The organism is Chryseobacterium polytrichastri, from assembly GCF_900142445.1.
Lineage (GTDB): Bacteria > Bacteroidota > Bacteroidia > Flavobacteriales > Weeksellaceae > Chryseobacterium > Chryseobacterium polytrichastri.
Genome location: NZ_FRAV01000003.1, coordinates 57672 through 173014, shown reverse-complemented (window position 1 = coordinate 173014; position 115343 = coordinate 57672). Strand labels below are relative to the sequence as shown.

The 115343-nt window shown below is 33.4% G+C and carries 94 protein-coding genes and 5 tRNA genes (1 of these 99 only partly in view); 45 read left to right on the top strand and 54 right to left on the bottom strand.

Annotation, left to right across the window (positions count from 1 at the left end; all coding sequences use genetic code 11):
- Positions 1–1866, top strand: partial view of a DUF7948 domain-containing protein gene (locus tag BUB80_RS03060; protein ID WP_073290822.1) — the final stretch only. 2049 nt of this gene lie to the left of the window's left edge; 1866 of the gene's 3915 nt are visible here — the last part of the coding sequence; its start codon lies beyond the left edge, outside the window; it ends in the stop codon at positions 1864–1866.
- Positions 1867–1906: 40 nt separating this feature from the next.
- Here the strand turns inward: BUB80_RS03060 and BUB80_RS03055 are convergent, their stop codons facing one another.
- The 9 genes from BUB80_RS03055 to recQ form a co-directional block, all read right to left on the bottom strand.
- A complete protein-coding gene (locus tag BUB80_RS03055; protein ID WP_073290821.1) occupies positions 1907–2731 on the bottom strand; it encodes a CvfB family protein in 825 nt (274 codons plus the stop codon).
- 181 nt (positions 2732–2912) lie between these two features.
- Positions 2913–3659, bottom strand: a complete 747-nt coding sequence (locus BUB80_RS03050) for a DUF4476 domain-containing protein (RefSeq protein ID WP_083547011.1) — start codon at positions 3657–3659, stop codon at positions 2913–2915.
- 212 nt (positions 3660–3871) lie between these two features.
- Positions 3872–5275: a dihydrolipoyl dehydrogenase gene (lpdA, locus tag BUB80_RS03045; protein ID WP_054509254.1), complete on the bottom strand. Its 1404-nt coding sequence runs from the start codon at positions 5273–5275 to the stop codon at positions 3872–3874.
- 121 nt (positions 5276–5396) lie between these two features.
- Complete coding sequence (locus tag BUB80_RS03040; protein WP_073290820.1) at positions 5397–5747, bottom strand: hypothetical protein; 351 nt, start codon at positions 5745–5747, stop codon at positions 5397–5399.
- Between the two features lie 115 nt (positions 5748–5862).
- On the bottom strand, positions 5863–6534 hold the full coding sequence (locus BUB80_RS03035; RefSeq protein ID WP_073290819.1) for a DUF2306 domain-containing protein: 672 nt from the start codon (positions 6532–6534) through the stop codon (positions 5863–5865).
- A 71-nt stretch (positions 6535–6605) separates the two neighbouring features.
- Entirely contained in the window at positions 6606–7718 is a 1113-nt protein-coding gene (locus tag BUB80_RS03030; RefSeq protein WP_073290818.1) for a helix-turn-helix domain-containing protein, read from the bottom strand.
- A gap of 9 nt (positions 7719–7727) precedes the next feature.
- Positions 7728–8810, bottom strand: coding sequence for a glycosyltransferase (locus tag BUB80_RS03025; RefSeq protein ID WP_073290817.1), 1083 nt, complete (start codon positions 8808–8810; stop codon positions 7728–7730).
- A 7-nt stretch (positions 8811–8817) separates the two neighbouring features.
- The gene (locus tag BUB80_RS03020; protein WP_073290816.1) at positions 8818–9360 is read right to left on the bottom strand and encodes a YdbT family protein; all 543 of its coding nucleotides are present in this window, start codon (positions 9358–9360) and stop codon (positions 8818–8820) included.
- Positions 9361–9370: 10 nt separating this feature from the next.
- Entirely contained in the window at positions 9371–11575 is a 2205-nt protein-coding gene (gene recQ, locus BUB80_RS03015) for a DNA helicase RecQ (RefSeq protein ID WP_073290814.1), read from the bottom strand.
- Between the two features lie 161 nt (positions 11576–11736).
- On the opposite strand from recQ, the gene BUB80_RS03010 reads away from it, so the two are divergent.
- The 6 genes from BUB80_RS03010 to BUB80_RS02985 all read left to right on the top strand — a co-directional run bounded on the left by BUB80_RS03010 (position 11737) and on the right by BUB80_RS02985 (position 20701).
- Positions 11737–12696 carry a KpsF/GutQ family sugar-phosphate isomerase gene (locus BUB80_RS03010; RefSeq protein ID WP_073290812.1) on the top strand — a complete coding sequence of 320 codons (960 nt, stop codon included), beginning with the start codon at positions 11737–11739 and terminating at the stop codon, positions 12694–12696.
- A gap of 112 nt (positions 12697–12808) precedes the next feature.
- Positions 12809–13642, top strand: a complete 834-nt coding sequence (gene tatC / locus BUB80_RS03005) for a twin-arginine translocase subunit TatC (RefSeq protein WP_175549562.1) — start codon at positions 12809–12811, stop codon at positions 13640–13642.
- Between the two features lie 92 nt (positions 13643–13734).
- Positions 13735–14238, top strand: a complete 504-nt coding sequence (locus BUB80_RS03000; protein WP_073290811.1) for a MepB family protein — start codon at positions 13735–13737, stop codon at positions 14236–14238.
- Between the two features lie 667 nt (positions 14239–14905).
- The gene (locus BUB80_RS02995) at positions 14906–16537 is read left to right on the top strand and encodes a M1 family metallopeptidase (RefSeq protein ID WP_073290809.1); all 1632 of its coding nucleotides are present in this window, start codon (positions 14906–14908) and stop codon (positions 16535–16537) included.
- A 207-nt stretch (positions 16538–16744) separates the two neighbouring features.
- Positions 16745–18604, top strand: coding sequence for a M61 family metallopeptidase (locus BUB80_RS02990; RefSeq protein ID WP_073290807.1), 1860 nt, complete (start codon positions 16745–16747; stop codon positions 18602–18604).
- 240 nt (positions 18605–18844) lie between these two features.
- On the top strand, positions 18845–20701 hold the full coding sequence (locus tag BUB80_RS02985; protein ID WP_073290806.1) for a M61 family metallopeptidase: 1857 nt from the start codon (positions 18845–18847) through the stop codon (positions 20699–20701).
- A 245-nt stretch (positions 20702–20946) separates the two neighbouring features.
- Here BUB80_RS02985 and BUB80_RS02980 read toward each other — a convergent pair whose 3' ends face one another.
- Genes BUB80_RS02980 through pepE form a run of 4 tightly spaced genes read right to left on the bottom strand, consistent with a single transcriptional unit; the run spans position 20947 to position 24794 of the window.
- Entirely contained in the window at positions 20947–22104 is a 1158-nt protein-coding gene (locus tag BUB80_RS02980; RefSeq protein WP_228433661.1) for a sensor histidine kinase, read from the bottom strand.
- Positions 22105–22107: 3 nt separating this feature from the next.
- Positions 22108–23481 (bottom strand): D-alanyl-D-alanine carboxypeptidase/D-alanyl-D-alanine endopeptidase, encoded by a 1374-nt coding sequence (gene dacB / locus BUB80_RS02975; protein ID WP_073290802.1) that lies wholly within the window; start codon positions 23479–23481, stop codon positions 22108–22110.
- Positions 23482–23534: 53 nt separating this feature from the next.
- A complete protein-coding gene (locus BUB80_RS02970) occupies positions 23535–24089 on the bottom strand; it encodes a hypothetical protein (RefSeq protein WP_073290800.1) in 555 nt (184 codons plus the stop codon).
- Between the two features lie 9 nt (positions 24090–24098).
- A complete protein-coding gene (gene pepE, locus BUB80_RS02965) occupies positions 24099–24794 on the bottom strand; it encodes a dipeptidase PepE (RefSeq protein ID WP_073290799.1) in 696 nt (231 codons plus the stop codon).
- A gap of 197 nt (positions 24795–24991) precedes the next feature.
- On the opposite strand from pepE, the gene BUB80_RS02960 reads away from it, so the two are divergent.
- Positions 24992–25552 carry a hypothetical protein gene (locus BUB80_RS02960; protein WP_073290797.1) on the top strand — a complete coding sequence of 187 codons (561 nt, stop codon included), beginning with the start codon at positions 24992–24994 and terminating at the stop codon, positions 25550–25552.
- 44 nt (positions 25553–25596) lie between these two features.
- On the opposite strand, the gene BUB80_RS02955 is transcribed toward BUB80_RS02960, so the two are convergent.
- Positions 25597–26082 carry a YdeI/OmpD-associated family protein gene (locus tag BUB80_RS02955; protein WP_073290796.1) on the bottom strand — a complete coding sequence of 162 codons (486 nt, stop codon included), beginning with the start codon at positions 26080–26082 and terminating at the stop codon, positions 25597–25599.
- A gap of 915 nt (positions 26083–26997) precedes the next feature.
- On the opposite strand from BUB80_RS02955, the gene fsa reads away from it, so the two are divergent.
- Positions 26998–27651 (top strand): fructose-6-phosphate aldolase, encoded by a 654-nt coding sequence (gene fsa / locus BUB80_RS02950; RefSeq protein ID WP_073290794.1) that lies wholly within the window; start codon positions 26998–27000, stop codon positions 27649–27651.
- A gap of 55 nt (positions 27652–27706) precedes the next feature.
- Here fsa and BUB80_RS02945 read toward each other — a convergent pair whose 3' ends face one another.
- The 6 genes from BUB80_RS02945 to BUB80_RS02920 all read right to left on the bottom strand — a co-directional run bounded on the left by BUB80_RS02945 (position 27707) and on the right by BUB80_RS02920 (position 33412).
- A complete protein-coding gene (locus tag BUB80_RS02945; RefSeq protein ID WP_073290792.1) occupies positions 27707–28546 on the bottom strand; it encodes a GLPGLI family protein in 840 nt (279 codons plus the stop codon).
- A 21-nt stretch (positions 28547–28567) separates the two neighbouring features.
- Positions 28568–29131, bottom strand: coding sequence for a sugar O-acetyltransferase (locus BUB80_RS02940; protein WP_073290790.1), 564 nt, complete (start codon positions 29129–29131; stop codon positions 28568–28570).
- A gap of 108 nt (positions 29132–29239) precedes the next feature.
- A complete protein-coding gene (locus BUB80_RS02935) occupies positions 29240–30106 on the bottom strand; it encodes a GLPGLI family protein (protein ID WP_073290788.1) in 867 nt (288 codons plus the stop codon).
- 100 nt (positions 30107–30206) lie between these two features.
- On the bottom strand, positions 30207–31112 hold the full coding sequence (locus BUB80_RS02930; RefSeq protein WP_073290786.1) for a GLPGLI family protein: 906 nt from the start codon (positions 31110–31112) through the stop codon (positions 30207–30209).
- Positions 31113–31172: 60 nt separating this feature from the next.
- Complete coding sequence (locus BUB80_RS02925; RefSeq protein ID WP_073290785.1) at positions 31173–33044, bottom strand: M56 family metallopeptidase; 1872 nt, start codon at positions 33042–33044, stop codon at positions 31173–31175.
- Between the two features lie 2 nt (positions 33045–33046).
- Positions 33047–33412: a BlaI/MecI/CopY family transcriptional regulator gene (locus tag BUB80_RS02920; protein ID WP_054510013.1), complete on the bottom strand. Its 366-nt coding sequence runs from the start codon at positions 33410–33412 to the stop codon at positions 33047–33049.
- Positions 33413–33750: 338 nt separating this feature from the next.
- Between BUB80_RS02920 and BUB80_RS02915 the strand changes: the two genes are divergently transcribed.
- Complete coding sequence (locus BUB80_RS02915) at positions 33751–34332, top strand: hypothetical protein (protein WP_073290783.1); 582 nt, start codon at positions 33751–33753, stop codon at positions 34330–34332.
- 59 nt (positions 34333–34391) lie between these two features.
- Here BUB80_RS02915 and BUB80_RS02910 read toward each other — a convergent pair whose 3' ends face one another.
- Positions 34392–34838 (bottom strand): GNAT family N-acetyltransferase, encoded by a 447-nt coding sequence (locus tag BUB80_RS02910; RefSeq protein WP_073290781.1) that lies wholly within the window; start codon positions 34836–34838, stop codon positions 34392–34394.
- A gap of 87 nt (positions 34839–34925) precedes the next feature.
- On the opposite strand from BUB80_RS02910, the gene BUB80_RS02905 reads away from it, so the two are divergent.
- Complete coding sequence (locus tag BUB80_RS02905; RefSeq protein WP_073290779.1) at positions 34926–36392, top strand: aminotransferase-like domain-containing protein; 1467 nt, start codon at positions 34926–34928, stop codon at positions 36390–36392.
- A gap of 69 nt (positions 36393–36461) precedes the next feature.
- On the opposite strand, the gene BUB80_RS02900 is transcribed toward BUB80_RS02905, so the two are convergent.
- The 5 genes from BUB80_RS02900 to BUB80_RS02880 form a co-directional block, all read right to left on the bottom strand.
- Positions 36462–36534, bottom strand: a tRNA-Met gene (locus BUB80_RS02900).
- A 41-nt stretch (positions 36535–36575) separates the two neighbouring features.
- Positions 36576–36648 (bottom strand) — tRNA-Met (locus BUB80_RS02895).
- Between the two features lie 39 nt (positions 36649–36687).
- A tRNA-Met gene (locus BUB80_RS02890) sits at positions 36688–36760 on the bottom strand.
- 41 nt (positions 36761–36801) lie between these two features.
- Positions 36802–36874: transfer RNA gene (locus BUB80_RS02885), tRNA-Met, on the bottom strand.
- Between the two features lie 39 nt (positions 36875–36913).
- A tRNA-Met gene (locus BUB80_RS02880) sits at positions 36914–36986 on the bottom strand.
- A gap of 101 nt (positions 36987–37087) precedes the next feature.
- Between BUB80_RS02880 and BUB80_RS02875 the strand changes: the two genes are divergently transcribed.
- From BUB80_RS02875 to BUB80_RS02845, 7 genes are all read left to right on the top strand, one after another.
- Positions 37088–37699 (top strand): L-threonylcarbamoyladenylate synthase, encoded by a 612-nt coding sequence (locus tag BUB80_RS02875; RefSeq protein ID WP_073290778.1) that lies wholly within the window; start codon positions 37088–37090, stop codon positions 37697–37699.
- Positions 37700–37722: 23 nt separating this feature from the next.
- Positions 37723–38424 (top strand): CPBP family intramembrane glutamic endopeptidase, encoded by a 702-nt coding sequence (locus BUB80_RS02870; protein WP_073290776.1) that lies wholly within the window; start codon positions 37723–37725, stop codon positions 38422–38424.
- A gap of 5 nt (positions 38425–38429) precedes the next feature.
- The gene (gene yaaA / locus BUB80_RS02865; protein ID WP_073290775.1) at positions 38430–39188 is read left to right on the top strand and encodes a peroxide stress protein YaaA; all 759 of its coding nucleotides are present in this window, start codon (positions 38430–38432) and stop codon (positions 39186–39188) included.
- On the top strand, positions 39188–40039 hold the full coding sequence (gene prmC / locus BUB80_RS02860; RefSeq protein WP_073290773.1) for a peptide chain release factor N(5)-glutamine methyltransferase: 852 nt from the start codon (positions 39188–39190) through the stop codon (positions 40037–40039). The genes yaaA and prmC overlap by 1 nt, the downstream gene beginning before the upstream one ends.
- A 114-nt stretch (positions 40040–40153) precedes the next feature.
- A complete protein-coding gene (locus BUB80_RS02855; protein ID WP_228433655.1) occupies positions 40154–41140 on the top strand; it encodes a serine hydrolase domain-containing protein in 987 nt (328 codons plus the stop codon).
- A gap of 1 nt (position 41141) precedes the next feature.
- Positions 41142–41501, top strand: coding sequence for a DUF4180 domain-containing protein (locus BUB80_RS02850; protein WP_073290769.1), 360 nt, complete (start codon positions 41142–41144; stop codon positions 41499–41501).
- 308 nt (positions 41502–41809) lie between these two features.
- Positions 41810–44311, top strand: coding sequence for a pectate lyase family protein (locus tag BUB80_RS02845; protein ID WP_073290767.1), 2502 nt, complete (start codon positions 41810–41812; stop codon positions 44309–44311).
- A 55-nt stretch (positions 44312–44366) separates the two neighbouring features.
- On the opposite strand, the gene BUB80_RS02840 is transcribed toward BUB80_RS02845, so the two are convergent.
- The 9 genes from BUB80_RS02840 to BUB80_RS02800 all read right to left on the bottom strand — a co-directional run bounded on the left by BUB80_RS02840 (position 44367) and on the right by BUB80_RS02800 (position 55698).
- Positions 44367–45332: an NAD-dependent epimerase/dehydratase family protein gene (locus tag BUB80_RS02840; protein ID WP_073290765.1), complete on the bottom strand. Its 966-nt coding sequence runs from the start codon at positions 45330–45332 to the stop codon at positions 44367–44369.
- Entirely contained in the window at positions 45329–46111 is a 783-nt protein-coding gene (locus BUB80_RS02835) for an SDR family NAD(P)-dependent oxidoreductase (protein ID WP_073290858.1), read from the bottom strand. The genes BUB80_RS02840 and BUB80_RS02835 overlap by 4 nt, the downstream gene beginning before the upstream one ends.
- A 148-nt stretch (positions 46112–46259) precedes the next feature.
- Positions 46260–47375 carry a helix-turn-helix domain-containing protein gene (locus tag BUB80_RS02830; protein ID WP_073290763.1) on the bottom strand — a complete coding sequence of 372 codons (1116 nt, stop codon included), beginning with the start codon at positions 47373–47375 and terminating at the stop codon, positions 46260–46262.
- Between the two features lie 29 nt (positions 47376–47404).
- Complete coding sequence (locus BUB80_RS02825) at positions 47405–49453, bottom strand: YCF48-related protein (RefSeq protein ID WP_073290761.1); 2049 nt, start codon at positions 49451–49453, stop codon at positions 47405–47407.
- Between the two features lie 8 nt (positions 49454–49461).
- Positions 49462–50115: a rhomboid family intramembrane serine protease gene (locus BUB80_RS02820; RefSeq protein WP_073290759.1), complete on the bottom strand. Its 654-nt coding sequence runs from the start codon at positions 50113–50115 to the stop codon at positions 49462–49464.
- Positions 50116–50121: 6 nt separating this feature from the next.
- A complete protein-coding gene (locus tag BUB80_RS02815) occupies positions 50122–50682 on the bottom strand; it encodes a hypothetical protein (RefSeq protein ID WP_139262503.1) in 561 nt (186 codons plus the stop codon).
- 11 nt (positions 50683–50693) lie between these two features.
- A complete protein-coding gene (locus BUB80_RS02810; protein ID WP_073290755.1) occupies positions 50694–53279 on the bottom strand; it encodes a DNA gyrase/topoisomerase IV subunit A in 2586 nt (861 codons plus the stop codon).
- The gene (locus BUB80_RS02805) at positions 53257–53766 is read right to left on the bottom strand and encodes a hypothetical protein (protein ID WP_073290729.1); all 510 of its coding nucleotides are present in this window, start codon (positions 53764–53766) and stop codon (positions 53257–53259) included. The genes BUB80_RS02810 and BUB80_RS02805 overlap by 23 nt, the downstream gene beginning before the upstream one ends.
- A gap of 54 nt (positions 53767–53820) precedes the next feature.
- Positions 53821–55698: a DNA topoisomerase IV subunit B gene (locus BUB80_RS02800; protein WP_073290727.1), complete on the bottom strand. Its 1878-nt coding sequence runs from the start codon at positions 55696–55698 to the stop codon at positions 53821–53823.
- A 218-nt stretch (positions 55699–55916) separates the two neighbouring features.
- Between BUB80_RS02800 and BUB80_RS02795 the strand changes: the two genes are divergently transcribed.
- From BUB80_RS02795 to BUB80_RS02780, 5 genes are all read left to right on the top strand, one after another.
- Entirely contained in the window at positions 55917–58778 is a 2862-nt protein-coding gene (locus tag BUB80_RS02795; protein ID WP_139262501.1) for a sensor histidine kinase, read from the top strand.
- Complete coding sequence (locus BUB80_RS02790) at positions 58747–59481, top strand: LytR/AlgR family response regulator transcription factor (protein WP_073290724.1); 735 nt, start codon at positions 58747–58749, stop codon at positions 59479–59481. Before BUB80_RS02795 ends, BUB80_RS02790 begins: the two co-directional genes overlap by 32 nt.
- Before the next feature lie 99 nt (positions 59482–59580).
- Entirely contained in the window at positions 59581–59751 is a 171-nt protein-coding gene (locus BUB80_RS23540) for a bacteriocin-like protein (protein WP_175549561.1), read from the top strand.
- Positions 59752–60020: 269 nt separating this feature from the next.
- On the top strand, positions 60021–61250 hold the full coding sequence (locus tag BUB80_RS02785; protein ID WP_175549560.1) for a T9SS type A sorting domain-containing protein: 1230 nt from the start codon (positions 60021–60023) through the stop codon (positions 61248–61250).
- 116 nt (positions 61251–61366) lie between these two features.
- Positions 61367–62515: a methionine aminotransferase gene (locus BUB80_RS02780; RefSeq protein ID WP_073290720.1), complete on the top strand. Its 1149-nt coding sequence runs from the start codon at positions 61367–61369 to the stop codon at positions 62513–62515.
- Between the two features lie 311 nt (positions 62516–62826).
- On the opposite strand, the gene BUB80_RS02775 is transcribed toward BUB80_RS02780, so the two are convergent.
- Positions 62827–63591, bottom strand: a complete 765-nt coding sequence (locus BUB80_RS02775; protein ID WP_073290856.1) for an SDR family NAD(P)-dependent oxidoreductase — start codon at positions 63589–63591, stop codon at positions 62827–62829.
- Between the two features lie 87 nt (positions 63592–63678).
- Positions 63679–64617: a helix-turn-helix domain-containing protein gene (locus BUB80_RS02770; RefSeq protein ID WP_073290718.1), complete on the bottom strand. Its 939-nt coding sequence runs from the start codon at positions 64615–64617 to the stop codon at positions 63679–63681.
- A 158-nt stretch (positions 64618–64775) separates the two neighbouring features.
- Here BUB80_RS02770 and BUB80_RS02765 point away from each other — a divergent pair, with 158 nt between their 5' ends.
- Entirely contained in the window at positions 64776–64973 is a 198-nt protein-coding gene (locus BUB80_RS02765; RefSeq protein WP_073290715.1) for a hypothetical protein, read from the top strand.
- A gap of 56 nt (positions 64974–65029) precedes the next feature.
- Here BUB80_RS02765 and BUB80_RS02760 read toward each other — a convergent pair whose 3' ends face one another.
- Complete coding sequence (locus BUB80_RS02760) at positions 65030–66112, bottom strand: hypothetical protein (protein WP_073290713.1); 1083 nt, start codon at positions 66110–66112, stop codon at positions 65030–65032.
- Positions 66113–66202: 90 nt separating this feature from the next.
- Positions 66203–67294 (bottom strand): redox-regulated ATPase YchF, encoded by a 1092-nt coding sequence (ychF, locus tag BUB80_RS02755; protein ID WP_073290710.1) that lies wholly within the window; start codon positions 67292–67294, stop codon positions 66203–66205.
- 340 nt (positions 67295–67634) lie between these two features.
- Here ychF and BUB80_RS02750 point away from each other — a divergent pair, with 340 nt between their 5' ends.
- The 6 genes from BUB80_RS02750 (at position 67635) to BUB80_RS24115 (ending at position 75180) form a co-directional block, all read left to right on the top strand.
- Positions 67635–70652, top strand: a complete 3018-nt coding sequence (locus tag BUB80_RS02750) for a sensor histidine kinase (protein ID WP_228433653.1) — start codon at positions 67635–67637, stop codon at positions 70650–70652.
- Positions 70645–71259: a response regulator transcription factor gene (locus tag BUB80_RS02745; protein WP_073290706.1), complete on the top strand. Its 615-nt coding sequence runs from the start codon at positions 70645–70647 to the stop codon at positions 71257–71259. The genes BUB80_RS02750 and BUB80_RS02745 overlap by 8 nt, the downstream gene beginning before the upstream one ends.
- Positions 71260–71541: 282 nt before the next feature.
- Positions 71542–72669 carry an autotransporter outer membrane beta-barrel domain-containing protein gene (locus tag BUB80_RS02740; RefSeq protein WP_073290704.1) on the top strand — a complete coding sequence of 376 codons (1128 nt, stop codon included), beginning with the start codon at positions 71542–71544 and terminating at the stop codon, positions 72667–72669.
- 33 nt (positions 72670–72702) lie between these two features.
- A complete protein-coding gene (locus BUB80_RS02735) occupies positions 72703–73629 on the top strand; it encodes a hypothetical protein (protein WP_073290702.1) in 927 nt (308 codons plus the stop codon).
- Positions 73630–73817: 188 nt separating this feature from the next.
- Entirely contained in the window at positions 73818–74948 is a 1131-nt protein-coding gene (locus tag BUB80_RS02730; protein ID WP_139262499.1) for a terpene synthase family protein, read from the top strand.
- 61 nt (positions 74949–75009) lie between these two features.
- Positions 75010–75180, top strand: coding sequence for a bacteriocin-like protein (locus BUB80_RS24115; RefSeq protein WP_449384803.1), 171 nt, complete (start codon positions 75010–75012; stop codon positions 75178–75180).
- 60 nt (positions 75181–75240) lie between these two features.
- On the opposite strand, the gene BUB80_RS02725 is transcribed toward BUB80_RS24115, so the two are convergent.
- Positions 75241–76851: a glycoside hydrolase family 10-like protein gene (locus BUB80_RS02725; protein WP_073290697.1), complete on the bottom strand. Its 1611-nt coding sequence runs from the start codon at positions 76849–76851 to the stop codon at positions 75241–75243.
- Between the two features lie 131 nt (positions 76852–76982).
- Positions 76983–78788, bottom strand: coding sequence for a translational GTPase TypA (gene typA / locus BUB80_RS02720; protein ID WP_054509303.1), 1806 nt, complete (start codon positions 78786–78788; stop codon positions 76983–76985).
- Positions 78789–79077: 289 nt separating this feature from the next.
- On the opposite strand from typA, the gene BUB80_RS02715 reads away from it, so the two are divergent.
- Positions 79078–80580 carry a right-handed parallel beta-helix repeat-containing protein gene (locus tag BUB80_RS02715; protein WP_073290695.1) on the top strand — a complete coding sequence of 501 codons (1503 nt, stop codon included), beginning with the start codon at positions 79078–79080 and terminating at the stop codon, positions 80578–80580.
- A gap of 35 nt (positions 80581–80615) precedes the next feature.
- Here BUB80_RS02715 and BUB80_RS02710 read toward each other — a convergent pair whose 3' ends face one another.
- Positions 80616–80879 carry a DUF1294 domain-containing protein gene (locus tag BUB80_RS02710; RefSeq protein WP_073290693.1) on the bottom strand — a complete coding sequence of 88 codons (264 nt, stop codon included), beginning with the start codon at positions 80877–80879 and terminating at the stop codon, positions 80616–80618.
- Between the two features lie 345 nt (positions 80880–81224).
- On the opposite strand from BUB80_RS02710, the gene BUB80_RS02705 reads away from it, so the two are divergent.
- A complete protein-coding gene (locus tag BUB80_RS02705; RefSeq protein WP_073290691.1) occupies positions 81225–81581 on the top strand; it encodes a hypothetical protein in 357 nt (118 codons plus the stop codon).
- Between the two features lie 124 nt (positions 81582–81705).
- Here BUB80_RS02705 and BUB80_RS02700 read toward each other — a convergent pair whose 3' ends face one another.
- Positions 81706–82383, bottom strand: a complete 678-nt coding sequence (locus BUB80_RS02700; protein WP_073290689.1) for a YceI family protein — start codon at positions 82381–82383, stop codon at positions 81706–81708.
- 289 nt (positions 82384–82672) lie between these two features.
- On the opposite strand from BUB80_RS02700, the gene BUB80_RS02695 reads away from it, so the two are divergent.
- From BUB80_RS02695 to BUB80_RS02680, 4 genes are all read left to right on the top strand, one after another.
- The gene (locus tag BUB80_RS02695) at positions 82673–85069 is read left to right on the top strand and encodes a hypothetical protein (protein WP_073290687.1); all 2397 of its coding nucleotides are present in this window, start codon (positions 82673–82675) and stop codon (positions 85067–85069) included.
- 130 nt (positions 85070–85199) lie between these two features.
- Complete coding sequence (locus tag BUB80_RS02690) at positions 85200–87323, top strand: Tex family protein (protein ID WP_073290685.1); 2124 nt, start codon at positions 85200–85202, stop codon at positions 87321–87323.
- 56 nt (positions 87324–87379) lie between these two features.
- Positions 87380–88015 (top strand): HAD family hydrolase, encoded by a 636-nt coding sequence (locus BUB80_RS02685; protein WP_073290683.1) that lies wholly within the window; start codon positions 87380–87382, stop codon positions 88013–88015.
- A 209-nt stretch (positions 88016–88224) separates the two neighbouring features.
- Entirely contained in the window at positions 88225–88782 is a 558-nt protein-coding gene (locus BUB80_RS02680) for an RDD family protein (RefSeq protein WP_073290681.1), read from the top strand.
- Positions 88783–88982: 200 nt separating this feature from the next.
- Here the strand turns inward: BUB80_RS02680 and BUB80_RS02675 are convergent, their stop codons facing one another.
- The gene (locus BUB80_RS02675; RefSeq protein WP_073290680.1) at positions 88983–90554 is read right to left on the bottom strand and encodes a M20/M25/M40 family metallo-hydrolase; all 1572 of its coding nucleotides are present in this window, start codon (positions 90552–90554) and stop codon (positions 88983–88985) included.
- Between the two features lie 315 nt (positions 90555–90869).
- The gene (locus BUB80_RS02670) at positions 90870–91046 is read right to left on the bottom strand and encodes a histone H1 (RefSeq protein ID WP_054509314.1); all 177 of its coding nucleotides are present in this window, start codon (positions 91044–91046) and stop codon (positions 90870–90872) included.
- Between the two features lie 261 nt (positions 91047–91307).
- Between BUB80_RS02670 and BUB80_RS02665 the strand changes: the two genes are divergently transcribed.
- Positions 91308–94649: a DEAD/DEAH box helicase gene (locus BUB80_RS02665; protein ID WP_073290679.1), complete on the top strand. Its 3342-nt coding sequence runs from the start codon at positions 91308–91310 to the stop codon at positions 94647–94649.
- Between the two features lie 88 nt (positions 94650–94737).
- Here BUB80_RS02665 and BUB80_RS23535 read toward each other — a convergent pair whose 3' ends face one another.
- A complete protein-coding gene (locus BUB80_RS23535) occupies positions 94738–94884 on the bottom strand; it encodes a hypothetical protein (RefSeq protein ID WP_175549559.1) in 147 nt (48 codons plus the stop codon).
- A gap of 59 nt (positions 94885–94943) precedes the next feature.
- Between BUB80_RS23535 and BUB80_RS02660 the strand changes: the two genes are divergently transcribed.
- Complete coding sequence (locus BUB80_RS02660; RefSeq protein ID WP_073290677.1) at positions 94944–95858, top strand: helix-turn-helix domain-containing protein; 915 nt, start codon at positions 94944–94946, stop codon at positions 95856–95858.
- Between the two features lie 93 nt (positions 95859–95951).
- On the top strand, positions 95952–97157 hold the full coding sequence (locus tag BUB80_RS02655; protein ID WP_073290854.1) for an MFS transporter: 1206 nt from the start codon (positions 95952–95954) through the stop codon (positions 97155–97157).
- Between the two features lie 14 nt (positions 97158–97171).
- Here the strand turns inward: BUB80_RS02655 and BUB80_RS02650 are convergent, their stop codons facing one another.
- Positions 97172–98053 carry a class I SAM-dependent methyltransferase gene (locus tag BUB80_RS02650; RefSeq protein ID WP_073290675.1) on the bottom strand — a complete coding sequence of 294 codons (882 nt, stop codon included), beginning with the start codon at positions 98051–98053 and terminating at the stop codon, positions 97172–97174.
- A 384-nt stretch (positions 98054–98437) separates the two neighbouring features.
- Between BUB80_RS02650 and BUB80_RS02645 the strand changes: the two genes are divergently transcribed.
- From BUB80_RS02645 to BUB80_RS02635, 3 genes are read left to right on the top strand one after another with little or no spacing between them, the layout of a single operon-like run.
- Positions 98438–99475, top strand: a complete 1038-nt coding sequence (locus tag BUB80_RS02645) for a sensor histidine kinase (protein WP_175549558.1) — start codon at positions 98438–98440, stop codon at positions 99473–99475.
- 3 nt (positions 99476–99478) lie between these two features.
- Positions 99479–100225: a LytR/AlgR family response regulator transcription factor gene (locus tag BUB80_RS02640; RefSeq protein WP_073290671.1), complete on the top strand. Its 747-nt coding sequence runs from the start codon at positions 99479–99481 to the stop codon at positions 100223–100225.
- A gap of 44 nt (positions 100226–100269) precedes the next feature.
- Entirely contained in the window at positions 100270–100671 is a 402-nt protein-coding gene (locus BUB80_RS02635) for a hypothetical protein (RefSeq protein WP_073290669.1), read from the top strand.
- A gap of 324 nt (positions 100672–100995) precedes the next feature.
- Here the strand turns inward: BUB80_RS02635 and BUB80_RS02630 are convergent, their stop codons facing one another.
- The 6 genes from BUB80_RS02630 to gndA all read right to left on the bottom strand — a co-directional run bounded on the left by BUB80_RS02630 (position 100996) and on the right by gndA (position 108435).
- A complete protein-coding gene (locus BUB80_RS02630) occupies positions 100996–101388 on the bottom strand; it encodes a hypothetical protein (RefSeq protein WP_073290667.1) in 393 nt (130 codons plus the stop codon).
- A 453-nt stretch (positions 101389–101841) separates the two neighbouring features.
- Positions 101842–103686, bottom strand: a complete 1845-nt coding sequence (locus tag BUB80_RS02625; RefSeq protein WP_073290666.1) for a chloride channel protein — start codon at positions 103684–103686, stop codon at positions 101842–101844.
- Between the two features lie 346 nt (positions 103687–104032).
- Positions 104033–104539 (bottom strand): RidA family protein, encoded by a 507-nt coding sequence (locus tag BUB80_RS02620; protein ID WP_228433649.1) that lies wholly within the window; start codon positions 104537–104539, stop codon positions 104033–104035.
- Positions 104540–104784: 245 nt separating this feature from the next.
- Entirely contained in the window at positions 104785–105495 is a 711-nt protein-coding gene (gene pgl, locus BUB80_RS02615) for a 6-phosphogluconolactonase (protein WP_073290662.1), read from the bottom strand.
- A gap of 28 nt (positions 105496–105523) precedes the next feature.
- Positions 105524–107005: a glucose-6-phosphate dehydrogenase gene (zwf, locus tag BUB80_RS02610; protein ID WP_073290852.1), complete on the bottom strand. Its 1482-nt coding sequence runs from the start codon at positions 107003–107005 to the stop codon at positions 105524–105526.
- 11 nt (positions 107006–107016) lie between these two features.
- Positions 107017–108435 (bottom strand): NADP-dependent phosphogluconate dehydrogenase, encoded by a 1419-nt coding sequence (gene gndA / locus BUB80_RS02605; RefSeq protein WP_073290660.1) that lies wholly within the window; start codon positions 108433–108435, stop codon positions 107017–107019.
- A 441-nt stretch (positions 108436–108876) separates the two neighbouring features.
- Between gndA and BUB80_RS02600 the strand changes: the two genes are divergently transcribed.
- Complete coding sequence (locus BUB80_RS02600; RefSeq protein WP_073290658.1) at positions 108877–109236, top strand: prevent-host-death protein; 360 nt, start codon at positions 108877–108879, stop codon at positions 109234–109236.
- Between the two features lie 138 nt (positions 109237–109374).
- Here BUB80_RS02600 and BUB80_RS02595 read toward each other — a convergent pair whose 3' ends face one another.
- The gene (locus BUB80_RS02595) at positions 109375–111612 is read right to left on the bottom strand and encodes a TonB-dependent receptor domain-containing protein (RefSeq protein WP_073290656.1); all 2238 of its coding nucleotides are present in this window, start codon (positions 111610–111612) and stop codon (positions 109375–109377) included.
- Positions 111613–112012: 400 nt separating this feature from the next.
- On the opposite strand from BUB80_RS02595, the gene BUB80_RS02590 reads away from it, so the two are divergent.
- Both BUB80_RS02590 and BUB80_RS02585 read left to right on the top strand, forming a co-directional pair.
- Positions 112013–114385: a TonB-dependent receptor gene (locus tag BUB80_RS02590; RefSeq protein ID WP_073290654.1), complete on the top strand. Its 2373-nt coding sequence runs from the start codon at positions 112013–112015 to the stop codon at positions 114383–114385.
- Positions 114386–114408: 23 nt separating this feature from the next.
- On the top strand, positions 114409–115122 hold the full coding sequence (locus BUB80_RS02585) for a hypothetical protein (RefSeq protein ID WP_073290652.1): 714 nt from the start codon (positions 114409–114411) through the stop codon (positions 115120–115122).
- Positions 115123–115343: the final 221 nt, after the last annotated feature.

Genomic DNA, 115343 nt, shown 5'->3' with positions numbered 1-115343 from the left:
AAATTCCAAGATTGTACATCATCTGGAATGGTCACCTCAAACTCTCCTGTCTGCATCAATTCAACAATTCAATTAAACGCAACAGGTGGAACAACTTATAATTGGACAGGACCCAACGGATTTACTTCAAATATACAAAACCCTACAATCCCAAATGCTATAGCTACTAATGCAGGAACTTATACTTGCCAGGTTTCAGGATCTGGAGCGTGCGACGGAAGCTTTACAGTAAATGTTATAGTTGGCGACACCGTAGCACCAGTTCCAAATATTCCAACTCTTACAGATATTACAGGAGATTGCCATACCGTTATTTCTACTTTCCCAACAGCCAATGACAATTGTGCAGGACTTATTACTGCTACTACAACAGACCCTCTCTCGTATTCACTTCCCGGAACTTATGTGATTCACTGGAATTATAATGATGGAAACGGGAATACTGCAACACAAAACCAAAATGTGATTATCGCAGCCCCTGCTCTTCCTACAACAGCAAATACAACTCAAACATTCTGCGCTACTAACCAACCCAAAATTTCAGATATCCAAATTACAGGACAAAACATCAAGTGGTATGATGCAGCTAACACGATTTTACCAATAACAACTCCATTGGTAAATGGACAAACGTATTATGCTTCACAAACAATAAATGGTTGTGAAAGTGGTAAAATTGCTATTCAGATTACGGTAAATAATACTCCAAGACCAATAGCAAATGCTACTCAAGATTTTTGTGCTTCTGCAAATCCTACGTTATCTAATTTAGTAATAACAGGAACTTCTCTGACGTTTTATAGTGCTACGGGAACTATTTTACCTAATACTACCCCACTTGTTCATGGGCAAACTTATTTTGTTACTCAAACTTTAAATGCTTGTGAATCTGAGAAATTAGCTATTGCTGTTACGCTTTCCACGAATAATGTTCCTGCTATTGACTTTTCAGATACATTATGTAACACAACCATCGCCAATACAATGATTGTTAATCTTCATTCTTACGAGAACAACATCATTAATAATCCTAATAACTATATTTTCACTTACACAGATAATACAGGAAATATCATCGCAAACCCATCAAACTATACTTTAAATATAGGAACTACTATCATTTATGTGAAGGTCTCAACACCTGATGGATGCTTTAATATTATAAGATTAAATATAACTTTAAACCCTAAACCAAAAATTAACCTCCCTGAAACTATAGAATTCTGTAAAGGCAAAACAATAACATTAGATGCAGGAAGTGGTTTCACCTCTTATCTATGGAATACAGGGGCAACTACCCAAACCATTATTGTTTCTACTCCCGGAAAATATTCTGTAAAAGTAACCAACAACTTTGGATGTGAAAATACAGATAATGTTCAGGTCAGTTATTCCGTTCTTGCGGAAATTGTCTCTGTGAATATTAGCAATAACACTGCTACCGTAGTTTTATCTGCAACGGGAAATTATGAGTATTCTTTAGATAATTTTACTTGGCAGGATTCTAATGTATTTAATAATTTAAATATGGGAGAATATACGGCGTATGTAAGAACTAAAGCAGGGTGTATTATTGGCGAAAAGAATTTTTCTATTTTCAATATTCCCAATGCAATTAGTCCAAACGGAGATGGAAAAAATGACAAATGGAAAATAGCAGGTCTTGAAAATTACCCTAAAACAGAAGTAAATGTTTACGACAGAAGAGGATTTTTGGTGTTTAATGAAATAACGATCAAAAAAGCGTTTGAATGGGACGGAAAACTGAACGAAACTCCGCTAGCTACAGGAAACTATTGGTACACCATAAAAGTTTCTGACGGAAGAATTTATACCGGCTGGTTGCTCATTAAAAACAGAGAGTAAGCATAACAAAACGGAGCAGAAAATTCTGCTCCGTTTTGTTTTATACTAATTTGATCTTATCATCCAGGATCTCAACAATCTTATCTTTATACAGTCCGCCAAGGGCCTTTTTAAAGTTCTTTTTACTCATTTGAAGTTCATCTTGGATCTCTTCCGGAGTAGATTTATCAGAAAGATAAAGTAAACCGTAATTGTCATTTAATTTATCCAGGATCTTTTGTTTAAACTCGTCGATATTTTCAAAACCTTCAGGCTGTAAAGAAACATCAATCTTTCCATCTTCACGGATTGCTTTGATGTAACCCGTTTCTTCAGATAAAGGATATAGTTTTTTGAAAACATCAGAAGTATAAATAAGTCCTATATATTTTTTGTTGACTACCACATTCCATCCCAATTCACTTTCGTTCATTAAAATCAAATCCACTTTATCTCCTTTTTGGAAAGGTAAATCTTGATACTGAGGATTTCTTTTGAATGTTGTAGTTCCAGTGATTAAATCTAATCTTTCATCAATATACAAATGAACCAAATATCTTTTTCCTTCGATAATTTTAGACTTCTGCTGTTTATAAGGAATGAAAAGATCTTTAATGATTCCCCAATCCATAAACGCACCACTTGGTAGACTTTGTACGCAGCCCATTACTGCAAACTCTCCTACTTCTGCCAATGGAGTTTCGGTAGTCGCTTTTAATTTATTATCATCCTGATATACGAAAACTTCAATTTCTTCATCGATTTCTTTTTCTTCATGAACAAAAATTTTAGGTAAAAAAGCTTTTTCACCAGATTCGTCCGTTAATATTAATCCAGAACTTGTTTTTTCTGAAATTTTTAAAGTTTGAGTTTTCCCTAATTGCATTAATGATAAAATTAAGCGACAAAGGTACGGAAAATAATTGCTAGTTTTTGGATGAGTGTCTTTGAGAGTTTTAGCTTCAAAGGACTAACATTATAATTAAAACAGTCTTATTTTTTAAATTACAACTGAATCTACTTTACCAAACAAAAAAAAGAGAAGCAACCCACTTCTCTCTTTTATCTTATTGAGCTATAAATTCCCTCAACTCGCGCTTACTACTTTCATAATCAAACGCATCGCTCACCAGAAAATATCTATTTTTATCAACACATTTTTTGTACATCGATTTGGCTAGCATCAGTTTGTTCTTATCAAAACTGATAGACTTTACAAGATCTCTGATTTGTTCTGATGTAAATTGGGAATTACGCATCTGCTGGTTAATCATTGCAATTTTACTGTCATCAAATGGCTCATTCTTAAAAATGGAAAAAAACTGACTAAAGGTATTATTATCCATCACATTCCCTGAATTATTCCAATTTCCTGATTGATTTCCGTAAGGGTTGTTCCAAACATCATTCCAGTCATTGAAACCATAAGAATCACTTTTTACAGGATAAGTATCTAATAAATACAAGCCATTATCCGTGAAAAAATCCAGAACTAATCTGTTATTATTTCTAAGTTGTAAAGTTGTTCGGTAAATTAAAAATCCATTATCATAAATCGAGATTGGAACTCTACCCGACTGTAAATCGAAAAAACGATATTTCCCTGAACCATTTGAAATCATTTGATCACCAAGTTCCACTGTAAAATATCCCATTTCAGGAATTCTTAGAAAAACTTCTGCGTATCCGTAATTTTTATTCCATTGATAATTGGGATTTCGTCCTCTGTCATTTTGATTATTCTGATTTCTAAATCCCGAATTATTGGAATTATTATTTCTGTTATCAAAACCTTTGCTCTTTGCCGACTGCATTTCTTATACAGAGGCTTCATTTCTTAAAAGCTCCCCTGCTTTTCCCGCTTCCTGTGCAAATGAATAAATTCCTGCAAAAAATAGTAAGCCGATAAAAATATTTTTCATAGATCGATTTCTTACGTCAATCTCCATTTTTGTGCCAAAAAAAAGAGAAATCAATACTGATTTCTCTTTCTATATTTAAATGATTAAAAATTAATCATTTATAATTACATATGAATTGGTCTTTTCCCAGTAGCATCCAATGCAGCTTCTTTAATAGCTTCTGCATATGTTGGGTGGGCGTGAGAACTTCTAGCAATATCTTCAGCACTAGCACGGAATTCCATTGCAATTACACCTTCTGCAATTAAGTCGGCAGCTCTTGCTCCGATGATATGCATTCCTAAAATTTCGTCTGTTTTTTCGTCAGCGATAATTTTTACTAATCCATCAACATCACCACTTGCACGGCTTCTTCCTAATGCTCTCATTGGGAAAGATCCTACTTTAATAGCAACACCTTCTTCTTTCAATTGCTCTTCAGTTTTACCAACTCCGGCAACTTCAGGCCAAGTGTAAACAACACCAGGAATTAAGTTATAGTTAACGTGAGGTTTTTGTCCAGCCAATGTTTCAGCAACAAAAACTCCTTCTTCTTCAGCTTTGTGAGCCAACATTGCCCCTTTGATAACGTCACCAATCGCATAGATGTTCGCAACGTTAGTCTGTAAGTGATCATTTGTTTTTACTCTTCCTCTTTCGTCAAGCTCAACACCTGCTTTTTCAAGTCCAAGTCCGTCTGTGAAAGGTTTTCTTCCTACAGAAACTAAACAATAATCTCCTTCTACTACAACCTCTGCTCCTTTTTTATCTTTAGCAGTGATTTTTACGGTATCTCCGTTTCTTTCTACTGCAGAAACCGCTGTAGAAAGCATGAATTTCATACCTTGCTTTTTAAGAACCTTTGTTAATTCTTTACTTAAAGCTCCGTCCATTGTAGGAATGATCTTGTCCATAAATTCAACAACTGTTACTTGAGCTCCTAATCTTAGGTACACAGAACCTAGCTCAAGACCGATAACTCCACCTCCGATCACCACTAAGTGCTTAGGGATTTCTTTAAGGTTTAACGCTTCTGTAGAAGTAATCACTCTTTCTTTATCTAGTGTAATAAAAGGTAATGAAGACGGCTTAGAACCCGTTGCAATGATTGTATATTTAGATTCGATGGTTTCAGTAGAACCGTCGTTTTTCGTTACTTTGATCTGAGTAGCAGATTCGAAGCTTCCAACACCTTCAAAAACAGTAATTTTGTTTTTGTTCATTAGATAGCTGATTCCGTCTGTGTTTTGCTTGATCACCTCGTTTTTACGCTCGATCATTCTTGCAATGTCAGCTTGAGGCTCATTAATAATGATTCCGTGACCTGCAAAATTATGTTTAGCATTTTCGAAATGTTCAGAGCTGTCTAGAAGCGCTTTTGAAGGGATACACCCTACATTAAGACACGTTCCTCCTAAAGTTGGATATTTTTCAATAATTGCTGTTGTGAAACCTAATTGTGCAGCACGAATAGCAGCAACATAACCACCAGGACCAGAACCGATTACGGTAACATCAAATTGACTCATGTTATTTTATGAATTTGTTTATTATTATCTCTTTAATTCTTACAAATTTACAGATTAATTACCAAGCACCAAAGTGAGATTTATCAATTTTGAAATAGAAATTTTCAATCTAGTGAAGATGTTATAAATCTACATTCACCTTCCCTTCTCCAAATGTTATGGTATTTTCAAAAAACGGACCTCCATACACATACCACTCAAGGTTTTCCAGATGTTCTACAGCATTTTCAGGTGTAATTTCTGAAAGATCTTTTTTGGAAACAATTCCTTTATACCATCTCCCTGAATTAGAATCATGGTCAAATTCAACAAAATAATGAACCCATATTCTTTGACAAAGTTTACATTGTTGAATCATTACTTCTGCATTTCTTCCGTTAGTATGATCTACACCTACTTCAGAACTTCTATATTCAGTATAGCTTTGGGTAGGTTTTTCGCAGGCACATCCTATTTTCGGGATTTTTCTCATGTATGAAAAATTGATTTTTTAGATAAAATTAATAACGTCAAAGGTAAGGAAATATAGAAACTCGTAATACATTCCTTAATCAAAAATAAGAACTTCTATTTTACCAACGATCTATTTATTTCTGAAAGATCTCATTCTTAGATGGATCCTTTTGCCTATGCATAGTAAATAATTTTATAACGAAAAATATCATTACCAACGTCATCAACAGAGATGGCATAATCTGACTGTAGGGCTTGTAATGAGGTAAAATAGTTCCTATAAAAGCAGACAAAAGACCGCTCAATGCGCTTATCATTTTACATGAATGTTCATAGATCCAAAGATTCCCATATCGGGATTTTGGGATAAAATAACGGGATATGTCATATAAAATAACCAAAAATAAATAGCCTACTGTTGAATAAATAATAACGGGATCCCAATAAAAACCAATTGAATGTAAATAGAATAAAAAATACACAGTTGTGATTACAGCAGCAATCATCGCAAATATATCTTTCCAGTACCGTACATTAGACTTTATTCTTACAATTCGGATTCCTGAATAAGTGTTGTATCCTGCCAACACTGTAATCACTAGCAAAAACATATTTCTTTTAAAAATAATAACTCCTGCTACCCCAGTAATAAAAATAAAGACCATTAAAACAGCAAACCAAAGACCTGCTTTTTTATGGAATAATGTTCCTTTTTTTTTCACTAACAAAGTAAAGCCAATAAGAAGTGCCAAAATCCCGCAAAAAACATGAATAATAATACTTACAGTATGAAATAGTGTATCCATTTTTTTATGGCAAAACTGCGCTAATAAATACAACCAATCGTCTTAATCTATAGATTAGGACGTACTATTATCTATTTGGACTTTTTATATTCAGAAGGAGTCATCCCTGTTTCTTCTTTGAAGATTTTATTAAAGGTAGATTTAGAATTAAAGCCAGATTCAAAAGCAATCCCCAAGATTGAATAATGATTATACTTTGAATCTTTCAATTTTTCCTTTACTTCATTTATCCGATAGGAATTAACAAACTTATAAAAATTGGTATTTAAATTTTGATTGACCATTTGTGAAAGCTGATTAGAAGATACTCCCAGGAATGAAGATAACTTTGAAAGACTAAGCTCCTCATCAAGATAAGGCTTCTCACTTTTCATATAATCTAATAGTTCTTCAGACATCTTCTGTAGCCTATCATCGGATGTTCCTGTTTTTTCTTGACTTTTTTCAAGATCATAATCTGGAACTGCAATAGGTTGATCAATAATAATACTTTGCTTCAATCCGAAAAATACCATAATAAAAACATAGATACTTTGAATGGCACCTACTATTTTAAAAAGATCTTGAAACGGGAGTTGATAAGACCTAGGCCCCAGCGAAATGATCCCGAATATAAAGACAAGAAGAAAGATTAATGATAAAATAATCCATTTTAACCAATTAAGATTTATTTTCTCAAGTGAAGAGTAATATTGGGGCAAGATTTTCTGATATTTTCTTAAAGCAAGATAACACAGTATAATATACACCATAGGAATAAAAACCATGGGTAAAGTAAGTAGATCCAACAACAATTCATGCTGACCAATATCAAAATAAGGTATATTATCTACAAATATAATTTTCTTGCAAAAACAAGAGGTCAAGATAAAAAGAAGATTATATCCTACAAAAAATAACGAATGCTTTAGAATATACTTTCGGTGAAAAGGTATTGAAAATGCTATGGAGCTTACATACAGATAAAGCACAGATATACTAAGAATCGGAAATGTAAATCCAACAGTCTGTAAGTATTGTGGCAACAAAGAAGGGAATACATAATATCCAATATTGGCTATACAGATGATAAGCCAAACCATAAAATACTTATCTGCCTCTTTTTTATATTTTTTGGAAAGCAACAATAGAATACACAAAAGAGAAACTGCCATTCCCGAAAAAGAAATACCTTCAATAAGCATATATCTTGTTTATTTCTTCATCAAATCTAGCAAGACCTTTTCGTATTTATCTAAAATAATATCTTTTGAAAATCTTGAGCTGATAGAGTTTTTAATTGAATCTTTATCATAAGTTTCATGAAGAATACTCATCACTTTTTGTGAAAAATCTTCATGATTTTCAATGTCAGAGATTTCACCATTAATACGAGGTTGAATGATTTCATTAATTCCTCCCGGACAATTATTGGCAAGAGAATATGTTCCGCAAGCTCCGGCTTCCAATAAAACATTTGGAAAACCTTCATACCTTGAGGAAAGAATAAATAAATCTGCAAACTTTAGGAACTGATAAGGATTTTCCTGTCTTCCATGAAAGAAAACATTTTTTAATCCTAAGAAATCCTTCATTTGGTGTAAAATTTCTCTATCGTTTCCATCACCTAAAATATGGAGTAAAATATTTTCGTTTTTAAGCCTTGAAAAAACTTTCAGCAAATTGTCGAACCCTTTTCTGGCAGATAAATTTCCAATGGCTACAACATTTTTATAATTGTATTTAAAACTTTCAGGCTTTACAGCATTTAATAGTTTTTGGTCTATAAATTCGAAATCAACAGGATTATTTATTTTAATAATTTTCTGTGACTTTATGTTGAAATTTTTAGTCAAATCCTTCAACATATCATCACTTTGTGCAATAATTCTCTGGTAATTATTATAGAAATTATAGAAAAACTTTATTTCCTTTCTCGTCACATGCTCCGTTACAACATTGGTTTCTCGGGCAATGAATTTTGTTCTCGGAAAAAGTTTTATAAACAAAGCTAAGTAAGCATTTACCTCTCCAAAACCAGAAAATACAATATCCGGTTTTCTTCTATAAATCTCACCTAAAATAGGCTTTAAAGAATGTCTGATTCTTTCTGTATTAATATCAATAATTTCAACATCTTTCCTAAGAAGATTAAGATATCCGCCTTTCTTACGTAAAAGCAAAATCTTAGGTTCAAACCGATCTCTGGAAAGATGATTTGCTATTGTGGTAACAATTCTTTCTGCACCTCCGGTTTCCAAATCCGGCAGAATAAACATAACAGAAATTTTTTTCATTTGTTAATTAATAAAAAGTTTTATTGACCTTTAACCCCAAACTTTCAAAAACAGGAATAATTTCGTTAATATTTTCTACGCTTAGAAATACATATTCGTCTTCCTTGAAATTCATCCCGCCTCTTGTGAAAAAAGAAAAATCTTCATCATTGCTTCCAAAAATATCCTCTGGCACTCCAAAAATGATATTTCCAAAATAGTTATGATTCATTTCTACATTAACCCTTTTTATCTCTTCAAAATTTTTAGATTTCAAAATTTCCTTTTTTGATTTTTCAGCTACAATTATTCTTTGATTTGTTATTAAGTAATAATTATTTTTTAAATCAAAATACCTCAAGCCCCATCGAAAAAAAGCTATGTAGAGGGCTGTAAAAAACATAACTATTGCAAAAATGAAAAAAGGAGCATTCATATTTACAAGAAATAAGATGGAAATCCCAAGAAAGAAAAAGGAAAAAACAATTCTAATTTTTTCAGTCATATTAAAAAAGAAACTCTTCTTTGGAAGAATTTCTTTTAAAATTACTTCATTAAGATTTAAAAACATTTTAAATTACTTAATTAGCTACATCACTGATAAACTTGATTCTCAACATTCTTACTTCTTCATCAGAAAGTTCATCTCCAAACTCGTCTAACAAGACTTTCATGCTGTCGCTTTCAGACTCGGTCATGAATTCCATGAAACCGTCTACAATATCTTCATCAAAATTATCTTCAATATAATAATCGATATTCAACTTTGTCCCTTGATAGACAACACTTTCCATTTCCTTTAACAATTCATTCATTGATAAATTCTTGGCTCTTGCAATATCTTCAAGATCAATCTTTTTGTCGGTACTTTGGATAATGAAAACTTTATGGCTGGATTTATTAGCCACCTGTTTCAAGACCATATCTTGAGTACGTTCTATATTATTATCCTCAACGTAAGTTTTTATAAAATCTGCGAATTCTTTACCGTATTTCTTAGCCTTTCCTTCACCAACTCCATAAATTTTAGATATTTCATCTAATCTTATAGGATACTGTACTGTCATATCTTCCAAACTTGGATCCATGAACACTGTGTAAGGAGGAATACCGTATTTCTTCGCTACTTTTTTTCTTAATTCTTTTAATTGTCCAAATAAATTTTGGTCTAAAGTTCCACTTGCCTGCATTTGAACCTGATCGCTTTCTGCTTTTGTCTGAGATAAATCAAACTCTCTGTCTTCAGCAATCAAGAATGCGTGTTCTAATTTTCCATTTAAAACTAAATGTCCTTTTTCAGAAATTTTTAAAACACCATAGGTTTCAATATCCTTCTGTAAGAAATTTTGAACAGTGGCCTGTCTTAAAATCGTTTTCCAGTAATTATCTTTTTCCTCTTTTCCGAAACCGAAATAAGAAGTCTGTTCTAATTTATACGATTTTGTTACGGCGCTTTCTTTACCTACAATAACAGAAATCAAATCTTTAGATTTGAATTTTTCGCCTGTCATTTTGATGAGTTCCAACACCTTTTTCAAATCTTCTGTGGCATCTTTTAATTTTGGAGGATTTGATGCATTATCACACATGTTGGCTCCTTCACCCGTTACCGGATCAAAAATCTCCCCAAAATAATACAGAATATACTGTCTTCTGCTCATAGAAGTTTCGGCGTAACCAACCACTTCATTTAAAAGCTGTAACCCAATCTCTCTTTCCGAAACAGGCTTCTGAGCTAAGAACTTCTCTAGCTTCTCTATATCTTTCGGGTCGTAAAATGAAAGGCAATATCCTTCTCCTCCGTCACGACCTGCACGACCTGTTTCCTGATAATAACTTTCCAATGATTTTGGAAAATCATAGTGAATCACAAATCGAACATCCGGCTTGTCAATTCCCATTCCGAATGCAATTGTAGCTACAATCACATCAGCATCTTCCATCAGGAATTTATCCTGATTGGCAACCCTTACCTTTTGGTCAAGTCCGGCATGATAAGGTAAAGCATTGATTCCATTAACCTGTAAAAGTTGGGCAAATTCTTCAACTTTTCTACGGCTTAAACAGTAAACAATTCCTGACTTCCCTTTTCTTTGATTGATAAATTTTACAATCTCTTTATCTACATTAACTTTCGGACGTACTTCATAATATAAATTGGCACGATTGAAACTTTCCTTAAACACCAATGCGTCTATCATTCCTAAAGTTTTCTGGATATCATCCTGAACTTTTGGAGTTGCTGTGGCTGTTAATGCAATCACCGGAACATCGGCAATTTTATCAATAATCGATTTTAAATTCCTGTACTCAGGTCTAAAATCATGTCCCCATTCCGAAATACAGTGTGCCTCGTCTATAGCAACGAAAGAAATTTTCACATCTTTCAGAAACTCAAGATAATCTTCCTTGATTAATGATTCCGGAGCTACGTACAACAGTTTTGTTCTGCCACTTTTAATATCGTCAAAAACCTGTTTGGTCTGTGTTTTGTTTAGTGATGAATTTAGAACATGCGCAACCCCTTCGTCAGACGAAAGGCCATTTACGGCGTCCACTTGATTCTTCATTAATGCTATTAAAGGCGAAACCACTATCGCAGTACCTTCGGAAATAAGAGCTGGTAGTTGGTAGCATAAAGACTTACCCCCTCCTGTCGGCATCAAAACAAATATATCCTTTCCGTCTAACAGATTTTCTATGATCTCCTCTTGTTGACCTTTAAAGGTAGAAAATCCGAAATATTTTTTCAATTCGCCTGATAAATTGGCTTTTTTTGCGCTCATCTAATTTTGTATTGCTAAATTTGCATCCATCCCAAAGTTATAAATTTTTTGCTGAAAATAAAAGCGAACGAATTTATAAAAATAAAATTTATATTAAATATTCTTTTTAAAGTATAATTTTATATCAGGATATTTTTGTATACAAAATTGTAAAAGTAAAAATGGAAAGACCGAATATCATTTCAATCGCAAAAAGCACGTTAGAAATAGAAATTTCAGAACTTGAAAAATTAAAAAACAGAATAGACGACAATTTTGTTAAAGCGGTAGAAATTATTCACTCCGCAAAAGGAAAATTAATCGTTGTAGGAATCGGAAAATCTGCCCATGTTGGAAATAAAATCGTAGCCACATTAAACTCTACAGGCACTCCATCCCAGTTTCTTCATGCTTCAGAAGCCATTCATGGAGATTTGGGAGTTATTCAAAAACAGGATGTTGTTTTATGTATTTCTCATTCGGGAAACTCTCCTGAAATCGTAACCCTTGTTCCTTATTTAAAAGATTATTCTTCTTCTTTGATTGGAATGACAGGCAATAAAAAAAGCAAATTAGCAGAATTTTCAGAAATTATTTTGGACACTCATGTTGACATGGAAGCTTGCCCGAATAAATTAGCACCAACAAGTTCCACCACTTTACAAATGGCATTGGGAGACGCTTTGGCCATCGCTTTGATGGAATTAAATGATTTTAAAGAAAATGATTTTGCGAAATTTCATCCCGGAGGAAGCTTAGGAAAAAATTTAATTTCAAAAGTTGATGATTTTCTATCTTCTCAGAAACCTCAGGTTACCGAAGACGCTACCGTAAGAGATGTTATTATTTCTATCAGCGCATCAAGACATGGAATTACCGTGGTAACGAATGAAGATCAAATCATTGGAGTTGTTACTGATGGAGATCTAAGAAGAATGCTGATGAAAGGCGAAGATGTTTCTAAAGTTTTAGCGAAAGATATCATGTCTGCCCATCCGAAAACCATTGAAAGAAATGCATTGGCAAAAGAAGCCATGAAAATATTAAAAGAAAATAATATCGGACAGCTGATCGTAACAGAAAATGGAAAGTATTTCGGCATTATTGATCTGCATAAGTTGTTGGATGAAGGAATTAATTAAGATGAGAGTTTGAAGCTCTAGATTTTAAATTTCAGCCCTTGAATTTTAAACATCTATCTTCTCACTTTACTGAAACTTTTTTCATAAATTTGGAACTTTAAAAAATTATTCTGTGAGTGAAGGTAAAGAAATGTCCTTTCTTGGGCATATTGGAGAATTAAGAGGTCATCTTGTACGATCAATGATTGCGATCATAATTGCCGCTTTCGCTGTTGGTTTTAACATCAACTGGATCATGGACCATATCTTTTTTGGACCTACCAGAAATGATTTCCCGACATTTAGAGTAGTCAATCACTTTTCAAGAATGCTATTGGGAGATGATAGTATTCACCTTCCTAAGGAATTCCCGGTACGTGTACAAAGACTTTATCAGCAGTTTAATGTGATGATGTCTGTCTCTATTTTTGGAGGAATTGTAGGTGCCTTCCCTTATATTGTTTGGGAGCTGTGGCGTTTCATTGGTCCGGCTTTGCATCCAAGAGAAAGAAAAAACTCAATCTTTATCATCAATGCCATTTGGATTCTTTTCATGACAGGCGTTTTATGTGGATATTTTTTAATCCTTCCTTTTGCTATTAATTTTGGGGTGATCTTCAAAATTTCAGATATTATTGTTCCGTTGTATGACTTAAGCGATTACACAACATTATTTTTACAGGTCATTTTGGGTATGGGCGTTATTTTCCTTTTCCCGATCCTTATTTATTTCCTTACAACCATTGGGATTCTGACGCCAAAATTCATGAGAACATACCGTCGCCACGCGATAGTTTTAATCATGGTTGTTGCAGCAATCATTACTCCTGCAGACGTTTTGAGTATGATTATGGCAGCTCTACCTTTACTTTTACTATATGAGTTCAGTATCCTTATGTGTGCATACACTCAAAAAAAAGTTCTGAAGCGTGAGGGCGAAAGCAATCTTCCAACTGTTCAGAAGTAATTAAAGAAAGACTTTTAACTTAAAATTAAATAACGAAAGAGATCAAAGTTTTTAAATAAAGCTTTGATCTCTTTTTTTTTAACAACAAGCGAATGATCAAAGAATTAAGCCGAATTGAAGCTTCCATTTTTAAAACATTACAGCTAAATATATCGAACATTGAAACAGATTTAGAATGCGAAGAGTATTTTGGACACAACTTTTCCATTAATAATCTAAAAATTAAATTCCGAAAAGCTAAAATTACCCCAACCAAAAATGGGCAATTTGTAACGTTGTGGAGAAGGAATTTTGAAGGAAAAACAGAACCGTTCAATGCTTCCGACCATTTTAATTTTTATATTATCGCAACAGAAAAAGATACACAATTCGGATTTTTTATTTTTCCTAAAAAAGTATTGGCTGAAAAACAAATTCTTACCAACAATCAAAAAGAAGGGAAACGAGGTTTTCGGGTTTACCCTAATTGGGATGAGCCTGAAAGTAAACAAGCTGAGAAAACTAAAAGTTGGCAAACGAAATATTTCATCGATATCACAGATCATAACGAGAGTGATTGTAATAAATTGAAAAACATTGTTGAAGAAGTTCTTTAATTAGAATTAAAAAACAAGACTCCTTCTTTTTCATTTGGGAGGGAATCTGCACTGTTATAAGTTGAAAGCTTTTTAACGCAAAGATTTATTTTTAATTCTACATATTTAGAGCCTGTTTAGATTTTACTCAATAATTTTTATACATCTAGTTATCAGTTGTTTATTTTCATCAACAATACTCAATAGATGATGTTTGAAATTATTTTTTGATTAAAAAGATTAACGCTAAGTTGATTAATAATTTTGCTTTATTCTAAGTGAGCAAAGTCATGCGACTTCGTCGCTGATGAAGCTGTATGCTTATCCATACGCTTCGACGAATCAACTAAGTTGATTCTATCCTTTGCTCTCTGAAAACATACATAATGAAGCTAAAGCTTTGCGTTAGAAAAACAGGTCATCAATAGATTGTCTTTTAAATCAAAAAAAATCCTTAAAGAATATGATTTAGATAAAGATTTGAATGTGATGCAAAAAATTAAATTTAAACAGGCTCTTAAAGGGAGCAAAGAATTAAATCAATATAATTGATTCTTAAGAAGCGAACTTCATCAATGACTCTATCTTATTGGCTAGACCAAATCTTTAATTTCTTACGAAGGAAGAATCTAAATTGCTATTTAATTATTAAAATTTTCTATTTTTGGGTAGATTAATTTAATTTCAAATGAAAAAGCTTTCATATACACTTTTATTGGCGTCAGGACTTGTTTTTGGACAATTCTTCGAAAGACCTGAACATTTTACAAAACAAGACACTTTAAAAGGCTCCAATACCAAATTCAGAAACTTTTGGGATGTCAAGAAATATGAGCTTTCCGTTGAACCCAATTTTGAACAGAAAAGCATTAAAGGAACCAACAAAATCAGTTTTGAAATTATAAAAGATATTACCAATCCTATTTTTCAAATTGACCTTCAACAGCCGATGAAAGCTGATAAAATAGAAGGAAGCTTCCCAATTTCCAATTATAAGCAAGATGGTGATTTCATCTTTATTACCACTAAAAAAAGTTTTAAAAAAGGAGAAAAATATACCATTGATGTAACGTATTCCGGAAATCCTGTAATTGCAAAAAATGCCCCTTGGGACGGAGGTTGGGTTTTCACCAAAGACGAAAACGGAAATCCGTGGATGAGCGTTGCCGATGAAGGAATCGGAGCGTCAATATGGCTTCCTACAAAAGATATCTGGAGTGACGAGCCTGACAATGGAATGGTTATGAAAATCATTACGCCTAAAGATTTGGTAGGGGTTGGAAACGGAAGATTGATTGATCAAAAAACAGAAGGAGATAAAACTACCTATACTTGGGAGGTGAAAAATCCAATCAACGCCTACTCTATTATTCCAAATATTGGAAAATATGTGAATTTCAAAGATACTTATAAGGGTGAAAAAGGAACGCTGGATCTCGATTATTGGGTCTTGGGATACAATTTAGATAAAGCAAAAAAACAATTCCAGCAGGTAAAACCAATGCTTTCAGCCTTTGAATATTGGTTTGGTCCATATCCTTTTTATGAAGATTCTTATAAATTGGTAGATTCGCCTTATTTAGGAATGGAACACCAAAGTAATGTTGCTTACGGAAACAAATATATGAACGGTTACTTGGGAACAGATTTTTCAGGAACCGGAGTGGGTTTAAAATGGGATTATATTATCGTTCATGAAAGTGGCCACGAATGGTTTGCCAATAGCATTACCGCAAAAGATCAGGCAGACATGTGGATTCATGAAAGTTTTACCATGTATTCTGAAGTTCTCTTTGTTGAAAACTATATGGATAAAAAGTCTGCCGATATTTACGCAATAGGTCTTAGAAAAAAAATAGCAAATGACGTCCCAATCATCGGGAAATATGGCGTAAGAAATGAAGGAAGCGGCGATATGTATCCCAAAGGAGCAAGTATGATTCATACCATACGACAAATCATTAACAATGATGAAAAATTCAGACAAATCCTGAGAGGCTTAAATAAAGACTTTTATCATCAAACCGTAACCACAGAGCAGATTGAAAATTACATTTCTTCAAAATCAGGCATTGATTTTTCAAGTGTATTTAATCAATATTTAAGAACGATAAAGATTCCGACATTGGAATATTCTCAAAAAGGAAATGAACTGAAATTCCGCTATACAGATGTGGTTAAAAATCTGAAACTTCCGATTATAATTGATGGCGAACAAACCATTACCCCAACGGAAAACTGGCAAACTGTACAATTGAAAAAAAGTACTCCAATTGAATTCAATAAGAATTATTATATCAACTATAAGAAAGTACAATAAATACAAAAAAGGCAAAATCATGAAATATCGGTTTTGCCTTTTTATTTATTGAAACATTAAGGATATGTAAGGAGTTAAGTTTAATTAAGAAATCAAATAGATTTTTCTCATTTTAATATTCTTGACCAGAAATTTCAAAAAAAGTTTAATCCCCTATTCGTAACAAAATGAGTTTTATAGCAACTACTTAACTATAATGTAAACTCAATGAAAAAGATAGTACTTAGTGTAAGCATTTTGATGACTGTATTAGTCAGCGCCCAGTCTATTAAAACCAATATTGATCTGGTGAATGTAAAAGACGACAAAGTAGCTGTAACAATAGAGTTCCCGAAAATGAAATCGGGTGATATTAAGTTTCATTTTCCTAAAACCATTCCCGGAACGTATTCTGTAGATGATTACGGCAGATTTATAGAAGGCATCAAATTTTTCGATAACAAAGGAAAAGAACTCACTTTTCTGAAAGTTAATGATAATACGTATTCTCTTAAAAACGCTCAGAACTTAACTAAAGTTACCTATTTTGTAAACGACAGTTTTGACGAGGAAATGGACACTTCAAAACATATTCCTGTACTTTCTCCCGCAGGAACCGATATTGAACAGGGAAAAGTATATATAATCAATACGCACGGCTTCATCGGATACATTGATAATATGCAGGATGTACCTTATCAATTGGTGATTCAAAAACCTACAGATTTTTACGGAACAACCGCTCTCATTGATCAGGATACCTCAGAATCTACAGACACCTATACTCTGGCCAATTATGCAAAATTGACGGATTCTCCATTAATGTATTCAAAACCGGATTATATTACCTTCAATGCTGGCGGAATGGATCTTGTTCTGGGAGTATATTCAGCAACAGGAAAATATAAAGCGGCAGATTTTAAAGACAATTTAGAGAAAATGGTGATTGCTCAAAAGAAATTTTTGGGTGATATGAATACCAATAAAAAATATGCAATCATGCTTTATCTTGCAGGAGGTGACGGCCCACAACTCAGAGGTTTCGGAGCATTGGAACACCATGAATCTACGAGTGTTGTATTGCCCGAAAGGCTGCCGAAAGAGGCTATTGATAAAGCGATTACGGATATTGTTTCTCACGAATTTTTCCATACCGTAAATCCGTTGAAAACCCATTCTGAAGAAATCCATAATTTCAATTATGCTGATCCTAAAATGTCTCAGCATCTTTGGATGTATGAAGGCGGGACGGAATATTTTGCTAATTTATTTCAGATTCAGGAAGGGTTAATTGACAAAACTGAGTTCTTAAAAAGGATCAATGAAAAAATCACCAATTCAAAGAGCTATGATGATACCCTGCCGTTTACGGTGATGAGTAAAAATATTCTTCTGGATCAGTATAAAGGTCAGTACAGAAATGTGTACGAAAAAGGAACGCTGTTGGCGATGTGTCTTGATATTGAATTAAGAAAACTATCCAACGGCGAAATGGGTTACCGAGATATGATCAGAAAATTATCTCAAAGATTCGGTGAAAACAAGCCTTTTAAAGACGATAAATTAATTGATGAACTGGTAACGATTACGGGTTATCCTCAAATTAAAGATTTTTACAATACATATATTGCAGGAAATAAGCCAACGCCTTACGCTGAATATCTGAGCCAAGTAGGCGTGGAAGTACACAAACAGGAAGCTCCACCCATTTTCTGGTTCATTAAAAATCCCAATCAAACAGGATACAATGAAAAAAATAATACGTTTATTTTTGATGAAAACTCGGCATTATCTCCCTTCTCAAAAAGTATCGGATTTAAAATTACAGATCAAGTGCTGGCTTTAGACGGAAAAACCATTGATATTAAAGACAGGCAAGCCTTTACCAATTATACGAAAACCATTAAAGAAGGGCAAGATGTTACCCTTACCATTCTTAGAAAGAACGGCGATACAATGGATAAGATGGAGCTTAAAGGAAAAGCAATTCTTGATCACGTTATGATGGAAACGCTTCAATACAAAGCCAATCCAACACCGGCAGAAAAGAAGTTACAGAATCAATGGCTAACCGGAAAAAATAATTAAAAATGAATAATGAAGTGGGGATTATTTCCTCGCTTTATTTGTTTTTAATATCATTATGAATAGAAAATGAAGCCATCTCAAATTAATATTCTTAACTTTTCATAACAATCTTAAGGGTTAAATTATAACTTATTGACTTATTTTAATAGTTTTAGTTTGAAACTTTAAGAAAAGTTTAATACAGCCATTCGTAACAAAATGAATTTTACAACAACTATTTAACTATAAATATTAAACTCAATGAAAAAAATAGCACTCAGTCTAGGTATTTTGGCTACTGTTTTAGTCAATGCTCAGTCTATTAAAACCAATATCGACCTTGTGAATGTAAAGGACGATAAAGTGGCCGTTACGATGGAGTTCCCGAAAATGAAATCTGGTGACATCAAGTTCCACTTCCCTAAAACAGTTCCCGGGACTTATTCTGTGGATGATTATGGGAGATTTATAGAAGGGATCAAATTTTTCGACAATAAAGGAAAAGAACTGACTTTCACTAAAGTGAACGACAATACATATGCTCTTAAAAACGCTCAGAACTTAACGAAAGTTACTTATTTAGTGAATGATAGTTTTGATGACGAAATGGATACTTCAAAGCATAAAGCCGTATTCTCTCCGTCAGGAACTGATATTGAGCAAGGAAAAGTATACATGATTAATACCCACGGTTTCATTGGTTATATTGATAATATGCAGGATGTGCCTTATCAATTGGTGATTCAAAAACCAACCGATTTTTACGGAACAACTGCTTTAGTGGATCAGGATAAATCTGAATCTACAGACACCTATGTTTTGGCTAATTATGCTAAAGTAACCGATTCTCCATTAATGTATACAAAACCAGATTACATCACGTTTAATGCAGGCGGAATGGATCTTGTTTTGGGAGTGTACTCTCCAACAGGAAAATATAAAGCGGCAGACTTTAAAGACAATTTAGAAAAAATGGTCGTTGCTCAAAAGAAATTTTTGGGTGATATGAATACCAATAAAAAATATGCAATCCTGCTCTATCTTTCAGGAGGTGATGGCCCGCAGATCAAAGGTTTCGGAGCGTTGGAGCACCACGAATCGACAAGTGTTGTATTGCCTGAAATGATGCCGAAAGATGCCATTGACAAAGCCATTACCGATGTAGTTTCTCATGAGTTTTTCCACACGGTAAATCCTTTGAAAACACATTCTGAAGAGATTCACAATTTCGATTATGCTGACCCTAAAATGTCTCAGCACCTTTGGATGTATGAAGGTGGAACAGAATATTTCGCTAATTTATTCCAGATTCAGGAAGGCCTAATTGATAAAAATGAGTTCTTAAAAAGAATCAACGAAAAAATTACCAATTCTAAGAACTATGACGATACCATGCCGTTTACGGTAATGAGTAAAAATGTTCTTTTAGATCAATATAAAGATCAGTACAGAAATGTATATGAAAAAGGAACTTTGCTGGCAATGTGTCTTGATATTGAATTGAGAAAACTATCCAACGGTGAAATGGGTTACCGAGATATGATCAGAAAATTATCTCAGAGATTTGGTGAAAATAAACCTTTCAAAGATGATAAATTAATTGACGAGTTGGTAACGGTTACAGGGTATCCTCAAATAAAGGATTTTTATAACAAATACATTGCGGGAAGCCAACCAACGCCTTACGCAGAATATCTGAGCCAAGTTGGTGTAGAAATCAGCAAGCAAGAAACGCCGCCTATTTTCTGGTTAATTAAAGACCCTAACCAAACTGGTTACAACGAGAAAAATAATACGTTTGTATTTGATGAAAGTTCAGCATTATCTCCTTTCTCAAAAAGCATCGGATTTAAAATTACAGATGAAGTTTTGGCATTAGACGGAAAAACCATCGATATTAAAAATGTACCTGCTTTTATCAATTATTCTAAAACCATTAAAGACGGGCAAAACGTTACAGTAACTGTTCTTAGAAAAAATGGTGATAAAATGGATAAAATCGACCTTAAAGGAAAAGCTATTCTTGATAAGCTAACAATGGAAACGCTTCAATACAAAGCCAACCCAACAGCAGCAGAAAAGAAACTGCAAGATCAGTGGTTAACGGGGAAGAAATAATTAAAAGTTATAGTAAATAATGAAGCGAGGAAAATTTCCTCGCTTTTTTTGTTTTCATAGTCATTGCGAGCAAAGCGAAGCAATCTCAACCTTAACATTCTTAACAACTTAACTAAATCTTAATGTTTTAAAATTTAACCATTAAGTTCTATTAAGAATTTAAGAGTAATTAAGTTTAAACTTCATTTTTAAGTTGAGATTGCTTCGTCGCTTTGCTCCTCGCAATGACAAATAATATCGTTTTTTTACCCTTTTTTAATCGTTATTCTAAAAGTTGTTCCTTTTCCAACTTCGGTCTGGGAAATCTTAATATCTCCATTATGATATTCCTGAACAACTCTTTTCGCCAAAGACAAACCTAATCCCCAACCTCTTTTCTTAGTAGAATATCCAGGCTTAAAAGCATTTCTGGCTTGTTGTTTGGTCATCCCGCTTCCGGTATCTTTTACTTCAATGAGAATATTTTTATTTCTTTCGAAAACAAACATTTGCAACGTTCCTTCTCCTCTCATTGCATCTACTGCATTTTTAACCAAATTTTCAATCACCCAACTCATCAGGATTTTATTGTGGGGAACCAGTATATCATATTTAGGAAGGTGCAGGCTAAAATCAATTTTTCTTGAAATTCTGGTCTTTAAATAATCAAAATTTTCATCAATCGTTTTATTAAAATTCATGTCATTGAGCTCAGGAATAGAACCAATCTTTGAAAACCGTTCGGAAATCGTTCGTAACCTTTCAATGTCTTTTTCTATTTCATGTACCCCTTCAGAATCTGGATTATCTAACTTCATAATTTCCATCCAGCCGATCATTGAAGATAGCGGAGTACCAATCTGATGCGCCGTTTCTTTTGCTAAACCAGCCCACAAATAGCCTTCATCTGTTTTTTTAATAGTTCTGAAAAACCAGAAAGAAAATAAGAAATAGCATAAAATAAAAAAGCCTAATATATAGGGAGAATACCGTAAATTATTCAACAATGGAGAGTTATCATAAAAAACAATCTGCTTGTCTCCTTTCACAATTTCAATTTCAATAGGCTTATAGCTCTTAGACATTTTTTTTGCTAAAGTCACTATTTTTGCCGGGTCATTTCCTATATCCTTGGGCAGATTTTTATGCTCCATAATTCTATCGTTCTTATCTAAAAGAATAACAGGAATCGTACTGTTTGAACCATAAATCTGAAGAAGCAATGCCTGAATTTCTAAATTGGGATTACCCATTTCCTGTTGAAATTTGATGGCACTCACCAAAATATCAACCCTTTTGATTTCTTCTTTACGTAGAAAATTGATTAATATGGTAGATGCTACAACAATAGTTAACACCACAATCGTCATTAGAGCAAATATAATCCAGTTATTTAATCTGGCAAATATGGATTTTCTCAAAATAATTTATTTTAAAACATTCAGAATTTTCTGCAACTCTGTACTTCCGCTCCCCTGATAATTATTGATAATAATAGAGAACACATATTTTTTATCATCTTTTCCTGTATGATATCCTGCGTAGGATTTTGTATCTCTCATGGTTCCGCTTTTCATTTTCATGCCGTTATCCTGTATCGGAAAACCATCATAATAAGATTCGAACCACGGCTGTTTTTTAGCATATAACAGTGCCTGAACTTCTGCTTTTGCAGAAACATAATTCTGTGGTGAAAGTCCACTTCCATCAGCAAAATTGATCATATTCGGATTGATCCCCTTTGATTTCCAAAATTCTTTAAGAAAAACGACTCCACTTTTAAAACTTGGATCTCCTTTTTTCTCTTTCCCCAACGTTTTAATAAATGTTTCACCATACATATTGATGCTCTTTCTTAAAAACCAATATACGATTTTATCCAACGTTGGAGATTCATACGTAAGAATGACATTCGTTTTGGGAGCTTCTAAAGACTGTTTCCCTTCCAATTCGAGTTGGGAATTAGTAACTACTTTTCCTGAAAACTCAATTCCAGATTCTTTTAACCAATCTTTTATTTCAAGCCCCAATTGCAATGGTGGATTGGGAGTAGAACCAGAAACAGTAACCGTTTTTCCTGCGGGCAGTGTTCCATTGATTAAAGCAACATGAGAACGAGGCGCTGTAAAGATCAAACTTTGGTCGGAACTTCCACCAGTTTTTAAATCATTCAACCATTTTACACCTTCCAACGGATAAGAAAAATTTTTAAAATCGGTTCCATTGATATTAATATCAAACTGATTTTCTTTCCAATTAATCCCCCAAACTCCGGCTCCGTAATAATTCCCCATATCATCCCAAGGCCAACCTCCGGGAACTGTTTGATGGTCAAAATAAGAATCATCAATAATTAAATCACCAGAGATCTTTATAATTCCCGATTTTTTAACGGCATCAATAAGTTTCTTTTTAAAATTCTCCGGTTTATAAGAATCATAACGCCAGCTTCCCAGCGTAGGATCGCCGTTGGATGAAATGAAAAGATTTCCATTCAAATTTCCTCCCGAAAGCGTTCCGGAATAGCTTGAAGTAGTTTTATATGTATAATTTTTGCCTAAAGTTTCCAACGCCGCTGCGGCAGTGAATATTTTCTGTGTAGAAGCTGTTGAAAGACCTTTATTCCCTTGATATTCATAAATAAAATTTCCGCTTTCATCCGACACGTAAAAAGATAAATTAGTGGCAACAGCACCTGAAGAATCCATCAAATCTTTGGTTACCTTATCTAGTTTTTGGGCTATATTTTGAGCGAAAATGAGCTGACTTGAAATCGCAAGGACCACAAACGTTTTTTTCATTGCATTTTTTTATTCATATCAAATATAAAGATTTTGGCTAAATACAATCATAACTAACTTATGAAACCTGATACAACCTTTTCTATTATCCAAATATTTTTCACTTTTTTAAGTATTACTCTTTCCCCCCATCCACAAAGTCCTCCACAATAGTAACCATAATTAATAATGACTCTTTTTTTATCTAAAGTGAACAATGGTTTACCTACGAACATAAATGCCACATTCCCATGTTTTTTATTGAATTCAGTCCAAAAACTATTATTTGATGAGCTATAACTTAGTAATTCTTTTTTATGTATGATTCTCAAATTAAAAATATATTTAGGATTCAACACAAAATCATTTATAGTTGTGTATTGATCCTTAATCACTTTTAAATCTTTAACATTAAAAAACTCTTTTAATATTTTATCATCATAATATTTAAAATCACCTTTTACATTTGGATCTTCTGTAATAATTTTAATCTCCTTAATTGATTTCTCACTACGCTTTTTAATTATAAAATTTATTGCTTCATAAACTTCTTCATCTGAAACTTCAAGGTTTTGAGAATAAAAAAAACAATAGAATAAAAAAAAGAAAACAAAAGCTATTTTTCTCATATTTTGCCCTTATAAAAGTTCACTTCCAGACTCTATTTCATAAGGTTCTTTTCCTTTTTCAAAAATCCTTGTCAGTTCACTTCCTTCAACAGTAATTGTATCATCAATTCTTCTGATCCAGTTTCCTTCACGAAGTCCAACCACTTTAAGATCATTTTGCGTTAAAAATTCCATAATTCTGGTTTCTCTTGTTTCTCCATTATGTTTCAAATCCGGATTTGGATCTAAATAATGTGGATTAAGGTTAAAAGGAACCAACCCCATACAATCAAAGCTTGGTGGATAAACGATCGGCATATCGTTCGTGGTTTTCATATTTTGTCCACCAATATTACTTCCTGCGCTGCAACCTAAGTAGGCTTTTCCATTTTCTACATTTGATTTTAAAACTGACATCAATCCTTCTTCATGCAAAGTTTTAACCAATAAAAATGTATTTCCACCGCCTGTAAAATAACCTTTGGCATTGTGTAACGCTTCCATTGTATCTTCAAATTCATGAAGACCTTTTACCTTTATATTAATTGTTTCGAAGAACGAACTTGCTTTTGCAGTGTAGTCCTCATGGGAAATCCCACCAGGTCTTGCATAAGGAATGAAAATAATTTCATCAATTCCTTTATATAATTGTATTAATTCTTCTCTTAAATATTCTAAATATTCTCCACCAAAAATTGTGGAAGTTGAGGCTAATATGATATTCATATCGGGAAATTATATTGATTATTAAAAAAACAGTTGAATTACAAAGATAAACTCAAACACGCAGGAATCAAAAATTAAGCTAAAAAAAATCGTTTAGCCGTTAATATTTTCTAAAAAACCTTAAAGCTTCTAAAATTTCTGACTTTCTGGAATTATTATTGAATTTTAAACTATAGAAATTTTAAAAATGTACGATTATGAAAATGACTAAAATTAATATCAAAAATCTATTTTTAGGTTTAATCCTTGTAGGAAGTGCTGGTTTTGCGAATGCACAAACCACTCAAACAGATACTGCAAATAGTACAACAAGTACGGCTGCCACCACTCAATCTGGTAATGCTACGATTGATGGTCTTAAAAAACAAATTGAAGCCAATCCAAAAGATACAGAATCACTAGCCAAATTGGCGGGCGCCTATCAAGACGCTTCAGACTGGACCAATGCAGTGGCTACATGGAAAAAGATATCTGCTTTGTTACCCGATTGGGCTCCATCTTACTACAGTCAGGCATACGCTTATCAAGCAGGTAAAGATGATGCCAATGCAAAACTTTCTTATGAGAAATACATTGCTACGGTAAAACCGGAAGAAGTAGAACAAAATAAGAAAAATTTGGCCTACGCTTATTTCTATATCGCCTTTGCAGAACAACAATCTGATCCTGCGAAAGCCAAAGAGCATATTGCCAAATCCATCCAATATGATCCAACCAATCAAGATGCTTTAAAATTAAGTAAAACTTTAAATTCTTAAAGAAACTAAAATCCGGGAAATTTTCTCGGATTTTTTTATTGATTTTAATTAATCCTTTTTCCAAAAAAATCTACTTCACCTTGCAGATGTTTGATGATATTTTCAATATTCCTTTGAATGCTCGCTTCTGTTTTTAAATTATTGATATAACGAATCAATTCCAGTTTTCTTGAAGGAATAAGGTTTTCAAAATTCTTTAACGTGACAGGGTTTTCCCTGATTGCTTTGTCTAATTGAGGATGGATGGAAATAGTTCTGTCCGCATCATCAAATTCAACAGCAACTTCAATAGTTTCACCTATTCTTTTGGGAGAATTTTTCAACATGGTTAGGTTGATGTATAACCTCCATTCTCCTAAATATTTCATTAAGTTTTGTGTAAATTCTTTCCCATTTACTATTCCTTTCACAGCAATTGGACTTTTGTTTCTTCCCGAACTTTCAAAAATTTCATTTAAAATTTCCTCAGGAATAAATACAAAAGGATTGATACCGATAATGTTGAGTTGTGATGTGAAATGGTTTTTCATTGAAGTAAAGTTAAGATTTCTGCTCTTAGTTTTTATTTCCCACGGATTTCACAGATTTGCGCAGATGATTGTGTTTTATTTGTGAAAAATATTAGTGTAAGAGCCTGTTTAAATTTCTAAATTTAATTTTTAGCATCACATTCAAATCTTTATCTAAATCATATTCTTTAAGGATTTTTTTTGATTTAAAAGACAATGTACTGATGACCTATTTTTCTAACGCAAAGCTTTAGCTTCATTATCTATGTTTTCAGGGAGCAAAGGATAGAATCAACTTCGTTGATTCGTCGAAGCGTATGGATAAGCATACAGCTTCATCAGCGACGAAGTCGCATGACTTTGCTCACTTAGAATAAAGCAAAATTATTCATCAACTTTGCGTTAATCTTTTTAATCAAAAAATAATTTCAAACATCATCTATTGAGTATTGTTGATGAAAATAAACGACTGATAACTAGATGTATAAAAATTATTGAGTAAAATCTAAACAGGCTCTAAGTTGGGTTTAAGAATATTTTATAGAACTTGTTCACCCTTTTTATTTTAACCGCAAAAGAGACACAAAGATTAACACTTGAGTTATTTAAGTTCATCATGAAGTCCAAACAAGAAACACATAAGTTAAAAAAATATTTGCCTATTGAGCGGAGTCGAAATATTATCCTTTTGCGGGCTTTTTTTTTCAAAATATTTACATTTTAAATGATTCAATAATAGCTTTTGCCCCTTTTGACTGCGTCGAATCTTCGATTTGTGATTGAATTTTTTAATTAGTTATCACAGGCTTATCGTTTATTTTTTAACCCTTCTCAAATTTTTTTTGAATTTTCGTGATGTTATTAAAAACGTAATTCTAATTAAGTTTCCCACTCAAAAAGTAATGTTTATCTTTGTATAAATAAATCTTTAAACAAATGAAATTTTTTATTGACACTGCCAATTTAGAGCAAATAAAAGAAGCAAAAGATCTTGGAATTTTAGATGGTGTAACAACTAACCCGTCTTTAATGGCTAAAGAAGGAATTCAGGGAGCTGAGGCTATTAAAAACCATTACAAAGCAATTTGCGAGATCGTAGACGGAGATATTTCTGCAGAAGTACTTTCTACCACTTACGAAGAAATGATCAAAGAAGGTGATGAGTTGGCTGCAATCCACCCAAATATCGTTGTGAAAATTCCAATGATTAAGGATGGTATCAAAGCTTTAAAATATTTTTCAGATAAAGGAATCAAAACTAACTGTACATTGATTTTCTCTGCTGGGCAAGCTCTTTTAGCAGCAAAAGCTGGCGCAACTTACGTTTCTCCTTTCTTAGGAAGACTTGATGATATTTCTACAGACGGATTAAACCTAATCCAAGAAATCAGATTAATTTTTGATAACTATATGTATGACACTGAAATCTTAGCAGCATCTATCCGTCACCAAATGCACATTATTGATTGTGCTAAAATTGGTGCTGATGTTATTACTTCTCCACTTCCTCCAATCTTGAGCTTGTTGAGACACCCATTAACAGACAGCGGATTGGCTCAATTTATTGCAGATTCAGCGAAATTAGCTTAACATTACGCTCACTATAAAGCATAAAAAACCCGAAACTGAGTTTCGGGTTTTTGTTTTATTTCAATAAATCTAATTCTAACAAATTATTATTCTTTGCGTTTTCTTCTTTTCCTTCTTTCTCTCGCATTTTCATCATCATTTCCGGCTCAATCGGTTTTCCGTTTTCTCCCATCATTATAACCTTTGTCCCTGAAGCAAGCATCTGACGTAGACCCTTTGTAGGATTGTTTCTGCTTTCTATAAACTGCTTTTTATACGTTTCCATATTGACAGGAATTACTTTAGTAAATGATTTTTTTTCACCTTCAGTAACCCAATCTTCATTTCGCTTTTTCACTTCTTTTAATACAAATGAATGAGAGTTCGTTTTATCTTCAATCTTCACAATTAAACCCGGTAGCCCATGAAACTTATACGGTCCATCCTGAATAGGAATATCTGTTACAAACCAAGCCGTCCATTTTCTTCCTCCAAAATCTAAGGTTGCTTTTTGAGCTGTAAACTCTCCTATTTTTTCTTTGTCCGGTAGAATTTTCCAGTTTTGAGGCCTGTCATCTGTCACTTTATATTTATCTACATCCAAACTATTAAAGAATAAGGTTTTATAATCCGGATAAGATTTCTCTACCACAAAAGGAATATATCCGAAGTTAATTCCTGAGAAATCATGAATACCTTTCTTAATTCTGTCTTCTCTCATAGAATCTGAGATGGCTACCTCACTACTGTAAAATTTAGATCCTTTTTTCGAAACATCGAGATACATTATCTCAGTTTTGACGTCTTTTTTGGCTGTAGAATCTGCAACGAGCCTATATTCATACACAAAACGCTGACTTTGTGCATCAATAATAAGTACTGACAATAGAAATAATACTAAAAATATTTTTTTCATAATTTAATTTTAGAATTGTGTTTAGTTTTCGTCAATAGCTTTAACAACTTTGCACGGATTTCCTACTGCCACAACATTATCAGGAATATCTTTTGTGACAACACTTCCCGCTCCTATCACCGAATTATTTCCAATAGAAACTCCAGGCAAAACGACTACATTCCCTCCGAACCATACGTTATCTCCAACTGTGATGGGACGCGCATATTCAAGGCCTGCATTTCTTTGTTTAACATCTAAAGGATGCCCTGCGGTATAAAAACTACAGTTAGGACCTATGAAAACATTATCTCCAAACTTCACTGTGGCGCAATCTAAAATAACAAGATTATGATTGGCATAAAAGTTTTCACCTACCTCAATATTATATCCGTAATCACACCAAAAATTGGGTTCTATACAGAGATTTTCTTTTGTCTTTTTAATGATTTTTTTAATCAATTCCTTTCTTTTAGGAAGGTCTGAGTTTTTGATCTGATTATATTCTAAGCATAAATCTTTGCAGGTAATACGCTCATCAATCAATTCAGGGTCATAATTTGCATCGTACAATAATCCTTTTTCACATTTTTCTTTCTCTGTCATATTTTGCTTTTTGGTATTTAAACCCCTAAAGATAATAAAAGAAAAACAGGATGAAAAGTAGTTTCCATCCTGTTTTTGATTTTTAAAAAATTATTTTAAAATGATATTTTACTGTAATAGATCAAGTTCAAGAATATTATTCTGCTTTTTCAGCTTTTCTTTAAGCCTTTTTTCATCTTCGCGCATCTGCTTAGCAGGATCTATCACTTTTCCAGAGTCATCCCGCATTTCAATAATAGTTCCGCTACTCAGTAATTGTCGCTGCCCTTTCATAGGATCTTGAAGATAATCTTTAAAACCTTTTTTATATTTTTCCTGATCTAAAGTAATAAGAGCATTATATCTTTTCTTCTCTTTTTGGCTTTTCCATTCGCTTGTTTCCGGAAGTTTTTTGACTCCTTTAAGTTCAAATAGATGAGTATGCGTATTGTCTTCCAATTTTATAATTAAACCTGGCAATCCGTGGAATTTATAAGGTCCATCCTGAATCGGAATATCTGTAGTAAACCAAGCTGTCCATTTTCTGCCCGCAAAATCACAAACTGCTTTTTGAGCATTAAAATCCCCTATTTTTTCTTTATCTGAAAGAATTTTCCATTGCTGCTTTCGGGTATCTTTTACCAAGTATTCGTCCGAAAGGAGAGAATTAAAATAACTTAAAGCATAATCGGGATAACTTTTTTCAACAAAATACCTCATTTCTCCTTTATATCCCATTCCGGAAAGGCTAAAATCTTTAATTCCCGATTTCACCTGCTTTTGTATATATGCAGTCATCAACGAATCTAATTCCTGATAATCTTTACTGTAGAATTTTGATCCTTTTGGAGCAATATCGAGGTTCATTAATTCAGTTTCAGTTTTATCTTTTGCTGTTGAATCTATGGCAAATTTATATTCATAGACAAACCTTTGATATTGTGCATTAATAATAAGTACCGACAATAGAAAGAATAACAATAGTATTTTCTTCATGGTTTAATTTGATTTTTAGTATTTTTAGCGTTTAAAGATAACAAAAACAGGACAAAAATTACTTTCTATCATGTGTTCTTTAATTAAAAAAATATTTTGTCTATTTCACCAAATCCGGTTCTATCGGGTTGTTATTTTTAGCTAATGTTTCTTTTGTTCTCTTTTCCATTTCTCTAAATACCTGATTAGGATCTGAGATTTCTTTTCCGTCTGCAGTTCTCGTTTTAAAAACTATTTTTTGATTAGAATCTCCTCCGTTTTTCATCATCATTTCACGCATATTTTTAGTAGGATCATTTACATAGGCTTTCCATACTTTTCTAAACTGATCTTTTGTAACTTCAATATCCTTACCTCCCATTCCGAAAATAGTCATCCCTTGAGGCATTTGCGTCTCCTTATCGGTGGTGGGCGTCTGCACTGTTTTATTTCCAACCAACGTCATACGATGGGAACCGGTAACATCTTCAATTTTAACAATCAAGCCCGGTAAACCATAAAATTTATACGGTCCGTCCTGAAAAGGAATATCTGTCGTGAACCAAGCTGTCCAGTCTCTTCCTCCGAAATTAGTGGTTGCTTTTTGGGTATTGTAGGCTCCAATTTTCTCTTTATCTGGAAGAATTTTCCATTCAGGCTTTTTATCTTCCTGAATTTTATATTGATCTGTAGAAATATTTCTAAACAAATAGGTTTTAAAATCTGGATACTGCTTAGTGACTTTATAAGAAACCTGTCCCGATTTTTCTCTTCTATTGATACTGATATTTCCGGAACCACCTTTCAGTTGCTTTTCAAGATCTGCTTTTGCTATAGAATCTCCTACAAACTTGTCCTGACTATAATAGCTTGATCCATCCTTGGTGATATCCAAAAGCATCATTTCTTTTTTTACATCTGCTTTATCCTCAGAGTTTGGAATATACTTGTATTCATAGAAAAATCTATTGGTTTGTGCTGTTGCAAAAACACTTACAAGCAAAAAGAATAAAATATTTTTTTTCATATTTAGCTTTTTAAAATAAAAGGCTTTGCTAACTGAGAGATCAACAAAGCCAATTGAACTTTATTTTTTGGTCTGAATTTGTATACTACCTTCGTATTTTCCTTTATTATTAGAGTTTCTAACGACCGTCATTGAGGAAATTTCATTTGGTTTTAAAGCCTCCATCTCTTGCTTTGTAGATTGTTTCCCATCAATAAAAATTTTCAAATCTTCTACATTGCCCGAAATATTCCCTGATCCTGTAGTCGTCATTATGAAACTATCGTTCTGACCTCTCTTCACTCTCATATTATCAGCATTAATTCTCAACATTTTATCTTGTGGAACATTGCTAAAGCTACTACTTTGAATATAAACTCGTCTATTATCTCCATCTAAAACTCTTCTTTCTGCCTCAAGTTTGGCTCTTTCACCTTCCAGCTTTGCTCTTTTCTCTTCAAGTTTTGCTCTCTTTCTGTCGATTTCAGCTCTTTTTTTTGCTGTAGATGCAGATTCTTTAGCTCTTTCAGCCATATTCATTTCAGCTTCAGGGCTCCATTTCATGTCTTTCTGGCCATTGAATCTATAAACCTTTAATTTCGAAGTATTTGGAGAGTTGGGAGCACTCGGTGCATTAGGAACAGGTGGAAACGGAGGAACATCAGGAAAATCAAAATTCATTTCCGGCATCTCCGGCATTTCAATATTCATGTTTTTAAGCTCTTTCACTTTACTTTTCCATTCGTCAGATTTAAAAAAATCATTGACATTCTTCATCTCATTCCCATTCATTCTGTAAGCTAATACAGTTTTCTGGAAATTATCAGAACTTGCTATTTTACCTATTTCTGATGAAAGTTCTCCTAATTCATCAACATGTTTTTGAAACTCTTTACTTTCAGGTTTTAATTCTTTTAAAACTTTACTTTTTTCTTGTATTTTTTTACTCAGATCAGCAATTTTTTTCTCATCGTCTGATTTTTTATAAACATTTGGAGCAACAACTATATTGCTAGATTTCTCTGGTCTTATCGTGTCTTTTTTAATCTGAGAAACGGCTTGTTCAATTTCTCTATTCGTTTCTTTAATCTCTTTATTTTTAGCATTTACCATGTAGGCAAAAGCCACTGAAAATAAAACCGGCAATGCAAAAATTCTTCGCGCATACCCGAATTTGGTTTTAGGTTTTTGTAACATTTTGAGTCGTTTTTTTAGATTTGAACTTAGAAACGGACTGGTGGCAGGTAACTGTGTTCCGGAAAAGTGACTTGCTAAAAGCATCTGCGCAAATGCTTTGGTGTCCGATTGTTTTACGGCCTTTTTATCAGCCAGATACTCGTGGATTAAACTGATTTCTTTTTTAATGATATAAAAAAAAGGATTGAACCAGAAAACAGAAGTAATCACTTCAATAAAGATTTTATCAAATGAATGTTTCTGCTCAATATGCACCATTTCATGCTTTAAGATCTGTTTTCCAATGTCTGAATTCAACATGATTGTATTCTTCCAGAAAAGGTTTTTAAAGTAAGAAAATGGTGCTTCGGTAAGGTTTGTATGGTAAAAATTAATCCCATCAAAACTTTCTTTGTGAAATTGCTTTTTAAGCTGCTGGATCCTAAAGATCCCATAAATAAATCTTCCTAAAAAATAGAGAGAACCCAATCCCAAAGCTGAAAAAATAATTCTAAAATAAGTGTGGTCATTATTTAAGTTTTTGGTTGTATTAAAATTCTGTAGCCTGTCAAGAAGCCTATATACATCATTATTTACCTCTATCGTAAAATCATTTACCCTGATTAAAGGCAATAATAAGGATATCAATATCGCAGACAATAAATAAAATCTGTTGTAATGATGAAAGGTCTTATCTTTTAAAGACAACTGATAATACAAAAACATTACACCAGAAGATAAAATTACTTTTCCAAAGTATAGAATTAGGGCTTCCATAGCTAGTCTTTCTTTTTAAGTTCGCTTAATAACATTTCAAGATCTTCCACTGTCATCTCATTCTTTTCTACAAGAAAGGAAACAGCGCTTTTGTAAGAACCTTTGAAATAATTTTTCACAAGGCTTTTCATTGTCTTTCCAGAATACTGCTCTTTCGTAATGAGTGGAAAGTACTCATGCTGTCTTCCGTACACATTATAGTCTACGAATTCTTTGTCTTTCAATACTTTTAAAATAGTAGAAACGGTATTGGTATGTGGTTTAGGCTCTGGAAATAAATCTAAAACGTCTTTTAGAAATCCTTTTTCGAGTTTCCACAAATACTGCATCACTTGTTCTTCTGCTTTTGTTAAAGTCTGAATTTTCATATCCTGTTTCATTTATCATTAAATATGATAGGAAATTGTATTAAAATTTCATATCACTAAGAAATTAGTTATACAAATGTAGAAATAAATTCCATTCTAACAACTAATTTTCTAGTGATAAAAATGAAAAAACCATAAGTGTTTAAAAATCAATTAAATAAATTTCATTACAATATGCTAAATTTTTAATTGATCGAAATTATCACCTCATTAATTAACAGTAAAATATGATATTAGAATGTAAATTCTTAAAACTTGTTAAAATTTATTAAATAAAATTAAAATCTACTTGTTTAAAGTGATAAAATATATTTATTTTAGTGCTTTAAAAATTTCTCATGAAAAGATATAATTTATTAATTGTACTATTACTACTTATTTTTAATGTAACGACTGCTCAAAAGAAAAACTCTCCTGCTGCAGATTTTGGGACTTTAAAAGAGACTAAATCCAAAATTGAAAGTACAGTACCTATTGTTATAGGACATTTACAAACTATTGCAACTAAAGAAGGTGACAATAATATCCTTACCAACGGAAAAATTGCTTTGGGAAAAGAATATAAAAAAGTTGAGGATGAATGGCGTCTGTACAGAGGAAACATGTCGAGCTGTATTCTAAACAATTCTTCAAAAAAATCTAAAAAATGCATGGAGTATCACAATAGAATGTTTAGAGATACCATGATTAACTATAAAAACTACATCACTTACCTTACTAAAAAGAACGGATATCTTGGGGTAGAAGGTGATACTAAGATAGACTTCAAACCTGCTGAAATGGCAACTAAGCTAAGCGATGCTTATTTCAATGCAAGCGACGCTGCAGGAAGAATGAAAGGTAATCAAAAGAAAGAGTTTTTGGATCAAACAAATGCTGAAGATTACAAATTAAGACCTTACGCTGAAATAGCACAATAATATAGAATCCCGCTTTAAAAGCGGGATTTTTTTTGACCTTATTTTTAAGTTCTCCTATTCTATTTCCACCAGTAGTAATAGTTGTGAGCTCCATCATACTCAAATCCGCATCGTGGATAGAGTGTATTTCCAATTTCATTTGTTTTTTCTGTTTCAAGCATCAGCCCACAAGCTCCTGTTTCTTCTGCCCACTGCTTACTGCGATCAATTAGCGCTACAGAAACTCCTTTGCCTCTATAATCAGGATGTACAAATAAATCACTCAACAACCATTGTTTTTGTAATTTGGTATAATGAAAGAGCTTATAAAGCTGTACAAAACCTACTGCTTTTCCCTCTATAATAGCAAGAAAAATATCAGATTCACTATTTAAGAATCTTTCTTTCATGAATGCTTTCCCTTTTTCCAGATCTGATTCCTGACGATAAAAAATACGGTAAAGATTGAACAAATTTGCAGTGTCTTCTAAATCTTCAAGAGTGGCTTTTTTAATTGTGTAATTCATTGTTGTAATTATTTTAATTATCTGGCAAAAATATCTCTAAGAAGGACTACATTAGTGCTCCAGTTTTTATTTATTAAGTAGTCCAATATGTTTCCATTTGAACACATTATTACCATTGATAGGGCAAGCAAATTGCCTATTTACAGACAAATTGCATTTTCAATAATCAATGCCATTAGAAATGGAGTATTAAAAGCAGGAGCACGTCTTCCAGGTACTCGCGATTTGTCAAAAAGTTTAGGAATACACCGCAAAACAGTAATTGCTGCGTATGAAGAATTGAATGCTCAGGATTGGGTGATCATTATTCCAAGGAAATACATCATGGTGTCAGACCGCATTCCAATATTCAATCCAAACAAATGGAATATAGTAAAAGCACAACCTTCTTATGATAACGTTTTTAATCTTCCGTTCAGAATAATTGATCATGAAATTAAAGACAATGTAATTGCAATTCCTGATCTAATTATTGATGACGGCCATCCGGATGTAAGACTTTCCCCTATTGATGAATTGCTTAAAACCTATCGCTCTTATACCTCAAAAAGACATACCATTAAAAATGCCTGTATTGGCACCGAGCAAGGTACATTACCGCTACGGCAGGAATTAGTTCAGTATCTGTCAGAAACAAGAGGTATCAATAGTAAAGTAGATAATCTACTGATTACCCATGGCGCACAAATGAGTATTTATCTTTCTGCTCAGTTGCTTTTAAATTCAGAATCCTGTATTCTTGTAGGTAAGCCCAACTATCCTATTGCCAACAAAACGTTTGAAGAAACAGGGGCAGAACTTATTGAGATTCCTGTAGATGAAAATGGAATAGATACCGTTGCAATTGAAGAAATTTGTAGAAAGAAAAAGATCAATGCCGTCTACGTCATTCCTCATCATCATTATCCAACTACCGTTACCTTAAGTGTAGACAGAAGGATAAAGCTGTTAGAATTGTCTCATCAATATTCATTTGCCATCATTGAGGATGATTATGACTATGATTACCACTATACATCTTCTCCCTATCTGCCGGTGGCAAGTGGAAATCATAATGGAAATGTAATTTATATTGGTTCATTCTCTAAAATGCTGGACCCTTCCCTGCGAATTGGTTTTATGATCGCACCAGAAAATTTTATTATACAATGCACCGCGCTTCGAAAAATGATTGATGTTGGTGGTGACGGATATATGCAGAATGCATTAGCCTATTTAATTAAAGAAAATGAACTTAAAAGACACCTTAAAAAAGCAAAGAAAATTTACCTTCACCGCAGAGGTTATTTAGATCATTTATTGAAAAATAGATTATCTAAATATATTTCTTATTCATTGCCATCAGGAGGAATGGCTATCTGGATTAAAGTTTCACCTGAATATCCTATTAGTAATTTAATGAAAGTACCACAATTAAAAATTATTCGAATCGATGAAAAACTTAATGCCTTCCGCTTTGGTTTTGCTTCTAAGGATGAAAAGGAACTTGAAGAAATTGTGGATACACTCAGAACAATATTTGAAAATTTAACGGTAAAATCAAAAATCACGTGATTAAAATTTTTTTTCAAAAAGATGTACACAAAAAAAGAGAACCACATTGTGTTTCTCTTTTAACTTTAGTAGCGGGAACAGGACTCGAACCTATGACCTTCGGGTTATGAGCCCGACGAGCTACCTACTGCTCCATCCCGCGGTGTATCTTTAGAGTGCTTACCGAAAGCACTTATAACTTAGTAGCGGGAACCGGACTCGAACCGATGACCTTCGGGTTATGAGCCCGACGAGCTACCTACTGCTCCATCCCGCGGTGTATCTTTAGAGTGCTTACCGAAAGCACTTAACTTAGTAGCGGGAACAGGACTCGAACCTATGACCTTCGGGTTATGAGCCCGACGAGCTACCTACTGCTCCATCCCGCGGTGTATCTTTAGAGTGCTTACCGAAAGCACTTATAACTTAGTAGCGGGAACCGGACTCGAACCGATGACCTTCGGGTTATGAGCCCGACGAGCTACCTACTGCTCCATCCCGCGGTGTATCTTTAGAGTGCTTACCGAAAGCACTTAACTTAGTAGCGGGAACAGGACTCGAACCTATGACCTTCGGGTTATGAGCCCGACGAGCTACCTACTGCTCCATCCCGCGTTATTGGATTGCAAATGTACGATAATATTTTCAAAATCCTAATTTTTCTTTTAAATAAAGGAGTTTTATGAAAACTATTTTAATATTTGTATCTTTGTACTATGGCAAAAATATTGAAAATTTACCCAGACAACCCTCAGGAAAATCTTATAAATGAGGTTATTAAAACTTTGAATAATGGCGGATTAATTATTTATCCGTCTGATACAATTTATGCCTTAGGTTGTAATATTTTTGACATAAAAGCCATGGAAAAACTGGCTCAACTGAAAAAAATGAAACTTGAAAAGGCTCAGTTCTCTATTATTTGTAATGATCTAAGCCATCTTTCAGATTTTACAAGACCTATTGATACTTCTATTTTCAGGTTTTTAAAAAGTCACCTTCCAGGTCCTTTCACCTTTATTTTGGACGCCAACAAAAATGTTCCGTTAGCTTATAAAGGTCATAAAACAATTGGTATTCGTGTTCCGGATCATCCAATTCCGCAGCTTATTGTAGAAAAATTAGGACATCCCATTGCCTCAACCTCTATTAAAGATGATGATGAAGTCTTGGAATATTCTACAGATCCAGAACTAATTGCTGAAAAATATGATCATTTGGTGGATATTGTTATTGATTCAGGCTATGGAGATAATGTAGCTTCTACCATCGTAGACTTGACTTCCGGAGAACCTGAAGTAATCAGACAAGGAAAAGGAATTATTTAATTATACCTCCTCGGTCATTATCTATGAGTCTTAACGGAAAATATTCTTTAGGAATTCTACTCACTTTTGCACTTCTTGCTTTAGTGATGCTCTATGTTTTTCCTTTTCTCAACTTGATTACTGGGACAAAAACCATGACAGCGGGCCTGTTTTTGAATAGCAGAATTGTCATTTGGGTCGTTTTATTGCTAATCTTTCTTTACAGCAAGTTAATCGAGAAAAGTTCCCTTACCATTTGGAAAGACAAAAAATATCCCTTCTCATTTTATATTGGCGCAGTGGTGTGTCTTTATTTTATTTGCGCGATTGGTGGAGCGCTTTTAAACGGAATAATCTCATTAATTACTCATGAAAAAATGAGTGATAAGCTTATTCAGCTACAATCTATTTTTAAAAACAATTATTTTTTAATTATTTTTACCTGCTTAACGGCAGGCGTTGTAGAAGAGCTTCTCATGAGAGGTTATATTCAGCCAAGAATTGAAAAAATATACAACAGTCCGTTTTTAGGAATCACCATTTCTGCCATTTTATTTGGAATTCTCCACAGCACATACGGAACGATAGGTCAGGTTGTAGGACCTTTCTTTATCGGGATCGTTTTTGCTGTATTTTATAAATTATATTCGAATATTAAAATCATTATCATATGCCATTTTCTATTTGATTTTGTGTCTTTGATGATCATGAATTTTATTGATATTAAACATTTATCCGCTTTTTAAACAGTATGAAAATAATAACATCTCCTGCGAAATTAATGAACGTAGAAAACTCAACAGATCTTTTGAGAACTACAACACCTAAATTCATTGAAGAAGCAGCACTTTTACAATCTCATTTAAAAAATAAGTCTCCAAAATATCTTTCCGAACTCATGGAAATCTCGCCAAAACTGGCCGATGAAAACTGGGAAAGAAATCAAAAATGGAAAGCAAAACCTACTGCAAAAGAATCTGCACCCGCCATGTTTGCCTTTACAGGTGAAGTTTACAGAGGACTGGATGCTAAAACTTTGGATAAGAATGCCGTAGATTATCTACAGAAAAACTACAGAATACTTTCCGGATTATATGGCTTACTGAAACCGTCTGACAAAGTAATGCTTTATAGATTGGAAATGGGGCGTAATTTCGAGTTTGAAAATTATAAAAATCTATATGAATTTTGGAAAGAAAAAGTGACAGAACAATTGAATTCTGAAATGAAAAAGAATGAAGTTCTTCTCCATTTATGCAGTAACGAATATGGAAAAGTAATCGACAGGAAAAAGCTGAATCACCCCGTAATTGATTTTGATTTTTATGAATTAAGAGACAGAAAACTGAAAACAATTGTTGTTTATACAAAACACGCAAGAGGTTTGGTGGTAAGATTTTGCGCAGAAACCAATGCACAAACTTTGAATGATGTTAAAGCTTTCAATTACGAAGGATATATGATCAACGAAGAAAAATCTACTGATACTAAACTGGTTTTCACGAGGTAATGACGATTCTAGAATATAAACAATACTTTCAAAACGAACTTTCCGAACTGTATACAGAATCGGAAAGTACTTTTTTATACTCCATTTTTATAGAGCATTTTTTAGGTCTGGATGCTTTTAATCAAAGAAGATTATCTGATCAGGAATTATTGATTGATGATGAAAATAAGCTTCAAAAAGTTATTTCAGAGTTAAAAACCAATAAACCCTATCAACATATTCTAGGCGAAACCGAATTTTACGGAATGAAGTTTTTCGTAGATGAAAATGTATTGATTCCTCGTCCTGAAACAGAAGAATTATTGGAGATTGCAATTCAAAAAATTAAAAATTCCGGACAGTTAATTGACAAACTAAAAATCCTTGACATCGGAACAGGAAGCGGTGTTATTCCTTTAGTATTAAAAAAACATTTTCCTGAAGCTGAAATTTCCTCGATTGATTTTTCCGAAAAAGCGTTGGAAGTTGCTAAAAAGAATGCCGCTTTTCATCAATTGGAAATCAATTTCATTCATGGTGATTATCTCAATTTTGAATTAACTGATCATTATGATGTTATCATTTCCAATCCACCCTATATCGGAATGGAGGAAGAGACAGAAATTGAAGATTCTGTGAAAGGATTTGAACCTACAATGGCGCTCTTCTCCCCTACTTCTGATGCCTTGATCTTTTACCGAAAAATAGCAGAAGACTCTAAAAAACATTTAAATAAAAACGGATTTTTATTTTTAGAGATCAATCAAAAATTGGGTCCGGAAACATTATATCTTTATCAAGATTCGTTTTCAAAAGTTGAGCTTGTTAAAGATTTATCTGAGAATGACCGATTTGTTATTGGAAAGAAATAATTTATTGTACTTTTAATCATCAGTTATTTAACTCATTTTTTGATAATTAAATGGATTAACAGCATGCGTATTTCTACCATTAAAAGCATATTTGTTTTTGAAATTTTACTTTTCATGATTCTATTTTCGTGTGGGAAAAACTCAAATGAAATTATAAGTGAATATCATAAAAAAGGACAATTCAATGGAACTGTATTAGTCATGAAAAATGACCATATTATTTCTGATACAGCTTTAGGTTTTAGTAATTTTCAAACTCAGGAAAAACTTAATATTGATACTCCTTTTTACATCGCTTCTTTAAGTAAATCATTTACCGCAACAGCAATTATTCTGCTTCAACAAAAAGGATTATTATCATTTGATGATAAAGCTTCGAAATATCTTCCTGAGCTTCCAGCCTATGCAAAAGACATCACTATAAGACATTTGCTCACTCATACTTCTGGAATTTGGGATTATGAAAAAGAGATGTCTGGTAAAAAAGAGTTAAAAAATCAAGACGTTCTCAATTGGCTACAGCAAAAAAAGAAATTACAATTTCCTTCAGGAAGCAAATTTGAGTATAGTAATAGCGGTTATATTATTTTGTCTTTAATTATTGAAAAAACTTCAGGAAAATCATATGCTGAGTTTCTTAATGAAAACATTTTCGTTCCATTAAAGATGAATAATACAAAGGTGTATGACGAATCGATGCCTGTTATTAAAAACAAAGCCTTGGGTTACAACCAACAAAGACAACCCGATGACTACTCTTTATTAACAACTGGAGACGGTGGTATTTATTCAACGACAAAAGATCTGTACAAATTTGATAAAGCTCTCCGCAATTTTTCGTTGATTAATAAAAACAATACCGTTTTAATGTACACACCTTTTAAATTATCGGACAAGACGCTTTCAAATTATGGCTTCGGATGGTATATTGATGATTCTAACAATGGCCAGATAGTAAGTCATACAGGAGGATTAAATGGCTTTAGAGCACTTTTCTGGAGAGATCTCAAAAACAATAAAATTGTCATTGCACTTACCAATCAAGGAGATGCATTTCAGTTAAATAACTTCTTGAATGACATTAAAAAATATTTAGACTAAAATGGAAATCAAAACTCACGAAATCAACCAAACTCGAATAGCAGAAGTAATTTCTGATGAAGTTATCATACAAAACGCTCAAGACGGTTTGGATCTTTTGGGAAATATCTATTATCAGGATTTTGATAAAATTATTCTGTACGAGAAAAATATCACTCCCGAATTTTTTGATTTGAAAACAAAAATTGCAGGAGATATTCTTCAAAAATTTTCAAATTATCGCGTCCGATTAGCTATTGTAGGAGGCTTTGAAAAGTATACTAGTAAAAGTATAAAAGAGTTTATCCTCGAAAGCAACAAAACAGGACACATCAATTTTATACAAACATTAGCAGAAGCTTTAGAAAAACTTTCAAAATAATATTAAGAGAATCGATTATAATTTAATTGATTCTCTTAATATTATTTTGAGATCTATTTTTCTTAATTAAATATCTTTTCCATTACATTATTTACTTTTTCGGAAAACAAAATCAGGCTAGAAAATTCAGCTTATACGATTAACAAATTTTCATCTATAGAGCAAAAAACCTGTAAAATAAGCTATCCACATCGTTTATTACAATTAATTTCACATCAAAATGATTCATGTTTAAAATTTATATATATTTGAAGGCAATCGATTGCACGTTACAAAATCAATTTTAAACTAAACTAATATTATTAATCATGAAAAAATTCTTTATTTATTTCGTGCTTCTCTTCAGCTCCATGTGGCTGAAAGCACAGGTTACCATTACCCAAGCTACAGGCTGGCTGGAAACTGCTTATGTGAAATGGACGCCTCTTAGCGGAGTTGACAGTTATAGAGTTTACTATACAGGCGGTGGGCTTACAAATAAACTCATAGACACCCAGCTTATAAGAAGTTATGGCACTTATTTTAGGGCTGATATTTTAGGACTTAGCGCAGGAAATTACACCGTTAAGGTAGTTCCGGTAACTAATAATGTGGAAGGCCCTGAAGCAATATCAAACACTGTAACTGTACTAGCCCATGACAGAACGGGTTTTGCCCACAGTAACGGAAGAATTCCCGGAGCCTACAATCTTAACGGCACATTAAAATCAAATGCTGTTGTTCTCTACATTACCCAAGCAACAAAAAATACGGTTTCCATGAATGTAACAGGCGCTAATGCCAATCCTTGCGTTGGGCTACAAACAATTTTAGATGGTTTTAAAAAAGGAAATGACAGCCGCCCATTAGTCGTAAGATTAATTGGGAACATCACAGATCCAAGTTATCTTCTCAACGGTGATGCCGTTATTGAAAACAAAAGCATTGCGGCTAATTCAGTTACTTTTGAAGGGGTTGGTTCTGACGCTGTAGTGAATGGCTGGGGCGTAAGAATTAAAAATGCTACCAATGTTGAAGTTAGAAATTTAGGCTTTATGCTGACTGATGCTGCAGAAGGTGATAATTTAAGTTTACAACAAGATAACAGCTATGTTTGGGCTCACAATTGTGACTTCTTCTATGGAAAACCAGGTGGAGATGCAGATCAGGCAAAAGGTGACGGAGCGTTGGATGCTAAAAAATCAACGTATATTACTTTTTCTTACAACCATTTCTGGGACAACGGAAAAAGCTGTCTTTTAGGATTAAGTGAAGGAACAACAGCGGGGCTTTATATTACGTATCATCACAATTGGTTCGATCATTCAGATTCAAGACATCCGCGTGTTCGTTATTATTCAGCTCATGTTTACAACAATTATTATGACGGAAATTCTAAATATGGCGTGGGGTCAACATTAGCATCTTCTGTTTTTGTGGAAGGAAATTATTTCAGAAACTGTAAATATCCTATGCTGATTTCAAAACAAGGAACTGATGTTGCCAATGGTTCTACAGGAACTTTCTCAGGAGAAAATGGCGGAATGATTAAAGCTTTCGATAACTATATGATCAATCAAAATGCTTTTGTTCCTTATAATGCAACGAGTGCATCAGCTCAGTTTGATGCCTATGTAGCAACAACCAGAAGCGAGGCATTAGGTACTAATATCAAGGCTTTTCAAGGGAATGCAACCTATAATAATTTTGACACCAATACTTCATTATATATTAATTCATTAGTCCCAGATTCTCCGACTGCTGCGAAAGATAAAGTAACACAATATTCAGGAAGAGTTTCAGGTGGCGACATCAATTGGGTGTTTAATAATGCTGTTGATGATACTTCTGATGCAGTAAATGCAGGATTGATGGCTGTATTGCAAGGTTACACGCCTACTCTTGTATTTGTACAAGGAGAAGCTTCAACTCCTGTCAGTTCTCAAACACTCCTTATTGCTTCAAACAACGATCAAACTGTAACATCAGGAAGTGCTATCGAACCTATGGTCTTCACTTGGGGCGGAACAGCAACCGATGCTACCGTAACAGGACTTCCGGCCTCGGGAATTCTATTTGTGAAAAATACGACTAATAAAACAATTACTGTATCCGGTACACCAACTGCTGATGTAGATTTCACAATAGCAACAATGGGAACATCAGGAACTTCAGTTTCGGGAACGGGAAGCATTGCTGTAACTTCAACAGGGACAAATCCGCAAGGAAACGAAGTTCATAACTTTACCGCCTCAAACTTAAGCAGCTCATTTTACTCATTTACCTCATCCAACATCAATTCTACAGACGGATCAGCCAACTATGATGGATTAACGCTAACTAAGCGCCTGAAAATAGAATCTGCAACGACAATCAATTTTACGACAACCGCTTCCTCATCATTAACTTTAGTTTTTGATCCCACATTTAGTGGAACGGTAAAAGTAGATGGAGCTTCTTATACGGCTTCTTCAGGTATTGTAACCATTCCTACAGTAAATGCGGGTTCACACTCTATCACCAAAGGAAGTGTTGCCAATTTGTTTTACATCAAAACACAATATGCTTCTTCAGGAGTTTTGGGAACTCATGAAAATAGAATAGAAAAAGTAAGGTTATATCCAAATCCGATATCAACAATTCTTTATATTTCAAATTCTGAAAAAGATCCTATTGAAAATCTAATTCTAATGAATAGTACAGGAGAAATCATTAAAAATATCAAAGGAAACACTCCATCTATTGATATGAGCGGATTCCAAACCGGAATATATTTCCTTCAGATAAAAACAAAACAAGGTATTGAAAATCACAAAATCATCAAGAAGTAATTTTTAACAGCTAATCTTATCTTTTTTTGACCGTCTCATTCTTGGAGGCGGTTTTTCATTTTCGCTCTTCAAAAAAACAGACCGCATCTTCAATTGCATTTTTAATAGGCTGATATTCCATACCCAATTCATCAATTGATTTTTGATTATCGTAAAAGTTATCAATTCTAAGTGCTTTCATATTGATTGAACTTAAGTTTGTTTTGACTTTAAATCTTCGTAAAATATCTCCAATAAAACCTAAAAAGATTAGTGAAAAATCAGGAATTGGAATCATCAACGGATTTTGGTTTGTTACTGCATTTACTCGATTAAAGAATCTTTTATACTTCAAGTTTTCATTGGTTAACAAATACTTCTCCCCGTTTCTTCCCTTCTCAATGGCTTTCAAAATTCCGTTGGCTACATCTTCTGCATGAACGAAACTTTTTCCACCTTTGGGATAGAAAACAAACTTTTTTTTCCATGCCCAAAATATAATTTTACCTGAACTTGGTTTCCGGTCATATTTTCCGATCATAAAAGTGGGATTCAGAATAATCACTTCGGTTGTTTGATTGTTTTGAAGAAGATAGTTTTCGGTTTCCAATTTACTTTTAGCATAAAAAGAATGCGTAAAAGGATATTTTTGCAAACAGTTTTCAGTTCCTAATTTCTCTAGACTTCCAAAACCTAAGGTATTGGCCGAACTTACAAATAGAAATCGATCAACTCGAGAATCCACAGCAAGTAAAAATAAATGAATAGTAGCATCATAATTTGTCTTTATATATTCTTTATAAGAAAGAAGATTTTGGCTGGTTTCTGCAGCAATGTGAACGAAATAGCTCACCCCAACCAAGTATTTTGAAATATCATAGAATAAATTCCCTTCAATTAATCTCAGGTTTTTATTTTCTTCACCCAAATAGCTGCTTTTCTTGCGCACCAAAGCAATAACAGAATAACCATTTTCTAATAATTTATTAACTACATTAGCTCCCAGAAGTCCCGTAATTCCGGTGACAAAAACTTTTTTCATACTTCTATTTCTTTTTTGATTGCATTCGTCATTAAAGGCAACGTAATCCAAATAGGTAAAACTTTCATTGCAAGCCAACTAAAAGGATTCACCATGATCACTGAATCTCTTTTAAAAAGTTGATCAATACAATATCTAGCTACTTTATCCGGATCTAAAAGGGTTAACCTTCCTAAAAAGCCTTGCTTTTCAATTCTTCTGCAAACGTCACTATTCGTCTTCATGGCTCCAGGATTTACAACACTTACAAAAACATTGGTATCTTTTAATTCTTCATATAAACCCCGTGAAAAAGAATGGATAAACGTTTTTGAAGCTGGATAAACTGTTTTAAAACCAATGGGAGAAAACGCTGCCATGCTCGAAACATTTAGAATGTATGACTGAGGCTGTTGCAATAAATTAGGAAGTAATTGATGAGTGATTAAAGAAGTCGCAGCAATATTTACCTGTAAAATGGTATTGATATAATCAGACGTTGCATCCACAAACTTCATGGTTCCGCCCAATCCTGCATTATTAATTAGAATATGAATATCGAAGGATCTATTCAACCATTCTGTCAGTTTAAATATGTTTTCATTCACCGAAAGATCTATTTCATAATATTCGGTTTTTACATGATAGATTTCTGCAATTTCCTTGCTTACTTCTTTAAGGTTTTGATTGGGAAGACTTATTAAAATTACATTAATATTTTTCTTGGCCAGACTCTCGGCAAATGCTTTTCCCAGCCCCTGACTGGCTCCTGTGACCACTGCATATGATTCTCTTTTCATTTCCATAAAGCAAATTTTATGGAACAAAAGTATATTCAAAAAGCCTCTTTAATGTTCCAACCTATCGGAGCGAACCTCTTTTCATTAAAAAAGAAATACGAATCAAAAATCTGACAATCAAATGATTAGAATATGAAAAAGTTAAAACTTATAAACCTGAACTTATTTTTTTGAATTCAGAAGGTGTCTGATGCGTAATTTTCTTAAAGGTTGTATTAAAAGAAGTTTTAGAATTGAATCCAGACTCATACGCTATTCCTAAAATCGAAAGTTTGCTGCTACTATCTTTCAATAGTATTTTGGCATACTCGATTCTGTATTCATTAACATATTGGAAAAAGTTCTTTTGGAATCCGGTGTTGATCACGTAAGAAAGTTGATGAGTAGATACGGAAAGTATTTGAGAAAGCTTAATCAGGTTCAGTTCACTATCAAGATATGGTTTTTCAATTTTCATCAAATCTTCCAATGCTGCCTTAATTTTAGAAAGCTCTTCATCGGAAATCAACTTGCGTTTTACCTCTTCTTTGTCATCAGAAATATCCTCTATGGAAATCAATTCCTGAACCTGGTTTTCTTCTACAGGATAGATCTCTTTTTGTCTTAAACAGTAGCACCCAACAAAATAAACAACCGCTAAAAAAATGAAATTCATTAAATAATTCAGGGCATTGGCATCATAAAAGATATTGTAAATCAAGAATATAATATTGATGACAAAGATGACTACAATAATGTGTTCCAGCCAGTTTAAGTTTATGCCTTCTGTATTGGAAGAAAATAATTGAATTCTTTTCTTATGTTTTCGAATGGTAATATAAGAAAGAGCTGTATAGAATAGTGCCTGAGACAAGATAAGTATAAGAAAAACGATCTGAAAGACGCCATCAATATAAAAATCTACAAAATGATGGAATAGTATATTGGCTAAGAAAATAACCGGTAAAATGGCATATTTTAGATCTGAAACTTTGAATTTAAAGGCAGGGTTCGTGAAAAACAGAACACTGAAATAAAATATAATAGGTGTTAAAAACTGTATAACCTGTACGAAAAGCAACGAGTGCACATCAACTTTTGAACCTTTCACTAATGACAGTATCTCATCAAGCCAAAAGGTAGACCATAAAAATAAAAACATTCCAAAACAGGCGTTTGCTTTTTTATTACCCTTCAAAGGATTGGTCAGCTCCAATAAAGAAAGTAAAACCAATGAACCATAAATAAGTATAACGATAAAATTGTTTAACTCTGTAGTGTTCATTGGTTTTATTATCTTAAAATATTATGTGTCTATTTTTTGATAATCTTGGTCACTTGTTTCGTATTGTCACCATAAATTATTTCTAAAAAGTACATTGCGGGATGATATTCTGACACGTTGATTTGATTCGTATTTTTAGCAATTTTTAAAATTTTGCCGGAAATATCAATCAATTTAATCTCAGTAATTTTTTTCTTTGAACTTACATTCACAAAATCTATTGCAGGATTTGGATAAACTTTACCATAATCATTATTAACAGTAGCCTCACTTGCGGAAAGAAATCCTAAAGAGTACTTATAAATTCGTCCTCCGTTACCCGACAAATATAAATAATTACCTCCCACTTCCAGCGTCATGATATCATAATTATAATTATTATCTAAAATCAGGTTCCATGTAGCTCCTCCGTCAGTTGTTTTATAAACCATTCTGTCATCTGCAATATAGCCTGTATTCGGATCAGTAAATTTCACTTTATCAAAAGAATAATAAGGAACCTGAGAAGTCGTCCAGGTAGCACCACCGTCATTTGACTTAAAGAAATCACCATTATTTCCTTTCAAAAACATTTGGTTTTCATTTAAGAAATCAAAATGGATGTCTGATATTCCTTGATCAAAACAAGTATTCCAAGTGATCCCGCCATCAAGGGTTTTATACAGTTTTCCAAAATAGCCTGACTGCACTCCATACCCAAGATTATTATTGAAAAATTTAAGAAAAGAAAATCTTGTGTTTGAAATTTTCTGCCAGGTATTTGCTCCATCAACTGTTTTGTAAATTCCGGCATTGTTTGTATCATATCCACCACTTACAAAACCTACATTTTCAGAAAGAAAACTTGATGCATAAAGTGGTTCATATTGAATAACGGTACTAGGGGTCCAGCTTACTCCTCCATTTGTGGTTTTATAAACTAATCCCTGATTGGCACCAATAGAATATCCAACGTTTTCATTTAAAAAAGTAAATCCGTTGCTATAAGACTGATGAGGAGGATATTGAACTTTCAACCAAGAATTTCCTGCATCAGGTGTTTTGAAAAATTCTCCCATATTAGTTTTAAAATAGGCAGTATTTGGATTAACAAAATGAAGCTCATTAATAACGTCATAAGTCGGAGAGTAATTGGTCCAGTTTGTTCCTCCATTTTGTGTTTTAATAATTCTTCCGTTATCACCAACACAAATAGCCGTCTGATTATCAAAGAAATACAATCCGTTTAAATTATTATCCGTATTTGAACTATACATTGAAGTTGGACTGATCCATAGCCAAGAACTACCTCCGTTTGTAGTTTTATATACTGCTCCGTATCTTCCTACTGTATACCCGTTATTTTCATCAAAAAACTGCATTCCATAAGTTTCTGTATGATAAATGCTGCTACTTAAAGTTACCCAAGTCTGACCGCCATCTGTGGTTTTAAGCATGTCACCAAAACCTTTATTAGCATAACCAACATTTTGAGAAGGGAAAACAAGAGAATAGTAATTGTTGTTTGAACTCGAATCAGAAGTCGTTGTAACCCAATTGTCACCACCGTCAACAGTTTTTAAAATTCTTCCGTTATAAGTAGCAATATGAGCTGTATTGGCATCTGTAAACACCGTAATTGCAGCAGATATCCCGTATATTGTTTTATTAACAGGGAATGTAACACCTTTATCGGATGATTTTAAGATCTGCGTCTGCCCGGAAATATAGACAATATCATCAGTAATAAAATTGATTGAATTTAATGAGTTTCCAAAAGCATTTACTGTATTCCAAGTCATTCCGTAATCGCTGGAACGCAAAATCGTGTTATCTCCAACAATAAATCCTACATTATTTCTAAATTTTATATCGCGAGGAAAAAAATTAAGAGTTTGTTTAATAGCCCAGCTATTTCCTTTATCGTTTGTAAACAGTAATTCTCTATTTCCGTTAATAATAAATCCTAAATTATCATTAGAAAAAATAACTTTATTTGCTTTGTATTCTGATGGTTTTGGTGTTATTAATGTAAAATTATTTTGCGATAAAAAATAATTACTAATAAATAATAGAAACAGGTATATAATTTTCTTCATAACAGATTTTAATTAATTCTTTTCCTTATAAAAATTTCGTAGCTTAAATACAGTAATGGTAATGCCATAATCCCTATATACATTGAATTTTCTATTGCTTTTTCTGGTTGATTTACAATAGCGTAAACCAAACCAAAGAATGCGCCTCCTAAGTGAGCTGCATGTCCTATATTATCTTGTTGCCTAGGATTCAACATCATATAAACAGAGTAGCTGAAATATAAAAGACCAAAAATAAATCCAGGAATTCCTATAGGAATGAAAAACATGTATATTTTAAGAGCAGGGATCATTGCAATGGATGCAAATAAAATCCCAGAGACTCCTCCACTCGCTCCAATTGCAGAATACCAAGGTTGTTTTTGGTAGAGAAATAATGAAAATATATTCCCTAATAATATTGATCCAAAATAAATAATCAAAAATCCTAGATTTCCAAAACCTTCCACGACGATAGGTGCAAAGAAATAAAGGGTCATCATATTGAAGACCAAATGCATAATATCCGCATGAAGAAATCCGGCAGAAAGCAAACGAATGTATTCTTTTCTATTTTGGATTGCTCCAACGTTGAATTTATACTTTTCAAAAATGGATATATTGTTAAAAGCGATAAAGCTAATAACAGACGTAGCAATGATAATTAATATTATGATATTCATATTTTTTTATTTAATTTTTTGAATCGGAAGCTCTTTTGTAGCCCCACCTTCGGAAGGAATCATGTCACTTTTAATATAAAACGTATTGTTTTTGTTGTATAAGAAAAAGTCTAGATTAATTCCTGTATTTTCTCCTTCAATAATGATTTCGGGTAAAAATTTAACGGCTGTATTTTCATTATTCATTTTACCAAAACTTCCATATACATGTTGCATTACCAATTTTGTGGTATCATTCGGTTTTTCACACCAAAGATAAAAATGACCATCTTCAGGACCATCCAACACTAACTTGGCTTTCAGTTTTGTTCCGTCATTTTCTCCTGCGTAATCAAGATAATCCAAATGATACTCTCCTTTCCATTTTGCAAAGTCTTTTTTATTGATTACTTCATAGTCCGTGTCTTCTTTTCTAGGCTCTGAATCAACGAACTCTTCTGGCTCTAATGTTTTAACAGAGTCAGCAACTTTGGTTTCCACCGTTTTTGTTTCAGTCGTCTTCTCTTTTTTCTCTTTGCAGGAAAAGCCCATCAAAAAGATGAGCATAGGAAATACAATTTTTTTCATGGTTTTATATTCTATTCGCTTTCAGTTTCTCCTGCATCAAATAAATCACCGATCACACCTCCATCATCATCTGTTCCTTCAGTATTCTCAGGTTCTTCATATACTTCAGGCTCTTCCTCTTCAGGTTCCGGAATGGTTACGTTGATTGTTTTTACTTTAAATTTAGTAAACTGATTACCAATAGCTTTAATTCCTTTCACCGCAATAAACTCATCGATATTAATGGTTTCAGGATCACGTTCTTTTCCTTTGTCTTTTGCAAATGCAATCTCTACAGTGCAATTATTGGCCACAATTATATTTTCAATAAATGATTTATTATGCTCTGATGGCATAAAGGCCTGTGCATTTGTATTGTTCTCTAGCAAGAATCTTTTGATAAAATAAATTTCCTTCTCGCCATCATAGTAAATACAGGTGATGGGCTGATTAGGTCTCCATTTTTCCAAGATCAGATATTCATCATCGAAACGGTTTCCTAAGTCAAAAGAAATTAATTTAGCTTCTCCATTCCCTGTGACAATTAAAATTTTATCATCTCCTTTAAAGCTACCGAGTAAAGTTCCTCTTCCGTCTGCATTCAATCTTCTTACCGTATCATCAAACCAAATTCTTCTTGGAGCTAATGTAGAAACGCCTTCTTCTTTAAGATCAATTTTTTTAATTGAATATTTGGTTACTAAATTTCCTTTAGAATCACGCCCTTTGATGGCTAATTCTGAGAAATCGATATCCATTTTATTTTTTCTGATCCTTGGGTTGGGTTTTAAAAGCACCGATACCGTTTCAGCTTCACCATTCGGGTTTGCAGAGAAATAAAGTGTTTCAGAGAATTTTTTATCTGAAGCTAACGGGTAATCCGTATTTCTGGTTACCCCAGTTACAGAAAAACGTTTCATATAATAAGGTCCTTCTCTTCCTTCACGGTAGATCATATTGTAAACCGTTCTCTTATCGCTTTTTTTGAAAATGGCAACATGCAAAATATCTTTTCCGATAAAAGTTTTGGCTTCCACTTTTACGACTTTCATACTTCCGTCTTTTCTGAAAGTAATAATGTCATCAATATCTGAACAGTCGAATAAATACTGATCTTTTTTCAGAGAAGTTCCAATGAAGCCTTCTTCAAAATTAGCATAGAACTTTTCATTGGCCACAGCAACTTTACTCGCATCAATGGTATCAAAAATTCTAAGCTCCGTTTTTCTTTCTCTATCCTTACCAAATTTCTTTTGAATATTTAAATAATAATCAATCGCATACGCAATAAGGTGAGCCAAGTTATGTTTTACCAACTCTATCTTTCCTTCAAGAGCAGCAATATTTTCTTTAAATTTATCTAAATCGAATCTTGAAATTCTCTTAATTCTGATCTCTGTCAATCGAAGAATATCTTCCTGCGTTACCGCTCTTAACAAATGTTTTGTATGAGGTTTTAAGCCTTTATCAATTGTTAGTAAGACATCATCCCAAGTTTCAACTTCTTCAATGTCGTGGTAGATTCTGTTTTCAATGAAAATCCTTTCCAATGAAGAGAAATGCCAGTTTTCCTGCAACTCGTGAAGTTCAATTTCCAATTCTTTTTTAAGCAATGAAACCGTATGATCCGTATTCATTCTTAAAATCTCAGAAACATTCAGGAACATCGGTTTATCTCCAACAATTACACACGCATTCGGTGAAATCGTTACCTGACAATCAGTAAATGCATATAAAGCATCAATCGTTTTATCTGGCGAAGAATCATTAGGAAGGTGAATAAGAATTTCTACCTTATCAGACGTATTATCTTCAATTTTTTTAATCTTGATCTTCCCTTTTTCATTCGCTTTTAAGATCGAATCAATTAAATCACTCGTATTCTTAGAAAAAGGAAGCTCGGTAATCACTAAGGTATGCTTATCCGTCTGCGTAATTCTCGCTCTGGCTCTTACTTTCCCCCCTCTATGACCATCGTTGTATTCAGAAACATCTAAATATCCTGCGGTTAAAAAATCAGGAAATATTTCAAACTTTTTACCTTTTAAATAGGCAACAGAAGCATTAATTAATTCATTAAAATTATGGGGAAGAATTTTGGTCGAAAGTCCAACACCAATTCCTTCAACTCCCTGAGCAAGAAGCAATGGGAACTTTACTGGAAGATCAATTGGTTCATTATTTCTTCCGTCATAAGATTTTGCCCATTCCGTTGTTTTCGGATTGAAGACAACTTCTAATGCAAAAGGCGTTAATCTCGCTTCAATATACCTTGCCGCTGCCGCAGAATCTCCTGTATAGATATTCCCCCAGTTTCCCTGAGTATCTATTAAGAGCTCTTTTTGGCCAATGGCAACCATGGCATCCGTAATAGACGCATCACCATGAGGGTGATATTTCATGGTATTTCCAACGATATTGGCTACTTTGTTGTAACGACCGTCTTCCAGCTCGCGCATGGAGTGCATGATTCTTCGCTGAACAGGCTTCAAACCATCATAAACAGACGGTATTGCCCTGTCTAAAATTACATATGATGCATAATCAAGGAACCAATCTTTGTAAAGACCGGAAACTTTTTTTAAGCTTTCACCTTCATGAGAGTGTTCTTCTGTCATTTTTTATTTTTAACTCTTTTTTCTCGTTATTAGTTTTTACTACTTTGCTTAAAGAGAATTTTAAATCGGTTATTTCTTTTTTTGTGAGATACGAAATCTCGTATTTCAACATGGTAGACCCACTAACTTTGCTTGAAATGGTAATGTAAAGTCTTTTAATGAAGAAAATATCTATTATTTCATAGCTCAGCAGTTTGTATTTTGGGAATTCATCACTTAATGGTTTATCTAAAAAAGGAACAATATTTTTGTTTTTAAAATTCAGGGCTTCCCCATCACTATCATATTCAAAAATCTGTCTTCCTCGTAAGTAAAAAGCCACTAATAAGGCAATAGGAATAACCAGTAATAAATAGCTTTCTAATCCTAATACATTGAATCTGTATTCTTCTAAAAGAAAAGCTGCAATCCCAACTAGAACGGCCATTATCAATAGTGTATTCACAAAGTTATATACCGAAGCTTTGTTACGGTTACTTAATCTCATATTATTATTTGGTGTGTGGTGTTATTTGTCTTTTATCTTATAATTTTATTCCATCTATACTTCAGTTGATATTTCTTTTTTATCAATATCCGGATCTTCTACAACTAGATTATCCAGAATAAATAATTGTCTGTCTGGTGTATTTTTACCCATGTAAAACTCCAGTAACTGTTCTATTGTCTGATCTCTGCCGAGCACTACAGGCTCTAAGCGAATATCTTTACCAATGAAGTGCTTGAATTCATCTGGTGAGATCTCTCCCAATCCTTTAAATCGAGTAATTTCAGGGTTTTTACCTAACTCGTTTAATGCTTTTACTCTTTCTACTTCTGAGTAACAATATCTTGTTTCCTTTTTATTTCTTACTCTAAACAAAGGTGTTTGGAGAATATAAAGGTGTCCATTCTTAATAAGATCAGGGAAAAACTGTAAAAAGAAGGTGATCATCAGCAAACGAATGTGCATCCCATCCACATCGGCATCGGTTGCAATAATAACCTGATTATATCTTAAATCTTCAAGACTTTCTTCAATATTTAAAGCGGCCTGAAGCAAATTAAATTCTTCATTTTCATACACCACTTTCTTTGTAAGACCATAACAGTTCAAAGGCTTCCCTTTCAATGAAAATACGGCTTGCGTTTCTACCTGTCTGGATTTTGTGATAGATCCTGATGCAGAATCTCCCTCGGTAATAAAGATCTGTGTATCTCCTTTTCTTTCAGCCTTCTGATCGTTATAATGCTGTCTGCAGTCACGAAGTTTTTTATTGTGAAGAGATACTTTCTTTGCTCTTTCTCTTGCCAACTTCTGAATTCCGGAAAGCTCTTTTCTCTCTCTTTCAGAAATCAATATTTTTCGCTGAATAGCTTCTGAAATTTCAGGATTCTTATGCAAGAAATTATCTAATTTACTTTTCAGGAAATCAATGATAAATGTTCTTACCGTTGGTCCATTTGGTCCAATATCATTGGATCCCAATTTCGTTTTCGTCTGAGATTCAAAAACAGGCTCTTCCACATTAATGGAAATTGCTGCAATGATTGATTTTCTGATATCAGAAGCATCAAAATTCTTATTAAAAAATTCTCTAATCGTTTTTACATACGCTTCACGGAAAGCATTTAAGTGCGTTCCACCCTGTGTTGTATTTTGTCCGTTAACGAATGAAAAATAGGTTTCTGTTTGAGATTTATCAGAATGGGTAATCGCCAATTCAATATCATTATCTCTCAAGTGAACAATTGGATAAAGAATTTCGCTTTCCACTTCTTCTTCCAATAAGTCTTTAAGACCATTTTCAGAATAAAATGTTTCTCCGTTAAAGATAATTTTCAACCCGGGATTCAAATACGCATAATTACGGAGCATTCTTTCGATATACTCTTTTCTGTATTTAAAATGAAGGAAAATCTCTCCATCCGGAACAAAGGAAATCTCGGTTCCATTTCTGTCTGACGTATCTTTTTCTTCATGGTCTTCCGTGATCATTCCACGAGAAAACTCGGCCATCTTCATTTTACCTTCACGGAAAGATCGTACACGGAAATATTCTGAAAGGGCGTTAACCGCTTTCGTACCTACCCCATTCAGACCTACCGACTTTTTGAAGGCTTTACTATCATACTTACCTCCGGTATTCATTTTGGAAACAGCGTCTACCACTTTTCCCAATGGAATTCCACGGCCAAAGTCACGGATCGCAACTTTACCGTCATCCACTTTTATTTCAATTCTTTTACCCGACTTCATCCTGAACTCATCGATAGAGTTGTCCAGGATTTCTTTAAGCAAAATGTAAATACCGTCATCAGCAGATGAGCCATCTCCTAGCTTCCCGATATACATTCCGGGACGTAAACGAATATGCTCCTGCCAATCGAGGGTTCTGATATTATCTTCGGAATAGATTGGATTTATTTCTTGTGACATATATTATTTCAGCAAACATACAAAAGTACGAAATTGGACAAAATTATCCGAATTTTTTCAATTCGTTTTTTAAAGATTTTCATGTATGTATTGTAATATTATGAATCAAACTATATATTTACAGTATTATTCAATATAATGTGAAAAAACCAACTATACTTTATTTAATTTCATTTATAATTTTCTTTTCCACATTTTTCCCGGCCCAAATTCCGGGATTGGTAAATTACAGTGAAGAAAATGGGTTAAACAGTTCTTACACATACAGGTTGAGCCAGGACAATAATGGATTTATTTGGGTAGGAAGTGATAACGGATTATTTAGATTTGACGGAAAAGAATTTAAACAATATAATAAAAAAGACGGCCTTAAAAACATTGATGTTTTAGCCTGTTACCCTTTATCAAACGGTGAAATTTTCATCAATCCTTTTTTGAATGATTTTGCTTATCTTAAAAATGGTAAAATCATTAATTCTGACACCAATAAAGAGCTCAGAAAAATACAGTTTGGACATAATCCGGACATTTATATCGACAAAGAATCTCTCATTATCTACACGACTTACAATCCGAAAAATATGTACCAATATAAAAACGGAAAAGTAAGTACCATCCCTTTATATTTTAAGAATAACCCAAATATCACGAATTATGTATTTGGTTTTGACCCGGCAAACCATCTCCTCTATCTTTCTGACCAAAAGACAAACATACAGGCTTACCATATCATCAACAAAACAACGACGTCTTGTAATATTCCCTCTACAAAAGGCACCGCCATTTTTAGAAAAGGAGATTATTTTATTTTCAGGCATAAAAGAACAATAGACATCTATAAAAGAGAGAATAATTATCATTTTAAAAAACTTCAGTCATATACCATCGATGAAAATATTCACCAGATGATTGTAGATAAAAATTACAAAATTTGGCTTTGTCTGGAGAAAGGAGGCTCTTTATATTTCAAAGAATCTTTACTAGAATTGGATAAGTTAAAACTTTCTACTCCTACCAGACTTTTAGACGATTATATTATCAATGATATCATGATGGATAAAGATAATAATGCGTGGTTTTCTACTCGAAACAATGGGATCCTTTTTATCGGCGATCGGTTTTTTAAAAATTATATTCATCTACCCATTAAAAATAATTCGGGATATATTACAGCTATTGCTAAAAATGACAACGCTATTATTTTAGGATACAATGAAGCTAAAAGCGGAATTTTCAATTCAAAAAAGATAGAAAATATCGTCCTTGAGAAAAACCGAAAAATTGAGCACAAAGCAATTTATGCAAAAGGAAACACCGTTATTTTTGGACTGAGTTTAAACCTTATTCAGTATAATATCCTTACCAGGAAAAAAGAAATTTTACGGGAATGTAATATTAAAAATATCATTCCATACACTGAGAATTCTGTTCTTCTTTGTACCAGTAATGACCTGACTGTGTATCATTACCTCAACAAAACCTTCACCGAAATCCTGAAAGAAAGAGTGTATAATGCTTTGCCTTATCATCAGGACAGTATTTTTGTCGGGAGCTTTAAAGACCTCTACAAACTGAATAGTAACACCAAAAAGAAAACTATTTTCTTAGAAGGATACTATTTTACCGACCTTAAAAAACTCAAGCAAAATGTATATATAGGAGCTACTAATCTCAACGGAATCATTCTATTTAACAATAAAGGGATTACACGAAAAATCACAGAAAAAGATGGACTGCCGACCAGCCAGATCAAAAAAATAGAAGTTGAAAATGATCATACCTTTTGGGCAAGTACAAATTCAGGACTTTGCAGGATTGAAATAAAAGAAAAGCATTTTAAAATTAATAATTTCACTCAGACAGACGGACTGCCTTCCAATGTGGTGGCAGGATGCGTAATAAAAAATGATACCGTTTATGTAGGAACTTCAAAAGGATTGGGTGTTCTTCCCATTCATGATCTTTTTACTCAACAAAAATTCATTCATAAAAAAGTAATAATCAACTCAGTCAACATTGGCAACAAAGAGTTTTTTAATACTCAACAACACCTTATAGGGCAAACGCCGAATAACAATATAAGTTTTAATCTAAGTTTCCCTGATTATACTTCGCAAGGAAAAATCAATTATAAATATAAGGTCGAAGGTTTAAATGAGAATTGGCAAATCAGCAATTCACCCATTATTACCTTTAATACGATTCCACCCGGACAGTATATATTTAAAGTCTTCGGACTGGGCTATAATGGCAAACAATCTTATATTTCTTCTGATGTGGCTTTCGAAATTAAGCCTAAATTCTGGCAAACCTGGTGGTTTAAAGTTTTTTCAATTTTGGTATTTGCCACCGTTATTTTCCTTCTTATCAACCTGTATTTTCAAAAAAAGCGAAATAAGAAACTAGAAAATCTTTACTATGAGAAGAAAATTGCCGAGCTTGAACTTCAAGCTATAAAAGCGCAAATCAATCCTCATTTTATTTACAATTGTCTTAATTCTATTCAGTTTTTACTCTATAAAAAAGATTATCAGGAAACGGAAAATTATCTTGATATTTTTTCACACATGATCAGAAAAACACTTCATTATTCAGAGAAAACCTTTATGCCAATCAGTGAAGAGATCGAGTATCTATCTTTATATTTAAATATGGAAAAACTGCGCTTAAAAGACCAGTTTGAATACAAGATTACCGTTTCTGAAAAAGTAGATAAAAACTGGATCATTCCTTCTTTATTGATACAGCCTTTTGCTGAAAATGCCCTAAAACATGGAATTGCCAATCTGAAAGACAGGAAAGGAATTATTGATATTTCATTTAATCATATTGATTCTTCACTTTGCATAACGATTGAAGATAATGGCGTAGGAATCAACAATACATCTGAATCCATGGGAAAAGCCAATTCTTTTGGAGTAAAATTATCGCAAAAAAGAATTGAAACCTTCAAACAACTTTTTGACACTCATATTATTTTAGAAATCAATAATCTTCAGGATACCCAACAAAAACCAGGAACTCAAATTAAACTATATATAACGCCCTATGAAAACCAAAACACAAGTCTGCATCATTGATGACGAAAAAGACGGGAGAGATTATATTTCTCTTTTATTAGAAAACGAGTTTCCGGACATTCAAATCTCATTTCAGGCATCGAGTGTTGAGGAGGCTTATATTCATCTAACCAAAAACACCCCCGATATTCTTTTTCTGGACATACAGCTGAAAGATGGTACCGCTTTCGATCTTTTATCGAAATTCAGGGAGATTGATTCTCAAATCATATTTATTACCGCATTTGAAAATTTCGCCATTCAGGCGATAAAAAATGGCGCCACAGATTACCTTTTAAAACCTATCAAAAAAATTGATTTCATTATTGCGGTACGTAAAGCCTTAGATAACATCAAAAAAAACAAAGGATCTTCTTCTGCTCAATATTCTCATAAAAACAAGATCAGTCTTCCTACACTGCAAGGGTTTAGACTCACCAATATTACTGATATCATCCGCTGTGAAGCCGATTCCAGCTATACTACATTTTATCTCACCGATAAAACTAAAATCATTGTATCTAAAACATTACATGATTTTGAAGAACATCTTTCGGAACATAATTTCTTCAGAATCCATCATAAACATCTGATCAATCTTATTCATTTAAAAGAATACCTGAAAGGCAAAGGCGGACAGGTGGTGATGACGGACAATTCTATTTTGGATGTTTCTGTTCGTAAAAAAAATGACTTTTTATATAAAATAGAACATCCGGATTAAATTACACTTACTAGAAAAACAGGCACACTTACTCATTCCTGATTGGGAATACTTACTGTTCAGAATATTTTTGAAATCTAAAATTAATTCAAACCTATTATGAAAAACGTAAAGAAATTATCCCGAGAAGAGCTAAAATCAGTAAGCGGTGGATATTCATGCTACTGCGGCAATGATTACGCAGGTGATTTTGTTTTGGTACAAACTTGTGTAAGTGTATGCTCTATGTGGAATATTTTAAAACCCGTGAAACCGACTAATCCTAATTAAAAATCAATCCGATTTGATTTCCAATATGCCCTGTAGATAACTGCAGGGCATTTTTATTTTTAGCTATTGAGAAGATCAGTAAAACCCAAACTAAGTCACATTTAAGAGAAATGAATCTACACTTATTAGTGAGAACGCAACACTTGTTAGTCCTCCATACCATGATACTGAATATCCATCTACTTTTATAAAACTAAATCATAAAATATTAATCCTTAAAGTTTTTGTTGATTTTTGATGCATAAAATCAATGTTAGATTATGGTAAGAATGTATTTTTTAACATTATTCGTTTTATTAGGATGTCTTTTCAATGCACAGGCTCCATGTTCAGATTTTAATGATCCCAATAATCCTCCCGGATTGTGGACTCCAGCTCCCTATCCTAACGGGCAAGTGGGTGTTTCCAGCGGTAGCCCGAACCCATTAGATGGAACGCAGTATATTATATTGGATGATAAATCTGGCGGTTCGTGGTATATTAATCCTTCAGATTTTAAAAGTTTGGGGCAACGATTTTTAGGACAATGTCTTTATTTCGATTTTTATCTTGAAAAAGACGGTGGTTATGGTGCGCCAATTCATCCTACCATTCACATTATGGCAGGAAGCCAGATTATTTCTTTTGTAGCAAATATTACCGTAACACCTAACAGTGGCTGGGTACGAGTACGTGCGCCTATCGCCAATTGTGTAGGAGGTGTTCTTCCTAGTAACTCTGAAGGAACCTGGACAATGCCTGCCGGCATGACGTGTGCAGATTTCAATAATGTTATGAATAATTCTACCGCGGTAATGGTGTCTCCAGATTATACATCTAGCCCAAGCGAAAGAGTGTATTATGATAATATTTGTGTAAAATCTTGTGATGGCTGTACGGCAGATTTCAAACTTGAAACTTCTTTCAATACAACATCAAGTGCCTCTACAGCCAATCTTACTTTGCTTAATCCTATCCTTGTTTCTACACCTGGAAATCCTGGAAGTACATATACTGTAAACTGGGGTGACGGAACTGCTACACAACCTTACATCATATCAACTTTATCTCACAATTATGCTAATCCGGGAACATATACGGTATGCGTAACTGAGTCTAGAGAGAAAAAAGTAATATGCATGAAATGTTTTACTTTCTGTTACACAAAAGATCGTCTGGCGACAAAAAATGATTCTAGCCTTGATCTAACATCACCTATTCCTCAGTTAGAAGCTATTTCCAAAGCGGAATTGAGCCAAGCAGAACAAAAAGAAGTTTTTCTGGTTCCTAATCCTGCAAAAAGTTTTGTAGAAGTACAAACTACTCTTTCTAAAAAAGAAACTCTATCTGTAAGAGTGATGGATGTTTCCGGAAAAATAGTACTTGAAAAATCTGAAAACCTTGATAGCGGTCGTCAAAGTATTAAGTTGAATACTGAAAAACTGATCCAGGGAAATTATATTGTTGAAATAAAATCAAACGGAAAAACCAGTTCTCAAAAACTGATCATCTCTAAGTAAACAGACACAATATTACAATAATGAAGACTATCCTAATACGGATAGTCTTTTTTTAGAATTATCAGTATGAATTGCAAAAAATAAATTAAATTCGATGTAAGTAAAAATTTCATTCAATGATACAACTTCCTCTTTCTAAACTTTCTGATGTAGGTACTACCATTTTCAGCCAGATGACCCAATTGGCCAACGAAAATGAAGCCATCAATTTATCACAAGGATTTCCCGATTTCATGCCAGATCCTGAGTTATTAAATCACGTAGATCATTTTATAAAAAAAGGCTTTAATCAATATGCACCTTTAGGCGGAATGATAGGTTTAAAGGAAGAAATCGCGAGAAAAATAGAAAACAGCCATCAGGCCACTTATCATCCGGATTCAGAAATTACAGTTACAGCAGGCGGAACTCAGGCTATCTTCACCGCCATTGCAACGTTCATTAAAAAAGAGGATGAAGTCATTATCTTTGAACCTGCTTATGATTGCTATGAACCTACGGTAGAGCTTTTCGGAGGAATTGTAAAACGGTTTGAAATGAAAGCGCCTGATTATGAAATCAACTGGAATACAGTTAAAGGATTGGTGAGTGAAAAAACAAAAATGATCATTCTTAACAATCCGAATAATCCGTCAGGAAAGATATTAAAGGAAAACGATATTCAGGAATTGATCTCTATTGTAAAAGATACTTCGATATTGATTTTAAGTGATGAAGTGTATGAAAATATTGTCTTTGATGGAAAACAACATTTAAGCATCAGTAAATATCCAGAGCTAAAAGAAAGAAGTCTTTTGGTAGCCTCTTTTGGAAAACTTTTCCATGTTACGGGCTGGAAAGTTGGGTATTGTGCAGCACCAAAAGCGTTGACAGATGAATTCAGAAAGGTACACCAATTCAATGTTTTTTGTGTGAATACTCCGATTCAGTTGGCTTTGGCTGAATACATGAAAAATGATGATCACTACAATCATCTGAATCAATTCTTTCAAGAAAAAAGAGATTTTATAAGACAAGGTTTAGCCAATACATCTTTTGAGTTGCTGGATTGTGAAGGAACGTATTTCCAAGCTTTGAAATATGATAAAATTTCAGATAAAAATGATTTTGATTTTGCTAGCGAATTAACCATTACTCACAAAGTAGCCAGTGTTCCTTTTTCTTCTTTCTATAAAAATAAGCTGAATGAAAATGTAATTCGTCTTTGTTTTGCTAAAAAACAGGAAACTCTGGAGAGGGCGATTGAGAATTTGTCGAAATTATAATATTAAAAAATCTCTCGCAGATTTAGCGGATTAAGCAGATGATTGTGTTAAAAAATCTACGTTATTTGCTAAATAAAAAGAGAGCTTCAACTGAACTAACTTAATTTATTAATATCCTTTTTCAGTATTTATTTTAGTTTCGTTAAAAAACTGACAATCCTATATAACTTTAAAATCTCTCGCAGATTTGGCTGATTAAGCAGATATGATTGTATTCAAAATCTGCGTTATCTGCTACATCTGCGAGAGAAAAAAGAGAGCTTCAATTGAGGCTCTCTTATTTTATTAAATGTTATAAAATTTATTCAATGTTATAAGAACATTCCTCCAGAAGCCTCAATCCTTTGTCCGTTGATCCAACGGGCATCTTCTGTACACAAGAAAGCCACTACTCCACCAATATCATCCGGCAAACCTGCTCTACCTAATGCTGTAACGCTTGAAATGATATCATTCATCTGTTTGTCATCTCTCGTTCTACCACCTCCAAAATCAGTTTCTATAGCACCAGGAGCAACAACATTGGCTTTGATCTTTCTTGAACCCAATTCTTTCGCCATGTATTTTGTCAACATTTCAACTCCAGCTTTTATAGATCCGTATACAGAAGATCCCGGTAATGCAAATCTTGCTAATCCTGAAGAAACATTTACAATCCCTCCTCCGTCATTAACAAAAGGCAAAAACTTTTGCGTTAAGAAAAACACTCCTTTGAAATGAATATCTATCACATCATCCAACTGTTCTTCTGTAACGTCTGAAATTGGTGCGTATAAAGCTGTTCCAGCGTTATTAACTAAAAAATCAATGTTTCTGCTTCCTGTATTTTCTTCCAAATGATCACCAACTGTTTTTACGAAAGCATCAAAACTTTTAACATCCTTTGTATCTAATTGATAAGCAACTGCTTTTCTTCCTAATGCCTGAATTTCTTCCACTACTTTATCTGCTTCCTCCTTATTGCTTCGGTAAGTAATGATGACATCAAGACCTTTCTGAGCAATTTTAAGTGCTGAGTTTTTTCCTAATCCACGGCTTCCACCGGTTACTAATGCGATTTTTGTTTGTGTATCCATTTTTTTCATTATTTTAATGAGACAAAGTTGCGGTATTTTATGATTGATGTATTTGCTTGAATCAATCTGATATTTGCAAAATTCAAATCACGAACGAAATTCTAACGGCGTAACAGTTGTTTTCCTTTTAAAGAAGTTTGAAAAGTGAGCGATCTCCTCAAATCCCAATGCATAAGAAATTTCTGAGACATTCCATTTTGTTTGTTTTAATAATATTTTTGCTTCCTGAATCATTCGGTCTGCAATAAATTCAGTTGTTGTTTTCCCTGTATTTTCTTTTAATTTCTTGTTTAAATAATTCACATGAACTGCTAACCTGTCAGCATAATCTTTTGCCGTTTTAAGTTGCAATCTTTGTTCATTAGATTCTATGGGAAATTGCCTTTCAAGCAGTTCTATAAACAAAGTAACCACTCTTAATGATGCATCACTGGAAGTAGACAGCTTTGTAGCCGGTTGTAATTTTTGACCATAATGAATAAGCTCTACTACATAATTTCTAATGAGATCGTATTTAAATAGGTAATCTGAAGCAATTTCTTTTTTAATCTTGGTGAAAAGCTGCTCGATCTCGTTGGCCAATTCATCATCAATTTCAAATAAAGGAATATTTCCGGGCTGAAAGATTGGCAAGTCTTCAAGAGAACTTCTAGAATTATTTTTAATGAAAAAATCTTCCGTAAAAACACAGAAACTTCCGGACTGATCGGGATCTTCGGGAACCCAATGATAAGGAACTTTAGGCGTTGCAAACAACAAAGCATTATTTTTAATCTGAATGACTTTATCTGCGTATTCTGCTCTGTTTTTTCCTCGGATAAGGCTTATTTTATAATACTTTCTTCTGTTATAAGGCATTTCAGAAGTCATCTTAATTTTTTCAATTGTTTGGGCAATATCGAAAACATTGAAGTGACCTATATCTTTGTGAAGACCTTTAGGAAAGATACTTTCGAGGTCTTTTCCAAGCTTGGCCGTCATTTCTTTATAAAAATCTTCCAAAGAAGCATGTGCAATTTTTTCCATGATCTATGATTTGTACAATTCAAATATATGAAGTTTTATAGAATTGAGTTTCAAATATAAATTTTTCAATCATTAATTATTTTTTTCTTTATTAAGTGATATATGATTAAATATTTTCATAACTTCGTTAGTAACTAACTCACTAAAAATCAATTACTATGAAAAATCAAACTTTACAAAAAGGAAAAAAATTAAATAAAAAGCAATTAAGAACCATTATCGGAGGTATGCTAGATTGCATGCAGCCTGTTTTTTGTCCAAGCCTTCCTTGTGAACCTTCTCCAGACCCAAATGGCTGTACAACGATTTCAATGTCTTGTGCACAAAAGGTATGTCGCCCTGAAATATTACCGTAGTTAAAATATTATATTTTCAAAATGAATACCGCTCTGCTTTGAGCGGTATTTTTATTTTAAGAAACTGTGCCACCAATTAAGTTAAAAATCCATTTTCCATTTTTATATTCGACAGAATAATCGTTTGTAGAACCGCTTCCCCATTCATTAATATAAAATTTTTCGAGATTTGTTTTATCCTTTTGAATTTTAGAATATCCTCCATTAAAAATATCAGTTACTCTCACATAATATGGCTGTTTATTTTTACTTAAGGACATTATCAAAACTTTAGCTTCAGGATTTACCTTTTGAAAATAATCACAGTCAGTTTCATATGGTACAATAAAATAAGGTATTTTATCTAATTTATCTTTTACAAATCCCAAATGCTGTGAAAGCAAATCTTCATACAAACCTGTAAATTTGTTTTTCTCAGATTTAAAAAGTGGATTATGATCTTTAAAATCATTAATTCCATCTCCATCTGTATCCTTATTATTTGGATTAAGCCCAAAACTTGTTTCAAAAATATCATTAAAACCATCTTTATCAGAATCTTTAATTAATTCTTTTAAACTTATTTTGAATAATTTTCCATCTTCAAGCGCAGTATAATCATTTCGCCTAGGCATTTTCATAAGTTCCACTAAACTCCCTTCAATCTGAAAGAATCCATCTTTTACAATAGGTTTATCTTGAATCTTATTAAAATAATAATGGTTAAAACTTAATCCTAAAAAATAAGCAGAAGGTTGATTATTTTTAATTTCCAAGAGCCAATACCCTAAACCATTTCTTCCTAAAGCATATTTTATATTTCCATCGTTTTGTTTAAATGAATACTCAAATTGTCCGAAAAAGTATTTATCAAAATCAGCAAATATTACTTTCTGATCTTTCCAATATTTTTCATTTGCTTCAAGATTGTAAACGTTACTTCTATATTCTGAACTATCTTGTTTAAAATTTCTAAATTTTCTCAAATTAATAATTTCAAGATAATCAGGTTTTTTATACAAAATTTGTTTTACTGTAAAAGGATCTTCCTGCACATAACCTTCAAAAAACTGTTCTCCTTCTTTAATAAAACATCTATCTTCTAAACTTTTCGTACATGAAAAAAATAATGCAAAAACAAAAAAATATAAAAATTTCATAGGTAAAAGATTTTCCGATGGAATGCAAAAAACGCTCCCAAAATACATTGGAAGCGTTTTTCATTTATAACTAACTTTAATATTCTCTTATTATACGTTGAATCTGAAGTGCATAATGTCTCCGTCTTTCACGATATATTCTTTACCTTCCACAGCAAGCTTTCCAGCTTCCTTAATTTTAACCTCAGAACCATACGTCATATAATCATCAAATTTGATTACTTCTGCACGAATGAAACCTTTTTCGAAGTCTGTGTGAATTACTCCAGCAGCTTGAGGAGCAGTCCATCCTTGTCCGATTGTCCAAGCTCTTACTTCTTTTACTCCAGCAGTAAAATACGTTTGAAGCTTTAATAAATCGTATGCTTTTCTAATCAAACGGTTTACACCAGGCTCAGTAAGTCCAAGCTCATCAAGGAAAATCTCTCTTTCTTCAAAAGTCTCTAATTCGTTGATGTCTGCTTCAATCTGTGCTGCTAAAACAACAACTTCAGCGCCTTCATTTTTAGCCATTTCCTCGATCTTAGCGATCCATTCGTTTCCGTTTTTGATAGAATTTTCATCTACATTACAAACGTACAATACAGGCTTGTTTGTTAAAAGCTGAACATCATCAATAATTGATTTTGCAAAATCATCCATAGGAAACTCTCTTGCATTTTTACCGTCTTCGATAAATTTCTCAAGCTTTTGAAGGGTTTCATAAGTTAAAATATCATCTTTCTTTCCAGACTTGATGAATTTTTTAGCTTTCTCAACTGCTTTTGCTACTACTTCAAGGTCTTTCAACTGAAGTTCTATATCAATAATTTCTTTGTCTCTTAAAGGATCTACAGAACCTTCAACGTGAATGATATTTCCATTCTCAAAACATCTCAACACATGAACAATCGCTTCACACTCGCGGATGTTTGCTAAGAACTGGTTTCCTAAACCTTCTCCTTTGCTCGCTCCTTTTACAAGACCGGCAATATCTACAATCTCCACAACTGCAGGTAAAACTCTCTCAGGCTTTACCAATTTTTCCAACTCAAACAATCTGTGATCCGGTACTGAAACAGTTCCCAAATTCGGTTCGATTGTACAGAAAGGATAGTTTGCTGATTGAGCTTTTGCGTTGCTTAAACAGTTAAAAAGAGTTGATTTACCAACATTCGGTAAGCCTACGATTCCACATTTCATATATTCTTAGCTTTTAGCAAATAGCTTTTGACTTATTGCTCGTTAAAGGTTTGCAAAGATAGTGATTTTAGTATGAGTTTCATAATAAAAAAAGACGTCAATTTTTAGACTCATTTTCCATTATTTTAAATTATCAATTGGCTTTTAAAGATCCACTCCTGTAATTTTTGGTGACATAGGATATTTATAACAAACACTTTTGCAGCTGCCAAATTAACCCGCTGAAATAAAATACTTTAACATATTTTTGTCATGAATTTATTAAAATAAAAAAATCATAATCAGTTCTAATTATTACCTATTCAATAATACCTTTGTAGAATTATTAAAACAATATATATTGAAAAGAACTATTCTCTTCCTATGTTTTCTATTTTTCTTTTTTACAACTTATAGCCAGAAATACAATATTCAGCTATACAATACTGATAATGGGCTCCCTCAAAACAGTGTAAAAGACATTATAAAAGATAGATATGGTTTCATATGGCTCACCACTGAAAATGGGATTGTAAGATATGATGGTACTAATTTTTTAGTGTACAAAAACTTTCCCCTAGCCAGCCAACGTTTTACTTATTTTTATGGATACCCTGAAAAAGACAGTATTTACACTACAGGAGATTTTGAAAAAGCAGTTTTAATCCACTCAAAATTTGCGAAAGTAGAAAAGCCATTAAAAAATTTCTCAACTTTTCTTATTAAAAACAATAGTCATTATCTCCTTTATTGTTCTAATTTCAGCTATGCTTCCTCTACTCCAATTAATTTTTATATGAATTTTAAACAGGGTAGATATTATCTGAAAGAAAATAGTTTAACATACGTTGATTCTCAATCAAAATCAGAAGAAAATTTAAAAATTAAAACGCTCTATAATAACACTCCGAGAGTCTTTGCTATCAATGAAATGTTATTTTATGTAGATTTTCAAGCAAAAAAAATAATAAAAATAGAGAAAGGCAAGATTACTGGTTCTTATCATCTACCTTCGTTCATGAGTGCTAAAACCAAAATTTTATGGAGCCAAGTTAACAATCAGGTCTTTATTTTAAATAAAAATACAATTTATACCTGCAATTATGAAAAAGAAGAATTAAAAATATCCAGTTTACTTCATCTAAACAAAGTTAAAGATGAAAACTTCATCAGCGCTTATTACGATAAATCTTACAAAAAATTTTATCTTGGAAGTAGTATAGATGGATTACAAATTATTAGTTTAACTGATTTCACAACCGTAACAAGACCACCTTCAAAACCTGAATCTAATTTCTATTCTATCCTTCCCTTCAACTCTTCTTCTGTAATTACTCCTTTTGGAGAAATCTATAACCGAAAAGGTTTTGTAGACGATAAAAAATTTAAAAATGCAAATCCCTTCTTTTTAACTTATGATCATTCCGGAAACATTATCACACAAAAGGCAAATGATATAATAATCTACCAAAAAGCATCTTTTTACAAAAACACTGTTTCTATTAAAAAACTTCTTTTAAAGGATTTCTTTTTTGATCAAAATAATTATTATGCTCTGTTTTCGGAACTTAAAATTAATAAACATCCGGAATATAAAGGAATACTTACCATCTACAAAAATCAATCTTTCAAATATTCAAGAAAAAAGATCTTCATCAATAATGAACCGACAAAACTTATAAAATTCAATCAGAATCAGGTACTCGTAGGAACAGCAAAAGCACTTTATAAAGTATCGTTAGAGACCAATAAAATCTATAACTTAACTGGAAAAAGTGAGTTATTTATAAGAAATATCGTACAATCAAAAGATGGAAACTTCTGGATAATGACCTTAGGAAAAGGATTTTATCTATTGAAAAACGACCGGTTAATCAAGATGCCCTATGATAAAAATAACAATATTTCTTCATCGCATACTATTTTAGAAGATACCAACGGTTTTTTTTGGATCCCTACCAATAATGGTCTTTACAGAGTTTCTGAGAGGCAACTTTTACAGTATGCCCAAAATAAAAAATCAAAGGTCTATTATTATCGTTTTTCAAAAGACTCTGGTTTTAATACAAATGAATTCAACGGTGGAACCAATATTTGCGGCGGTAGATTAGAAAATGGAGAGTTTGTACTTCCTTCTTTAAATGGACTAATTTTCTTTAACCCTTTAAAGGTAAACATTTATTACCCTGAAAATATTTACATAGAAAGAGCTGAAATTGACAACAAGCCACAATATTTCAAAGAAAATTTATATTTAAAACAAGAATCCAATCGTGTAGATATTTTCATTGATGTACCATACTATTCTAATCCGGACAACCTTGTGATAGAAGCAAAACTTAGTGGAACTCCCAATGCAAAATGGGAACCGATTGGGAAAGATGGTAAATTCTCCATTTCAAACCTTGGTTATGGAAACCATACTTTTGTAGTGAAAATGCTTGTTTCCAATAAAGGAAAATTTATCTATAAAAAAGTCAATATCATTATTCCGCCTTATTTTTATCAGACTTTATGGTTCAAAATATTTACGTTTATCATTATATTATTCCTTATATATTTCCTGATAAGATGGCGGATACATTTTCTGAAAATGAAAAACCATGAGCTGGAAGAAATTGTAAATTCCCGTACCAAAAGCCTCTCTGATACAGTAGAAAAATTAGAGATCACAAAAACAAAACTTCATAAAGAGATTGAACAACAAAAGAAACTCATTGGTACCATCTCCCATGACATCACAACTCCGGTAAAATTCATTGCGATGACTACAAAAGAAGTTTTAGATAAAAATGATTTTAATGAACAACGAATCAAAAAAATTCTTAATTCTGTTTACAAATCTTCAGATCAATTATATAATTTCACCATTACTTTAAAGGAATATGCTGACATATATTCCCATTACAGATCAGATAAAACAGAACTTTATTCTTTATATCAACTTATTGAAGAGAAAAAAATACTTTTCAATGAAATAGCAGAAAACAACAATACAGTCATCAATAATAATGTAGACCCATCCCTATTAACATGGATCAGCAAAAATATACTCTCTGCGATTATCCATAATCTGATTGATAATTCTGTAAAATATACAGAAAATGGCTCCGTAACAATAGAGAACACTTTGGAAGGAGAAAACATCATCTTACTAATAACAGATACCGGGATTGGGATGGATGAAAAGAAAATAGAATATTATACAAGACTTCAGGATAATATTGAAAACGAAAAACTATTATTGCAAAAATATGGAATGGGTCTCCATCTTGTATTACAGCTATTACAAATGATTCAAGGTAAAATTGTTTTCACAAAAAATAAATTACAGGGTACTTCCTTCAAACTGATTTTAAAAAATAAAAAAGATGACTAAAAATATTCTTATTGCCGATGATCATGATATAGTACTCGTGGGAACCAGTATGATTTTAGAATCAAGAATTCCAGATGTAGTGATTGATGTGGCGGAGGATTATCCAAAGGCACTGGAAAAGATCTCCAAGCAAAAATATGACCTTGTGATTCTGGATATTAATATGCCGGAAAGTAAAAACAAAAAAATGATTACAGAAATTAAAGCGGCAGATTCTAATATCAAAATATTAATTTTCTCTGCCTATGAAGAAGAAATTGCTGTACAGTATATAAAAGAGGGAGCTAACGGGTATATCAGTAAACTCAGTAAATCAGACGAGATTTCAGATGCCGTAAAAAAGATATTTTCTGATGGATATTATTATCCTTCTAATATTATCAATCAGTTGTTTCAAGAGTCTCCTTTGGATGCTATAAAAAATTTATCTACCCGAGAATACGAAATTTTTATTTTAATGGTTAATGGAAATGGCAACTTAGAAATCTCCAATAAAATGGGAATTCAAATGCCTACTATTAGCACATACAAAAAAAGGATTCATACCAAATTAAAAACCAACAACCTGGCAGATCTTATCAAGCTCTACCAAATTTATATTTCTTAGTGTAACTGATTACACTATAATTCACATGTTGTAGAAAATTTTCTACATCAACCTTTATTTTATTCTACAAGATACATTATTTCTTGCAGAATAAATTCTATAATTTTACACTATAATTAAATATAAACTATTAATATTTGTTAATATAATGAATATAATTAACCAAAATACAAATATTTCAATTATAAACTAACTATATATAACCAGAAAACTTTTGAATGATCTTTAGGTGAATCACAAATATTTAATTGAATAAAAATCTAAGCTCTTAAAAATAAAGAAATGTCTAAAAATCTCACAAAAGTATGGCAGGTAACAGGACTGCTAGGTTATTGTATTGCCTTTGCGCAAGCAGGAAATATCGGAGTAAATACCGAAAATCCGGGATCTACAATGGATATTAACGGATCTTTGGCCGCCAAATACAGCTCTATAATCACTACTCCTTACAATTTGTCTGCAACAGATTTCTATGTGTCTTATAATGGTACATCAAACGCTGTATTTAACCTTCCTTCTGCAATTATTGGAGAGGGAAATTTCAAAGGACGTATGTATACAATCAAGAATAATACAAGTTTTACAATAACAGTAAATTCTGCCGGTTCTGAAACTATTAATGGAAGCACAAATACCTCAGTACCTTCAAACCAGAGTATACAATTAATCAGCACAGGACTCACAGGCGTAGGAAACACATGGGAAATAATAACTGGAAATAATAATACCGCCAATTCTATAACATCAAGTAATGGAATCACTATTTCAGGGGGAGATGTAAAATTAGGAGGTACACTTTCTCAGGCTACCAATATTGTCACAGCAGGAAATAACCTAAGCATAAACGGAACCGGGAAAGTTTTGGTAGGCACAACTACTGTTCCTGTGGAGGCTGCAACCGCCAAAATTGTAATTGATAATGGCACAACAAATGGCGCTCTACAGATCAAAGACGGCACACAGCAATTCGGCTATGTATTAACCAGTGATGCTAATGGTTTAGCTTCTTGGTCATCTACCACCACAACAGCATTTGCAAACAACTGGACGTCTTATAGCGGGACATTGGTAAATCCTTACACAGGATCAATAGGCGGAGGTGGTCTGATAACAGGAATCTCAGTAATAATACCCGCAAAAGGATGGTATTTTTTCCGTTCAGGATTAACAATACAATCAAACTGTAATGATTACTCGTTTTATATTAACGGAATTGGTGATATTTGGAGAACATATTGCAATGTTGCAGATCTTCAAATGCTATCTCCGCGAGATCAAAACCGCGTACTTTATTTTTCTTCACCAGGAACCTATCCTATTTACGCTGTGAAAACAAATGCTGTTGTACCTACCGCTTTCAATATGGGAAATCCTACTTTTTATTTGGATTTTGTAAAGTTTCAAAATTAATCTGAGTCATTTTCAACATCTTATATTTTTTTTATGAAAAAAAAATCATTTCCTTTCATCTTATTTGTGATGCTAAACAGCATGTTTGCCTATTCACAAACCGGTAATATAGGCATTAACACTCCCGATCCCGGAAGTCAGCTTACTGTGAACGGCTCATTCGCCGCAACATACAGATCTGTTTCGGCAAGTGGCTCTGTTGGTACTAATGATTATTACATTGCTTATAACGGAAATAGCAATGGAACATTAACCCTACCTTCTGCAATAAGCGGAGCGGGTAACTTCATAGGAAGAACTTACCATTTCAAAAACACGGGAGCTGCCCAGCTTTCCATTACTGCTGACGGAACCGAATTAATAGATAATCAAAGCGGGGCCGGTGTAGCATCAATTGATGTTCCACCTGGTTATTATGCATTTTTTATAAGCAAAGGAGCCACTACCGGTACAACATGGGAGCTTATTTTACTTTCAAATTCCGGTAATCTACCGCCAATAGCTTCCACATATGCTTTTTCTACGGTAAGCACCACTACCAGACAATCCCTCACTGCAAGTAACGGCCCTTTTATTACACAAGAAATTAATTACCCTCAAGGAACGGTACTCAATACAAACAATGCATTAAACACCGGGAATGGAAGATTTACAGCTCCCACAAGCGGATTTTACATGTTCTACGGATCTACTCAATTTGATAATGGTTCCGTACCAGGCGCTCCTGCTTTTGCCTGGGCCGTATTATATCTGATAAAAAACTATAGTACAACTCCCAATAATATATTAGTACAGTCTTACAAAGCTAATCCCGGAACATTATCTGGGGCCAATGTTTCCTGTATTACCCATTTAAATGCAGGAGAAACAGTTACTATGGGCTCTGCAGCTGCAGTAGCCAGTGGTACTATCTATCAGGTTGTTGTAAGCTCTTTATATGGCTATAAGATTGCCAATTAAATTTAAATACTTTTTCATTTTCCATTAAATAAATAATCCTCGGAGACCCCGAGGATTATTTATTTAATATACTGACTTTCATTATTTTAAAATACAAATCCATTATCCTTCTAAAATAAAACTGTATTTTTAATATATGAATAGGTATGATAAATACTATTTCAAAACCAATAACCAAAATCAACAATATGAAAACAACAATTAACACGGAGCAAACTCCTATCCGCTTCTATTTAAGAAATTACTACGATCCATTTGAATGTAAATGCAGCCCTTATTATAACAAAAAGCTTGCAGAAGAGCTAATGGACTGGGCAACAGAAATAGGTAGATTTAAAACTGAAGAAAATGCCCTGCATACCATTGGCTGTGATCTAATATACTGGACTGCTTTATGCTTTCCGTTAACTAAAAATAAAGAAAAATTTATCCTTCTCAGTAATTTTTTTCAGCTTTACTGCATCTTTGATGATCAATCTGATGAAGATTGGGGCGCATGTAAACATAATCCCGAAAAGACACAAAAGTATTGGGATAAAAACATCGCTGTTATTGAAACCTTAAGGGATGATGCCCCGTGGCAAAAAAAAATGATCCGCAATATTGCATTGAGTATGTCTTCAAAACCCTATGTACGCCTTATATTTAATTATATGGAAAAGATACTCAAGTCAGGAACTCCATCATTCCGTAGAAGATATATTAACCGATTTAAAGAATACATGGAGACAGCCGCTACACAAGGCCATATGCGTGGAAAAGAAGCAGAAATGACGGTAGAAACTTATAAACAATATCGGCAAACATGCATAGCATATATCACAAGCCTATTAATGGCTGAATATCTCTATGAAATACAGTTGACCGATGAAGAATACAACCACCCTATCGTACAAGAATTAGAAAAAAGTTCCACATGGCAGGTAACATTAACGAATGATCTTTTTTCTCTCTACAAAGAATGCAAAGACGGTAAATTGGAAAATGCTAACAATATCATCCCCATTCTCGTCTGTGGAGGAATGACTGTGCAAGAAGCCATAGATGAAACCTGCACACAGATTGAAGATTCCCATCGCGACTTTATAAGAGTAAGAGATGAATGGTATAACAGCGGAGAGCATATATCAAATGATGTACGCACCTTTATTACAGCTATGGAATACTTTATGTCCGGAAACAATCGTTGGCATCGCATGAGTAAAAGATACCATGGAAAAGATTTCGAAGATGTTATCACATCCGGTACTATGGAATGGAGCCCAAAAGGCACAATATACCATAAGGACAATGAACAAATGGCTTCTATGATAAACTAACATACTGAAAGTGCAATTATTCATATTTTAGAATCTTATTAACCAAATAAAAATTATTATCATGAAAAATCTAAAAAAATTAGACAGAAACGAGCTGAAAAGTATTTCAGGAGGAGATGGATTACTCGATCCTGTATGCAGGCTTATTTGTATCCTAGCAGGCACTGGAATTATTAATTTAACACAGGTTCAAATCCTACTATGTCCCAATCTAGACTGTTCCAACTTGTAAGAAAGTAGACAATGAAAAACCAGCTCTTTCAAACTGGTTTTTCATTATTTCTAAATTTATTTATTTTACTTTTTTCGCCATATAATCACTTTCATTTCCTAATCTGTCGATTGCTTTGATGGCAATAGCATTTAATGTTTTACCATTTTTATTTTTAAGAATATCTTTTGAAAGGGTATCTAATGTTAAAATTTCAGTTTCCCAAACTCCATTATATTGAGTGAAAAGTACCCACTGAAAAACGTCTTTTAAATTCTTATTACTCCAACTCACCTGGACAGAACTTCCATTATCGTTGGTAAACAATGTCGGAGTTTGTAATGGTGTTGTCTTTATCCAAGGACTTTTGGGAATCAATGCTTTTTCTTTATATGGTCCGTTCTTCAACGTTGGCAGCATGCTTGAATTTTTCGTCAAACCTGCAATACTCCAATGAACTTCTCCTGCATCTCCTCCTAAAATTTGTCTTGATAATTCAATCTGATTTTTAATTTCGGTCGGTCGGTCTGAAGATTTTATTTCAACGGTATTCAATCCCGGCCATAAATGACGATTCATTGTATTTTCTGATTTCCACCAATTTAATAACGAACCGAAAGGCTGACCTTTAGATTCAATAGGCCAATATAATTGTGGCGAGAAATAATCTACCCAACCTTTATTCAGCCATAATTTGGCATCGGCATATAATTCGTCATATTGAGAAGAACCTACAATCCCTTCAGGATATCCTGGTTTCCAAATTCCAAATGGACTGATCCCGAATCTCACATAGTTTTTTTCCGCATGAATTTCTTTGTAGATACGCTCTACAAATTTATTTACATTATCTCTTCTCCAATCTGCTCTGGACAAGTTTCCTCCACTGCTCACATAAGCATTCCATGTTGCATTATCAGGAAAGTCTGCTCCCTTGTTATAAGTGGCATAAGGATAGAAATAATCATCAAAATGTACCGCATCAATATCATATCTTTTTACAATGTCTTTTACCACATTAGAAACATGACCTTGCGTTTTCGGATTAGCAGGATCAAACCAATACATCCCATTTTTTAACCTAACAACAATATCTGACAATTTATTTGCCATTGATAAACTGTTTGGCGAACCTCCATTCGTATGATGTGCTCTGTAAGGATTTAACCAAACATGAAGTTCCAATCCTCTTTTGTGCGCTTCATCAATCCAAAATTGTAAAGGGTCATAATTGGGATAAGGAGCCGTTCCTGTCTCTCCGGTTAAGAAATAAGACCAAGGCTCAATACTACTTGTATATAAAGCATCTGCAGAAGGTCTAACCTGGAAGATCACCGCATTGAAGTTATTATCTTTCAACATGTCTAACATACTGATTGCTTCCTGCTTTTGTTGATCAACCGTTAAATTATTTCTCGAAGGCCAGTTGATATTCGCCACACTCGCAATCCAAGCACCACGGAATTCTCTACTAATAGCAGGAAGATTTACTTTGAAATTTTCATCTGTTGCCGGAGTTACAACAGGCTTTATAGCTACAGCAGATTCTTTAGGTTTTGAGATGATGTTACTCGGTTTTGTGGAGCTTTTTGTTAGTGTTGGTCTAACGCCAGTATTATGAACCGTTTTTGCACTACTACATGAAGCAAGAGCCCCCAACAATATAATAAGTTTTAAATTATTCATTCTCATAGATTACAAAACTACATTAAATTATTTTTTTATTTCTTAAAGATTATAATGCCAAAATAAGCATTTTAACGTTTAGTTATAGAAAAAAAGCCTCGAAAATTCGAGGCTTTGATTTATATAGAAAAAACTGATTATGCTTTTCCAGATCTTTCCATTCTTTTTCTTTCTTCTTCAGAAAGGATTTTCTTTCTCATACGGATGAAGTTTGGAGTTACCTCGATTGCTTCATCACCTTGGATATATTCCATACATTCTTCAAGAGAGAATAAGATTTTTGGAGCAACGCCCGTATCTTTATCTTTCCCTGAAGCACGCATGTTGTTCAATTGTTTTGCTTCAACGATGTTGATTACTAAGTCACCCGGCTTGTTTTGTTCACCGATGATCATACCTGAATAGATCTCCTCACCCGGATCAACATAAAACTTACCTCTATCTTGTAATTTCGCGATAGAATATTCTGTAGCCGGACCTTGAGTCTTACTTACCAATACTCCATTACTTCTTCCAGGAATAGCACCTTTGAAAGGCTTGTATTCTGTGAAACGGTGTGCCATAATAGCCTCACCAGCAGTTGCAGTTAACATTTGAGAACGCAATCCGATCAAACCTCTTGAAGGAATTTCGAATTCCATGTGTTGCATCTCCCCTTTAGTTTCCATAACGTGAAGGTCACCTTTTCTCTGTGTAGCTAAGTCGATAACTCTAGACGCATACTCGTCCGGAACGTCTACTACCAAAGATTCATAAGGCTCACATTTTTCTCCGTCAATTTCTCTCAAGATAACCTGTGGCTGACCAATTGTCATTTCATATCCTTCTCTTCTCATTGTTTCAATTAAAACTGACAAGTGAAGAATACCTCTACCGAAAACTAGGAATGTGTTTGCATCTGCAGTTTGTTCAACTCTTAATGCTAAGTTTTTCTCTAATTCTTTAGTTAATCTTTCTTTTAGGTGATTAGAAGTTACATACTTTCCATCTTTTCCAAAGAAAGGTGAATTGTTGATAGAAAACGTCATGTTCAATGTAGGCTCATCAATAGAAGTTCTTGGCAATGGTTCAGGATTTTCAAGATCTACGAAAGAATCACCGATTTGGAAAGCGTCAAAACCTACAACAGCACAGATATCTCCAGCTTTTACTTCTGTAACTTTCTTCTTACCCAATCCTTCAAAAACGTAAAGTTCTTTTACTTTTCCTTTCAATACTTTACCGTCTGCCTGAGCTAAACCGATCCACTGAGATTCTTTGATCTCTCCTCTGATTACTTTTCCGATAGCAATTCTTCCTAAGAAAGAAGAAAAGTCTAAAGAAACGATCTGCATCTGTAAGTTTCCTTCTTCAACTTTCGGTTCTGGAACATATTCTAAGATACCATCTAATAATGGGAAAATATCTTCTGTTTTTTCTAATGAAGAGTTGAACCAACCTTCTTTTGAAGAACCGTAGAACGTTGGGAAATCCAACTGTGCTTCAGTAGCTTCAAGAGCAAAGAATAGATCAAATACTTTATCATGAACTTCGTCAGGACGACAGTTTGGTTTATCAACTTTATTGATAACAACCAATGGTCTTAATCCTAATTCTAATGCTTTCTGAAGTACGAATCTTGTTTGTGGCATTGGACCTTCAAAGGCATCCACCAACAAAATAACTCCATCAGCCATTTTTAAAACTCTCTCTACTTCCCCACCAAAATCGGCGTGACCGGGAGTATCGATTACGTTAATTTTAACGTCTTTATAAGTAACAGAAATATTTTTAGATAAAATGGTAATCCCTCTTTCTCTTTCAAGATCGTTATTATCCATTATTAATTCTCCACTGTCCTGATTTTCTCGGAAAATGTTTGTAGCATGAATAATCTTGTCCACCAAAGTCGTCTTACCGTGGTCAACGTGTGCGATAATCGCAATATTTCTAATGTTTTGCATGAATGATTTTTACGGGTGCAAAAATAGTGTTTTTTAATTAAATAATTAGTAAGATTATGTATTATTTAACAATTTAATAATGAACAAGTTATTGTTTAAGCCCTAAAATTCAAACAAAATAAGGACGTTATCTCAAAATGATTATTCGAATAAATAATCCTTGTAATAGGCCTCACAGCTTTTCTTTAAATAAGTTTTAATACGTCATGTTCTGGCGTTGTCAGCCTGTATTTTTGTTTTAATAATTCTTGCAAGGTTATTTTAATTATTAACATCAAAAACAAAATTTATGATTACAAAACATATTCAAGATCCAAAAACCGGCGAAATGATAAGTTTAATTCCCGTGACTCATTGGTATAAGGGAACTTTAATGGAAGATTCCTTCTGTGATGAAATTATTTATTTCAAAGGAAAGCCCGAAGATTCTGATAGGTATTACAAAAGATATATTGAAGATCACATTAATGTAAAATGGTTTGGGGCAATGGGAGATGGAAGCGACGCTACGGCAAATATACAGCAAGCTTTTAATTATCTAATTGATCTTAGAAATTACAGACATATTTCAAAACCTTCTTACGACCTTTGCTGTTTTATACCTGATGGAAAATATAAAATTGAAAAGACTTTATTATTTCCCACATCTTGTGTATTAAAAGGAGAATCTAAACACGGAACTGTTTTATTTACAGAAAGAAATGACATTTCACTTCTTTTTCCATCTGAAAAAGGAAATTCTTCGAACAACCATCATACGCCAGACGATCCAGAAGCCCCCTATGTTAATACAGGTGAAGAGTTTACAATCATTTCTAATTTAACAATTGCAGGTATTCATTATAAAGTTAGCCCTACCGCTTGGCGCCCTGAAATACTTAATAATTTTAACAATGGAATATTAATTTATAAAACAATAAAAATAACACTACAGAATATTAATATTGAAGGCTTTGAAAATGCTGCTATTCATATTAACAACTCTTTTTATATAAATATTGATAATTCAACATTTCACAATAATAAGATTGGTATTTTAACTGATGGTACCACTACCTCTACACATGTTATTAATTCGACTATTAGATTAAATGCTAAAGGAATTTCCTTATATGACACATATGGTTGTAGTTTTATTAACTGTATAATAGAAGCAAATGTTGCCAATTATTCTTCAAAAATCAATGGATCAGAAACTGCAAAAGCAATAGGTGTATATTTAAAAAATAGTAATAATATTAGTTTTACAAATTCTTATTTTGAGGCTCATCTTGATAGTGTAATCTTAGATTCATCTAATAGTAATACTTTCACAAATTGTTTTTTTGCTCCATTTGAAAATGCTGATTTTGGAACATCTACTAAGGTTGTAAGATTTAGCGGAAGCTCTTCTTATAATAAATTCATTAATAATTATTATGAAGCTTTTAAACCTTTAATATATTCTCCTTATAAGTTTTCTGTTGAAAACAAATCGCTATCTAAAGGCAATTTATTCGAATTTACATTAAAAGATCATCTTGATAATTTTATTTCTTTAAATCAAACAGAATTTAATGAGTTCCAAAATTTGGGATTAGCAGAAAATGCACCTAAGTTTATCTGTGAAGGCTCCAATGAAAGATATAGTAATGTAGAAAGAAGATATATTACCGATAAAACATTTGGATCATCTTCAGAACGCCCTGTAAATAATCTTTATGGTGGACAACATTATTTTGATTCTACCTTAGGAAAGCCTATTTATTGGCAAGGAACAAAATGGGTAAAACCTGACGGAACTGATGCTTAATTAAAAAGTAATAGCCTTATCAATTGATGAGGCTATTACTGTATTACATACTTTCCAAAAAAGTAAATGATTACGATCTGAATTAAAACAACCAACCCAAACTTCAACAGAAAAGACTTCTTTGACACTTTATGCCTGAAAACCAACATTCCAAGCAAAGAACCAATGGTTCCGCCCAAAAATGTAGTGAACAACAACGTATTTTCTGAAATTCTTCTTTGGTGCCTGATTGCCTTTCTTTTGTCTAATCCAAAAACAATTAAACTGAGAAGATTGATGATTAATAATAAATAAAGCATTCCAACAAATCTAACATAAAAAAGAATAATTCAACGTGTTTAAACTTTTATTTTAACCGCAAAAGTGACAAAAGATTAACAAATTAGTCACTTTAAGTTGAGTATTAAGCTACAAATAAGAGCACATAAGTTTTTAAAAATCTTTGCATATTGAGCGGAGTCGAAATATTATTCTTTTGTAGACTTTTGCTTTCTCAATAACCAATCCTTAATAAATCAACGATAGCTTTTGATTCTTTTGCGGTTAAATTTTTAATTAGCTTAAACAGGGTCATTAAAAAATATTCTTTATTCATCATTCCATCAAGACAAAGTTTTTAAATTTGTACAATAAAAACAAAATCAATGACTGTACAGGATTTGGCAGGAAGTTATTCTATTGAAGGTAGCAATCAGGAGGAATCCGATCAACCTTCTTACCATGGTATATTAACTTTATCCATCGATGAAAACAACCGTATTATCGCACAATGGATTATCGGTGATCACATACAAAATGGTACAGGATTTTATAAAGACCAAATTTTAGTTCTCAACTTTAATTATGAAATTGATGACCAAGAAATCTATAAAGGGGTTGCTGTATACCGCTGTTTAAGCAAGGATGTACTGGATGGCTTTTGGTCTGAAAAACATGGTAATCCTTTATATTTGGGGAGTGAGTATTGTGTAAGGATAAAGAATTTGCAGTTTTTAAATTAGCTTATTTAAAAAAGTTTTAATACAATATTTTTTCGAAGTTATGGCTTTTAACATTCTTACATTGTAAAATAAAAAAGCTGCTTCCAAAGAAAGCAGCTCTATAGATTATTTAAAAACCTATTAATTATTTTTTAGCTTTTACATCAACCGCGATTTCGATGTCTTTGCTGATCATCCATTCTGCAGGATCTGCTTCAGAAGTTCCGAACTTAATTCCCCAATCTGATCTGTTTACTGTAAATTTAGCCTGAACAGAAGCTGAGTTTTCTGTAACATCCACTTTTGCAGGGAAAGTTACATTCACTGTTTTTCCTGATAACGTAAGGTTCCCACTTACCGTCTTGTTCGCTCCAGCAATAGCATCTTTAGGTGCGTCTTTTAAATCTACTACACTTGTAATTTTAAAATCAGAAGTAGGATTTTTTGCTACATCAAAGAAATCAGCACTTTTTAAGTGAGTCTCTAAATCTGCCGGTTTTTTATCTTTTTCCGTTACAGAAGCTGGATCTACTTTAATTGAAGCCATATCAATAACAAAGCTACCTGCAGAAAGTTGCCCTCCCTCAACGTTTAATTCACCAGACTTCACATTAGTTGTACCCCAACGTGGTGCAAAACCTCCTTTATGGAATGCTTTCCAGTTAACCACAGAAGTTGCTACATCCACAGGTAAAACTTCACCCTTTCCTTCTGCAACAGTTTTTTCAGTTGCGGTTGCAGCCGTATCTGCTGATTTTTCTTTGTTACATGATGCTGCTAATAAACCTACAGCAACCAATGCAATGACACTAAGTTTTTTCATATTATTAAATTTGTATTAAATAGTTAAGATGAAGTTGAAAAATATTTCATCCTTGAATTTTAAAAGTCCAAATATAGAAAGTCTAATTTTTTATAGAGTTAACATACATCAATAAAATCAAAAAAAGTTAATTTTTGACAACAATTCCTTTTTATTTTAACTAGACTAATTATAATCCAACAACAATTATTGCTGTTATATAAAAACCAAATGGTAAAATTAATTGTTACAGAATTATTAAAAATGTATTTTTGGCCCTTGAATTTTAAAAACACACATTCTAACTACCATGTCAAAAAAACTCATATTATTATTTGTTTTAGGAGCCTTTAGTTCATATCAGGCTCAAGAAAAAGCAGAGCAAGCTCTTAAAATATTTGAACAAAAATATCCTCAAGAAAAAATCCATCTTCTATTTAATAAAAATAATTATGTCGCAGGAGAAAATATTTGGTTTAAATCTTTTGTGTTTGAGGGATACAATCCTTCCAGTATTTCAACCTCATTATTCGTTGAACTATATGACAGTAACAAAAATCAAATAAGTAAAAAAATATTTCCTTTATTGAATGGAGAAGGAAGTGGCAGTATTTTATTACCCGAAACATTAAAAGAAAACGTTTATTATATAAGGGCTTACACAACTTGGATGGCCAATTTTAGTGAAGATTTTCAATTAATAAAACCAGTTATTGTTTACAACCCCTCTTCTCCTGAAAAAATCAGTCCTGATCTAAATTCAGCATGGGCAGCTTTTGTTTATCCTGAAAGCGGAACCTTTGTAAATGACATTAATACAAAATTTGCAGTAAGATTACAATCAAAAGGACTTACTCCTACTGACTGGGAAGGGTATGTAACAGAGATAGATAAACCTGATGTAAAGATTGTTAGTTTCAAAGGACTTGATCAAAATGTCGGGATATTCAATATTATTCCAGAAAGTGGAAAGAAATATCAACTTACTGTTCAAGATAAAAGCGGACAAAAACAAAATGTTAATCTACCTGAAGTCTCTTCATCAGGGCTCAATTTACAAGTGACAAGTACTTCAGAAAATGTTAATTATATCTTAAAGGCCAAAAACCTTTCACAGGAATCACAATTTTATAAAGTATTAGGAACCATCAATAATCAGCTTGTTTATAAGGCTAAAATTAATAAAATATCGGACGGAATTCAATATTCTATTCCTAATAATCAATTGATAAACGGAATTTTACAGCTTACTATTTTTGATGATAAGGAAAACATCGTAGCCAACAGACTTACTTTTGTACAGCCTCAATTATTGCAAATAAAAAAGCCTGTTCTTCAATCATTATCTATAAAAAATGGCTCTCGTGAAAAAAGCTCTTTTGATATTACTAAAGATATTAATTGCTCAAATTATGCTGTTTTAGTAATAGATTCTAATACCAACAGTTCAGAAGAAGAGCAAAGTTTTCTTAGCAGCCTATGGCTTACAGGCGATATTACATCAAACATATCGCTTCCTTCACAATATTTTACAAAGAACCGAAACACAGATGCTTTGGACGCTCTTTTAATTTCTGAAAAATGGAAACGTTTTGATTGGAAGTATATTATATCAGGAAATTACCCAACGATAAGATACCAACCTACAAATTACCTTTCATATAAAGGGAAAGTAAATATTCTAGGAAAACCTGCTCCTAACGCAGATTTAAACCTACTGTTTGATTCAGGATCAGGCACTAAACTCTTCCAAGTAAAAACTGACAATAATGGTTTTTTTACTTTAAATAATTTAATTTTTGAGAATTCAATGAAGTTTTCTTATCAGTTAAATTCAAAAGAACCTAAAAATGAAACATCTGTTTACTTTCAACCTAATTTCAGTTTCACACCATATAAAAAAGAATTACCCACAAGTCCATTCAAACTTATACAAAGAGGTGTAGAAGATAAATTACTACCTGAAACAGTTCGCTCCATTACAACTTTAAAAACCCAAAAGATTATTAATGAAAAAATAACAGATATTGAAGAAGTAGTTATAAAAGGGCAGAAAAAAGACAAAACAAAAAAACTAAATAGTGAATTGAGCAGTGCCCTATTCAGAGGTGCTAACGAACAAATTTTTGACTTTGTGAATGATCCCCAGGCTCAAGGTTCCACAAATATTTTACAATGGTTACAAGGAAGAGTTGCAGGTTTACAAATCCAATCGCAAAACGGAACATATACTCCATATCTACGAGGTGATAAAATAGGTATATATCTTGATGAAATGCCCGTAGAGCCCAATCACATAACAGGTCTTTCTACATCTGATATTGCAATGATAAAAGTTATAAAAGGATTTTTTGCTGGTGGCTTTGGAGGAGGAAACGGAGCCATAGCTATTTACACCCGAAGAGGAGGTTCTAGTGGATCCATTATTGACCCATCAAAACCTTCAGAATTAAGGCAAATAACCTTAAATGGATATGATCAGGAAGCTCCTTTCAATAACCCTGATTATGAAAACCAAAGCTTCAAAAATATTTCACAAGATACTCGTAGTGTACTTTATTGGACTCCTTATTTGGAAGTTAAAGAGCAAGAACCTACCAATGTGCAGTTTTACAATAATGATGATGCCAAGAACTATAAAGTAATTATAATAGGATTTGACAGAAATAATGATACTCCTATTTATTATAATGCAACTCTTCCCTAGAAACAATTTTTAATTCATAAATATAATAGTCTAACTTCAATGGAGTTAGACTATTATTTTAAAGTCCCTTCTAATAAATTAGAAACTTTCATTAAAAAAAGTCAGTATTTTAGCACTTTAATTTTACAGAATGACAAATATTGAATTCATCCAGAAGATTGTAAATGCCCCTGAAAAAAGTATCAGTGCAACGCTTGAGTTATTAGCTGAAGATTGTACGATTCCTTTTATATCAAGGTATAGAAAAGACAGAACAGGAAATTTGGATGAAGTACAGATAGAACAAATTTCAAAAACCAGCAAACAGTTTGAAGAAATTGTAAAGCGAAAAGAAACGATCTTAAAATCTGTTGAAGAACAAAACGCCTTAACACCAGAATTTAAGCAAAGAATAGAAGAAAGTTTCGATATTCAGGAGCTTGAAGATCTTTATTTACCTTTCAAAAAACGCAAAAAAACAAAAGCGGATGCTGCCAAAGAAAAAGGATTGGAACCTTTAGCTCGGATTATCATGAGTCAGAAAAGTAATGATCTTATATTTTTGGCTTCAAAATATCTCAATGAAAGTGTTGCATCCGAAGAAGAAGCCCTTCAGGGAGCGAGAGACATTATGGCAGAATGGATCAATGAAAATATGTACGTTCGTAAAAATCTCCGTAGGTTATTTCAGCGTAAAGCTTTGATTACTTCTAAAGTTGTTAAAGCCAAAAAAGATGAAGAAGGTGCACAAAAGTTTTCTCAATATTTTGAATGGGATGAACCTCTGTATAAAACTCCCTCTCATAGGCTGCTTGCCATGTTAAGAGCAGAATCAGAAGGTTTTGTAAAAACAAATGTTGGCGTTGATAAAGAAGAAGCAATCGATTTTATTGAAAATGCAATCATTAAGTCCAATAATGAAAGTTCAGATCAAATTGTATTAGCTATAAAAGACAGCTATAAAAGACTATTGGAACCCGCCATTTCTAACGAAACCTTACAGGAAGCCAAAGAAAAAGCAGATAAAAAAGCCATTGAAATTTTTGCTGAAAATCTAAGTCAGTTATTATTGGCACCGCCTTTAGGAGAAAAAAGAATTCTGGCCATTGATCCGGGATATAAAAGTGGCTGTAAAATCGTGTGTATCGACGAAAAAGGAGACTTACTCCACAATGAAACCATCTACCCTCACGCTCCACAAAACGAGTCTGGAATGGCGATGAAAAAGATCCGTTCGATGGTCAATGCATATAACATTGAAGCCATCTCTATCGGAAACGGTACTGCAAGTCGTGAAACTGAGTTCTTTATCAAAAAAATAGCATTCGATAAGCCGCTGCAGGTTTTTATAGTCTCGGAGGCTGGAGCATCGGTTTATTCTGCAAGTAAAATCGCAAGAGATGAATTTCCAAGTTATGATGTAACCGTTCGTGGTGCGGTTTCTATCGGAAGAAGATTGGCAGATCCGTTAGCTGAATTGGTTAAAATTGATGCTAAATCTATCGGAGTTGGTCAATATCAGCATGATGTAGATCAAACTCAGTTAAAAAATGAATTGGATTCTACTGTTATGAGATGCGTTAACTCGGTTGGAATCAATCTAAATACAGCAAGTAAATCATTGTTAAGTTATGTTTCCGGAATCGGTGAGAAAATGGCTGAAAACATCGTGAATTACCGTGCGGAGAATGGTGCTTTTGAAGACAGAAAACAATTGAAAAAAGTTCCTCGTTTGGGGGAGAAAGCTTATCAACAGGCTGCAGCATTTATTAGAATTACTCACGGAAAAAATCCATTGGATAATTCTGCCGTACATCCTGAAGCCTATAAAATTGTTGAAAAAATGGCCAAAGATCTTGGTATTAAAACCGATGAATTAATCGCCAATAAAGAGAAAATAGAATTAATTCAACCTGAAAAATACACAACCGAAGATATCGGAATTTTAGGAATAAAAGATATTTTAAAAGAACTTGTAAAACCAGGTTTAGATCCCCGAAAAGCTGCGAAAGTTTTTGAATTTGACCCTAGTGTAAAAAAGATTACCGATTTGAAGATCGGCATGATTCTTCCCGGGATTGTTAATAATATTACAGCTTTCGGATGTTTTGTAGATCTTGGAATTAAAGAAAGCGGACTGGTTCATATTTCTCAGTTAAAAGAAGGTTTTGTTTCTGACGTCAATGAGATCGTAAAATTACACCAAAATGTTCAGGTGAGAGTCACCGAAGTGGATGAAGCAAGAAAAAGAATTCAGTTGAGTATGATTTTATAAATTGCCCGTTGTAAAGTTTCTTCAATAGCATAAATCAAACTAAATAACAATATATTTTGAACAAAAAAAATTTAATTTTCGATTTAGACGGAACTCTTTGGGATCCCAGAGCCACAATCATTAAGATCTGGAATGAGGTTTTAACCGAACGTCAATTGATAAAAAGGGAATTGAAGCCCGAAGACATGGACCAATATATGGGACTGCTATTTGATGATATTTTAAAGGATATCATTCCCGGAATTTCAGATCAGCAAGCGCAGGATATTCTTTTGGAAATTGTACAGAAAGAAAATAAGGTATTACATACTCATGGTGGTATTCTTTATGAAGGAGTTGCAGAAACCCTAAAGAATTTGGCAAAAACGCATAGCCTTTTCATTGTCAGCAACTGCCAGGATGGATATATTGAAGCATTTTTAGAATACTATCAATTTAATCATCTATTTACAGATATTGAATCTCATGGCCGCACTAAAAAACCGAAAGCTGAGAATATAAAGCTGATTATGGAAAGAAATCATGTAAGCCTTGAAAACTCAGTGTATATTGGAGATACTCAGACAGATTATGATTCTGCGAAAGCAAATGAATTATCATTTATTTTCTGTGAATATGGCTTTGGAACATTGAATATTCCAGAATACAAACCTTCTGTTTCAAAATTTTCAGATCTGGAATTTTGTATTTAACATACAAGTCATAAAACAACTATATTAACTTTATCTAAGGATAATAAGCCACAACAAAAAACACCTATAAAAAAGCAAGAACAGCTATTTCTTGCTTTTGTTTTTTTTTAAAAAATTGAAATTTATAGATACAGTCAACATTCTTTAGGTAAACTCCATTGATAGTTTCTAAAAAACATCTAATTTTGAGTATATAAACGAAAAGTCATTTGAAAATATCTGAACTTAAGAAACGAAAAACAGTCCGCCGAGCGACCCGAAATTTTGATTGGGAAGGGAATCGTATCTATAATGAATTTGAATACGATTTGCCCTATCAGACCATTTACAAAGGAAGCGAAAGAGAACGATTATTTGCAAAAATTATTGATACGCTGCCTTTCTTTCTCATCTTCTTCTTTCTATTTCATAAAATAGCGATTATAAGTATTTTACTTTCTATCGCATGTGTAATTATTGTTGGTGCTGTAAGTGAATCTTTCCTTGGAACAACACTCGGAAAGAAAATATTCAACATGAAGGTTATTGATGATGAAGGAAACTATCCTGGCTTTTTGAAATCATTAGTAAGAAATATTTTAGGTCTGGCTAATTTCAATCCTGAGTTTTCCGAATGTGTTTTCAATACGGTTGCAATGGGGAAACGAACAGCAACACGAGTGAATTTCAGTATGCATTTAAATAATCAAATCTGTAAAACCCATATTGTGAAAGAAAACACAATAGATGAAATTAGAAGTTTACTCAACCAAGAACAGTCTAAATGAAAAATTAAACCACAAAAGGTACAAAAGCTATTATTGAATCATTTAAAGTTGAGCTATTTGAAAACAAAGCTTACAAAAGAATAAAAATCAAAGATTTTTTTTAAACTTATGCATTCTTGTTTGCACTTCATGATGAGCTTAAATAATATACTAATCTTTTATCTCTTTTGTGGTTAAAATAAAAAGTTTAAATAAGTTCGTTATTTAAAATCCTTAGAATCTCTTTTAGGACCTTTTACTTCAGGCCATTTAGTGATTTGCCCTTTATCATCAAGAGGCATTTCTCTTTTCTCTCTATTGGTAAATTCGGGATCTTCTGATGCCATGTAAGCCAATGATGCCGTTAAGATTACATTATTCTTCACTTCATCAAAAACAATCTTATCATACGTATCTTTCGTCGTGTGCCAAGTATAGCCAAAATATCCCCAATTCAATGAACTTAGAGAAAATCCGGGTACTCCTGCCGCTACAAAAGAAGCATGATCAGATCCTCCTCCACCAGGCATTCCTGGGAAATCTGTTTTGATTTGATCTTTTACTTTTTTGGGAACTCCATTGAGCCATTTTCCGATATAATCATAGGAGTTTACAAATCCTTGTCCGCTGATATTCACAACACGACCTGTTCCGTTATCTTGGTTAAATACCGCTTGCACTCCTTTTATAATTTCTGGGTTGTCTGCTACAAAACCACGGGAACCATTCAAACCTTGCTCTTCACTTCCCCAAAGTCCGACAACAATGGTTCTTTTGTTATTGGGATAATATTTTTTAAGAATTCTCATTGTTTCAAGCATCGTTAAAACGCCCGTTCCGTTGTCTGTTGCTCCTTGAGCACCATCCCAAGAATCAAGATGAGCAGAAAGAATTACATATTCATTCGGCTTTTCTTTTCCTTTGATAATTCCTACGGTGTTAAAAGTTTTAGCATCCGGAAGTATTTTTGACTGAGCCTCTACCTTAATTTTAGGCTTGCTTCCTTTTTCAGCCATTCTGTAAAGCATTCCATAGTCTTCAACATCAATGTCAATCATTGGAATTTTACTTGTTTTTGCTCCAAAAATTCTGTTGGCTCCCATAATTCCTGTCCAGTTGGAAATCGCAATTCCGGCAGCGCCTGCTTTTTCTAATGCTTCAGGAAGCGTATTATTATCGTATCCGACATTTTTCACATAATCACGGAAGTCTTTTGAAGCCTGTTCTTTTTCCGCTTTCAGTTTTTCATATAATTCCGGCGTTGCAAACTCTTTGATCTGCTCATCAGAACGTCCTATTTTCTGATACTGCGCCATCAAAACGATCTTTCCTTTTGCAGAAGGCAACCATTGATCAAATTCTGCTTTAGAAGAAACTTTAGGAAGCACAACTACCTCAGCTTCTATCGCTTTTTTAGTAGATGGGCTCCAAGCCAATTGGGTTGAAGATAATGATTTTACGCGAGGATATGTCATGTCTACGTGTGTGATTCCTCTTTGCCAGCCTTTCCAGGTTCCGAATTGCTGTAAATTGGCATCCACTCCCCAAGAACGAAGTTTATTAGCCGTCCATTCATTGGCGGAAAGCATTTCAGGAGTTCCTACCAAACGAGGCCCTATCCCATCAAGAAGTTCATACGCCATATCTTCAAGCTGAGAATGGTTATTTACTTCATTTACAAAATTTTCAACTACAGGATTTAGCTTTTCTTGTGAGCCGATTTGTGTCTGAGCCCATGAAAATTGTACCGCCAATACCACCGCAGGCGCTACAAAAAATCGATTTATCTTCATAATTTCATTGATTGGGATAAAGATAAAGGAATTCGGGGAAAATTGAGGAAACTAGGGAGGAAAAGACAAATTATTTTAATCTGTCCTACAACAATTCATTGAGTAGAAACACATTCAATTTATCATTCCGGAGGAATCTCAACAAGGCTTTTTATAATTCGTTCTCTACAAAAAGAGTTTAGATTCCTCCGGAATGACAAAGTTTGTGGAAATAAATTTAGAATAAATTAAATAAAAAATTTAATGCTAAACTGAATCTATATAAACAAAAAAACCGACTTCAATGAAGTCGGTTTATATCGATTGTGAGATCGATTATTTTTTAGATTCTTCAACAGAAACTTTTCTGAAATCTTTGAACAATTTGCTTAGTTCTAAAGCTGATTTACGAGCTCTAGTTCCAGCAGCCTTGTTTCCTTTTTCTGCTTGTTGGTTTGCTTCAGCAGTGAATGCTTCAAATTCCGCGTTGATCTTTTCAATAAGTTCTTTCATTATTTTAAAATTTAGGGTGCAAATATAGGTTTTATGGTGGATTTTGCAATAGTTAGAGTAAAAAAAACTTCATAAATATCGATAATTATTAAAATTTTGAATGAAAACAAACAGCTTTTCCATTTCCAACCTTTATTTCCAGCCTTTTTCCCTTTGTAGCTCAGCTTTTTTTAATAAGAAAAAAATACAATTGTAAGGAAATCCTTTCATCAGTTTTTACGTAAATTCGCCTACCATTAATCATTTTTTCTGTACGTCGTCATGGAGCTTCCAAAAGAATATATTTTACCGAATACCAATATCAGTACACTTTCTATATATGAACTTTTGAAGCATACCCAAACGGCGAATTTTATAGAAAATAAAGACTTCCGAGACATCTACCCTCTTGCGTTGGAATGCAATGCCGGAGTGTTTACAAAATCAACTTCTATTATTGATTTCCCCAACGTTTCCGTAAGCCAGGTTGGAACTTCGTTAATCACTGCTTGCTCATGTGACAATGAAACCCAAAAACTTTGTGAACATCAGGCAGAAATCATTTATTGCATTTTAGAACAGAAAAACTTCCGAATCTTTTTTGATCACAATGTAAGACAAAGATCATTGATGTTAGTCGCCAAAGGTTTTGGATTAGAGAATGAAACGAATCTGGATACTTATTTCAATATTGAATATACCGATGGTAAACTGGATATTCAACCTAAAATAAAAGAGCTGATTCAAATAGACGAACAGGTTTTCAAACAGAATCTGCTTCCTCAACGTGTCTCTATACTAAATGAATTGGCTGTACAGAATACTGACAAAAGACAAATACTGGTCATCGGGAGACATCGCTTTTACAATCAATTGAACTTTTCATTGATGGAAGCCGATATTACCCAATCTGGAAAAGTTAAAAACCCCATTACAACCATTGACCCGATGCAGCTGATCTGGAAAGCAGAACAGCCGTCAGAGATCAAATTTTACACCGCCATTATCACTTTTCAAAATAAGTATAGCGAAGAGAAAAGTGCGGCAGAATTACAGGCTTTAAAGCTCATCGTTCAGAACCCTTTGGACTTGGATGTTTATTATCATGATCACAATATAGCGGAAACTATTTCTTCAAAGTCGTTGGTTCCAATTCATTTAAATGTATTAAAATCAGAAATACAACTTACCGTTTTCAAGAAAGATCCTTTTTATGAAATTACGGGTGAACTGTTATTCAATGACATTTCACTTCCCTTTAAAAACGTAGTGATCCGAAACGACTATTTTGTTTATTTTCAAAACACGCTGAGTTTGGTTGATAATCCTGATATGCTTCGCGTGATTAAGTTTTTCAAATCAAACAATGAAATATTAATCCTTCATGCATCAAAATATGAGGAATTTTTACAGACTGTTTTATCTTCATTAGAACAATATATTCATATCAATTATAGCTATATCCGTCAAGCAACTCCGGTGGAATTAGCCGAGAAAGACTTCAAAACAGAGCGCATTATCTACTTGCAACAGAAAGGTAATTTTGTATCGATTACGCCTGTTATGAAATATGGTTCGGTTGAGGTGATCGTTTATTCCCGAAAACAATTATTTGATACCGATCAGAATGGAAACCCATTTTCCATAGAACGAAATCATCAAGCTGAAGATCGATTGACCTCTATCATTATGCAGCAACATCCTGAATTTGAAGAGCAAATGGAAGGAACCGAGTATTTCTATCTTCATAAAGATAAATTTCTGGACGAAAACTGGTTTCTGGAAGCCTTTGAAGCATGGAAAAATGAAAAAATAACCATTCTTGGATTCAATGAATTAAAGAACAATAAATTAAACCAGAATAAAGCTAAAGTAGACATCCAGATCACCAGCGGTGTCGATTGGTTTAATGCTAAACTGGCTATAAAATTTGGTAAAAAAGAAGCTTCATTAAAACAGGTTCACAGAGCGATTCGTAACAAATCGAAGTTTATTCAGCTGGATGACGGCACTCAAGGTATTTTACCTGATGAATGGATCAATAAAATCACCCGATATTTTCAGGTGGGAGATATTGATGAAGAATTGTTGAAAATCCCGAAAATTAATTTTACAGAAATATCAAATCTCTTTGAAAAAGAAATCCTTAGTGATGAGATACATGCAGAAATTACGACCTATTCAAAACGCTTTTCACAAACCAAGAACATTCCTGAAATTGCTGTTCCTACTGAATTAAAAGCAGAATTGAGAGATTATCAACGAGACGGATTAAATTGGCTAGGTTTTCTTGACACCTTTAATTTTGGAGGTTGCCTTGCAGACGATATGGGATTGGGTAAAACCATACAGATCATCGCTTTTATTTTACATCAAAGGGAAAAATACGGACCGACGACCAACCTGATTGTTGTTCCTACTTCTTTGCTCTTCAATTGGCAGGAAGAGATTGAAAAATTTGCACCTTCTATCAAAGTATTGCTTCATTATGGGGCTGATAGAAAGAAAACAACCGAGTTGATGCATCAATACGAAGTGGTTTTGATAAGCTACGGAATGCTGCTGTCGGATATTCGTTTTCTGAAAACCTTCCATTTTAATTATATTTTCCTTGATGAATCGCAGGCGATTAAAAACCCAAATTCTGAAAAATATAAAGCCTCCCGTCTTTTACAATCACGAAATAAAATCGTATTGACCGGAACACCCATTGAAAACAATACTTTTGATCTGTACGGGCAACTTTCCTTTGCCTGTCCGGGATTATTGGGAAGTAAGCAATATTTTAAAGATACATACGCAATTCCGATTGATAAATTTGAATACACAAAACGAGGAACCGAGCTTCAGCAGAAAATAAATCCTTTTATCCTCCGAAGAACCAAAAAGCAAGTCGCCAAAGAGCTTCCCGAAAAAACGGAAATGGTCATTTACTGCGAAATGAATGCAGAACAGCGCAAAGTCTATGACACGTATGAACGTGAACTTCGTGAATTCATTTCCGCATCTACTGATGATGAAACCCTTAAAAACAGCATGCATGTTTTGACGGGATTAACCAAACTTCGACAAATTTGTAATTCTCCCGCTTTATTAAAAGAAGGACATTCAGGAGAGAATTCTGTTAAAATAGAAATCCTGACCGAGCAGATTGAAAATAAATCGAAGGAACATAAAATCCTTGTCTTTTCTCAGTTTGTAGGCATGCTGGATCTTATTAAAGCTGAATTAGAAAAGAAAAATATCCCTTTTGAATATCTGACAGGTCAAACTAAAGATCGAGGAACTAAGGTTAATAATTTTCAAACCGATGAAAATATCCGTGTGTTTTTAATCAGTTTAAAAGCTGGCGGTGTAGGGCTTAACCTTACCAAAGCAGATTATGTTTATCTCGTAGACCCTTGGTGGAATCCCGCTTCGGAAAATCAGGCTATCGACAGAAGTTACAGAATCGGGCAAACCAAAAATGTGATTGCCGTTCGACTGATTTGCTCCAATACTGTTGAAGAGAAAATCTTAAATCTTCAAAAGAAAAAAAGTAAACTTGCCCAAGGCTTAATAAAAACCAGTGAATCAAAATTACAGGGTTTGAGTAAAAGTGATCTTCTGGAAATCTTGGAGTAATTTAACCACAAAAGAGACAAAAGTTTAAGCGCTCAACATACGTTTAGTTTGTCATTCCGGAGGAATCTAAACTATCAAATAAAGTGTTTTAATTACTTTGCTGAGATTCCTCCGGAATGACAAACTGGATGGTTACATCCATTGAAAAATCGTGACTTCTGGCTCCGTAAAATCTTCGATCTATGGTAAAAAATAACCAACTTTTATAGATTATCAGATTAATAAATGATTTCATTGAAAATAATTCAAAATTCAAAGCACATTTAGTATATTTGATTTTTATAATTTTGCATCATGAGCGATCAATTAGAAACTATAGCAGATTACTACAAACGGATCAGAGAAAACAAAAATAAAATGTTTGATACTGATGATTTTGAAACAGGAAAATCGCACTTCAATATTTCTATGCGAAAGTATTGCAGTTTCAAAAGTCCTTATAATCGCAGGGATTACTATAAGATCAGTTTTATTATTGGCAAAGGAACGTTTCAGTATGGGCAGCAACAATTGTATATTGATCGTCCTGCTCTATTTTTTCCTTCTCCCAATATTCCTTACTCGTGGGAATGTGACGGAGATTTGCAAGAAGGTTATTTTTGCCTGTTTAATCAGGAGTTTTTTAATGGAAATTCAGAGTTCAAATTATTCAAGAAAACCTCTCTCTTTAAAGAATGGAGCATGCCACTTGTTTTTTTAACTGAAGAACAAACTCAACTTGTCACCATCTATTTTGAGCAGATGTATAAGTTGAATAACTCTTCTTATCCGTTTCGATGCAACAGTATTAAAAATCATTTGGCATCCGTTTTACACCTTGCCTTAGAAAACCGCATGGAAGACATTGATCCTAATGAACTTCCCGCCAACATTAGATTATACCGATTGTTTGATGAGCTTCTCAACAAACAGTTTCCGTTGGATTCTCCGGCTTATCCGTTAACATTAAAAACTGCTTCAGACTTTGCAGAGCATCTTAATGTGCATGTAAATCATTTAAATTCTTCCGTAAAATCAGTCGCCAATCTTACAACCACTCAAATCATAAAAGAAAGAATGTTTGAGGAATCTAAAAATCTACTGAAATACACCAATTGGGATATTTCGGAAATTGGCTATACACTGGGATTTGATGAACCTTCTCATTTCAACAACTTTTTTAAAAAGCACGCCAATACTTCTCCGCTTAAATTTAAGAGCACTGTTTAATTCTTTGAATTTTGTAATTTTTACTTTGTCTTTTAAAATTCATATTAATGATACTTTCTCTATTTTTGTATCGTTAAAAAATGAATAAACATGTTGTTGAAAGAAGCATCTGAGAAACGCATCAGATTAGTTACGATAATGGCCTTTATATCCATCCCGCTTTCGGGGTTTGTAACGGACATTTATTTACCTTCATTTCCATCGATGGCCAAAGGAATGCAGGTTTCGGAAAAAGACATCCAGATCACGTTAACATCGTATTTACTGAGTTATGGGATCTGTCAGTTATTTGTAGGAAATATCTTAGATAATATCGGGCGTTATCGACCTAAATTGGTAGCCTTATTCTTTTTGATCATCAGCAGTCTTTTGATTACGATGACGAATAGTATCTTGTTGATCTGCCTCCTCCGAATACTTCAGGGAGCAGCTGTTTCTGTTCTGGTAGTGGCGACCCGTGCTATTTTCGTAGATATTTATGACGCCGAAAAAGTGAAACACTATCTAAGCTATTTCACAATCGTCTGGTCTTGTGGACCTATCCTGGCGCCATTTCTTGGCGGTTATCTTGAGAAGTTATTTAACTGGCATGCCAACTTTTATTTCCTGGCCTTTTACGCAGGTGCCATATTTCTTTTTGAATTATTCTTCAGTGGAGAAAGTTTACCTGAAAAGAAGAAAGTCAGTTTTTCAGAGAATATCAAACTCTATCAAATCATGTTGAAGAACCGCATTTTTATGTTGGGAATCTTTATTTTGGGATTAAGTTATTCGATTGTGATGTTGTTTAATATTACCGGACCTTTTATCATTGAAAATACTTTCCACTTCACTCCGGTTGTTATTGGATATTGTACATTAATTTTAGGATTCTCTTGGATGATTGGCGGTTTCATTGGGAAAAAGAGAATTGCATTAGATTTTAAATCTCGTATTTTACAGCCTGTTATTATACAATTGGTTTTAATAGCGAGTTTAATTGCAGTAAGTTACTTCGCACAGAGTCTTTACATTACGATTCCTTTTGCATTTTTTATTCATATTTGTTCGGGGATCTTATTTACATCCTTTTTTACGACAAGTATGTTGTATTTCCCTAAGAATGCAGGAACAGCAGGTGGATTAATGGGCGGATTGGTCTATATCATTACTTCTCTTACCAGCTTTATTATTTCGGTAAGTGGAAACGTAAGCGAACAAAAAGATCTGGGTTGGCGATATTTTATTATTTCCTCTTTACTTTTTGGTATTATCCTTATCATGAGTAAAACATTGAAAAAAGAAAAAGCAGAGAACTAATCTCTGCTTTTTCTTTATATTTTTAAGTGAAGAAATAGATTTACGTTTTCTGGCTCCCGGCCAATGCTTATCTTAGATCCATCATATCCTGCCTGCTTTGCAAGATCGTATAGTTTTTCGTCAGACCTATGGTTTAAATACCACTCACCAAAAAACTCCATATATACTCTGTTTGGATTATGATCTTCATTAAAATTCCCTATAATGATTTCTCCATCATCTTTAAGCCATTCTTTAAACCTCTTCATTAACATAATGAATGCTTTATCATCAAAATAATCGAAAAGTCCACCAGACCAAATGATATCGAATTTTTCATCAGTATTGAAACGAAAAATATTCTTTTTGATAAATGTAATTTTATCTAAATGGGGCCTGTTTAAAATTCTTGCATACATAATAGCTTTTTCATCCATTTCTACACAAGTAGTTGCAATAGCTATTTTAGGGTTTTCATTATATAATTCATAAAGATCTCGTGCCGGCCCACTCGCTAAATTTAAAAGAGATCCTCCCTCTTTCAAACTTTGCGACACTTTTTTCTTAAAGTAATCTTTTCTGTTTCTAACCGCTTGTGCCGAAGGGATTGAAACGGTATACCTATCCCATTTTGGAAATTTGGAGGAAGTCTCCTTAGTATATAACCTATCAATAATATGGAAATCCCCAGCGTATCCATGAGGTTTGGTTAAAATATGCCCCATAATCGATTTATAATCTTTCAGAGATTTACATTTATTTATAAGATCTTGTATTTCATGAATTGTCAATTTACTTTCATGAACTTGGCGAGCCAATTCATTTATCATCATTGTTAGCTCGTCAAACTCTTCAAGTGCTGGACCTTCATGAGAAATTATTGTATTCATTCTTTCAAGAAGTACTGTTGTTTCCATATATTATTATTTAATTGTGAATACTTATTATACTTACCATAAAATGACTTCTCCAAATCTTATTCGATTCGCTTACTCCATATTTTATCCTTTTCTAGTGACTAATTTAATTAAAATATTACTTAACTAATACAAATTCATGTATTTATTTCATCAACAATCAATTCAAGTGGTTATTAAAATTTGACATAACGAAATAGAATCCTCCTCTTCATGTACACAAAACAACATCAATCCTATTGTTGATGTCCCGAATCCTACTGTTTGTGTATTATATTTTATCATCATCCAGACATTTGCTAATATTGCACCATCAAAATAAAAACAATGTAATTTTCATTCATAAAAAATTACAAAAACAAAGAGAAGAAAATGATAGAGTTCATGAAAAGGCAATGGAAGCAGATACTTATCACCTTAGCAGTTTATACGACCTGGAGCGTTGCTGTGTTTTTGTTCCTTGTAAAATTACAAGGTTTAGAAACAACCCTAAAGCAATTTGGAATAGGGAGTATGCTGTATGTTAATATTATTCATACTATTCTTAAGGGTGCTTTTGTTTATTATGTTCTTATTTACCACTTGGCCATTCCTTTAATAAAAACCCGAAAATGGAAAAAAATAGGATGGCAGGGACTTCTATTCTTTACAGTTCTTACGATCTATGAGTATTTCTGGAACTTCTGTATAAGCAGTCCGAAACCTACAGACAATGGATATGTTACTCCAAATACGTTTCTATTAACAGCCTTCTGTCTGGATATTTTAATCATTTTTATATCGATTTTTTTCGCTGTAATTATCACCTCAAACGAGATGCACAAGCGACGAGAAGAGTTGGAAAAACAAAAATTAAAAGCTGAGCTTTCAGCCATTAAATATCAAATCAATCCGCATTTTTTATTTAATTCATTGAGTTTTATTTATACCAAAACATTAAGAACAAATCCTGAAGCCGCCCATGCCGTGCTTTTACTTTCTGAAATCATGAGTTACGCATTGGATGATTGGGATGAGCTTGGAAAAGTGCCTTTAGCACTGGAAGTTGAACATATGAAAAAGGTGATAGAAATGAATCAGATCAGATTTAATCATAACCTCAAAGTGAAATATTATGAACACATAGAAGATAATGAAGCGTATGTTCCCACTTTGGCTTTGGTAACCTTGGTTGAAAATGCTTTTAAACATGGCGACCTTAACGATGAAAACAACCATGTAACCATTCATCTGGAAGCTACAAAAAATAAGATCTATTTTCTGGTAAGCAATAAAAAGAAGAAAGGCCCCAAAGAGCCTTCCAAAGGAATAGGACTCGGTAACGTACAGCAACGTTTGCAGCTGATGTACGGAATCAAGCATTCCTTTACCATCAGAGAAGATGAAAATTATTATGTAAATGAAATAACTATAAACCTTTAAGTTATGATTAATTGTATCGTAGTAGATGATGAGGCACACGCTATAGAATTGCTAACCCTTCATATTGAACAAACCCCATTTCTGAAACTTGCGGGCACGGCCACCAATCCGGCAGAAGCACTACAAGTATTGAATACTACGGAGGTAGACTTGATTTTCCTTGACATTCAGATGCCGGGAATGTCTGGGATCGAATTTCTTCAATTGCTGAATGACCGATATAAAGTGATTCTTACCACTGCATTCAGAGAATACGCAATGGAAGGTTTCGATCATAATGTGGTAGACTATCTCCTGAAACCTATTTTCTTTCCAAGATTTCTTAAAGCGGCACAGCGTGCACAGGAAGCTATTTCAGTACCTAAAAAAGAGATCGATGATTTTATATTGGTAAAAACAGAATATAAAGGCAAGCTCTTAAAGATCAAAATAAATGACATTATTTACATAGAAGGAAAAGGCAAATACGTCTGTTTTCATACCCGAGACGGAGAGCAAGTAACCGCCCTTCTGAATATCGGAGGACTTGAAGAAAAACTACCCGCTGACCAATTCCTGAGAATCCACAAATCTTTCATTATTGCTGTTCCTTTTATTATTATGATCCACGGAAATCTTGTGCAACTGGAATTCACAAAGAATCAAATTCCGATCGGACAAACCTATAAGGATATTTTCATGAGCCAGATGATGGGAAAAGTAATCACCAACAAAAACAAGGAAGACCCCAATCCTACATCATCCATCTAACACAATTCAAAATATTTTCTAACAATTAATTTACAATTTAAAAAATGAAAAATTTATCATTGATTCAATCTGTCGGTATTTTCGCACTGACACTAGCCACCTCATGCACACCTTCTTACTTTGGGAAAACATATTCCCCAACTCAGAATGTAGATGTTTACTTCGAGGCTAACGATGTTAAAAGAGAACATGAAGTAATGGGCACCACTGATATCGGACAAGGATTCAGCTCATTAAATGCAGTACAACAAAAAGTTATTGAACTTGGAAAAGCACAAGGTGCAGACGGTGTTATTATGAAACTAACGGAAGAAGTAACCGGAACTTCAAAAAGTGATTTTGGAAATACAAAACACGGAAGCAAAAACAGCACCTACACCGGAGGCTCTATCAGCAATAATATTAAGACCAAGAAAGTTCAGGCTACTTTCATCAAGTACAAATAAGTCTATTCTTTAAGAGCTGATCATTCGTATTCTGCTCGAATTATTTAATTTCTACACCTACAACTCCCCTATCATTTCGTTTCATAATCTATAGCTTCATAAAGGGTTATAGGAAAAGTATGGTCAAAATTAAAGATTCTTGTGGTATGAAAAACAAAGCTTTTTAAAAGAATGATAGTTGATTTTATTCAATAATCATTGGTATTACCCAATATTTAAGATAGTCGTTTTTATTCATTATCAATCATTCCAATTGTTTTTTTTGATCCGGAGCCGTGGCTCCGGATTTTTTCAGATTCAAAATTAAGCTAGGTTGCCTGATTTCTATATCCATTCTTCCAATAAATGATACCAACGGATCTTATGATCTGATTCAATAAAAAAAACGGCAGAAGCTTTTCTGGTATTCATTTCTCCATCAGCATTTTGAGTTTCTACATATTCTGCCAACGCATGTTTATCTGAAAGCTGAATCTTTATATCCGAAACTTTAATTTCCATTGTTGAAAATCTTCCAAAAGCAGAAGGTAACCAACTTGCAAAACCTTCGTAATCCAATTCATTTCCTCTACTCCCTTTCATCTTGAAATCAGGATGAAAATTCTGCAATAAACTTGAAAGCAGAGCTTCTTTATCTGTTGTATTTTTTGTAAACCAATTTTCAATATTTTCATGAAAATCGAAGATCTCTTTTTCTACCAATTCTTGTGTATTCATTTCTTTTATATTGTTTTTATTATGGATCTTTTTTTAATGACAATTACAGGATTAAGAAAACACAGGAAAAATATCTACTGCATAATTACTACTGCAATTTCATTAATCAATTAACTATCACCAAATTGAATATTATCAGTAGATATGCAGTATGACTTTTTTAAGTGAAACACGATATATTTGAAATATAAATAACCTCGCTTGTTATCATAAAGAACGAGTCTTTTAAGGCTTAAATTTTTTCCTTTGTTTTGAAAAGAATAAAAGTTATCTGCAAATATATTTGTAGTTTCTATATAATCGTCGAGTAATGAGAATACAGTCTCAAAATTCGTGTTTGTGTTTTTGTGTTACAGGGGTAATCCAAAAAGCCCCTGTTTTTTTTCAAGAAGAAAAGAACCATTTATTACAAACAATTATTTTCTAAAAATTTTCTTTCAATTAAAGTATTCATTAATCCGAATACTCTTTCAAAAGCTGTCTATAGCTCATTAATATAGATGATTTTGAAATAAAGCCTACAAATTTATTTTCATGATCTACAACCGGGAGATTCCAAACACCCGTATCATCAAATATCTGAAGAATTTCTAATGGTTTATCTTCCGGATGAATAATGGCCGGAGGCGCTTTCATAATTTTAATAATACTCGCCGACGTATCAGTATCTGAAAACAAAAATGGGCGCACATCATCTATTGTAAGAATTCCGCGCAATGTTTTAGCATCATCAATAACTCCGAAAATGTTTTTGGTCCCATCTTTTACGAGTTCAAACAAATCTGCTATAGAAGCATTTTCATTCACTGTTTCTGAAAACCTGTCGATAAAATCTTCCGTCTTTAATGAAAACAATAAATTCTTATCATGCTTATTCGTGAAAATTTTTCCTTGATCTGCCAATGATTTTAATTCCGGAGAAATTGGGGAAAACCATTTTGCGATGAGGTATGACATTACAGAGACTATCATTAAAGGAATAAAAAGATCATATCCAAAACTAGATTCTGCAATTAGAAATATTGCCGTAAGCGGTGCATACAATACGCCGCTCATAGCTCCTGCCATACCAACAAGAACAAGATTCGTTACCGGAACATCTGAAAATCCAAGATGCTGACAAATCAGAGCAAATAAATACCCTACTGTACCTCCTGCAAAAAGTGAAGGAGCAAAGTTACCGCCATTACCACCACTGAAGATGGTAAAAGAAGTTGCGAATGCCTTTAATAGACACACTAAAATTAAAAAGATAATAACCGTCCACTCCTTAATTTCAAAATATCTGAAAAAGCTGTTTTCAATAATAGAATGGGTATTTCCATTCGTAAAAGCTTTTACCGTATCATATCCTTCCCCAAATAAAGGAGGGAAAAGTACACAAAGTAAGGATAATACCGCTCCACCAAACATTGCTTTTCGGAGGCGTGACATCTTAAGTTCTTTTATAAAATGTTCAACTTTCTGAGAGACCAGCACAAAATACCTTGCATATAAACCTGTTGCAATTCCTAAAATAAGGTAATAAGGAACGTTTCTATAATTAAAAGGTTCCCTGGTGTAAAACCTGAAAAGAATATCTTCCTGAAGTAAGATCCTCGATAAAAGACTTCCACAAACTGCTGCAACTACCAAAGGAATAAAATCTGTAAAAACCACGCCGGTCAATAAGATTTCAAAAGCAAACATAATCCCTGCAATCGGTGCATTAAAAGCCGATGCAATTCCCGCCGCCGCTCCTGCAGCCAGCAATAACGTTCTTTCTTTATAACTTAAACGATACGTCTGTGCAAAATTAGACCCTATAGCAGAACCTGTAACCGCAATTGGACTTTCCAAACCTGCAGAACCCCCAAGCCCAACCGTGATAGCACTCTGAACAATCTGAGAATACATTTTAACGGAGGAAACAATACTTGAGTTTTGTGCAATTTCATATAAAATAGCCCCAATTCCTTTCCTGTCCTGTCCTTTAAATATTGTAAGAACCACACTTGTAGTAGCTACAATTCCTAAAAAAGGAAATATGATGTAAAATAAAATCTGGTATTCAAAATGAACTTCATTCGTAATAAAATAATGAATATGATGCACAAGCGTCTTTAATACAACCCCAGCCAATCCCGCACTACACCCTACAATAATACCCGAAAGAACAAGAAACTGATTACGGCTTAACCTATTGTTCAGCCAATGAAGAATAAGCTCATAACTCCGTACTTTTTCAAGACCATATTTTTGAAAATCTCTTTTGAATTTTAGAAAACTTAAATATTTTCTTTTATTATCAATTTTCACTTCTTTGAATATTTTTTAATTCCACCATTTAGTAAGCGGGATGTAAATTTAGGGAATTAAATTGTCTTTTTTTTGGTGAGCTTCTTTCAATGATCAGAAAATTTACAATCAGAGCCATTTATAGAAAAATGAATAAATCAAGACTCATATTCACTTTTCATTTACAAACAGTTTCTTAAAAACAGCCTTATAGTCTTAAAATAACGTTAAAAAAGTAAGCTTAAAAATGATTGGCACAATTTTTCAATAGTAAAACATAACTCATGTTTAGTTTGAGTTTTCATGGTTATTAGTTTTATCCTCTACTTCTCGTAGGGGATTTTTTATTGCCAACTATAGATTTATTTTATTTCTTAATAAAAGCAACCGCATCTACTTCTATCAACATATCATCCAATGCTAATCTTGGAACCGGAATTAAAGTACTTGCCGGAAAATCATTATTTTTCCATGTTGCATGCATTTCTTCTGTCCATATTTTGAGTTTTTCCTGATCATGATTAACAATGAGTATCGTGATTTTAAGAACATCTTTAACACCTAATCCATATGCCGCAAGCACTGTTTCCAAGTTCTTCAAAGAATACTTTACCTGAGTTCTAAAATCTTTAGAAAGGGTATGCTTCAAATCTTCTCCTCCGCTTTGCCCAGATATAAATACATATTTACCATCAACTTTATTCGTTGTAGCATGAGAAAAAGCAAACGGAGTTGGATCAAAGAGTGTTTTTGGATTTTTATTGACAATTGCTGTTGTATTACTTTTAGGCATTATTTTGTGATGATTTGTATTTTGTGAAAAGGCAAGAAATCCTGTACAAAAAGCAGACAGGCTAAATAATATACGTTTCATGATATTTTTTTATTGAATTATTGAAGCAAATTTAGATTTCAAAATTCCCAAAACACTCAACATATGTTGACGTTTCCCTATTTTATTGCGAGTAAATTTGTTGAATTTTTGAACCTGAATATTCAATAAAAAAAGTAATCAAGTATAAATCAATACTTTTTAAAAAAAAATGGACGAACCATTACAAATGATTCGTCCATCCTAGTATCTTTAAAACATTTAAAGATTGTATATTTTATAGCATTTTAGCCTTTTGCTTTTTCGTCTGTAAACAACTGAAAGCTTTCTTTTTTATCAATAAGCTGTAGTGGATATAATTGTGGATTATATTCTCCGTTCAGTACTTCATTCAATGCATGCTTTTTTGATTCACCGAATGCAACAAGCAAGATATTTTCAGCTTTGTTGATTACTGGAGCAGTCAACGTAATCCTGAACATTTCCTGAGGCTTTAGATAATACGCAGCAACCCATTTTTCCTTTTCATCTAAAACAGCTTCACCCGGAAATAAAGAAGCGGTATGACCATCATCTCCCATTCCTAATAGAATGAAATCAAAAACACCTTCATCACCAAGAACATTTCTAATCTGCTGCTCATATTGGGTAGCATATTCTTCCGGAAGTATTCCATCCTGATACATTGGAAAAATTTGATCTTTGTTCACAGGAACTTTATCAAAAAGGGCTTCAAACGTCATCTTGGCATTACTCTTCTCATCATCTAAAGCAACCCATCTTTCATCTACCCAAAAAAAGTATAGTTTATTCCATTCAATTTTTCCTGCATATTCTTGAGTCGCCAACAGATTAAAAATTGCTTTAGGTGAAGAACCTCCACTTAATGCAACCACAAAACGGTTATTTTTCTGAATAGATTTTTGTGAAAGATCAACAAAAGTATCTGCTGCCTTTTTATACAAATTATCTAAATCATCAAATACGGTAATATTCATTTTTTGTTTAATTTAAATTTATATTGTTTTATACCCAATTGTGACCCTGTCTTTCAACCAACGCAATACTTTCTTTCGGCCCCCAACTTCCTGCTTCATAGTTTGGAAAAGAGGAATCTTTAGTAGTCTCCCAAGCTTCCTGTATAGTTTTCACTACATCCCAAGCCTCTTCTACCTGATCTGAACGCATAAACAAAGTAAGGTCACCTAAAAGAGCATCCAACAATAATGTTTCATAGGCTTCAGGTGTATCTTCCTGGCAGGCGAAATTATCAAAGATCATTTCAACAGGCTTTAGAACCAATGAAAGCCCTGGTTTTTTAGCCATAAACTGTAATCTGATATCCATCAATGGTTGAATATTAATAATCAATCTATTAGCCGATAAATGTTGTGAACTTTCTGAAAAAGTAGAATGTGGAAGCGGTTTAAACTGAATCGTAATATAAGAATGCTTCTCCTTCATTTTTTTTCCTGTACGAACGTAGAAAGGAACATCTTGCCATCTTTCGTTGTCCAGATAGAATTTTACAGCTGCAAAAGTTTCTGTATTAGAATCCTCAGCAATCCCATCTTCCTGACGATAGCCTTTAGCTTCTACTCCATTCACTATACCTTTTCCATATTGGCCTCTCACAGCATAATGATCAACCTGATCAGACGAAATCCTACGAATTGATTTAAGAACATCCACTTTACGATCTCTAATTTCACCTGATTCCAACGAAGCTGGTGGCTCCATAGCAACCATACATAGAATCTGTAACAAGTGATTTTGAATCATATCTTTCAGGGCTCCTGTTTGCTCATAGAAAGCACCTCGGGTTTCAACACCAACCTCTTCTGCTACTGTAATTTGAACTGATTCTATATGTTTATGATCCCATAAAGGTTCAAAAATAGAATTCCCGAATCTGAATGCCAATATATTCTGTACTGTTTCCTTTCCTAAATAATGATCAATACGGTAAATCTGTTCTTCTTCAAAAGTCTCAGCCAGCAAACTGTTGAGCTCCATCGCCGATTGTTTATCATGACCGAAAGGCTTTTCAATAATAATACGGTCTTTTTTAGCATCAGAAGCTAATGATGTATTTTTGATATGATTGGAAATGGTGGAAACAAAATTAGGCCCGATTGACAAATAAAACAACCTGTTCCCTCTTGTGCCATATATCTTATCAAACTCCTCTAATTTCTGATGAAGATTCTTATAAGAACTTTCCTCATCTAGTTGGTTCTGAAAATAGGTAATATGGGCTTGAAAACCTGCCCAGTCTTCTGAAGTTATTTTTTTTCTTGAGAAATTTTCAAGATTTTCTTTAATGTAATTTTTAAAATATTCATTGGTATTATCTGCTCTTCCCAGTGCCAAAATATTGAAACCTTTGGGCATTCTACCATCGATATATAAATTATAAAACGCCGGAAAAAGTTTTCTTTTTGCCAAATCTCCCGTAGCCCCAAAAATTATAATCGTAGTTGGGTGCGAGGCTTTATTTTCATTCATTTTTCCGAATTTTAGTGAGTTGCTGTTTGCCATGAAGTGTGAAAAACACCTTCTCTGTCAATCCTTTGATATGTATGTGCTCCAAAATAATCACGTTGAGCCTGAATTAGGTTAACAGGAAGTGATTCTGTTGTATACGCATCGAAATATCCTAAAGCAGTCTGAATTCCTAAGCTTGAAACTCCATTTGAAGCAGCGAAAGCCGCAGTTTTTCTTAACGAATTAATTTTATCTTTAACAATAACCGAAATATCCTGATCTAATAAAATATTAGATAAATTAGAATCTTTAGAATATGCTGTGTAGAACTTTTCTAACAACACCGAACGAATGATACATCCGCCTCTCCAAATCTTCACAACATCTTTTAATGGAATCTCAAATTGATATTCTTCAGATGCTTTAACTAATAAAGCTAAACCTTGTGCATAGCTGATTAATGTCGCTAAATACAAAGCATCACCCACTTCCTGGATGAATAATTCTATATTTTCCGGAGTTTTAATTTCGTTTTTAGCATATAATTGAGAAGCCTGAACTCTCTCTTCTTTATACGCTGATAAAATTCTTGAAGTAACGGCAATATCAATAGTTGGAATAGAAACACCAATTTCCATAGCTTGCTCGGAAGTCCATTTTCCAGTTCCTTTTGCTCCTGCTTTATCTAAAATTTGATCTACAAGAGAACCGTCTGTTAATGAATCTTTCTGTTGGAAAATATCTCTGGTAATCTCGATCAAGAATGAATTCATTTCGCCATTATTCCATTCTTTGAAAACTTGGTAAAGCTGATCGTTATTTAGGTTAGCTCCTCTTTTCAGTAAATCATAAGCTTCGCTGATAAGCTGCATGATGGCATATTCAATTCCGTTGTGTACCATTTTTACATAGTTTCCGGCTGAATCTTTTCCCATATAGGCAGTACAGGCTTCATTATCAACTTTTGCAGAAATTGCCTCCAACATAGGTTGAAGAAGATGGAAGGCTTCCAGATCTCCCCCAGGCATAATACTAGGTCCTGTTCTTGCTCCTTTTTCACCTCCGGAAACTCCCATTCCCATAAAGTGTAGATTTTTTGAAGCTAGATCTGCCACACGTCTATTGGTGTCTTTAAAATAAGAATTACCGGCATCAATAACGATATCTCCTTTGCTTAAAAGTGGGGTAATATTCTCAAGAACTGCATCTACAGGTTTTCCTGCAGGGACCATAAGAATGATCTTCCTAGGTGTTTCCAATGCTGATACAAAATCTTCTAAAGTAGCTGTACCTTTTACTTTCATTTCTGAAGTGGCACCATCCTGTAATTCTTTTACTTTTTCTTCATCAAGATCAAATCCTGCGATCGAAAAGCCATTATCAGCAATATTATAAAGAAGATTCCTCCCCATCACTCCGAGACCGATCATCCCGTAATTATATCTTTCCATTGTAATGATATTAATATGAATTCTATTTTACGGAGTATAAAATTACGAAAATGCTAATTAGTAAAAAAATAAAAGAACAGAAAAAATATTTCAAATTGATTCTGCGAAAGTTTTCAAGTTGATTAAAAAGCTATAAAACACTCGAAATAAATCATTTAAAAACATTTAGTTTTAATATTATAAAAAGTATCAATATATGTATTTCTATGTCTGACAAAAAAGACATCCTATCAAATCAAAATTACCTATTGAAATTATAGAAAAGAAAAATTGACAGCTTATAAAATATTTGGTTCTTATCTAAAATACCTACACCACTACCTTTTTAGAAAACCTTCCTTTTCTTATATTTAAAACGCATACATTTTTTTCGCCAATTTAAACCGGAAATTTTATTTTGTTTTGTTTTTGCTTCTGCATAAATTTGTAAAAAATAAATTTATGAACTATACACTTGAACTCAATACGCAGGAGCGTGGATCTAACGTTGTTTTCAATACAATCGTGTTTGATTCGTTCAAGGTGAATATCGTTGAAAGATACGTTGGACGAATGGGTTTTAATCCAAAATTAGGTCACGTTTTGTTTAAAGTAAGGACTTTGAATGATGATATTATTACAACAAGAGACGGACATTTAAGAACAAAAGTTAAAGATGATAACTTTGAAACCTATCAGAAATTGACACAGGTACTTAACTCGTATGATTATAAAAATAAACTAATCAACAGAAAAGATGCGGAACAAGATTATGTTCATTTTATTTTAGGTTTAGTGATTGTGAATTATGAGCTTAATTAATAGATTTCTTAATTTCCTACTTCATATAAAATTATATAAAGTAGGAAAATAAGAAGTGAAGGTTGATAAGAGTACATACAAAGAAGCCTAAATTTGAGCAGGGCATATTTCATATTTACAAATCATAAATCCGTTTTATCAATTACCTTGTGAAGCCCCATTTAAATAATCATTACTGATATCCTTTTCCTTTTTAAAATCCATTTTTCCGAACTTGTAGCTGAAGCTTATTCCAAACGAACGAAGTGGTAATTCACGAACAGAATATGAGCTATAATCATTGGTATCAACTGTTGTAACTTGCTTGATATATCTATTAAAAGGATTGGTTGCTGTAATTCCTATACTGGCTTTTTTATTCCAAAACTGTTTTCTTGCTGCAATGCTGTAGGTGATGGACTGAGGATTTTTACCCTGTATATTTTTAGCGGCAGAATTGTAATTTCCAAACATTTCCAACATAACATCTTTTGGAAACTGATAATTCATATTTAGATTTAAACGATAACGAACTCCCATATCCACATTCCCAAAATAATCACTCACAATATATCTGTGAAACACCATCATATTTCCACGTATATTGAGTTTATTGTTAAAGAAAGGAACAGATCCTGATACAATACCTCCGGAATTATATTCTTTTCCAATATTATCTCTGGAAGTCACCGATACATTCGTATAATCTGTACCGTTTACGGTGTAAATCGGGTAAAAAGTCGTGATTTGTTTTAAATCCTGACTATTAATTCTTTCTGTAAGCGTTAGTGAAAGATTCGCTCCATTGCTAAAGTTCTTATTATAGCCTAGCTCCATATTATCTCCTATTTCCGGTTTTAATCCAGGATTTCCGGTCGTGATGTTATGCGGATCGCTAAAATTTAAAAACGGATTAAGCTCAGAATATTCAGGCCTTTCCACTCTTCGGGTATAGGCAAGTTTTACCGTTTCTCCACTCTCAAATTTATGCGATAAAATGAATGAAGGCACCAAAAGGCTATAAGCAGGAATATGGGTATTCTGATAATCTATTTTTACGGTGGTATATTCATAACGGGCACCAGCTCTTACATCCAGCCAATTGAATAATTTCAACGAAGAAGAAAGATACGCCGCATACACTCCCATATCATATTTCAAATGGTAAGACTGAAACGGATCTGATAGGTATTGTCCAGATACAGGGTCTAAAACATTAACATCCGTAGCATTGGTAATATGTTGGAGGATGGCTTTTGTTCCCATTTCAAGTGTTATTTTATCATTTATCGGCTGTACATAATCGATGGATAAATTATGCGTGTAATCTGTTCCCGGATTCTGTCCTGAAATACCATTATAAGGAGATAAACCTCCTGTTAAGCTTTGAGTTTGCAAATAGTTACTATTTGGTGAACCATAACTTACAACATAATCTGCCGTCAACTCCTGACCTTCTTTTTTAAATGTCTTTCTATAACTTAAATTTCCATCGATGGAATTCACAGAAGAACGGTTAACTGAATTTCTATAGCCAATAATAGACTGTTCACTTGAATTAGAAAAATCCGTAATATATTGTTCCTGATTGATGAGACCAATGCTTTTGTTGGCAAAATCATTATAAGAAACAGAACCGCTTAAGGTATTGGTTTTATTAATTGACCAATCAAAACCTAAGCCTGTACGATATCCATGTCTTTGAAAGTCGGTATACCCATTTTGTAACAAACGCGTTTCATTGGTCGCTGAGTGGGAAATTCTGTCCTGAGAAAAAGGTGTTCTGGATTTCAACTGTGCATTTCCGCTAAAGAAAGCATTCAGGCTGAAATCATTATTTCTGAAATTCAGATTCACCGAGCCTGTTTCAAAACGTGTTCCTGCAGAAGCGTTTACAATTCCATTAATTCCTTTTACTTTGCTTTCATTCAGAACAATATTAATAATTCCTCCGGTTCCTTGTGCGTCATATTTTGCTCCGGGACTGGTTACCGCTTCAATACTTTTGATCTGGCTGGCAGGAATAGAAGCCAATGCATCTGCCAAGCTATTTCCAAATATACTGGAAGGTTTTCCGTTGATCAAAAATCTAACATTAGGATTTCCCTGCAATTCTACATTTCCGTCGGCATCTACGGTTACCTGCGGAACTTTTCTCAAAACATCAATCGCTGCTCCGCTTTGGGAGGTAACATCATTCGCTACGTTATATATAATCTTGTCAATTTTATTTTCAACAATTGCTTTTTTTCCAACAATGATTACTCCTTCTATTGTCTTAGTTCGATTTCCGGCTAAGGAATCAATTGCTTTTGTAGTTATTTTTCCTGAATTTGTAGTTTGAGCATTCACCAATAAGGTAAATAGTAAAGTAAAAAGAATTGATACCTGTTTCACAGCGTTATATAATTAAGCCACAAAAATGAAACCCAATTCTGTAAAAATTTTGAATTTATCTGAGATATAGAAATAAAATCCTAAAACTCTTTAGAACTATAGTATATTTTTAAATCCATCATGTAGAGCATTACAAAACTGATTTTACTCAATTATTAAACTTCAACTTCTCTTTTTACTGATTTTTATATTTACATTTGCAAATTATTAATATTTGGTCTAAATAAATATAATGAAAACAAATTCCGTTTAATTAACATGAATATACAAAATGGCAGTTATACTTCTGCATTCCATCGCCATTTACCATCAGAAACTAAGACATTCACCCAAAACCGTAATCATTCCCTAGGAAACAAATCAAATTTGATGATTAGCTAAGGAATAAATTTTTTCAACTATGCTTAAACGATTAATTTTTTTATCTTTAATTCTATCCTATTTTTCATCCTATGCTCAAACTAAAACAGGAAGTATCTCAGGAATTATCACTTCTGTTGATGATGAACCTCTAGAGCTTGTTTCGGTTTCGCTTCTGGAACTCAATAAAAATACAACTACGGATATTAAAGGAAATTTCAATTTCTCCCAAATAGCTCCGGGAAATTATATTGTGAAAATTCAGATGCTGGGTCTTAAAGAGCAGCAAATTCCAATTGAAGTAAAAGAGGGTGAAGATTCACCGGTAAATTATAAACTGTCTAAAGAGAATATTCAGTTATTACAGGAAGTAAGAATTGCCGGAAATAATTCTAAGGTTACCAGAAAAGAAAGTCCTTATGTTGCAAAGCTTCCTATTAAATACCTAGAAAATCCTCAGGTTTATAATATTGTTCCCAAAGAATTAATCAATCAGCAAATGGCTGTGGATCTGGGAAGTGTTTCAAAAAATGTTCCCGGCGCCGGTATTCCGATGATTGCTAATCAGGGAAGAGTAACATTCCGTTCCCGTGGATTTGATACGGAACCTAATGCTAGAAACGGAGTTGCCGGTGCTGCATTCTCCTTTTTAGACAATGCCAACCTTGAAAGAATAGAAGCTATTAAAGGACCTTCCACAACTTTATTCGGTACACAGGTTTCAAGCAGTTACGGAGGATTATACAACAGAGTCACTAAAAAACCATACAATGGTACGGGTGGAGAAGTAAGTTATACAGGCGGAAGCTGGAATTTCAACCGACTTACTTTTGATACCAATACGCCGATAAATCCTGACAAAACAGCATTATTAAGATTAAACGGTGCTACCACTTTCGAAAAAAGTTTTCAAGATAATGGCTTCACCAACAGTTTAGCCCTTGCACCAAGTTTTTCTTATCAGATCAACGACAGACTTTCATTATTATTAGACGTGGAGTTTGGGATTGCAAAAGGAACTTCAGTGGTTCGTTTTAATCCTTACACAAAAAGTAATAAGATTCAATCTATTGCTGATATGAATTTCCCTTACAATAAAACATTTTTGGGAGATGACATCACCTACTCTACTCAAATGATGAATATTTTTGGACAGCTAAACTATAAGATATCCTCTTCATGGACGTCCCAAACGATATTCTCCCGCGCAAGATCAACAATCAATGGCTATATTACAGCCTTAAACGGTCGTTCTGATACGACGCTACAACCAAGCGTTATTGTAGGAAATACCAATTTTATCGCTACCAATCTACAGCAAAATTTCATCGGTGATTTCTACATCGGGAAATTCCGTAACAGAATGGTTGTTGGGTTAGATTATTACAACAATTTCAATAATTTCGACAGAGTTACCGTGAATGCTCCGGTCGTTAATTTTGTCAATACCCCAAAAGATTACCGAGTGACAAGAGATATGCTTGATACGCTTGCCAACACCGGAACTCCAAGAAAAGAAAAAAGTAGTGATAATACGTATGCCGCTTATGTTTCTGATGTTTTTGATATTACAGATCGATTAAAAGTAATGGCAAGTTTAAGAGTTGATAATTTCCATTACAATGGGGTTTATAACATTTTGACGGGTGAAACAGCTGGCGGTCTTAGTGTAAGCGGATTACAGGCAGGACCTTATACGCAAACCGCATTATCTCACAAATCCGGATTAATTTATGAAGTTTTAAAAGATAAAGTATCTCTTTTTGGAAATTATCTGAACGGGTTCTTTAACATCAGCGGGGTTGATAAAAACGGAAATAACTTTATTCCTCAAAAAGGAAATCAATTAGAATTCGGTGCAAAAGCAGATTTGTTTAATCATAAACTTGTGGGAACCATTAGTTATTATGACATTAAGGTAGATCATGTTTTGAGAACAGATCCTGATGATGCCAATTTTTCAATACAAGACGGATCACAATACAGCAAAGGGGTAGAAATAGATATTACAGCCAATCCTATTGCAGGGTTAACCATTATTGCGGGTTATGCCTACAACGACAGTAAGTTTACGAAATCTGATGCTTCTGTATTAAACCTTCGTCCTGCCGCTTCAGGGCCACAGAATATGTATAATTTCTGGGTAAGCTATGCTTTGACAAAAGGTAAATTCAGTGGTTTAGGAGCCGGTTTCGGAGGAAACATCGGTAGTATGTCTTATCAAACCAACACCCAAACGGCTAAAGTAATTATCCCTTCTTATAAAATGTTTGATGCCAGCGTATTTTATGATCGTCCTAAATACAGATTAGGTTTAAAAATAGATAATATTACCAGCGAAAGAGCATGGTCTGTAAGGCTAACTCCTCAGGCTCCGATACGATTTTTAGCAAGCCTAGCATTAAAATTTTAAATACCCTTTAAAAGATACTCGCTGTGAATAAAATTTTTTATTTATTATTTTCCCTTCTGCTAAGCAATTTTGCCTATGCTGATGGATATTGGATAGAACTAGATGGCTCTGGTAAGAGCAATGATACACTCACTATAAAAATTCGTTATGGTGGAGTAAATGACGAAAAAGAACGATACATCAAAAACGGAGACGATCTCAATAAAATGAAAGACTTCACCGTTACAGTCATTAGCCCAAGCGGTAAAAAAATCACCGTTCCTATTCAACAGAAATATGATCATTGGATAGGATATTACATACCAAAAGAAGACGGAATATTTCAGATTACCGCAATTGATACCAAGCTTCCGGTAGTTGAGCGAGAAAAAAGTCTTGAAAATATTAAGCCCATACAATATTTACACGCTGCCTACACCGTAAATAAGGGTGAAAAATATAAAGAAGAGATGCCTTATTTATATCTATCTGTTAAGATTGAAAAAAATGCTGCACTCGTTCATCCCTTTATCGATGGCCTTCCGGTAAAAGCAGGAACTTCGATAAGAATATTTTTACCCAATAATCAGGATATAAAAGTGATGACTAATAATCATGGTACTGCAACATTTCCTCTATCTCTAAAAGGAAATTATCTTATCCGCCTGGATCAATACGTTGATAAAAAAGGCGTTTTTGAAAACAAACAGTATTATTCGGAAAGACATCGCTATGATTATAGTCTTGAAGTTAAATAATAAAAAAACTGTTTAAACTAATCAAAAAGTCAAACCACAAAAGAGTCAAAAGCTATTATCGGATCATTTAACACTTAGCTATTTTGAAAACAAAGCTTACAAAAGAAAATATTTCGACTCCGCTCAATATGCAAATATTTTTTTTAACTTATGTGTTCTTTATTTACAATTCATGGTTAACTTAAATAATGCGTAATTCTTTTGTACCTTTTGTGGTTAAA

Coding starts and splice junctions, on each gene's coding strand:
- BUB80_RS03055 (WP_073290821.1), bottom strand. CDS start 2,731: ATGCAATTAGGGAAAACTCAAACTTTAAAAATTTCAGAAAAAACAAGT.
- BUB80_RS03050 (WP_083547011.1), bottom strand. CDS start 3,659: ATGCAGTCGGCAAAGAGCAAAGGTTTTGATAACAGAAATAATAATTCC.
- lpdA (WP_054509254.1), bottom strand. CDS start 5,275: ATGAGTCAATTTGATGTTACCGTAATCGGTTCTGGTCCTGGTGGTTAT.
- BUB80_RS03040 (WP_073290820.1), bottom strand. CDS start 5,747: ATGAGAAAAATCCCGAAAATAGGATGTGCCTGCGAAAAACCTACCCAA.
- BUB80_RS03035 (WP_073290819.1), bottom strand. CDS start 6,534: ATGGATACACTATTTCATACTGTAAGTATTATTATTCATGTTTTTTGC.
- BUB80_RS03030 (WP_073290818.1), bottom strand. CDS start 7,718: ATGCTTATTGAAGGTATTTCTTTTTCGGGAATGGCAGTTTCTCTTTTG.
- BUB80_RS03025 (WP_073290817.1), bottom strand. CDS start 8,810: ATGAAAAAAATTTCTGTTATGTTTATTCTGCCGGATTTGGAAACCGGA.
- BUB80_RS03020 (WP_073290816.1), bottom strand. CDS start 9,360: ATGTTTTTAAATCTTAATGAAGTAATTTTAAAAGAAATTCTTCCAAAG.
- recQ (WP_073290814.1), bottom strand. CDS start 11,575: ATGAGCGCAAAAAAAGCCAATTTATCAGGCGAATTGAAAAAATATTTC.
- BUB80_RS03010 (WP_073290812.1), top strand. CDS start 11,737: ATGGAAAGACCGAATATCATTTCAATCGCAAAAAGCACGTTAGAAATA.
- BUB80_RS03000 (WP_073290811.1), top strand. CDS start 13,735: ATGATCAAAGAATTAAGCCGAATTGAAGCTTCCATTTTTAAAACATTA.
- BUB80_RS02995 (WP_073290809.1), top strand. CDS start 14,906: ATGAAAAAGCTTTCATATACACTTTTATTGGCGTCAGGACTTGTTTTT.
- BUB80_RS02990 (WP_073290807.1), top strand. CDS start 16,745: ATGAAAAAGATAGTACTTAGTGTAAGCATTTTGATGACTGTATTAGTC.
- BUB80_RS02985 (WP_073290806.1), top strand. CDS start 18,845: ATGAAAAAAATAGCACTCAGTCTAGGTATTTTGGCTACTGTTTTAGTC.
- dacB (WP_073290802.1), bottom strand. CDS start 23,481: ATGAAAAAAACGTTTGTGGTCCTTGCGATTTCAAGTCAGCTCATTTTC.
- BUB80_RS02970 (WP_073290800.1), bottom strand. CDS start 24,089: ATGAGAAAAATAGCTTTTGTTTTCTTTTTTTTATTCTATTGTTTTTTT.
- pepE (WP_073290799.1), bottom strand. CDS start 24,794: ATGAATATCATATTAGCCTCAACTTCCACAATTTTTGGTGGAGAATAT.
- BUB80_RS02960 (WP_073290797.1), top strand. CDS start 24,992: ATGAAAATGACTAAAATTAATATCAAAAATCTATTTTTAGGTTTAATC.
- BUB80_RS02955 (WP_073290796.1), bottom strand. CDS start 26,082: ATGAAAAACCATTTCACATCACAACTCAACATTATCGGTATCAATCCT.
- fsa (WP_073290794.1), top strand. CDS start 26,998: ATGAAATTTTTTATTGACACTGCCAATTTAGAGCAAATAAAAGAAGCA.
- BUB80_RS02945 (WP_073290792.1), bottom strand. CDS start 28,546: ATGAAAAAAATATTTTTAGTATTATTTCTATTGTCAGTACTTATTATT.
- BUB80_RS02940 (WP_073290790.1), bottom strand. CDS start 29,131: ATGACAGAGAAAGAAAAATGTGAAAAAGGATTATTGTACGATGCAAAT.
- BUB80_RS02935 (WP_073290788.1), bottom strand. CDS start 30,106: ATGAAGAAAATACTATTGTTATTCTTTCTATTGTCGGTACTTATTATT.
- BUB80_RS02930 (WP_073290786.1), bottom strand. CDS start 31,112: ATGAAAAAAAATATTTTATTCTTTTTGCTTGTAAGTGTTTTTGCAACA.
- BUB80_RS02925 (WP_073290785.1), bottom strand. CDS start 33,044: ATGGAAGCCCTAATTCTATACTTTGGAAAAGTAATTTTATCTTCTGGT.
- BUB80_RS02920 (WP_054510013.1), bottom strand. CDS start 33,412: ATGAAAATTCAGACTTTAACAAAAGCAGAAGAACAAGTGATGCAGTAT.
- BUB80_RS02915 (WP_073290783.1), top strand. CDS start 33,751: ATGAAAAGATATAATTTATTAATTGTACTATTACTACTTATTTTTAAT.
- BUB80_RS02910 (WP_073290781.1), bottom strand. CDS start 34,838: ATGAATTACACAATTAAAAAAGCCACTCTTGAAGATTTAGAAGACACT.
- BUB80_RS02905 (WP_073290779.1), top strand. CDS start 34,926: ATGTTTCCATTTGAACACATTATTACCATTGATAGGGCAAGCAAATTG.
- BUB80_RS02875 (WP_073290778.1), top strand. CDS start 37,088: ATGGCAAAAATATTGAAAATTTACCCAGACAACCCTCAGGAAAATCTT.
- BUB80_RS02870 (WP_073290776.1), top strand. CDS start 37,723: ATGAGTCTTAACGGAAAATATTCTTTAGGAATTCTACTCACTTTTGCA.
- yaaA (WP_073290775.1), top strand. CDS start 38,430: ATGAAAATAATAACATCTCCTGCGAAATTAATGAACGTAGAAAACTCA.
- prmC (WP_073290773.1), top strand. CDS start 39,188: ATGACGATTCTAGAATATAAACAATACTTTCAAAACGAACTTTCCGAA.
- BUB80_RS02855 (WP_228433655.1), top strand. CDS start 40,154: ATGATTCTATTTTCGTGTGGGAAAAACTCAAATGAAATTATAAGTGAA.
- BUB80_RS02850 (WP_073290769.1), top strand. CDS start 41,142: ATGGAAATCAAAACTCACGAAATCAACCAAACTCGAATAGCAGAAGTA.
- BUB80_RS02845 (WP_073290767.1), top strand. CDS start 41,810: ATGAAAAAATTCTTTATTTATTTCGTGCTTCTCTTCAGCTCCATGTGG.
- BUB80_RS02840 (WP_073290765.1), bottom strand. CDS start 45,332: ATGAAAAAAGTTTTTGTCACCGGAATTACGGGACTTCTGGGAGCTAAT.
- BUB80_RS02835 (WP_073290858.1), bottom strand. CDS start 46,111: ATGAAAAGAGAATCATATGCAGTGGTCACAGGAGCCAGTCAGGGGCTG.
- BUB80_RS02830 (WP_073290763.1), bottom strand. CDS start 47,375: ATGAACACTACAGAGTTAAACAATTTTATCGTTATACTTATTTATGGT.
- BUB80_RS02825 (WP_073290761.1), bottom strand. CDS start 49,453: ATGAAGAAAATTATATACCTGTTTCTATTATTTATTAGTAATTATTTT.
- BUB80_RS02820 (WP_073290759.1), bottom strand. CDS start 50,115: ATGAATATCATAATATTAATTATCATTGCTACGTCTGTTATTAGCTTT.
- BUB80_RS02815 (WP_139262503.1), bottom strand. CDS start 50,682: ATGAAAAAAATTGTATTTCCTATGCTCATCTTTTTGATGGGCTTTTCC.
- BUB80_RS02810 (WP_073290755.1), bottom strand. CDS start 53,279: ATGACAGAAGAACACTCTCATGAAGGTGAAAGCTTAAAAAAAGTTTCC.
- BUB80_RS02805 (WP_073290729.1), bottom strand. CDS start 53,766: ATGAGATTAAGTAACCGTAACAAAGCTTCGGTATATAACTTTGTGAAT.
- BUB80_RS02800 (WP_073290727.1), bottom strand. CDS start 55,698: ATGTCACAAGAAATAAATCCAATCTATTCCGAAGATAATATCAGAACC.
- BUB80_RS02790 (WP_073290724.1), top strand. CDS start 58,747: ATGAAAACCAAAACACAAGTCTGCATCATTGATGACGAAAAAGACGGG.
- BUB80_RS23540 (WP_175549561.1), top strand. CDS start 59,581: ATGAAAAACGTAAAGAAATTATCCCGAGAAGAGCTAAAATCAGTAAGC.
- BUB80_RS02785 (WP_175549560.1), top strand. CDS start 60,021: ATGTATTTTTTAACATTATTCGTTTTATTAGGATGTCTTTTCAATGCA.
- BUB80_RS02780 (WP_073290720.1), top strand. CDS start 61,367: ATGATACAACTTCCTCTTTCTAAACTTTCTGATGTAGGTACTACCATT.
- BUB80_RS02775 (WP_073290856.1), bottom strand. CDS start 63,591: ATGGATACACAAACAAAAATCGCATTAGTAACCGGTGGAAGCCGTGGA.
- BUB80_RS02770 (WP_073290718.1), bottom strand. CDS start 64,617: ATGGAAAAAATTGCACATGCTTCTTTGGAAGATTTTTATAAAGAAATG.
- BUB80_RS02765 (WP_073290715.1), top strand. CDS start 64,776: ATGAAAAATCAAACTTTACAAAAAGGAAAAAAATTAAATAAAAAGCAA.
- BUB80_RS02760 (WP_073290713.1), bottom strand. CDS start 66,112: ATGAAATTTTTATATTTTTTTGTTTTTGCATTATTTTTTTCATGTACG.
- ychF (WP_073290710.1), bottom strand. CDS start 67,294: ATGAAATGTGGAATCGTAGGCTTACCGAATGTTGGTAAATCAACTCTT.
- BUB80_RS02745 (WP_073290706.1), top strand. CDS start 70,645: ATGACTAAAAATATTCTTATTGCCGATGATCATGATATAGTACTCGTG.
- BUB80_RS02740 (WP_073290704.1), top strand. CDS start 71,542: ATGTCTAAAAATCTCACAAAAGTATGGCAGGTAACAGGACTGCTAGGT.
- BUB80_RS02735 (WP_073290702.1), top strand. CDS start 72,703: ATGAAAAAAAAATCATTTCCTTTCATCTTATTTGTGATGCTAAACAGC.
- BUB80_RS02730 (WP_139262499.1), top strand. CDS start 73,818: ATGAAAACAACAATTAACACGGAGCAAACTCCTATCCGCTTCTATTTA.
- BUB80_RS24115 (WP_449384803.1), top strand. CDS start 75,010: ATGAAAAATCTAAAAAAATTAGACAGAAACGAGCTGAAAAGTATTTCA.
- BUB80_RS02725 (WP_073290697.1), bottom strand. CDS start 76,851: ATGAGAATGAATAATTTAAAACTTATTATATTGTTGGGGGCTCTTGCT.
- typA (WP_054509303.1), bottom strand. CDS start 78,788: ATGCAAAACATTAGAAATATTGCGATTATCGCACACGTTGACCACGGT.
- BUB80_RS02715 (WP_073290695.1), top strand. CDS start 79,078: ATGATTACAAAACATATTCAAGATCCAAAAACCGGCGAAATGATAAGT.
- BUB80_RS02710 (WP_073290693.1), bottom strand. CDS start 80,879: ATGCTTTATTTATTATTAATCATCAATCTTCTCAGTTTAATTGTTTTT.
- BUB80_RS02705 (WP_073290691.1), top strand. CDS start 81,225: ATGACTGTACAGGATTTGGCAGGAAGTTATTCTATTGAAGGTAGCAAT.
- BUB80_RS02700 (WP_073290689.1), bottom strand. CDS start 82,383: ATGAAAAAACTTAGTGTCATTGCATTGGTTGCTGTAGGTTTATTAGCA.
- BUB80_RS02695 (WP_073290687.1), top strand. CDS start 82,673: ATGTCAAAAAAACTCATATTATTATTTGTTTTAGGAGCCTTTAGTTCA.
- BUB80_RS02690 (WP_073290685.1), top strand. CDS start 85,200: ATGACAAATATTGAATTCATCCAGAAGATTGTAAATGCCCCTGAAAAA.
- BUB80_RS02675 (WP_073290680.1), bottom strand. CDS start 90,554: ATGAAGATAAATCGATTTTTTGTAGCGCCTGCGGTGGTATTGGCGGTA.
- BUB80_RS02670 (WP_054509314.1), bottom strand. CDS start 91,046: ATGAAAGAACTTATTGAAAAGATCAACGCGGAATTTGAAGCATTCACT.
- BUB80_RS02665 (WP_073290679.1), top strand. CDS start 91,308: ATGGAGCTTCCAAAAGAATATATTTTACCGAATACCAATATCAGTACA.
- BUB80_RS23535 (WP_175549559.1), bottom strand. CDS start 94,884: ATGAAATCATTTATTAATCTGATAATCTATAAAAGTTGGTTATTTTTT.
- BUB80_RS02660 (WP_073290677.1), top strand. CDS start 94,944: ATGAGCGATCAATTAGAAACTATAGCAGATTACTACAAACGGATCAGA.
- BUB80_RS02650 (WP_073290675.1), bottom strand. CDS start 98,053: ATGGAAACAACAGTACTTCTTGAAAGAATGAATACAATAATTTCTCAT.
- BUB80_RS02645 (WP_175549558.1), top strand. CDS start 98,438: ATGAAAAGGCAATGGAAGCAGATACTTATCACCTTAGCAGTTTATACG.
- BUB80_RS02640 (WP_073290671.1), top strand. CDS start 99,479: ATGATTAATTGTATCGTAGTAGATGATGAGGCACACGCTATAGAATTG.
- BUB80_RS02635 (WP_073290669.1), top strand. CDS start 100,270: ATGAAAAATTTATCATTGATTCAATCTGTCGGTATTTTCGCACTGACA.
- BUB80_RS02630 (WP_073290667.1), bottom strand. CDS start 101,388: ATGAATACACAAGAATTGGTAGAAAAAGAGATCTTCGATTTTCATGAA.
- BUB80_RS02620 (WP_228433649.1), bottom strand. CDS start 104,539: ATGAAACGTATATTATTTAGCCTGTCTGCTTTTTGTACAGGATTTCTT.
- pgl (WP_073290662.1), bottom strand. CDS start 105,495: ATGAATATTACCGTATTTGATGATTTAGATAATTTGTATAAAAAGGCA.
- zwf (WP_073290852.1), bottom strand. CDS start 107,005: ATGAATGAAAATAAAGCCTCGCACCCAACTACGATTATAATTTTTGGG.
- gndA (WP_073290660.1), bottom strand. CDS start 108,435: ATGGAAAGATATAATTACGGGATGATCGGTCTCGGAGTGATGGGGAGG.
- BUB80_RS02600 (WP_073290658.1), top strand. CDS start 108,877: ATGAACTATACACTTGAACTCAATACGCAGGAGCGTGGATCTAACGTT.
- BUB80_RS02590 (WP_073290654.1), top strand. CDS start 112,013: ATGCTTAAACGATTAATTTTTTTATCTTTAATTCTATCCTATTTTTCA.